Origin of the sequence: Citrobacter sp. Cpo090, from assembly GCF_030332665.1 — a bacterium.
Lineage (GTDB): Bacteria > Pseudomonadota > Gammaproteobacteria > Enterobacterales > Enterobacteriaceae > Citrobacter > Citrobacter portucalensis.
The window spans coordinates 1-90,000 of record NZ_JAOWHK010000020.1; the positions used below are offsets into that span (position 1 = coordinate 1).

Here is a 90,000-nt window from a genome sequence, read left to right on the forward strand (position 1 = left end):
CGGTAGTTCAGTTGGTTAGAATACCTGCCTGTCACGCAGGGGGTCGCGGGTTCGAGTCCCGTCCGTTCCGCCACTTATTAGAAAATTAAGCCTGCTACTAAGCAGGCTTAATGATAAGAAAATTTAGGGGCGTAGCTCAGTTGGTAGAGCACCGGTCTCCAAAACCGGGTGTCGCGAGTTCGAGTCTCTCCGCCCCTGCCAGAAACAATCCTTAGCATTCTTGCTAAGGATTTTTTTTTACCTGTAATTTGAGTTTTTCCTTCTTTCTATTTTACTCCCGGCATCCTTGCCAGTGTTTTCCTTAATCTTCCAGAATATTTGTTCTCAGCAGATCGCAAATCAGTGCATGTTTATCGCTGTTTTGCAGCCAAACTGCATATAACGGGCGTGAAAGCGTTGTACTGTCGGTAACCGTATGGAGATCGCTTTTGCCTTTAGCCCAGTTGACCGGTAGCCAGCTAAAACCTTTGAGGACTGAAAGTTGCTGCCTGGCCAATTCTGCCGAACTGGTGGTGAGTACCGGCACTTCATCTCCTGCAATCAACCCCGCTTCGTGTTGCTGAAAGTCAGGTCCCCATTCCAGACGCAGATAATTCAGTTCATCTTTGGTTTGTGAAGGTGAACTGCAATAGAGCGCCAGCGTGAAATATCCCAACAGTTGGCTGCTAAATTCGTCCATTTTGGGCGTTTCGGTAGTAATCAGTAGATCAAGCTGTCGTTCATGGAGCTGTTTTACTAACGACTGTCGCTGAGCGATCCTCGCTTCAAACTGCAGGCTGGATTGTGGCTCCTGGGATTGGTACAAACGCCCCAGCCAGCCATTAAGCATGCATTCCCAGAGGGATGCGCTGGCACCAATAGAAAACTCGTTATGCCGCGAGGTATTCGCAACCTCCTTACGTGCGGCTTGCCACGTATTCATCAGCGTTTCAGCGTAAGGCAGTAATTTTTCACCTGCAGCGGTTAAACGGATATTGTTTCTGTGTCGGGTGAACAGGTTTACACCCAATTGATTTTCCAGCTGTCTGATCCGGAAACTAACCGCTGATTGGGTCAGATAGAGCGCTTCAGCAGCCCTGCCAAAGTGGCGTGTCCGGCTAACTTCCAGGAAAGTTTTTAACAATTCCGTATCCACAACTCGCTCCATAAAATTATTTGTCGTTATGATTTAAATCTTTTGTTTGACGCTCTGTCAAGCGTAACTAATACTCCGCGCCATAAATAGCTCGGCCAAAGAATTAGGAGCGTGCAGGATGGCGGAAAGCTTTACGACGACTAATCGATATTTCGATAATAAATATTATCCCCGCGGATTCTCCCGTCATGGTGATTTCACCATTAAAGAAGCACAACTGCTTGAGCGTCACGGTTATGCTTTCAACGAGCTGGATCTGGGCAAGCGTGAGCCGGTAACGGAAGAAGAAAAACTGTTTGTTGCGGTATGCCGTGGTGAGCGCGAACCGGTTACCGAAGCTGAACGTGTGTGGTCAAAATACATGACGCGCATTAAGCGTCCAAAACGCTTCCACACGCTGTCTGGCGGGAAACCTCAGGTGGAAGGTGCGGAAGACTACACCGAATCTGATGATTAATAAAAAAGGGCGAAAGCCCTTTTTTTATGCCAGTAGTTTCTGTAAATGAATGAGTAATCTGTCTATCGCCCGATACCCAACAGCCTCCTGTAAGTGCTGGCGAGAGATATGGTCAGATTGCTCTATATCCGCGATCGTTCGAGCGACCTTTATCAGGCGTAACCAGGCGCGGATGGATAATCCGAGATGCGCCAGCGTTTCTTCAAGCCACTGCGCATCATCGCTACGCAGTGGACAGTATTTATGGATATCCTGGCTGTCCAGATGCGCATTTAACTTATTCTGCCGCTGATACTGACGCTCTCGTGCTGCCATAACGCGTTGCTTCACCGTTGCGCTATCTTCCCCTTTTACCTGGTTCTGGCTGAGGATGCCGGGCGGCGGTAAGGGGATTTCGAGGGAGAGATCGAAGCGGTCAAGAAATGGACCTGATAATCGATTGAGGTAGCGTAGCGTCTGCTCTGGGGTACAGCGGTTATGGTTCCCCTGATAATGTCCTGTTGGGCTGGGATTCATGGCAGCAATAAGCTGAAAACGTGCGGGGTAAGTTATTTTTGCCCGAGTGCGGGATAAATGAATCTGCCCGGACTCAATGGGCTCTCGCAGTGCATCCAGTGTGCGCCGCTCAAACTCGGGGAGTTCATCCAGAAATAGTATGCCGTTATGCGCCAGAGAGATCTCGCCTGGCGCAGGAATAGAGCCTCCACCGACCATGGCGGTTAATGAAGCACTGTGATGCGGCGAACGAAAAGGGCGTTGCTTCCACTGTTTTTGTAGCTTGTCGGAATTGACCAGACTAAGAATCGCGGCGCTTTCCAGTGCCTCATCGTTACTCAGTGGCGGAAGCAATCCTCTCAGGCGACTGGCCAGCATGGTCTTACCCGTACCTGGAGGGCCGATGAGTAAGAGGTTATGACCGCCAGCTGCGGTAAGCTCCAGCCCGCGTTTACCCTGTTCCTGGCCGATAACATCGCTCAGATCATCTGCTAATGCGCAGGGAGTAAAATCTGCCGATGATGGTCTGTCTAAATCATGCTTACCTTCGAGGAATGCGCATACGGCCTGTAGGTGATCGGCTATCAAGCACCCTTCACCGTGTATCAGTCCCACTTCAGCTGCATTCTCTTTTGCGACAATAATTCTCCTGCCTGCGCGAATGGCTTCGGTTGCACTTGAGATCGCACCGGGAACGCCGCGTAACGCGCCTGTAAGCGCTAATTCGCCTACCAGCTCATATGTATCGAGATTATGGGTAGTAAGCTGCTCAGAAGCGGCCAGAAGCGCAACTGCGATAGGTAAATCATATCGTCCCCCTTCTTTCGGGAGATCGGCCGGAGCGAGGTTTATGGTTATCTTCTTTGCCGGGAATTCATAACCGCTATTAATAATCGCACTGCGAACCCGATCGCGGGCCTCTTTTACCGTTGCTTCGGGTAATCCCACCATGGTTAAACCAGGCAAACCATTGCTGATATGTACCTCGATGGTAATGGCTGGCGCATTCACGCCCAGCGCAGCGCGTGTGTGAACAATCGATAGTGACATAAGCCCTCCTGATGAAAGCATTATGTCGCAATACATCGCGGCAAGATTTCACATAATTACGGTTTTTAGAGGCTTATTCCTGTTTTTTTATGTTGCTCAACACTGCTTGCATAAAGCCTGGAATAGCGCTCGCAAACGCTTTTGATTAACGTTTTTAGTAGGGAACGGGTTGCCGAGAATCACCTGAAACGTGAAATATTTTCACTTTTGATTTTTTGTATAAAAAACAACGATATTTATCTAAACCGTTAACGGCGTCAGAAAAACGAATAAAAAAATATCTTGTGTCATTTGCAAATTCTATGGTAACTCTTTAGGTATTCCTTCGAACAAGATGCAAGAAAATACAAAAATGACAGCCCTTCTACGAGTGATTAGCCTGGTCGTGATTAGCGTGGTGGTGATTATTATCCCACCGTGCGGGGCTGCACTTGGACGAGGAAAGGCTTAGAAAACAAGCCTTAACGAACTAAGACCCCCGCACCGAAAGGTCCGGGGGTTTTTTTTGACCTTAAAAACATACACGAGGAGCAGAAAGTGAACGGTAGCATAAAATTCTGTTTCTCAAGATTTACGGCGGGGATGTAACTATGAATGGGGCACAGTGGGTGGTACATGCGTTGCGTGCACAAGGGGTTCAAACCGTCTTTGGTTATCCTGGTGGCGCAATTATGCCTGTTTACGATGCGTTGTATGACGGCGGCGTAGAACACTTGTTGTGTCGACACGAGCAGGGTGCGGCAATGGCGGCGATTGGCTATGCCCGTGCGACCGGTAAAACCGGCGTGTGTATCGCCACTTCCGGGCCTGGCGCTACCAACCTGATCACCGGACTTGCCGATGCGCTGTTAGATTCTGTTCCTGTGGTGGCGATCACCGGCCAGGTGGCCTCACCTTTCATCGGAACGGATGCGTTCCAGGAAGTGGACGTTCTCGGTATGTCTCTGTCCTGCACCAAACACAGCTTCCTGGTGCAGTCACTGGAAGAGCTGCCGCGCATCATGGCTGAGGCTTTTGCTGTGGCGAACTCCGGTCGTCCGGGTCCGGTTCTGGTTGATATCCCGAAAGACATCCAGCTGGCCAGCGGTACGCTGGAGCCGTATTTTACGACCGTCGAAAACGTAGAGGTTTTCCCGCACGCTGACGTTGAGCTGGCACGTAAAATGCTGGCGCAGGCGCAGAAACCGATCCTGTACGTCGGTGGCGGCGTTGGTATGGCGCAAGCGGTCCCGGCTCTGCGTGAATTTATCGCGGTAACCCAAATGCCGGTCGCCTGCACGTTGAAGGGGCTGGGCGCAGTAGAGGCTGACTACCCATACTATTTGGGCATGCTGGGAATGCACGGCACTAAAGCGGCAAATTTCGCGGTGCAAGAATGTGATTTACTGATTGCAGTGGGCGCGCGTTTTGATGACCGGGTGACCGGCAAGCTGAATACCTTCGCACCGAACGCCAGCGTGATCCACATGGATATCGACCCTGCGGAAATGAACAAGCTGCGCCAGGCACACGTAGCATTGCAGGGTGATTTAAATTCTCTGCTGCCGGCATTGCAGCAATCGCTGAAGATTGACGCATGGCGTCAGCATAGCGCTGAACTGCGCACAGAGCATACCTGGCGCTATGACCATCCCGGTGAGGCTATCTACGCGCCACTGTTGTTGAAGCAGTTATCCGATCGCAAACCCGCGGACAGCGTAGTGACAACGGATGTTGGTCAGCATCAGATGTGGTCGGCGCAGCATATGACCTACACCCGCCCGGAAAATTTCATCACCTCAAGCGGGCTGGGCACGATGGGCTTTGGCCTGCCTGCTGCGGTTGGCGCGCAGGTTGCTCGCCCGAACGATACGGTAATCTGTATCTCCGGTGACGGCTCCTTCATGATGAATGTACAGGAACTGGGCACCGTAAAACGTAAGCAGTTGCCGCTGAAAATAGTCTTACTCGATAACCAGCGGTTAGGCATGGTGCGACAATGGCAGCAGCTGTTTTTCCAGGAACGTTATAGCGAAACCACCCTTACCGATAACCCCGATTTCCTCATGTTGGCCAGCGCCTTCGGCATACCAGGTCAACACATCACCCGTAAAGACCAGGTTGAAGCGGCACTCGACACCATGCTGAACAGCGAGGGGCCATACCTGCTTCATGTCTCAATCGACGAACTTGAGAATGTCTGGCCTCTGGTACCGCCAGGTGCCAGTAACTCAGAAATGCTGGAGAAATTATCATGATGCAACATCAGGTCGCCGTTGAGGCTCGTTTCAATCCGGAAACGTTAGAACGTGTTTTACGCGTGGTACGCCATCGTGGTTTTCAGGTGTGCTCCATGAATATGGAAGCCGCCAGCGATGCGCAAAATATAAATATCGAATTGACCGTTGCCAGCCCCCGGTCGGTCGACTTACTGTTTAGTCAGTTAAGTAAACTGGTAGACGTTGCACATGTTGCTATCTGCCAGAGCACAACCACATCACAACAAATCCGCGCCTGAGCGCAAAAGGAAGAAAAATGACGACGAAAAAAGCTGATTACATTTGGTCTAATGGCGAGATGATTCGTTGGGAAGACGCGAAGGTTCACGTGATGTCCCACGCGCTGCACTACGGTACTTCAGTATTCGAAGGCATCCGTTGCTACGATTCTCACAAAGGGCCGGTGGTGTTCCGTCATCGCGAACATATGCAGCGTCTGCGTGATTCAGCCAAGATCTATCGTTTTCCGGTTTCTCAGAGCGTTGATGAGCTGATGGAAGCTTGCCGCGAGGTGATTCGTAAAAACAATCTGACCAGCGCCTATATCCGTCCGCTGGTGTTTGTTGGCGACGTGGGGATGGGCGTTAACCCGCCAGCGGGATACACCACTGACGTGATCATCGCCGCGTTCCCGTGGGGCGCTTACCTTGGTGCAGAAGCGCTGGAGCAGGGGATCGATGCGATGGTTTCTTCCTGGAACCGCGTTGCGCCGAACACCATCCCTACCGCGGCTAAAGCAGGCGGTAACTATCTGTCTTCACTGCTGGTGGGTAGCGAAGCGCGTCGTCATGGCTATCAGGAAGGCATTGCGCTGGACGTGAATGGCTACATCTCCGAAGGTGCGGGCGAAAACCTGTTTGAAGTAAAAGACGGCATTCTGTTTACCCCGCCGTTTACCTCTTCTGCACTGCCGGGTATCACCCGTGATGCGATCATTAAGCTGGCGAAAGACCTCGATATCGAAGTTCGTGAGCAGGTGCTGTCCCGTGAATCGCTGTACCTGGCCGACGAAGTGTTCATGTCCGGTACCGCGGCCGAAATCACCCCAGTACGCAGCGTCGATGGTATCCAGGTGGGCGAAGGCCGCTGCGGTCCGGTCACCAAACGAATCCAGCAGGCCTTCTTTGGCCTCTTCACCGGTGAAACGGAAGATAAATACGGCTGGTTGGATCAGGTTAATCAATAAACATAAATTTGGGACGGCACGCACCGTCCCAATTATTAGACAGACGGGAGTTAATCAAGCATGCCTAAGTATCGTTCTGCTACCACCACCCACGGCCGCAATATGGCGGGTGCCCGCGCACTGTGGCGCGCCACCGGGATGACCGATGATGACTTCGGTAAACCGATAATCGCTGTGGTGAACTCCTTTACCCAGTTTGTGCCGGGTCACGTCCACCTGCGCGATCTCGGTAAGCTGGTTGCCGAACAAATCGAAGCCTCAGGCGGCGTGGCGAAAGAGTTCAACACCATTGCTGTGGATGATGGTATCGCCATGGGGCACGGTGGCATGCTGTATTCACTGCCTTCGCGTGAGCTGATCGCTGACTCCGTTGAGTACATGGTTAATGCCCACTGCGCCGATGCGATGGTCTGCATCTCCAACTGCGACAAAATCACCCCCGGGATGTTAATGGCCTCTTTGCGCCTGAATATTCCGGTGATCTTTGTTTCCGGCGGTCCGATGGAAGCCGGGAAAACCAAGCTCTCTGACCAAATCATCAAGCTCGACCTGGTTGATGCGATGATTCAGGGTGCTGACCCGAAAGTTTCCGACTCACAAAGCGAGCAGGTTGAACGTTCCGCCTGTCCGACCTGCGGCTCCTGTTCCGGTATGTTCACCGCTAACTCGATGAACTGCCTGACTGAAGCGCTGGGCCTGTCGCAGCCGGGGAACGGTTCACTGCTGGCGACTCACGCCGACCGTAAAGAACTGTTCCTCAACGCAGGTAAGCGCATCGTCGAGCTGACCAAACGCTATTACGAGCAGGATGATGCCTCCGCCCTGCCGCGCAACATTGCCAGCAAAGCGGCGTTTGAGAACGCCATGACGCTGGATATCGCCATGGGCGGCTCCACCAATACCGTTCTGCACCTGCTGGCGGCCGCGCAGGAAGCGGAAATCGACTTCACCATGAGTGATATCGACAAGCTGTCCCGCAAAGTCCCGCAGCTGTGTAAAGTGGCACCGAGCACGCAGAAATACCATATGGAAGACGTACACCGCGCGGGCGGCGTTCTGGGTATTTTAGGCGAACTGGATCGTGCCGGACTGCTGAACCGCGACGTGAAAAACGTGCTGGGCCTGACTCTACCGCAAACGCTCGATCGATATGACGTGATGTTGACCAAAGACGACGCGGTGAAAAAAATGTTCCGCGCCGGCCCGGCCGGCATTCGTACTACCCAGGCGTTCTCACAGGAATGCCGTTGGGATACGCTGGATGATGACCGCGCTGAAGGCTGTATCCGCTCGCTGGAGCACGCTTACAGCAAAGACGGCGGTCTGGCAGTTCTGTACGGTAACTTCGCGGAAAACGGCTGTATCGTGAAAACTGCAGGCGTGGATGACAGTATCCTGAAATTCACCGGCCCGGCAAAAGTGTATGAAAGCCAGGACGATGCGGTTGAAGCAATCCTCGGCGGTAAAGTGGTGGCTGGCGACGTGGTTGTCATTCGCTACGAAGGGCCGAAAGGCGGGCCAGGCATGCAGGAAATGCTCTACCCAACCACCTTCCTGAAATCGATGGGCCTCGGCAAGGCTTGCGCGCTGATTACCGACGGTCGTTTCTCTGGCGGTACTTCTGGTCTCTCTATCGGTCACGTTTCTCCGGAAGCGGCCAGCGGCGGTAATATTGCGATCATCGAAGATGGTGACATGATTGCCATCGACATCCCGAATCGTGGCATTCAATTGCAACTGAGTGATGCGGAAATCGCTGCGCGCCGTGAAGCGCAGGAAGCTCGCGGTGATAAAGCCTGGACGCCAAAAGATCGTCAGCGTCAGGTCTCCTTCGCACTGCGCGCCTACGCCAGCCTGGCAACCAGTGCCGACAAAGGTGCGGTGCGCGATAAGTCGAAGCTCGGGGGATAATGACCATGGCGGATTCACAACCTCTATCTGGCGCTCCTGAGGGCGCCGAGTATCTCAGAGCGGTACTGCGTGCGCCGGTATACGAAGCGGCACAGGTAACGCCGCTACAAAAAATGGAAAAACTCTCTTCGCGCCTCGACAACGTCATTCTGGTGAAGCGCGAAGACCGTCAACCCGTTCACAGCTTCAAGCTACGTGGCGCCTATGCCATGATGGCGGGCTTGACCGAAGAGCAAAAAGTGCATGGCGTCATTACCGCATCGGCTGGTAATCATGCTCAGGGGGTCGCTTTCTCTTCTGCGCGATTAGGCGTGAAGGCGCTGATTGTCATGCCAACGGCTACCGCCGATATTAAAGTCGATGCCGTTCGCGGCTTCGGCGGAGAAGTACTGCTGCACGGCGCGAATTTTGATGAAGCTAAAGCTAAAGCGATTGAATTGTCGCAGCAGCAGGGTTTTACCTGGGTTCCGCCGTTCGATCATCCGATGGTGATTGCCGGGCAGGGCACGCTGGCGCTGGAGCTGCTCCAGCAGGACGCGCATCTCGATCGTGTCTTTGTGCCAGTTGGTGGTGGCGGATTAGCGGCAGGTGTTGCGGTGCTGATTAAACAGTTGATGCCGCAAATCAAAGTGATTGCCGTGGAAGCGGAAGATTCGGCCTGCCTGAAAGCGGCGCTGGATGCCGGTCATCCGGTGGATCTGCCGCGTGTGGGGCTCTTTGCCGAAGGCGTGGCGGTGAAACGTATTGGTGATGAAACCTTCCGTCTGTGCCAGGAATATCTCGATGACATCATCACTGTCGATAGCGATGCTATTTGCGCGGCAATGAAAGACCTGTTCGAGGATGTACGTGCAGTGGCGGAGCCTTCCGGGGCACTGGCGCTGGCGGGGATGAAAAAATACATCGCCCAACATAATATTCGCGGCGAGCGTCTGGCGCATGTTCTTTCCGGCGCTAACGTTAACTTCCACGGCCTGCGCTATGTTTCTGAACGTTGCGAGCTGGGGGAACAGCGTGAAGCCTTACTGGCCGTAACCATTCCGGAAGAAAAGGGCAGCTTCCTTAAGTTTTGCCAACTGCTGGGCGGGCGCTCAGTGACCGAGTTTAACTACCGCTTTGCTGATGCGAAAGACGCCTGCATTTTTGTCGGCGTACGTCTGAGTCGCGGGCTGGAAGAGCGTAAGGAAATCCTGCAACTGCTCAACGAGGGTGGCTACAGCGTGGTGGATCTGTCTGATGACGAGATGGCGAAGCTACACGTGCGCTATATGGTCGGTGGACGTCCGTCGAAACCCTTACAGGAACGTCTCTACAGCTTTGAATTTCCTGAATCGCCGGGGGCGTTGCTCAAATTCCTGCATACCCTGGGGACGCACTGGAATATTTCATTGTTCCACTATCGCAGTCACGGCACCGATTATGGCCGCGTACTGGCGGCGTTTGAGTTGGGTGAACACGAGCCTGATTTCGAAACGCGGCTAAACGAGCTGGGTTATGACTGTCACGATGAAACACATAACCCGGCGTTCAGGTTCTTCCTGGCGGGTTAACAACAGCCATTAAAAAAGGGTTCATGTAAAAACATGAACCCTTTTTGCTACTGAATCAGCAGATTACAGCGTGATAACGTCGAATTCGACTTCGGTATTCACGTCAGCGTCGTAATCCACACCGTCGAGGGCAAAACCGAACAGGTTCAGGAATTCCTGTTTGTATCCTGCATAGTCGGTTTCTTGCGCCAGGTTTTCGGTGGTGATCAGCGGCCACAGATCGCGGCATGCCTGCTGAATGTCGTCACGCAGTTCCCAGTCATCCATACGAATACGCTGGTTGTCATCAAGCGCCACTTTATCGCCGTACAGGCTGGTGGTCATCAGACGGTTGATCTGCTCAATACAACCTTCGTGAATCCCCTGCGCTTTCATCAGCTTGAAGACCATGGAGATGTACAGTGGCATTACCGGAATCGCAGAAGATGCCTGGGTGATGACGGATTTCAGTACGGCAACGTTAGCGGAACCGTTCAGCGGGGCCAGCTGGTTACGCAGTTCACCCGCCGCGCGATCGAGGTCTTCTTTCGCTTTGCCCAGCGCGCCGTGCCAGTAGATTGGCCAGGTCAGATCGGTACCGATGTAGGAGTAGGCTACGGTTTTCACGCCGTCAGCCAGCACGCCTGCTTCACTCAGCGCGCCCATCCACAGTTCCCAGTCTTCGCCGCCCATCACGGTGACGGTGTTCTGTACTTCTTCTTCGGTAGCCGGCTCAATGCTGGCGGTGATGATCTGATCTTTGTTGGTATCGATCGCTTTAGAGGTGTAAACCTCACCGATTGGCTTCAACGCAGAGCGGACAACTTCGCCGGTTTTCGGCATTTTACGCACTGGGGAAGCCAGTGAGTAAACCACCAGGTCAATCTGACCCAGGTCTTCTTTAATCAGTTTAATCACTTCATCACGGCATTCGTCAGAGAACGCATCGCCGTTGATGCTTTTGGAGTACAGACCTTCACGCTTGGCCGCTTCGTCGAAAGCTGCAGAGTTATACCAGCCTGCGGAACCTGGTTTGGTATCCGTGCCCGGTTTTTCGAAAAATACGCCGATAGTGGCGGCACCGCTGCCAAAGGCGGCGGAAATTCTGGAAGCCAGACCGTAACCGGTGGAAGCACCGATCACCAGCACGCGGGACGGACCGTTCTCGATTTTCCCGTTCTGCTTAACGTACTCGATCTGCTTTTCCACATTGACTTTGCAGCCAGTCGGATGGGTCGTTGTACAGATGAATCCACGAATTTTTGGTTTGATTATCATAATGATGGCTAATTAAGTTTGTATTTTCGCTGTCAAGTGCGCAATGACACCGTCTGTTCTGGCCTGCTTAACGCGATGGTTAACAAGCCCCCCACTACAATGGATCGCGACATTATACAGAAAAGGAGCGCCAATACTGAATCTACCACTGATTTTAGGCCTGACGCTGGCGCTACTCGGCAGATTTACGTTCCAGAACAATCTTCCAGAACGCGTCGATCAGCGGTTCATGCAGCCGCTTTTTCGGCGCGCAGACGCCCAGCTCGAACGGTGTTTTTTCGTCACTTCGCTCTAAAATCATCACGCGATTACGTACCGGCTCCGGGCTGTTTTCCAGCACCACTTCCGGCAGCAGCGCCACGCCACAGCCCAGCGCCACCATTGAAACCATCGCTTCGTGGCCACCTACCGTGGCGTAAATCGATGGGTTGCTGATTTTGTGACGGCGGAACCACAGCTCGATGCGGCGGCGTACTGGACCTTGATCGGCCATGATAAACGGCACCGTTGACCAGTCCGGCTTATCGACCGATACCTGATTTCGCACCGGGCAGGGCAGGGCTGGGGCGATTAGCACGACCGTCAGATTTTCCAGCATCGAGAACGCCACCGCGCCAGGCAGCGTTTCGGGCTTACCGGCAATCGCCAGATCGGCTTCACCAGTGACCACTTTATCCATCGCATCGGCGGCGTCGCCGGTGGTGAGCTTAATTTCCACCGATGGATGCTCGGCGCGGAAACGATCGAGAATGGGCGGCAGATGGCTGTAGGCGGCAGTTACCGAACAGAAGATATGCAGTTCGCCCGACAGCGACGGCCCTTGTTGATCGAGGGTGTGGCGCAACTGTTGATACTGCAACAGCGTCTGCTGGGCAAATACTCGCAGTTCTTCCCCCGCTTCGGTCAGCGTGACCGTGCGGTTATCGCGCACAAACAGTGGCTGCCCGAGATCTTCTTCCAGCCTCTGAATCTGCCGCGAGAGCGTGGAGGGGCTAACGTGCATTGCCCGCGCGCTGCGGCCAAAGTGACGACTTTCAGCCAAATGCAGGAACATTTTCAGATCGCGTAAATCCACAGACGAGCCTCCGGTTTTCTACGTTGCATAAATTGCAATGTGACGTTGTGAATATATCAATTTCCGCAATAAATTTCCTGTTGTAATGTGGATTCAATCTCGCAAATACAAATCTGCGAACCGAATAATAAGCACCACAACACAACATCACGGAGTACACCATCATGGCTAACTACTTTAATACACTGAACCTGCGCCAGCAGCTGGCACAGCTGGGTAAATGTCGCTTTATGGGCCGCGACGAATTCGCCGATGGTGCGAGCTACCTTCAGGGTAAAAAAGTGGTCATCGTCGGCTGTGGCGCTCAGGGTCTGAACCAGGGCCTGAACATGCGTGACTCCGGTCTGGATATCTCTTACGCACTGCGTAAAGAAGCGATTGCTGAGAAGCGTGCTTCCTGGCGCAAAGCGACCGAAAACGGCTTCAAAGTAGGCACCTACGAAGAGCTGATCCCACAGGCAGACCTGGTTGTTAACCTGACTCCAGACAAACAGCACTCTGACGTTGTGCGTTCCGTACAGCCGTTGATGAAAGACGGTGCGGCGCTGGGTTACTCCCACGGCTTCAACATCGTCGAAGTGGGCGAGCAGATCCGTAAAGACATCACCGTAGTGATGGTGGCACCGAAGTGCCCGGGTACTGAAGTTCGTGAAGAGTACAAACGTGGCTTCGGTGTACCGACCCTGATCGCCGTTCACCCGGAAAACGATCCGAAAGGCGAAGGCATGGCGATTGCTAAAGCCTGGGCTGCGGCCACCGGCGGTCACCGTGCGGGCGTGCTGGAGTCCTCCTTCGTTGCGGAAGTGAAATCTGACCTGATGGGCGAGCAGACTATCCTGTGCGGTATGCTGCAGGCCGGTTCTCTGCTGTGCTTCGATAAGCTGGTGGAAGAAGGTACTGACCCGGCATATGCTGAAAAACTGATTCAGTTCGGCTGGGAAACCATTACCGAAGCGCTGAAACAGGGCGGCATCACCCTGATGATGGACCGTCTGTCTAACCCAGCTAAGCTGCGTGCTTACGCGCTGTCCGAGCAGCTGAAAGAAATTATGGCGCCGCTGTTCCAGAAACACATGGACGACATCATCTCCGGTGAATTCTCTTCCGGCATGATGGCTGACTGGGCCAACGACGATAAGAAACTGCTGACCTGGCGTGAAGAGACCGGCAAAACCGCATTCGAAACCGCTGCCCAGTTCGACGGTAAAATCGGCGAGCAGGAGTACTTTGATAAAGGCGTTCTGATGATTGCGATGGTGAAAGCGGGCGTTGAGCTGGCGTTCGAAACCATGGTGGATTCCGGCATCATCGAAGAATCTGCTTACTACGAATCACTGCACGAACTGCCGCTGATCGCCAACACCATTGCCCGTAAGCGTCTGTACGAAATGAACGTGGTTATCTCTGATACCGCAGAATACGGCAACTACCTGTTCTCTTACGCTTGCGTACCGCTGCTGAAAGAGTTCATGACCACCCTGCAGACCGGCGACCTGGGCAAAGCGATTGCCGAAGGCGCGGTAGACAACGCGCAGCTGCGTGACGTGAACGACGCCATTCGCGGCCACGCTATCGAGAAAGTGGGCCAGAAACTGCGTGGCTATATGACCGATATGAAGCGTATTGCGGTCGCAGGATAATTCCTCGTAGAGAAATGGTATATCAACAGCGCTTCGTAGGCCGGATAAGCGAAGCGCCATCCGGCAAAAAAAGCCCGGTGTTTAAACACCGGGCTTTTTATTAGTTACGGTACAGCACTTTAATGATGTGGTAACCGAACTGAGTGTGCAGCGGGCCGGTTGGCTCCAGCACAGGGCAGGAAAAGACCACTTTGTCGAACGCCGGGACCATCTGGCCCTGACGGAATTCACCTAAATCACCGCCGCGTTTGCCTGATGGGCAGATGGAGTGTTTCTTCGCCAGTTTGCCGAAGTCGGCGCCGTTTTTAATCTGTTCCAGAAGATCCAGTGCCAGTTTCTCTTCTTTAACAAGGATATGCACTGCTGCTGCTGTTTTTGCCATGATCATGCCTTCAAAAAGGGGGCTGTAAGGCTCGCGATTTTAGCATGGCTTACCGTCGATACAGCACTTTGATGATGTGGTAGCCAAATTTGGTTTTTACAGGTCCGTAAGGTTTAAGCAGTGGGCAGCTAAACACAGCAGCATCAAATGGTCCCACCATCATCCCTTGTTTGAATTCGCCCAGATCGCCGCCGTTGCGCCCAGAGGGGCAGCGAGAATAGCGTTTTGCCAAATGATCGAAGCTAATACCGCGATCCAGCTTGCTCAGGATCTCCAGAGCTAATTTCTCTTCTTTCACCAGGATATGCAGGGCTGCCGCGCTCTTAGCCATTATTTTGTTCTCATGTCTCAAAGATGTCCCGTTACTTTATCACCCGTCTTAGTCGTGGACATATACTCTTCGTCATCGCGGGACAGATGTCTCGCCTGATGTATGGAAACGGGAGATGAGCGACATTTTATCTGCCGCATTCCCTTTTGCCGGGGACCGCCGTCCTGTCCCTACAGCCGTAGAGCGAGATAACATGAATACAATGAAAAAACCTGAATTTTCAGTCGGCTGGCTTTCCGGGCTCAGTGATATTGTTTGCGATCCACAGCTCTACGAATTACTGAAATATTGCCCTCTGGACATCTTGCAGCGCTGGCGTTTTGAAGAGATCCCGCGCGGTGTCTTTATCTGTCGACAGGGGGAAATATGCCAGCGTTTTTCGCTGATTATTGCCGGTGAAGTCGATGTTTTCTATGAGGCTGAAGATGGACGTCGTTATCGTCAGGCCCGCTACCGGAAAGGCGATATGCTGGGCGAACTCGAGATTTTTGAGTCGCGTCATTACATCTGTTCGGTGGTGGCGGTTGGACATGTGCAGCTTCTGAGCTTGTCGCAGGAATACTTCAGCCGCTGGCTGGCGTTAGATAACCATTTTAACCAGCGGATGCTGCGCTTCTTTAGTCAGCAATATTACCAGCTGTCGAAAAAGGCCAGTAGCGACAATCTTTACTCGCTGTATCAGCGAGTGTGCCAGGCGTTATGGTTGCGTTATCAACAAGATGGCACGAATAAAATTTTGCTGGATAAGTTAAACCTCAGCCAGGAACTGGCTGCGACAACCCGCAGTATTAACCGTATTTTACATGACCTGAAAGCGTTACAGATTATTGATACCGATGGTGAAAGTATTGTGTTATTAGCCTCTGAAAAACTAAAGCAGGAGGCTGATATCGGATAACCGCAAGAGTGAAGGAGGCGGGTGAATGTCGCTGCAACCCCATATCCAGTTAAATCAGGAGATGACTGGCGCACGATACGCGCTGCTGCCGGGTGACCCACAGCGGGTCGACCGCATCATCAATTTTCTTGATAACCCAGAATCGCTTGGTCAAAACCGTGAGTTTCGCGCCGCGCGAGGCTGGTATCAGGGGATCGAGATTTTAGTACTCTCTACCGGAATCGGTGGGCCGTCTACGGCGATTGCCATTGAAGAACTGCGTCAAATCGGTGTAAAGACCCTGATTCGTATCGGCAGTTGTGGAGCATTGCAGGATAATCTTGCGCTCGGTGACGTGATTATCGCCCATGCCGCGGTAACGGATGACGGGACCAGCCGTACCTATGCGCCTGCTGGCTATCCAGCCTGCGCTGACCCGCAGTTAATCTGGGAACTGATGGCGCAGGCGCGTCAGATGAATATTCCCGCCACATGTGGTCTGGTGCGCAGCCATGACAGTTTTTATACCGACCATGAAGCGCAACTTGATGTTCAGTGGTCGGCGCTTGGCATTCTGGGAGCCGATATGGAGAGCGCCGCTCTGATGACCATTGGTTCGCTACGCGGGTTACGTACGGCATCGTTACTCAACGTGGTTGTCGCTCACAACGGTTGTCTGGATAGCAGCATCAATGATTACGTCCAGCAGGAAACGTTGTGCCAACAGGGCGAAGAACGGCAAATTGTCCTGGCGCTACGCGCCATTCATTCCGATAGTCAGCAAGGAGGTCAGTGATGGACTTTTTTAGCATTAACAATGTAATGGTCAACATTCCTCTCGGCGAAGGCGGCTATGCACTATCGTGGATTGAAGCCATTGGTACCGTATTTGGTCTGCTATGTATCTGGTGTGCCAGCCGGGAAAAAATCATCAATTACCTGTTTGGCCTGATTAACGTCACGCTGTTTGCGGCGATTTTCTTTCAGATTCAGCTCTATGCCAGCCTGTTACTGCAGGTATTTTTCTTCGCTGCTAACATTTACGGCGGGTATGCCTGGAGCCGGCAAAACGAGGCGCAGGAAGCTGCGCTCAAGGTACGTTGGCTGTCCCGCCAGCAAACCCTGGTACTGGGCGGCGTCTGTGCGGTGGCGATAGTATTGATGACGCTGTTTATCGATCCGGTGTTTGCGGTGCTCACCCGTATCATGATTGCCCTGCTGCAAACATTTGGTATGCAGGTCGCGATGCCTGACCTACAGCCCGACGCCTTCCCGTTCTGGGATTCCACCATGCTGGTCTTGTCGATTGCGGCCATGATTCTGATGACGCGTAAATATGTCGAAAACTGGCTGCTGTGGGTACTCATCGACGTGATTAGTGTGGTTATTTACGCGGTGCAGGGCGTCTACGCCATGTCGCTCGAATATGTCCTGCTGACGGCAATCGCGGTGATGGGATCTTACAGCTGGATCAAGAGCGCACAGCGCAACGGTTACACACCGCTTGCCGTGACGGCTTCCTGATTGACCCGATTTTCTGGCTACTCACAGGGGTAGCCTGTTACTCTTTTTCTCCCTCTTTCTGCTACAATCCACCTCCCCCGTGTTTACAGATTGAGCAATCCTTTATGCGTTTGAACCCCGGACAACAACAAGCCGTCGAATTCGTCACCGGACCTTGCCTGGTGCTGGCGGGAGCGGGTTCCGGCAAAACGCGTGTTATCACCAACAAAATCGCCCATCTGATCCGTGAATGTGGCTATCAGGCACGACATATTGCGGCAGTGACCTTTACCAATAAGGCTGCGCGCGAGATGAAAGAGCGCGTGGCGCAAACGCTGGGCCGTAAAGAGGCGCGTGGGTTGATGATTTCCACCTTCCATACCCTGGGACTGGATATCATTAAGCGTGAATATGCGGCGCTGGGGATGAAGTCGAACTTCTCGTTGTTTGACGATACTGACCAGGTGGCCTTGCTTAAGGAACTGACTGAAGGGCTAATCGAAGACGATAAGCTTATTCTCCAGCAGTTGATCTCGACGATCTCTAACTGGAAAAATGATCTGATGACCCCGGCGCAGGCAGCAGCCAGCGCAAAGGGCGAGCGCGATCGTATTTTTGCCCACTGCTATGGTCTGTATGACGCGCATATGAAGGCGTGTAACGTCCTCGATTTTGACGATCTGATCCTGCTTCCCACGCTGCTGCTGCAGCGTAATGAAGAGGTGCGTGAGCGCTGGCAAAACAGAATCCGCTACCTGCTGGTGGATGAATATCAGGATACCAACACCAGCCAGTACGAGCTGGTGAAGTTGCTGGTAGGTAAACGTGCGCGCTTTACCGTCGTGGGTGATGACGATCAGTCGATCTACTCCTGGCGTGGCGCACGTCCGCAGAACCTGGTACTGCTAAGCAAAGATTTTCCGGCTTTGCAGGTGGTGAAGCTGGAGCAAAACTACCGTTCATCAGGTCGTATCCTGAAGGCGGCGAACATCCTCATTGCGAATAACCCGCACGTCTTTGAAAAGCGGCTCTTTTCCGAGTTGGGTTACGGGGCTGAGCTGAAGGTGCTGAGCGCAAATAATGAAGAGCACGAAGCGGAACGCGTGACCGGGGAATTAATTGCCCATCACTTTGTGAATAAGACGCAATATAAAGACTACGCCATCCTGTATCGCGGTAACCATCAGTCGCGTGTGTTCGAAAAGTTTCTGATGCAAAACCGCATCCCGTACAAAATTTCCGGCGGGACGTCGTTCTTCTCGCGCCCGGAGATTAAAGATCTGCTGGCCTACCTGCGCGTGCTGAGCAACCCGGATGACGATAGCGCATTTTTGCGCATCGTAAACACGCCAAAGCGTGAAATCGGTCCGGCCACGCTGCAAAAGTTGGGTGAATGGGCGATGACGCGTAATAAAAGTCTGTTTACCGCCAGCTTTGATATGGGGCTTAGCCAGACACTAACCGGGCGCGGGTATGACTCTCTGACCCGTTTTACGCACTGGTTGGGTGAAATTCAGCGCCTGGCGGAGCGCGAACCGGTTGCCGCAGTGCGCGATCTGATCCACGGTATTGATTACGAATCCTGGCTTTATGAAACCTCGCCGAGCCCGAAAGCGGCTGAAATGCGTATGAAAAACGTCAATACGCTGTTCAGCTGGATGACGGAGATGCTGGAAGGCAGTGAGCTGGAAGAGCCGATGACCCTGACCCAGGTCGTTACTCGTTTTACCCTGCGCGACATGATGGAGCGCGGAGAGAGCGAAGAAGAACTGGATCAGGTGCAGTTGATGACGCTGCATGCCTCAAAAGGACTGGAATTCCCGTATGTATTTATGGTGGGAATGGAAGAAGGATTTTTGCCGCACCAGAGCAGCATCGATGAAGATAATATCGACGAAGAGCGTCGTCTGGCTTACGTAGGGATTACGCGTGCACAAAAAGAACTCATCTTCACGCTATGTAAAGAGCGTCGTCAGTACGGTGAACTGGTGCGCCCGGAACCGAGTCGCTTCCTGTTGGAACTGCCGCAAGATGACGTTATCTGGGAACAAGAGCGTAAAGTGGTGAGTGCTGAGGAGCGGATGCAAAAAGGACAGGCCAGCATCGCTAATATTCGGGCGATGATGGCGAAAGCTAAAGCGAAGTAGATATTTTGTAGGCCGGATACGAGTAAGCGCTATCCGGCAACCAACATCTAATGAACGTCCAGCGGCCAGTGAACATAGCTTTGCCACTGGCTTTCCTGATCGATTAACTCTTTACCCAGCGGATGATGTTCCAGCCAGCCTTCTGGTAGCGTGACCGTCAGGTGCTCGTTTCTTGCATCCATTTGAATTTCAGGCACCAGATCGTCGCGGCGACGGCTGGCGAAGATGATCGCCAAACGTAGCAAACGGCAAAGATGCTCCGCGATGCGCGGTGGCACTGCGTTTTGCTGGTGGAGCGAAGAGAGATCGACGGGATTGGTCTGGTTGAGTAACAGCGTTGCTAGCAGTTTCTTTTGCGCAGGGGTAAAACCCGGGAGATCGAGATTGCGCACCAGATAAGCGGCATGCTGTGGTGCCTGTTTAAAATCAACGCTTAGGCCAATTTCATGCAGCTGACAGGCACTAATCAGTAGTTCGCGGCTAATCGGTTCAAGATGCCACTTTTTTTCTACCTGATCGAGAAATTTAGTCGCTAAATTGGCAACGCGATGTGCTTGCTCTGTATCGACCATAAAGCGACGCTGGATATTGCGTAATGTGCGGCTACGAATATCCTGATCCACCGCCAGGTGCAGCATACCGTAAACCAGACCTTCACGTAATGCCCCGCCGGCCAGGGTCATGCATTGAATGTTCAGTTCGGTGAAAATAGCAATCAGAATGGCCAGCCCGCTGGGGAAAACCAGCGCTCGTTCCAGCGTTAACCCTTCGATTTCCAGCTCTTCCAGACGACCGCAGTGAATGGCGCGCTGCTTAAGCTGTTGAAGTTTGGCCAGCGTAATACGCTCATCCATGCCCTGCGCCATCATGATTTCCTGCAACGCCTGGACGGTACCAGAGGCACCAACGCAAACTTTCCAGCCATGAAAACGCAGTTTGTCGGCGACCGGGCGCAGAACTTCACGTGCGGCCTTCTCTGCCTCGTCAAAGTTTTCCTGTGCCAGATTACGATCGGTAAAATACCGTTCGAGCCAGGTGACGCAGCCCATCGACAGGCTGAACAGAGAGGTGGTTTGTGCACCGGAGCCGGTGACCAGTTCAGTACTGGCGCCGCCAATATCCACAACCAGACGCTGATCGGCACCGCCGGTTGTGTGGGCTACACCTTGATAAATCAGTCGCGCTTCTTCTTCACCGCTAATCACCTGGACAGGGCAGCCAAGGATCTCTTGCGCTTTAGCAATAAACACATCGGCATTTACGGCGATGCGTAACGTTGCCGTGGCGACCACGCGGATTTGTGGATGCGGAATATCCTGCAGACGTTCTGCAAACAGGCGCAAGCATTGCCAGCCGCGCTCCATCGCTTCAACAGAAAGCTCGTTGTCACCGTTGAGTCCAGCGGCCAGACGCACTTTGCGTTTGATACGCGTGAGCGTCTGGATGCTTCCTGCCACCTCGCGTACAACCAGCATATGAAAACTATTCGAGCCGAGATCGATTGCCGCATACAGCGAAGTAGAATTCATACACTTCATCCTTCAACCTGTATCTGTGTTGGCTGCGTTCTCTCACCCGAATCACTTACTAAAGTAAGCTCATCGGGATTCGTTTTCTTGCCGCCTTGATACAGGCTGAATGATTTTGTGTATGGCATAACTTTTCTTAACCTGAACGACGACGATTACGCGGAGCACCACCGGTACGGCGTGGGCCATTGCCTGTGCGCGGGCGCGTTAAGCGCAACGGCTTCGGCAGATCGGTCATCAGCGCATCCGGGTTATACTTGCTGACCGGAATCGAGTGGCCGATATAGGTCTCGATTGCGGGTAAATTCAGCGCGTACTCTTCACAGGCAAGGCTGATAGAGTGACCGCTTGCGCCAGCACGTCCGGTACGACCGATTCGGTGAACGTAATCTTCACAGTCATCCGGCAGGTCATAGTTAAATACGTGCGTTACGGCTGGGATATGCAGACCACGCGCAGCGACATCCGTCGCAACGAGAATGTCGAGATCGCCACGGGTGAATTCATCAAGAATACGCAGACGTTTTTTCTGTGCCACGTCACCGGTCAGCAGACCGACGCGATGGCCGTCCGCAGCAAGGCTGCCCCAGATATCTTCACAACGATGCTTGGTGTTAGCAAAAACAATGGCGCGATCTGGCCACTCTTCTTCAATCAGCGTTTGCAGCAAACGCATTTTCTCTTCGTTGGAAGGATAGAAGAGCTCTTCTTTAATGCGGTGGCCAGTTTTCTGTTCCGGTTCGACTTCAACGTACTCAGCGTTATTCATCTGTTCGAACGCCAGTTCGCGAACGCGGTAAGAGAGCGTTGCAGAAAACAGCATGTTCAGACGTTGGTTGGTTGGCGGCATACGACGGAACAGCCAACGGATATCTTTAATAAAGCCCAGATCGTACATACGATCGGCTTCATCCAGCACCACGACCTGAATCGCGCCCAGATTAATGTGGTTCTGTTTTGCATAGTCGATGAGACGGCCGGTCGTGCCGATAAGAATATCGACGCCGCTTTCCAGCACTTTCAGCTGTTTATCGTAACCGTCGCCGCCATACGCGAGGCCTAATTTCAGACCCGTGGTCTGTGCCAGCGGCTCGGCATCGGCGTGGATCTGCACGGCTAACTCACGCGTTGGCGCCATAATTAACGCACGCGGTTGGTTCACCTTGCGATCGGCAATCGCGGGATGAGAGAGAAGATAATGAAACGTTGACGTCAGGAACGCCATCGTTTTTCCGGTACCGGTTTGCGCCTGCCCGGCAACATCACGACCAGCCAGCGTTAGCGGCAGCGCGAGGGCCTGAATGGGCGTGCAGTTATGAAAGCCTTTGTTTTCAAGGGCTTCTATCACCTTTGGGTGCAGGGCGAAGTCGGAAAACTTCTGTTCTGTTAAATGTGTTTTGCTCATAGTGTGGTAGAATATCAGCTTACTATTGCTTTACGAAAGCGTATCCGGTGAAATAAAGTCAACCTTTAGTTGGTTAATGCTACATCAACACGTCGTTGATTAATGCTATACCAATGCACCAGGCTTATTCCTGTGGAGTTATTATGAGCGATAAAATTATTCACCTGACTGACGACAGTTTTGACACGGATGTACTCAAAGCGGACGGAGCAATCCTCGTTGATTTCTGGGCAGAGTGGTGCGGTCCGTGCAAAATGATCGCTCCGATTCTGGATGAAATCGCTGACGAATATCAGGGCAAACTGACGGTTGCTAAACTGAACATTGACCAAAACCCAGGCACCGCGCCGAAGTATGGTATCCGTGGCATCCCGACCCTGCTGCTGTTTAAAAACGGCGAAGTTGCGGCGACGAAAGTCGGCGCACTGTCCAAAGGTCAGTTGAAAGAATTCCTCGACGCTAATTTAGCGTAAGGAAGTCTCATGATCGGGCGACCCTACTTCGAAATGATTCGGATGACTGGACGCCCGACTTGAGTCGTGCTAAGTTAGTGTTGACTTCGTATTAAACATACCTTATTAAGTTTGAATCTAGTTATATCCAATACTTCCCGTTGTTTCTCGCGCGAGAAGTGGACAGATTCCTGGCTTGTCACTCAATCCGTCTTGTCGTTTCAGTTCTGCGTACTTTCCTGTGACCAGACAGCGAACAGACATGAGTTGATGGCCGTAAACAGGCATGGATGACCCTGCCATACCATTCACAACATTAAGTTCGAGATTTACCCCAAGTTTAAGAACTCACACCATTATGAATCTTACCGAATTAAAGAATACGCCGGTTTCTGAGCTGATCACTCTCGGCGAAAATATGGGCCTTGAAAACCTGGCTCGTATGCGCAAGCAGGACATTATTTTTGCCATCCTGAAGCAGCACGCAAAGAGTGGCGAAGATATCTTTGGTGACGGTGTGCTGGAGATATTGCAGGATGGATTTGGTTTCCTCCGCTCTGCAGACAGCTCCTACCTCGCCGGTCCTGATGACATCTACGTTTCTCCCAGCCAAATCCGCCGTTTCAACCTCCGCACTGGTGATACCATTTCTGGTAAGATTCGCCCGCCGAAAGAAGGTGAACGCTACTTTGCGCTGTTGAAAGTTAACGAAGTTAACTACGACAAACCAGAAAACGCCCGTAACAAAATCCTCTTTGAGAACTTAACGCCGCTGCACGCAAACTCTCGTCTGCGTATGGAACGTGGTAACGGTTCTACTGAAGACTTAACGGCGCGTGTACTGGATCTGGCATCGCCGATCGGTCGTGGCCAACGTGGTCTGATTGTTGCTCCGCCGAAAGCGGGTAAAACCATGCTGCTGCAGAACATCGCGCAGAGCATTGCCTACAATCATCCTGACTGCGTGCTGATGGTGCTGCTGATTGACGAACGTCCGGAAGAAGTTACCGAGATGCAGCGTCTGGTGAAAGGTGAAGTGGTTGCGTCTACTTTTGACGAACCTGCCTCCCGCCACGTTCAGGTTGCGGAAATGGTTATCGAGAAGGCGAAACGTCTGGTTGAACACAAGAAAGACGTTATCATTCTGCTTGATTCCATCACCCGTCTGGCGCGTGCATATAACACCGTGGTTCCGGCTTCCGGTAAAGTACTGACCGGTGGTGTGGACGCCAACGCCCTGCATCGTCCGAAGCGTTTCTTTGGTGCAGCACGTAACGTGGAAGAGGGCGGTAGCCTGACCATCATCGCGACTGCGCTGATTGATACCGGCTCTAAAATGGATGAAGTTATCTACGAAGAGTTTAAAGGTACCGGCAACATGGAACTGCATCTCTCTCGTAAGATTGCTGAAAAACGCGTCTTCCCGGCTATCGACTACAACCGTTCCGGTACCCGTAAAGAAGAGCTGCTCACCACCCAGGAAGAGCTGCAGAAAATGTGGATTCTGCGCAAAATCATCCATCCTATGGGTGAAATCGACGCAATGGAATTCCTCATTAACAAACTGGCGATGACCAAGACCAATGACGACTTCTTCGATATGATGAAGCGTTCCTGATTCGGGCATCATCTGAAAACGCCACGTTTTTACGTGGCGTTTTGCTTTTGTGGATGTAATCTTAACGACACAATAATAATAATCCGGTATGACATACCGCCTGGCGACGAAGGGTTGTAATTCGTATTTTGTGGTTAATAATCATACAGAACCACCTGATATGGAATCGGGTTTCTCTTCTGAATAATCGCCTGGATGGTTATACTTCATATATTGATATTCTTTGAGAGTATGTATAGTGAATTTACTGACAGCAAGTACTGATCTCATCAGTATTTTTTTATTCACAACGCTGTTTCTTTTCTTTGCCCGCAAGGTTGCGAAAAAGATAGGATTGGTGGATAAACCCAACTTCCGCAAACGTCATCAGGGACTGATTCCGTTGGTTGGGGGGATTTCGGTTTACGCAGGCATTTGCTTTACGTTCCTCATCGCCGATTATTATATCCCGCATGCAACTCTCTACCTGGCTTGTGCCGGTGTACTGGTGTTTATCGGTGCGCTGGACGACCGCTTTGATATCAGTGTAAAAATCCGTGCGACCATCCAGGCTATCATCGGCATCATTATGATGGCAGTTGGTAAGCTCTATCTGTTGAGCCTTGGGTTCATTTTTGGCCCCTGGGAGATGGTGCTCGGGCCTTTTGGTTATTTCCTTACCCTTTTCGCCGTTTGGGCTGCAATTAACGCCTTTAACATGGTGGATGGGATTGATGGTCTGTTAGGCGGGCTATCCAGCGTATCATTCGCCGCAATGGGGCTTATTTTGTGGTTTGACGGCCAGACAAGCCTGGCAATTTGGTGTTTTGCCATGATCGCCGCCATTCTGCCTTACATCATGCTGAACCTGGGTATTCTCGGACGTCGCTACAAGGTCTTTATGGGCGATGCGGGGAGTACGCTGATTGGTTTTACGGTCATCTGGATCCTGCTGGAGACCACTCAAGGTAAAACGCATCCTATTAGCCCGGTCACCGCACTGTGGATTATTGCCATTCCGTTAATGGATATGGTGGCGATTATGTATCGTCGTTTACGTAAAGGCATGAGTCCTTTCTCCCCGGACCGTCAACATATTCACCATTTAATCATGCGTGCCGGGTTTACCTCCCGACAGGCTTTTGTCCTGATTACGCTGGCTGCTGCGATCCTGGCTTCTATCGGCGTGCTGGCTGAATATTCTCGGATCGTTCCAGAATGGGTGATGCTGGTGCTCTTTTTACTGGCATTTGTCTTGTACGACTATTGTATTAAACGTGCCTGGAAGGTAGCGAGATTTATCAAACGCTGGAAGCGCAAGCTGCGTAGAAACCGTGACAGTAAACCAAACTTAACCAAATAAATTGAGGGTACGATGACACAACCATTACCGGGGGAACATGCCATGAGCGCTGAAAATGAACTGGACATCCGTGGGTTGTTTCGTACTTTGTGGACAGGGAAGGTGTGGATCGTCGGTATGGCTCTCGCCTTCGCGCTAGTCGCTCTCGCCTATACGTTTTTTGCTCGTCAGGAGTGGAGCGCGACGGCGATTTCAGACCGGCCAACGGTTAATATGTTGGGCGGCTATTACTCTCAGCAGCAGTTCTTACGTAACCTGGACATCAAGGCCAGTCTTGCATCAGCGGATCAGCCGTCAGTGATGGATGAAGCCTATAAAGAATTTATCATGCAGCTTGCCTCATGGGATACGCGCCGTGAATTCTGGCAGCAGACTGATTACTACAAGCAACGGATGGTGGGTAACAGTAAAGCCGATGCGGCGATGCTGGATGAATTGATTAATAACATTCAGTTTATGCCTGGCGATGCGGTTCGTAATACTAATGACAGCGTGAAGCTGATTGCCGAAACGGCGCCTGATGCCAACAATCTGTTGCGTCAGTACGTCGCGTTTGCCAGTCAGCGTGCAGCGCGTCATCTGAACGACGAGTTAAAGGGAGCTTGGGCTGCGCGCACCGTGCAAATGAAGGCGCAGGTTAAACGCCAGGAAGAAGTGGCGAAATCGATCTTCTCCCGCCGTGTTCATAACATTGAGCAGGCACTCAAAATTGCTGAGCAGCATAATATTTCGCGTACTTCCACTGACGTTCCGGCTGAAGAATTACCCGATTCAGAACTGTTTTTGCTTGGACGCCCTATGCTGCAGGCGCGACTCGAAAACCTGCAATCTGTTGGTCCCGATTTCGATCTGGACTACTTCCAAAACCGAGCCATGCTTAACACACTGAACGTTGGGCCAACTCTGGATCCGCGTTTTCAGACCTATCGTTATTTGCGTACGCCGGAGGAACCGGTAAAACGTGACAGCCCTCGTCGTGCCTTCTTGATGATTATGTGGGGCATCGTTGGGGCTCTGATCGGTGCTGGTGTTGCGTTAACCCGTCGCCGCACGATTTAGCAATATCGTTGCAGTGAGGGGCTGGGCCCTCACTGCCAATCCGAAGAGAATCGATGTGAAAGTACTGACTGTATTTGGCACGCGACCGGAGGCCATAAAAATGGCACCTCTGGTTCATGCGCTGGCAAAAGATCCTGATTTTGAGGCAAAAGTTTGCGTCACGGCGCAGCATCGGGAGATGCTCGATCAGGTGTTGAACCTCTTTTCCATTGTACCTGACTACGATCTCAATATTATGCAGCCAGGTCAGGGACTAACAGAAATTACCTGCCGAATACTGGAAGGATTAAAGCCCATTCTGGCTGATTTTAAACCCGACGTTGTGTTAGTTCACGGCGATACCACGACAACTATTGCCACTAGCCTGGCCGCGTTCTATCAGCGCATCCCGGTAGGGCATGTGGAGGCGGGTTTACGTACCGGCGATCTCTACTCTCCCTGGCCGGAAGAGGCGAACCGTACGCTGACCGGGCATCTGGCGATGTATCATTTTGCGCCAACAGAAAATTCGCGGCAAAACCTGCTGCGGGAAAACATTTCCGATAGCCGTATTTTTGTTACAGGTAATACGGTTATTGATGCGTTGATCTGGGTGCGTGACCGCGTACTGGCGAGTGATGCATTGCGAGCTGAACTGGCAGAGCATTACCCATTCCTGAGCTCGGATAAAAAGATGATACTGGTGACCGGTCATCGTCGGGAAAGCTTCGGTCGCGGTTTTGAACACATTTGCCATGCGCTGGCGGAAATTGCTGCGGCCAATCAGAACGTGCAGATTGTCTATCCGGTTCACCTGAATCCTAACGTCAGCGAACCGGTTAATCGCATTTTGGGTCACGTTGAAAACGTCATCCTGATTGAACCGCAGGATTACATGCCGTTTGTCTGGCTGATGAATCACGCCTGGCTGATCCTTACCGACTCTGGAGGAATTCAGGAAGAAGCCCCATCTCTGGGGAAACCGGTACTGGTGATGCGCGAAACGACGGAACGTCCAGAAGCGATTACCGCAGGCACAGTACGTCTGGTAGGGACAGACCCGCAGCGTATTGTCGAAGAAGTCACGCGTTTGCTGCATGACGAGAATGAATATCAGACCATGAGCCGCGCCCATAATCCGTATGGTGACGGGCAGGCATGTGACCGCATTTTACACGCGTTAAAAAATAATCGGATATCGCTATGAGTTTTACGACCATTTCTGTCATTGGGCTGGGTTATATCGGACTGCCGACGGCGGCTGCCTTTGCTTCCCGTCAAAAGCATGTGATTGGCGTAGATGTAAATCAACACGCGGTGGATACCATTAATCGCGGTGAAATTCATATCGTTGAGCCAGATTTGGGCACCGTGGTGAAAACGGCGGTCGAAAATGGATTTCTGCGCGCGACCACAACCCCTGTAGACGCGGATGCCTATCTGATTGCTGTGCCTACCCCGTTTAAGGGGGAGCATGAACCCGATATGGTCTACGTAGAAGCCGCGGCTAAATCTCTTGCACCAGTGCTGAAAAAAGGCGCGTTGGTGATCCTTGAATCTACGTCGCCTGTCGGAGCCACTGAACAGATGGCCGCATGGCTGGCAGAAATGCGTCCTGACCTGACTTTCCCGCAACAGGTCGGTGAACAGGCTGATGTTAATATTGCTTATTGCCCAGAACGCGTGTTGCCGGGCCAGGTGATGGTTGAGCTGATTAAAAACGACCGCGTGATTGGCGGAATGACCTCCGTCTGTTCCGCACGCGCCAGCGAGCTATACAACATCTTCCTCGAGGGTGAATGTGTTGTGACCAACGCCCGCACTGCGGAAATGTGCAAGCTAACTGAGAATAGCTTCCGCGACGTCAATATCGCCTTCGCCAATGAGCTGTCGCTGATTTGTGCCGATCAGGGGATCAACGTCTGGGAACTGATTCGCCTCGCAAATCGCCATCCGCGCGTGAATATTTTGCAACCGGGTCCGGGTGTTGGCGGACACTGTATCGCGGTTGATCCGTGGTTTATCGTGGCGCAGAACCCGCAGCAGGCGAAATTGATTCGCACCGCGCGCGAGGTAAACGACGGTAAGCCTCATTGGGTGGTTGATCAGGTAAAAGCTGCCGTGGCTGACTGTCTGGCGGATACCAATAAACGGGCCAGCGAAGTGAAAATTGCCTGTTTTGGTCTGGCATTCAAACCGAATATTGATGATTTACGTGAAAGCCCGGCGATGGGAATTGCGCAAAGCATCGCGCATTGGCACAAAGGCGAAACATTGGTGGTGGAGCCGAACATCCATCAACTGCCGAAAAAACTGGACGGTCTGTGCCAACTGGCTACGCTGGACGATGCTCTGGCAAGCGCCGATGTGCTGGTCTTGCTGGTTGACCATAATGAATTTAAAGCCATTAAAGGCGATGCGGTTTACCAGCAATATGTCGTGGATACCAAAGGAGTCTGGCGCTAATGAAGCGAATTCTGGTTACCGGTGGAGCGGGATTCATCGGCTCGGCGGTTGTTCGCCATATCATTCAGGAGACTCAGGATGCGGCAATTGTGGTCGATAAGCTGACCTATGCCGGAAACCTGATGTCGCTGGAGCCGGTTGCACAGAATCCTCGTTTTACCTTTGAGAAAGTCGATATCTGCGATCGCGCTTCGCTCGACAGGGTGTTTCAACACTATCAGCCGGACTGCGTGATGCATCTGGCGGCAGAAAGCCACGTCGATCGCTCCATTGATGGTCCGGCCGCCTTTATCGAAACTAACATTGTGGGAACCTACACGCTGTTGGAAGCGGCGCGTGCTTACTGGAGTGATTTAACCAGCGAGAAAAAATCAGCGTTTCGTTTCCACCATATCTCGACTGACGAGGTGTATGGCGATCTGCATTCTACGGATGATTTCTTCACTGAAACAACGCCGTATGCGCCGAGCAGCCCTTATTCCGCGTCGAAAGCCAGCAGCGATCATCTGGTCCGTGCCTGGCTACGTACCTACGGCCTGCCAACGCTGATAACCAACTGTTCTAACAACTATGGTCCGTACCATTTCCCGGAAAAACTGATTCCGCTGATGATCCTCAACGCATTGGCGGGGAAGCCGTTGCCGGTTTACGGCAATGGGCAACAGATCCGTGACTGGTTGTATGTAGAAGATCATGCCAGGGCGCTCTATTGTGTGGCGACAACGGGCGCGGTGGGTGAAACCTATAATATTGGTGGCCATAACGAGCGTAAAAACCTGGAGGTTGTCGAAACGGTTTGCAGCCTGTTGGAAGAGCTGGCACCGCAAAAGCCGCTGGGTATCGCGCAGTACCGCAACTTAATCGCTTTTGTGGACGATCGCCCGGGTCATGATTTGCGTTATGCCATTGACGCGTCGAAAATTGCGCGTGAGCTAGGCTGGATGCCGCAAGAAACGTTTGAAAGCGGAATGCGCAAAACCGTGGAGTGGTATCTGGCTAATCAGGCATGGTGGAAACCCGTGCAGGACGGCAGTTACCAGGGCGAACGTTTAGGTCTGAAGGGCTAACAGCCTGGTTTTGGCTCCCGGAGGAGACAACGCATGAAAGGTATCATTCTGGCGGGTGGCTCAGGTACTCGCCTGTATCCCATTACGCGTGGTGTATCGAAGCAGCTATTGCCTATTTACGATAAGCCGATGATTTACTACCCGTTATCCGTATTGATGCTGGCGGGAATTCGCGAAATCCTGATTATCACTACACCGGAAGATAAAGGCTATTTCCAGCGCTTACTGGGCGATGGATCTGAGTTCGGCATTGAATTGCACTATGCTGAGCAACCCAGTCCGGATGGATTAGCGCAGGCGTTTATCATTGGTGAAACGTTCCTTAACGGTGAGCCATCGTGTCTGGTGTTAGGAGACAATATCTTCTTTGGTCAGGGCTTCAGTCCCAAACTGCGTCATGTGGCCGCCAGAACGCAAGGCGCGACGGTGTTTGGTTACCAGGTGATGGATCCTGAACGTTTTGGTGTCGTGGAGTTTGACGATAATTTTCGTGCTATCTCGCTGGAAGAGAAGCCGAAAGCACCAAAATCCAACTGGGCGGTGACCGGGCTATATTTCTATGACAGCAAAGTGGTGGAATACGCAAAACGCGTAAAACCTTCTGAGCGTGGGGAGCTGGAGATAACGTCTATCAACCAGATGTACCTTGATGATGGGCATTTGACGGTCGAATTGCTCGGGCGTGGTTTTGCCTGGCTGGATACCGGTACGCACGACAGTCTTATCGAAGCGAGCACGTTTGTGCAGACGGTGGAAAAACGCCAGGGTTTTAAAATAGCCTGTCTGGAAGAAATTGCCTGGCGTAACGGTTGGCTGGATGACGAAGGCGTGAAGCGTGCCGCCAGTTCACTGGCCAAAACGGGTTATGGTCAATACCTGCTGGAGCTGCTCCGTGCTCGTCCGCGCCAGTATTGAGCCGCTTAGCTGGGAAAATACGTTCTTTGGCGTGAATAGCGCCATTGTGCGTTTTGACCAACACGCGCCGGTTCTGACTGCGGATTTGTTGCAGCCCTGGTCGCGGGTACAGGCAAAAATTCCTGCCGCCAATACCCAGGAATTAGACGCCCTGCAACAGTTGGGCTTCTCACTGGTTGAAGGTGAAGTGGATTTTGTGCTGCCGGTGACGCGTGCGCATGGTGACTCCGGTGTGCAGGTTGCACAAACTACGGATATTCCTGCATTACGCCAACTGGCAGGACAGGCGTTCGCGCAAAGTCGTTTTCGCGCCCCGTGGTATGCCGCAGATGCCAGCGCGCGTTTTTACGCGCAGTGGATTGAAAACGCGGTGCTGGGGACGTTCGATCATCAATGCCTCGTTTTTCGTACACCGGCAGGTGATATTCGTGGCTATGTCTCGCTGCGTGAACTGAATGCGACCGAGGCGCGAATTGGCCTGCTGGCCGGGCGTGGGGCGGGAGCAGAACTGATGCAGGCCGCGCTTTGCTGGGCGCAGGCTCGCGGTAAAACAACATTGCGCGTGGCGACCCAAATGGGCAATACCGCCGCGCTTAAACGTTACATACACAGTGGTGCGAATGTAGAAAGCACCGCGTATTGGTTATACAGGTGACACGATGATTCCATTTAACGCACCGCCGGTGGTGGGCACTGAACTCGATTACATGCAGTCTGCGATGAACAGCGGAAAACTGTGTGGCGATGGCGGTTTTACCCGTCGCTGCCAGCAGTGGCTGGAACAGCATTTTGGCAGCGAGAAAGTGCTGCTGACGCCTTCCTGCACCGCATCGCTTGAGATGGCGGCATTGCTGCTGGATATCCAGCCTGGTGATGAAGTCATTATGCCGAGCTACACGTTTGTCTCCACGGCCAATGCCTTCGTGCTGCGCGGCGCGAAAATCGTCTTTGTTGATATCCGCCCGGATACCATGAACATTGACGAAACGCTGATTGAAGCGGCGATCACCGACAAAACCCGCGCTATCGTGCCGGTGCATTACGCGGGCGTAGCCTGTGAAATGGATACCATCATGGCGCTGGCGACCAAACATAACTTGTTTGTCGTGGAAGATGCGGCCCAGGGCGTCATGTCGACTTACAAAGGTCGGGCGCTGGGAACGATTGGTCACATCGGTTGCTTTAGCTTCCATGAGACCAAAAACTATACCGCAGGCGGTGAGGGCGGCGCGACGCTGATTAATGATAAAAAATTAGTCGAACGAGCGGAGATCATCCGTGAAAAAGGGACAAACCGCAGTCAATTTTTCCGCGGTCAGGTGGATAAGTATACCTGGCGTGACATTGGCTCCAGCTATTTGATGTCCGATCTGCAGGCTGCCTATCTGTGGGCGCAACTGGAAGCGGCGGACCGTATTAACCAGCAGCGTCTGGCGCTGTGGCAGAACTACTATGATGCGCTCGAACCGCTGGCGCGTGCCGGACGTATTGATCTGCCTTCTGTACCCGACGGCTGCGTGCAAAACGCCCATATGTTTTACATCAAGCTTCGCGATATCGACGATCGCACGGCGTTGATTAACTTCCTGAAAGAAGCTGAAATTATGGCGGTGTTCCACTATATCCCGCTGCATGACTGCCCGGCTGGCGATAAATTCGGCGTATTTGCCGGTGTTGATCGTTTCACCACCAAAGAGAGCGAGCGCCTGCTGCGTTTACCGCTGTTCTACAACCTGTCGCCAGTAAACCAGCGAACGGTCATTTCGACCTTACTCAACTACTTCGCCTGATATGTCGCTTGCTAAAGCGTCCTTATGGACGGCAGCCAGTACGCTGGTAAAAATTGGTGCAGGTTTGCTGGTCGTGAAGCTGCTGGCAGTATCGTTTGGCCCGGCTGGCGTGGGGCAGGCGGGTAACTTCCGCCAGATGGTCACCGTGCTTGGCGTCCTGGCGGGGGCCGGCATTTTCAATGGCGTCACGAAATACGTTGCGCAGCACCATGACGATCCGACCCGGCTCCGTAAGGTAGTCGGTACATCTTCCGCGATGGTGCTGGGATTCTCTACACTGATGGCGGTAGTTTTTCTGCTGGCGGCCGCGCCAATCAGTCAGGGATTGTTTGGCCATACTCATTATCAGGGGCTGGTAAGACTGGTTGCGCTGGTGCAGATGGGCATTGCCTGGGCGAACCTGCTTCTTGCGTTGATGAAGGGCTTTCGCGATGCGGCAGGTAACGCGCTGTCGCTGATTGTGGGTAGCCTGGTGGGCGTGGTGGCTTATTATGGCTGTTATCGCCTGGGAGGGTATGAAGGCGCTTTGCTGGGTCTGGCGTTAGTGCCCGCGTTGGTGGTTATCCCTGCAGCCATCATGCTGATTAAACGTGGCACTATTCCCCTGCATTACCTGAAACCCTCATGGGATAACGGTCTTGCTGGACAGCTAAGCAAGTTTACGCTGATGGCGCTGATTACCTCCGTAACGCTGCCTGTGGCATACGTGATGATGCGAAACCTGCTGGCGGCGCAGTATAGCTGGGATGATGTAGGGATCTGGCAGGGGGTAAGCAGTATCTCTGATGCTTATCTGCAATTCATTACCGCTTCATTCAGCGTTTACTTGCTGCCGACGTTGTCACGACTGACCGAAAAGCGCGACATTACGCGCGAGGTGGTTAAGTCGCTGAAGTTCGTGTTACCGGCGGTTGCCGCCGCGAGCTTTACTGTTTGGCTGCTGCGTGATTTTGCGATCTGGCTGCTTTTCTCCGCAAAATTCACCGCCATGCGCGATCTGTTTGCCTGGCAACTGGTCGGCGATGTACTGAAAGTTGGGGCGTATGTCTTTGGGTATCTGGTGATCGCGAAAGCATCGCTGCGGTTTTATATTTTGGCTGAAATTAGCCAGTTCATGTTATTGACGGTGTTTGCTCACTGGCTGATCCCTGCACACGGTGCGCTGGGAGCGGCACAGGCTTATATGGCAACGTACATCGTCTATTTTTCTCTTTGTTGTGGCGTGTTTTTACTCTGGCGTAGGCGGGCATGACTGTACTGATTCACGTTCTGGGATCGGATATCCCTCACCATAACCAAACCGTCCTGCGGTTTTTCAACGACTCGCTGGCTGCGACGAGCGAGCACGCGCGCACGTTTATGGTTGCCGGTCAGGATGCGGGATTCAGTGAGAGCTGCCCGGCGTTATCGCTAAGCTTCTACAGCGGGAAAAAGGCGTTGGCTGACGCTGTTATCGCGAAGGCAAAAGCGGATCGTCAACAGCGTTTCTTCTTCCACGGTCAGTTTAACACCAGCCTGTGGCTGGCGTTGCTGAGTGGGGGGATTAAATCAGAGCAGTTTTACTGGCATATCTGGGGCGCTGATTTATATGAAGTCTCCAGTGGACTGAAATTCCGCCTGTTTTACCCGATTCGCCGCATGGCGCAGAATCGCGTGGGCTGCGTGTTTGCGACACGGGGCGATTTACGTTATTTCGCCGAGCAACATCCGCATGTACGGGGTGAGTTGCTCTATTTCCCAACGCGAATGGATCCTTCACTCAATAACATGAGCAATGATTGCCAGCGCAGCGGCAAGATGACGGTGCTGGTTGGCAACTCTGGCGATCGCAGCAATGAGCATGTTGCCGCGCTTCGCGCCGTCCATCAGCAGTTCGGTGACTCGGTGAATGTCATTGTGCCGATGGGTTATCCCGCCAATAATGCGGCCTATATCGACGAGGTTCGCCAGGCCGGTCTGGCATTATTTAGCGCAAATAATCTGCAAATTTTGAGTGAGAAGCTGGAATTTGATGCTTATCTCGCGTTACTGCGTCAGTGCGATTTGGGTTACTTTATTTTTGCCCGTCAGCAGGGGATCGGTACGCTTTGTTTGCTGATCCAGGCGGGTATTCCGTGCGTGCTCAACCGTGAAAATCCCTTCTGGCAGGATATGGTGGAACAAAATCTTCCGGTGTTATTTACCACTGATGATCTCAATGAAGGCGTCGTACGCGAAGCGCAGCGCCAGTTGGCATCGGTAGATAAAAATACTATTACCTTCTTTAGCCCGAATTATCTGCAGCCGTGGTACAACGCGCTGCGCATTGCTTCAGGAGAAACCGTATGAGCCTGATGCAATTCAGCGGTCTGCTGGTAGTCTGGCTGCTCTCCACCTTGTTTATCGCCACGCTGACCTGGTTTGAGTTCCGCCGTGTGCGTTTTAACTTCAATGTCTTCTTCTCATTGTTGTTTTTGCTGACGTTCTTCTTCGGATTCCCGTTAACCAGCATCCTGGTGTTCCGCTTTGATGTGGCAGTGGCTCCGCCGGAGATCCTGCTGCAGGCCTTGCTGTCAGCAGCCTGTTTCTATGCCGTCTACTACGTGACGTATAAAACGCGCTTGCGCAAACGAGTAGAGGATAAGCCGCGCAGACCGCTGTTTACCATCAATCGCGTTGAAGCCCATTTGACCTGGGTTATCCTGATGGCGATTGCGTTGGTGAGCGTGGGCGTCTTCTTTATGCACAACGGCTTCCTGCTGTTCAGACTGCAATCCTATAGCCAGATTTTTTCCAGTGAAGTCTCTGGTGTCGCCCTGAAGCGTTTCTTCTACTTCTTCATTCCGGCGATGCTGGTGGTTTATTTCCTGCGTCAGGACAGCAAAGCGTGGTTGTTCTTCCTGGTGAGCACCGTCGCGTTTGGTTTGCTGACCTATATGATTGTGGGCGGGACGCGTGCCAATATCATTATCGCGTTTGCCATCTTCTTGTTTATCGGCATTATTCGCGGCTGGATTTCGTTGTGGATGTTGGTCGCCGCAGGCGTGCTGGGCATTGTCGGCATGTTCTGGCTGGCGCTGAAGCGCTACGGAATGAGCGTTAGCGGCGATGAGGCGTTCTATACGTTCCTGTACCTTACGCGCGATACCTTCTCACCGTGGGAGAACCTGGCGCTGTTGCTGCAGAATTACCACAATATTGAGTTCCAGGGGCTGGCGCCGATCGTCCGTGACTTCTACGTCTTTATCCCCTCCTGGCTGTGGCCTGGGCGGCCGAGTATTGTACTCAACTCAGCGAACTACTTTACCTGGGAAGTGTTGAACAACCACTCAGGACTGGCGATTTCGCCGACGTTAATTGGTTCACTGGTGGTGATGGGCGGGGCGTTGTTTATACCATTAGGCGCGATTGTTGTTGGGCTCATCATCAAGTGGTTCGACTGGCTGTATGAGCTTGGCAATCGCGAAACCAATCGCTATAAGGCGGCGATTTTGCACAGTTTCTGTTTTGGCGCCATTTTCAATATGATCGTTTTGGCACGTGAAGGGCTGGATTCGTTTGTCTCGCGAGTGGTCTTTTTCCTCGTGATTTTCGGCGTTTGCCTACTGGTGGCAAAACTGCTGTTCTGGCTATTCGATAGCGCGGGACTCATCCATAAACGAATCAAGTCGCTGCCCCGTACACAGATTGAAGGATCGTAATGACAGATAACACAACTGCGCCGCTGTATTCGTTGCGCGGATTACAACTGATTGGCTGGCGCGATATGCAACATGCGCTGAATTACCTGTTTGCCGAAGGACACCTCAGGTCAGGAACGCTGGTGGCTATCAACGCTGAGAAGATGCTGACAGCAGAAGATAACCCTGAAGTGAGGGCGCTGATCAACGCCGCGGAGTTCAAATATGCGGATGGCATTAGCGTGGTGCGTTCGGTGCGCAAAAAATTCCCGCAGGCGCAGGTTTCACGCGTGGCCGGAGCTGACCTTTGGGAAGCGCTGATGGCGCAAGCCGGGCAAAACGGAACGCCTGTTTTCCTGGTTGGTGGCAAGCCTGAAGTTCTGGCACAAACAGAAGCAAAACTACGTGCGCAGTGGCGCGTGAACATTGTGGGTAGTCAGGACGGTTATTTTGCCCCAGAGCAGCGTCAGGCGTTGTTTGAGCGTATTCACGCCAGCGGTGCGCAAATTGTGACGGTGGCGATGGGCTCGCCGAAACAAGAGATCTTTATGCGTGATTGCCGCAAGACTCACCCTGACGCGCTGTATATGGGCGTGGGGGGCACCTACGACGTCTTTACCGGTCACGTTAAGCGTGCGCCTAAAATCTGGCAAAATCTGGGGCTGGAGTGGCTGTATCGCTTGTTGTCGCAGCCGAGCCGTATTACTCGACAACTTCGCTTATTACGCTATCTCCGCTGGCACTATACCGGCAACCTCTGACGCCCTCTCTCCTCTGGTAAGTAGCGTGATCTGCTAATTACGCTACTTATTCACAACATAATCGCTGCTTTCTCGCACAATCTATTCATTTTTTGAATGCTTTAATTGCCATTTAAGCGATTTTAGGAAACCATTCGCAACAATCATTGCAGTGCCATGGTGTGTTTGGCGCCAACCGTTAAGCGGTCGGTGCCGTATGGCCTGTTATGGCATAACAAGATGTACCCATAACGAGAACCGGTAATACCGGACAGCATGCAAACACAACAAGAGGATTTATGGCCGAGAACAAACCTGAGCTACAGCGTGGGCTGGAGGCTCGTCACATCGAATTAATTGCCCTTGGGGGCACTATTGGCGTTGGGCTATTTATGGGGGCCGCCAGTACCCTTAAATGGGCGGGACCTTCGGTTCTGCTGGCGTATATCGTCGCCGGGCTGTTCGTCTTTTTCATCATGCGTTCTATGGGGGAGATGTTATTCCTCGAGCCGGTTGCCGGTTCATTTGCTGTTTACGCCCACCGTTATATGAGTCCCTTCTTTGGCTATCTTACCGCCTGGTCATACTGGTTTATGTGGATGGCGGTGGGGATCTCAGAGATTACCGCCATCGGGGTGTACGTACAGTTCTGGTTCCCGGAAATGGCGCAATGGATACCCGCACTGATCGCAGTCGGACTGGTTGCGTTGGCAAACCTCGCAGCGGTTCGCCTGTATGGTGAAATTGAGTTCTGGTTTGCCATGATCAAAGTGACCACCATCATTGTGATGATCGTCATTGGGGTTGGGGTGATTTTCTTCGGCTTCGGCAATGGCGGCCAGGCGATCGGCTTTGGCAACCTGACCGAGCATGGCGGGTTCTTTGCTGGGGGCTGGAAGGGCTTCCTGACGGCATTGTGTATTGTTGTGGCGTCTTACCAGGGCGTGGAGCTGATTGGCATCACTGCAGGGGAAGCGAAGAATCCACAGGTCACGCTGCGTAGCGCGGTGGGTAAAGTGCTGTGGCGCATTCTGATTTTCTACGTTGGTGCGATTTTTGTCATCGTCACTATTTTCCCGTGGAATGAGATTGGCAGCAACGGCAGCCCGTTTGTTCTCACCTTTGCCAAGATTGGTATTACCGCCGCGGCAGGGATTATTAACTTTGTGGTACTGACGGCGGCGCTGTCTGGCTGTAACAGCGGCATGTACAGCTGTGGGCGTATGCTCTACGCGCTGGCAAAGAATCGCCAGCTTCCTGCCGTTGTTGGAAAAGTATCACGCCATGGCGTGCCGGTTGCCGGTGTAGCTATTTCTATCGCGATCCTGCTGATTGGTTCGTGCCTGAACTACATCATTCCTAACCCGCAGCGCGTGTTTGTTTATGTCTATAGCGCCAGCGTGTTGCCGGGGATGGTGCCGTGGTTTGTGATCCTGATAAGCCAGCTGCGTTTCCGTCAGGCGCATAAAGCGGCGATTGCCAGTCATCCATTCCGCTCCATTCTGTTCCCGTGGGCGAATTATTTGACGATGGCGTTCCTGATTTGCGTATTAATTGGCATGTACTTTAATGAAGATACCCGAATGTCGCTTTTTGTTGGCATGGGTTTCTTACTGGCCGTGACGCTCATTTATAAGGTTTTTGGTCTGAATCGTCATGGCGCAGCCCATAAATTGCGGGAATAAGCGACAAAACGCACAAACCATGACCAAACGATAATTTATTTTAAAAAAGCACTAGACAGAAGACCGAGACCTCCGTAATATCCAGCCCCGCAACGGCGCTAAGCGCCCGTAGCTCAGCTGGATAGAGCGCTGCCCTCCGGAGGCAGAGGTCTCAGGTTCGAATCCTGTCGGGCGCACCATTTAGTAGGGTGCCAGAGCTGCGGTGGTTTTAATACCGCGTAAAAGATTTGCAGTGGTGGCTATAGCTCAGTTGGTAGAGCCCTGGATTGTGATTCCAGTTGTCGTGGGTTCGAATCCCATTAGCCACCCCATTAATTTAAAGTTGTGAAATGCGAAGGTGGCGGAATTGGTAGACGCGCTAGCTTCAGGTGTTAGTGTCCTTAGGATGTGGGGGTTCGAGTCCCCCCCCTCGCACCACGACTTAAAGAATTGAACTAAAAATTCAAAAAGCAGTAAAACGGCGAGTAGCGCAGCTTGGTAGCGCAACTGGTTTGGGACCAGTGGGTCGGAGGTTCGAATCCTCTCTCGCCGACCAATTTTGAACCCCGCTTCGGCGGGGTTTTTTGTTTTCTGATTTTCCCTTCTCAGCCTTTATTCCCGCGAATTACCAGATGTCTTAAAAAGTCCGGAACCATGGTTTTTGCAGTGCAATCATGGCATGCGTTGTGCAATAATATACGGGTAGATGCTCATTCCATCTCTTATGTTCGCCATCTGGCCTCATAAACTCAGGAATGATGCAGAGCCGTTTACGGTGCTTATCGTCCACAGACAGATGTCGCATCTTATATGCTAAATCATTCATGATGTGTCGAGACGGCCAGCACGGGAATCCCCCGGAGCTTACAAAGGTAAGTGACAGGGGTGAGCGTACGCAGCCAACGAAGAGACAGCGTGAAGGATGATGCATATAGCCTCATCAAACACCATGGACATAACGTTGAGTGAAGCACCCATTTATGTTGTCATACAGACCTGTTTAACGCCTGCTCCAAAAGAGCGGGCGTTTTTTTATGCATATACACGTCATCCTTCGTGCTGCTTCCCGAATGATTTGTGTATACGATTGAAAAATATGTAGGCCCGGTAAGCGAAAGCGCCACCGGGCATTCAGGAATTACTGCGGGGGATTGTTGTTCTGCAGCGTCAACATTAGGCCATCACGGCGCATGGTGGCGGCTTCTTCCGGCTGGTGCAGTCTGTCCAGCGCGTCAGCAAGCCAGGCGTAGTCATAGGCATCCGGGCGCTGTTTGAGAGCGGCACGGAAGGCGAGCGTAGCTTCCTGCCATTCTCCATGCTTCATTAACGACTGACCCAGCGTACTCCACAGCAACGGGCGATCGCCCACGGCTTTAATCTGCTGGCGCAGCACTTTTTCTATCTGTTCCGGATTATTGGTTTTCAGACGCGGGATTGGCAGCACCAGGCGGTCATCGTACTGACGTTTCAAACCATCAATGATGACCTGCTGCGCCGTATCGTGATCGTCACACTCAATCAGATGTTCAGCCATTGCTACCTGCAAAGCAACCTGATGACGGGTTTTACGGCTCTGGTTTTTCCACCATGCACGCAGCCCCTCGCTGCCCTGATCGGCGCGGACCTGATCCATCAAGCCAACCCATGCCTGTTGTTCCAGCATGGCGCGGTGCTCGTCATCACCCACATGTGCTTTTGCCATGGATGGGATGATATCCAGCAAGGAGCTCCATGCGCCGGTGCGAATGTAAGCCTGCTCAGCCAGACGCAGTACTTCCGGATGACGTGGAGTCACCTCCAGCAGTTTATCTACGCTGTGGCGGGCGGCGTGATTTTCATTACGCGCCAGTTGCAGGCGAACGCGAGCGATTTCTACCGGGATCGTATCATTTCCTGCCAGTTCGGCGGCACGCTCAAGGTGTTGGTTGGCGCGCGCTTCGTCACCGCGCTGCTGAGCCGCTTCTGCCGCCAGCAGGTAATTCACTACCGGCTGTTCTGCATGATCGGCATTTTTCGACATCAGCTTCTCAACCTGCTGATAGTCACCTTCTGCCAGTTTGAGCAGCGCCTGTTCGGTCTGCTTACGGGCGCGACGACGCTTACGACCCACAAACCACCCACGGGTATGTGCGCCGGTGCGGAAAATTCGGCGCAGCAGCCATTCAATCGCAAACAGGACGACCATGGCGACGATCAGGATGATCACCAGGCCCGTCACGCTGGTTTCGATATTGTAGTTATCCGTCTGGATCAGCACGTAACCCTGATGACCGGCTATCATCGGACCGACGACGATCCCGGCGATCAACAGCACAAAGAGCAATAATACTTTTAGCATCATTATTCTCCTTGCGGCGCGGTTGCCGGAGCGTCTGTCGAAGGCGCTGGCGCAGGCGCTGCTGCTACCGGTGCTGTGGCAGGCTGCGCCAGTAAATTACGTACGCGGGTCTGCATTAACTTGTCGAGAATAGCCTGGCTCTGCAGCGTTTCCGGAACATCCATACTGATGCTTTGCTGGCTCAGTTGGTCTACTTCTTCAAGGAACGCTTTGGTCGCTGCATCGTCGGTGTCGTAGTAAGCACGCACCCATGTGGAGACATTTTCCAGCGCCTGGCGATATGTCTCTTCCTGATGACGCGGCACGGCCTGGGCAGCCACTAACAGGCGGGAACGGATGTTCTCCCGTAAGTAAACATCCTGGTTCGGCGCCAGCAGCGGAACGGCGGTTTCATCACGACGGCGAACGGTGATAAAGCTGTCCATAAAGTTCTGCCAGCTTTTTTGCAGATTGACGCGCCATTCGCTGATCGAGCTGGAAAGCTCGCTGCTGTCAGAATCCATCGGTGAATCGTCGGTGTCATTGTCGGCCAGACGCAGGTTATCGATCTGGTTTGAGAGCTGATTCACTTTCAGGATAATGCCGTCATAGTCGACCTGAGTCACCGCGGATAGGCTCGCGATGTCGTCAGTAATCGCACGTCGCGCGGTAATTAAGCTCGGGTCGTTCATATCTGCCAGACTGGCGTCGGCGCTTTTCAACAGCGCCGCGGCGGTGGTGACGTCCTGATCGCTCCATAATTTACGACCGGCCAGTTTCACCAGAAAATCAGCCTGCGCCAGCAGCCATGTGCCAGCATCGCTGCCGGAGATGGTGGCGACTTTTTGCTGGACTTCATCAAGCTGTTTGACCAGCGCCGCCTGTTGGCGAGTGGCTTCATCCAGCTGCGTTGCCTGCTGTTTAATAATGCCTTCCAGCTCAGCTTTTTGGCTTTCCTGCGCTTTTTGCAGCGCCGTCAGCTGGTTCGCCAGCGCATCGCTGGTTGCCGTTTGTGTTGTTGCCTGTTGTTTCCCCCAGCCGTATAGGCCAACGCCTGCTGCCAGAGCAATAGCAATCGCCACAGCGCTCAGAATCAGCGCCGTGCTGTTCTTACTCTTTTTTTCAGTATTAACTGGCTGTGACGTGGTTTCCACGGCCTCCCTGGTCTCTTCAACCACGGCGGAGGATTTTTCTTGTTCCGTCATTATGGCATCCCATTATGAGAGTTATTGTAATGCGCGTAGTAGCGCATCGTTGTCGGCGTTATCAGCGACCTTAATATCTTGCCAGCCCAGTTCCCGGGCGAGGTGCGCCAGACGCTCACTGACGACCAGCAGCCGACAGCGTAGTAACCAGTGCTCACGATACCATTGCGGAATGAGCGACCAGAGCTGCTGTAGCATCTCTCCGCTGGTGACAACCACCGTGGTTACGCCACGGGATTGCCAGCGCATCGCTTCTTCTGCACCATCGTAATATTTTGCACTGCGTTGATAACATTCACAAAAATCGACATCGGCTCCGCGTGCCGTCAGGGTTTCACCTATCAGCTCACGGCCACCGTTGCCGCGTAATATAAGCGCGCGTTTTCCCGCAATATTTTGTAATTCAGGTAATTGTAGCAAGACTTCGCTAATTTCCCGATCCAGAGGGTAGTGAATATTGAAGCCGCTAACAGTATGCAGCGCCAGCGCCGTTGTACGGCCAATGGCAAAATAACGCGGAAGGGATGGCCAGCTTTTCTCTTGCTGCTGAAGCTCGGCATCGGCAAAGGTGACCGCGTGCTGCGAGAGGGCGAAGACCAGATCGTTCTCCGTCAGCGCCGACAGTCGGGAAGCAAGCGTTGCCAGCTCCCGACCTGGTGAAAACTCGATGAGTGGAAAACTCCAGGCCACCTGCCCCAGTGTGCGCAGTCGGCTCACTAACTCTTCCCCTGCGGGAGACGGGCGGGTGACCAGAATACTCATGCGGGGGCTTCTCCGTTATAAACTTCCGCCAGAATGGCGCGCGCACCGTTCTCCAGCAGTTCTTCTGCCAGAGAGATGCCCATCTGTTCGGCATCCTGTGTGGCGCCGCGACGTTCTCCGCATACCATCTGTGAACCGTCTGGCGCGCCGACCAGCGCACGTAGCCAAATCTCACCGTCGATGATTTCGGCATAGCTTCCAATAGGTACCTGACATCCCCCTTCCAGGCGGGTGTTCATGGCGCGTTCTGCTTTGACGCGTAGCGCAGTCTCTTCATGGTTGAGCGGCGCTAGCAGCGCCTGAGTGCGCATATCATCCAGTCGACATTCTATGCCTACTGCGCCTTGCCCGACTGCGGGCAGGGAGATTTCCGGCGGCAGAGCGGTGCGGACTCGCGACTCAAGACCTAAACGTTTTAATCCGGCGACCGCCAGTATAATGGCGTCATAATCGCCGTTATCCAGTTTGCTGAGGCGCGTGCCTACGTTGCCGCGCAGCGAACGGATAACGAGATCCGGGCGACGCTTTGCCAACTGGCACTGGCGGCGCAAACTGGATGTCCCGACGATGCTGCCTGCGGGGAGTTCATCCAGCGAGTTGTACTTATTTGAGACGAAAGCATCACGCGGATCCTCTCGCTCACAAATGGTGACCAGCCCAAGACCGTCAGGGAATTCAACCGGCACATCCTTCATGGAATGCACAGCGATATCGGCGCGTTTTTCCAGCAGCGCGACTTCCAGTTCTTTAACAAACAACCCTTTCCCCCCGACCTTCGCCAGCGGGGTATCAAGGATCACATCGCCACGGGTTACCATAGGAACCAGTTCCACGATCAGACCGGGGTGGTTTGCCATTAAGGCGTCTTTGACATAATGTGCCTGCCAGAGCGCAAGGGGGCTTTGGCGTGTGGCAATTCTCAAAACATTGTCTAACATGCTTGTTACCGTCATTATCAATCATTGACCATCCTAACATCCTTATCAAAGGGATGTCAGCGTTACGCTCAAACGTAAGTGAGAGGAAAAGGCGCTGCATCATCACTGGCAGTGAATAATGACGAGAAACCTCCCGACCGTATGAAGGAATTTACACGTAACGAACGGTGCTACACTTGTATGTAGCGCATCTTTCTTTACGGTCAATGAGCAAGGTGTTAAATTGATCACGTTTTAGACCATTTTTTCGGCTGAACAGCATAAAAAAATATGGGCGAAAAACAGGTAACGGTTATTTTTGACATACGGTTTATCCGAATTGATGGCGATTATTGTGAGCGCTTGCGCCGCGGCAATCGACAACATGACGGATAGCAACATCAGGCGATACGTCTTGTACCTCTATATTGAGACTCTGAAACAGAGACTGGATGCCATAAATCAACTGCGTGTGGATCGCGCGCTTGCTGCCATGGGACCTGCCTTCCAGCAGGTATACAGTCTGCTGCCGACATTATTGCACTACCACCATCCGCTGATGCCGGGTTACCTCGATGGTAACGTTCCCAAAGGCATATGCTTTTACACGCCTGATGAAACCCAACGCCACTACCTGAACGAACTGGAACTGTACCGCGGTATGTCGCCGCAGGATCCTCCCAAGGGCGAACTGCCGATCACCGGCGTTTACTCAATGGGCAGCACCTCTTCGGTAGGGCAAAGCTGTTCCTCTGACCTTGATATCTGGGTCTGCCATCAATCCTGGCTGGATAGCGAAGAGCGCCAGCTGCTGCAGCGAAAATGTAGCCTGCTGGAAAGCTGGGCCGCCTCGCTGGGCGTGGAAGTCAGTTTCTTCCTGATTGATGAAAACCGTTTCCGTCACAATGAAAGCGGCAGTCTGGGTGGTGAAGACTGTGGCTCGACGCAGCATATTCTGTTGCTTGATGAATTCTATCGCACCGCTGTGCGCCTCGCGGGTAAACGTATTCTGTGGAATATGGTGCCGGGCGACGAAGAAGAGCATTACGACGATTACGTCATGACGCTCTACGCACAGGGGGTGCTAACGCCAAACGAATGGCTGGATCTCGGCGGACTCAGTTCGCTTTCCGCCGAAGAGTACTTTGGCGCCAGCCTCTGGCAGTTGTACAAGAGTATCGACTCCCCGTACAAAGCGGTGCTGAAAACGCTGCTGCTGGAAGCTTATTCCTGGGAATACCCAAATCCACGCCTGCTGGCGAAAGATATTAAACAGCGCCTGCATGACGGCGAGATCGTCTCTTTTGGTCTCGACCCTTACTGCATGATGCTGGAGCGCGTTACCGAGTACCTCACGGCGATCGAAGATCCGACGCGCCTGGATTTAGTGCGCCGATGTTTCTACTTAAAAGTGTGCGAGAAACTGAGCCGTGAGCGCGCCTGCGTGGGCTGGCGTCGTGAAGTATTAAGTCAGTTAGTGAAAGAGTGGGGCTGGGATGACGCCCGTCTGACCATGCTGGATAACCGTGCTAACTGGAAGATTGACCAGGTACGCGAAGCGCATAACGAACTGCTCGATGCGATGATGCAGAGCTATCGTAACCTGATCCGCTTTGCGCGACGCAATAACCTCAGCGTCAGCGCCAGTCCGCAGGATATCGGCGTGCTGACCCGTAAGCTGTATGCCGCGTTTGAAGCGTTGCCGGGTAAAGTCACGCTGGTGAACCCACAGATATCTCCGGATCTCTCGGAACCGAATCTGACCTTCATCCATGTGCCGCCGGGCCGTGCCAACCGTTCCGGTTGGTATCTCTACAACCGCGCGCCTAACATGGACTCGATCATCAGCCATCAGCCGCTGGAATATAACCGCTATCTCAACAAGCTGGTGGCGTGGGCCTGGTTCAACGGCCTGCTGACCTCGCGTACGCATTTGTTTATTAAGGGCAACGGCATTGTTGATTTGCCGAAGCTTCAGGAAATGGTCGCCGACGTGTCGCACCACTTCCCGCTGCGACTGCCTGCACCAACGCCGAAAGCGCTGTATAGCCCGTGCGAAATTCGCCATCTGGCGATTATCGTTAACCTCGAATATGACCCGACGGCAGCGTTTCGCAATCAGGTGGTGCATTTTGATTTCCGTAAGCTGGACGTCTTCAGCTTTGGCGAAGAGCAAAATTGTCTGGTAGGTAGCGTCGACCTGCTGTACCGCAACTCGTGGAATGAAGTGCGTACGCTGCACTTCAACGGCGAGCAGGCGATGATTGAAGCGTTAAAAACGATTCTGGGCAAAATGCACCAGGATGCCGCGCCGCCGGATAGCGTCGAGGTCTTCTGCTATAGCCAGCATCTGCGTGGTTTAATTCGCACCCGCGTGCAGCAACTGGTGTCTGAGTGCATCGAGCTACGGCTGTCCAGTACCCGCCAGGAAACCGGACGTTTCAAAGCGCTGCGTGTTTCCGGCCAGACGTGGGGACTGTTCTTCGAGCGCCTGAACGTTTCGGTACAGAAGCTGGAAAACGCGATTGAATTCTATGGCGCGATTTCACATAACAAACTGCACGGGCTTTCCGTCCAGGTTGAGACCAACCATGTGAAACTGCCGTCGGTGGTCGACGGTTTTGCCAGCGAAGGGATCATTCAGTTCTTTTTCGAAGAAACGGGTGATGAGCAGGGCTTTAATATCTACATTCTGGACGAAAGCAATCGGGCCGAGGTGTATCACCACTGCGAAGGTAGCAAAGAGGAGTTGGTACGCGACGTAAGCCGCTTCTACTCATCGTCGCACGATCGCTTTACCTACGGCTCCAGCTTCATCAACTTTAACCTGCCGCAGTTCTATCAGATTGTGAAAACCGACGGGCGCGCGCAGGTGATTCCTTTCCGCACCCAGCCGATTAGCGCTGTTCCGCCAGCCAGTCAGGACAACGACACGCCGCTGTTACAGCAGTATTTCTCGTGAGTTAACTTGCCCGGTGGCGCTACGCTTACCGGGCCTATAGCAGGCCGGATAAGCAAAGCGCATCCGGCAAATAAATCAACGGAAGCTCACCTCTTCACCCGCCTGCTGTGTTGCCGCCTGTTCCAGCAGATCCCAGAACGTTTCGCCGCTTCGGTCGCAGATCCACTCGTCGCCTTTCAGGTCAAAGTGGTAGCCGCCCTGTTTGGTCGCCAGCCATACCTGGTGCAGCGGCTCCTGACGGTTAATAATAATTTTGCTACCGTTTTCGAAGCTAATGGTCAGCACACCGCCGTTGATCTCACAATCGATATCGCTGTCGCCATCCCAGTCATCCAGACGTTCTTCAATGGTCATCCACAGGGTGTCAGCAAGGCGATGAAATTCACTGTCGTTCATTTTCTTATCCTATTTTTCGTGATGCCCGCAGTATAACGTGGAATAAATCGCGATGCAGTTTTTAGCCAAACTCTTGCTTTTACGCCTTCTCCTGCGATGATAGAAAACAGAAAGCATGAACTTTACAGGCAATCCATAATGAAAAACGTGTTAAAGCCACTCGCTGTCATTTTTACTCTGTTCAGCCTGACGGGCTGTGGGCTAAAAGGCCCGCTCTATTTCCCGCCAGCTGATAAAACCGCGCCGCCTCCGACCAAGAGCGTTCAGCCGCAATCGCAATCCACCACGCCTGAGAAAAACGATCGTGGGATTAGTGATGGGCCTTCTCAGGTGAATTACTAACGGCAGAAATAGATTTATATTTCTGTACCCGCGTGAACGGAGTGAATGATGCAATTCTCTAAAATGCATGGCCTTGGCAACGATTTTATGGTCGTCGACGCGGTAACGCAGAATGTCTTTTTCTCACCAGAGCTGATCCGCCGCCTGGCCGACAGGCATCTCGGCGTTGGATTTGATCAACTGCTGGTGGTTGAGCCTCCGTATGATCCGGAGCTGGATTTCCACTACCGTATTTTTAATGCCGACGGCAGTGAAGTGTCACAGTGTGGTAATGGCGCCCGCTGTTTTGCCCGGTTTGTTCGCCTGAAAGGGCTGACCAATAAACGTGATATTCGCGTCAGTACCGCGAATGGTCGTATGGTATTAACCGTAACCGACGATGAGCTGGTGCGGGTGAATATGGGCGAACCCAATTTTGAACCCTCGCAGGTTCCTTTTCGCGCTAACAAAGCAGAGAAGACCTATATTATGCGCGCGGCCGAACAGACAGTATTGTGCGGCGTGGTTTCAATGGGGAACCCGCACTGCGTGATTCAGGTTGATGATGTTGATACGGCCACGGTAGAAACACTGGGACCGGTTCTGGAAAGCCACGAACGCTTCCCTGAACGCGCCAATATCGGATTTATGCAGGTGGTAAAACGCGAGCATATCCGACTGCGCGTCTATGAGCGCGGCGCGGGTGAAACGCAGGCCTGCGGCAGCGGCGCATGCGCCGCCGTTGCGGTCGGTATCCAGCAGGGTCTGCTGGCAGAAGAAGTGAAGGTGGAATTACCGGGCGGTCGACTTGATATCGCCTGGAAAGGTCCGGGTCATCCGCTGTATATGACTGGCCCGGCGGCACATGTCTACGACGGATTTATTCACTTATGAAGCAACCAGGGGAAGAACTACAGGAAACGCTCATGGAGCTGGACGACCGGGCGGTCGTCGATTACCTGCAACGTAATCCTGAGTTTTTTATCCGTAATGCCCAGGCCGTTGAAGCGATGCGAGTTCCGCACCCAGTGCGGGGCACGGTCTCTTTAGTGGAATGGCATATGGCGCGGGCACGTAATCATATTAACGTGCTGGAAGAGAACATGGCGTTGTTGATGGAACAAGCCAACGCCAATGAAAGTCTGTTCTATCGTCTGTTAAATCTGCAAGGACGGCTAGTGTCGGCCAGCAGTCTTGACGACATGCTGATGCGATTTCATCGCTGGGCGCGTGAGTTAGGGCTGGCCGGAGCGACGGTTCGTCTGTTCCCGGATCGCTGGCGACTTGGCGCGCCATCAAAATTCACCCATCTGGCATTAAGCCGTCAGGCTTTTGAACCGTTGCGTATCCAGCGTCTGGGCCAGTCACAGCACTATCTTGGGCCGCTTAATGGTCCGGAATTGCTGGTCATGATGCCGGAGGCGAAAGCCATAGGCTCGGTGGCGATGTCGATGCTCGGGCAAGATGGATCCCTGGGCGTGATGCTGTTCAGCAGCCGTGACGTTAATCATTACCAGCAGGGGCAAGGCACGCAATTACTGCAGGAAATCTCGCTTATGTTGCCGGAGCTGCTGGAGCGCTGGATTGAACGCGTATGACAGATTCACCCCTTTCTCAGGATGTGGCGCGCTTTTTGCGCTATCTGGGCGTTGAGCGCCAGCTTAGCCCGATCACATTGCTAAATTATCAGCGTCAGCTTGATGCCATCATTGCGTTAGCCGGAGAGACCGGTCTGCAAAGCTGGCAACAATGTGATGCTGCGATGGTACGCAGTTTTGCTGTTCGCAGCCGTCGTAAAGGACTGGGACCGGCGAGCCTGGCATTACGTCTCTCCGCGTTACGCAGCTTCTTCGACTGGCTGGTTAATCAGGGCGAACTGAAAGCTAATCCGGCAAAAAGCGTTTCCGCGCCGAAAGCACCGCGTCATTTACCTAAAAATATCGATGTCGACGATGTTAATCGCCTGCTGGATATCGATCTCAACGATCCCCTTGCCGTGCGCGATAGAGCGATGCTGGAAGTGATGTACGGCGCGGGTCTGCGTTTATCTGAGTTGGTTGGGCTGGATATTAAACATCTCGATCTCGACACCGGCGAAGTGTGGGTGATGGGTAAGGGCAGTAAAGAGCGTCGCCTGCCGATTGGCCGCAACGCGGTGGCGTGGATTGAGCACTGGCTGGATCTACGCGGGCTATTTGGTTGCGATGACGATGCGCTATTTCTGTCAAAACTGGGCAAACGCATCTCGGCGCGTAACGTGCAGAAACGCTTTGCTGAATGGGGTATCAAGCAGGGGCTGAACAGCCACGTACATCCCCACAAATTACGCCACTCCTTTGCGACGCATATGCTGGAGTCGAGCGGCGATCTGCGCGGAGTGCAGGAGTTATTGGGTCATGCCAATCTCTCAACGACTCAAATCTATACCCATCTTGATTTTCAACACCTGGCTTCAGTGTACGATGCGGCGCATCCGCGCGCCAAACGGGGGAAATAATGCGTTTTTACCGGCCTTTGGGGCGCATTTCTGCGCTCACCTTTGACCTTGATGACACCCTTTATGATAACCGTCCCGTTATCACACGCACCGAGCAGGAAGCGCTCGCGTTTGTACAGAATTACCATCCGGCGTTGAATTCGCTGCAAAATAGCGACCTACAGCGCTTACGTCAGGCCGTTCGCGACGCTGAGCCGGAAATCTACCACGATGTTACCCAATGGCGTCACCGTGCCGTAGAGCGCGCTATGCTGGAAGCAGGGTTGTCAGAGGCAGAAGCCAGAATGGGGGCGAATGCGGCAATGATGAATTTTGCCAAATGGCGTAGCCGCATTGAAGTCCCGCAGACGACGCATGACACGCTGAAGGCGCTAGCCCGCAAATGGCCGCTGGTGGCGATCACCAACGGTAACGCGCAGCCGGAACTGTTTGGCCTGGGTGATTACTTTGAGTTTGTGCTGCGTGCCGGTCCTGACGGGCGATCAAAACCCTTTAGCGACATGTACACGTTGGCGGCGGAAAAACTGAAAATGCCTGTGGGTGAGATTCTGCACGTGGGTGATGACCTGACGACAGACGTCGCGGGCGCCATCCGTTGTGGTATGCAGGCCTGCTGGATCAAACCGGAAAATGCCGACCTGATGCAAACCGCAGACAGTCGTTTGCTTCCGCATATCGAAATTTCACAGTTGGCATCTCTGACCTCGCTGATATAATCACCAGCAGAACTCTGTATATATACCCAGCTTTTTGGCGGATGGCGCTACGCTTATCCGCCTTACCTACTTTTACGCGGCGGTGCCAATGGACGTTTCTTACCTGCTCGACAGCCTTAATGATAAACAGCGTGAAGCGGTGGCCGCGCCACGCAGCAACATGCTGGTTCTGGCAGGCGCGGGGAGTGGTAAAACGCGCGTGCTGGTGCACCGTATCGCCTGGTTACTGACGGTTGAGAACAACTCGCCGTACTCCATTATGGCGGTGACCTTTACCAACAAAGCGGCGGCGGAAATGCGCCACCGTATCGGCCAGATCATGGGAACCAGCCAGGGCGGTATGTGGGTAGGGACATTCCACGGTCTGGCGCACCGTCTGCTGCGCGCGCATCATATGGATGCAAACCTGCCGCAGGATTTTCAGATCCTCGACAGCGAAGACCAACTGCGTTTGCTTAAGCGTCTGATCAAGGCGATGAACCTTGATGAGAAGCAGTGGCCGCCGCGTCAGGCGATGTGGTTCATCAACAGCCAGAAAGACGAAGGGCTGCGTCCGCATCACCTGCAAAGCTACGGCAACCCGGTTGAGCAAACCTGGCAGAAAGTGTATCAGGCTTACCAGGAAGCGTGTGACCGCGCGGGGCTGGTCGATTTTGCCGAGCTGCTGCTGCGCGCCCACGAACTGTGGCTCAACAAGCCGCATATCCTGCAGCACTACCGCGAACGCTTTACCAATATCCTGGTGGATGAATTCCAGGATACCAACAACATTCAGTACGCGTGGATCCGCCTGCTGGCGGGCGATACCGGCAAGGTAATGATCGTCGGCGATGACGATCAGTCAATCTATGGCTGGCGCGGAGCGCAGGTGGAGAACATCCAGCGCTTCCTCACGGATTTCCCCGGCGCAGAAACTATTCGCCTGGAGCAGAACTACCGCTCGACTAACAATATCCTCAGCGCGGCCAACGCCTTGATCGAAAACAACAACGGGCGTCTGGGTAAAAAGCTGTGGACCGACGGGGTCGACGGCGAACCGATCTCTCTGTACTGTGCGTTCAACGAACTCGATGAAGCGCGCTTTGTGGTCAATCGTATTAAGACCTGGCAGGACAACGGCGGTGCGCTGGAGCAATGCGCTATTCTTTATCGCAGCAACGCCCAGTCGCGCGTACTGGAAGAGGCGCTGTTACAGGCCAGCATGCCGTATCGGATCTATGGCGGGATGCGCTTCTTCGAACGCCAGGAAATCAAAGATGCGCTCTCTTACCTGCGCCTGATCGCCAACCGCAATGACGACGCCGCGTTTGAGCGTGTGGTGAATACGCCAACCCGTGGGATTGGCGATCGTACTTTAGATGTGGTGCGTCAGACCTCCCGTGACCGCCAGCTAACACTGTGGCAGGCCTGTCGTGAGCTGTTGCAGGAAAAAGCCCTTGCGGGTCGCGCTGCCTGCGCTCTACAGCGCTTTATGGAGCTGATTGACGCACTGGCGCAGGAGACCGCCGATATGCCGCTGCATGTGCAGACTGACCGGGTGATTAAAGACTCCGGCTTGCGCATGATGTACGAGCAGGAAAAAGGCGAGAAAGGCCAGACGCGTATCGAAAACTTAGACGAGCTGGTGACGGCAACGCGCCAGTTCAGCTACAACGAAGAAGACGAAGACTTAATGCCGCTGCAGGCGTTCCTGTCTCACGCCGCGCTGGAAGCAGGCGAAGGACAGGCGGATACCTGGCAGGACGCGGTACAGTTGATGACGCTGCACTCGGCGAAAGGTCTGGAGTTCCCGCAGGTGTTTATCGTGGGAATGGAAGAAGGCATGTTCCCCAGCCAGATGTCGCTGGACGAAGGTGGTCGCCTCGAAGAAGAGCGCCGCCTGGCTTATGTTGGCGTGACCCGCGCAATGCAAAAGCTGACGCTGACCTACGCCGAAACGCGTCGTCTGTACGGCAAAGAGGTTTACCATCGTCCGTCGCGCTTTATCGGCGAACTGCCGGAAGCGTGCGTTGAAGAGGTTCGCCTGCGCGCCACGGTCAGCCGTCCGGTGAGCCATCAGCGGATGGGCACGCCAATGGCGGAAAACGACACCGGCTACAAGCTCGGCCAACGCGTGCGCCACGCTAAATTTGGCGAGGGCACCATCGTCAACCTGGAAGGAAGCGGCGAACACAGCCGTTTGCAGGTCGCGTTCCAGGGGCAGGGGATCAAATGGCTGGTTGCCGCCTACGCCAGACTGGAAACAGTTTAATCGGTTTGGCTTTGCCGGATGGCGACGCTGGCGCGTCTTATCCGGCCTACAGACCGGGTAACAATTTGATTTGTAGGTGGGATAAGACCAAGCCGTCATCCGGCTATCTGTCGGTTAATATTCTGAAATCATAGATAAATAATTCCCCTCTGCTAACCTTTCTGTATAAGGGGAAATTATTACTTTTTCGCCATCCGTTGCGTGTTGACGTCAAAATTTTGCTGGCGTAACATGCGCGCACGATTACGCTAAGAGGACATTCGCCTTGGACACACCCAGTAGATACTGGCTCACTATCCTGTCATCCAGGATCAACTCCTAAGGCTATCCCTTTTTGCTGATAGCCTTCGCGGTTGTCAGCGACCTTCTGTTTTTTCCCGTCGCGCTGAGTCAGGCTGTTTAATGGTCTGAAACCCAATTTGTTTCTGTGTGCCCTCCGAACTGTCCGATAATTTTTTGCATTGGGAGTCCCGGTCATGCTGAGCGCATTTCAACTGGAAAACAATCGTTTAACTCGCCTTGAGGCAGACGAGATCGAGCACCTGGCCAGTTCGGTTTGGGTCGATTTAGTCGAGCCGGATGACGAAGAACGAAACCGTGTGCAAAAGGACTTGGGCCAGAATCTGGCTACGCGCCCTGAACTGGAAGACATCGAAGCATCCGCACGTTTTTTTGAAGACGAAGACGGTCTGCACATTCACTCCTTCTTCTTTTATGAAGACGCCGACGATCACGCGGGTAACTCAACCGTCGCATTTACCATTCGCGAAGGCCGCCTGTTTACTCTGCGCGAGCGCGAACTGCCGGCCTTCCGCCTGTACCGCATGCGTGCGCGTAGCCAGGCGATGGTGGATGGCAACGCCTACGAGCTGTTGCTCGACCTGTTCGAAACCAAAATTGAACAGCTAGCGGATGAGATCGAAAACATCTACAGCGACCTGGAAAAACTCAGCCGTGTGATCATGGAAGGGCGTCAGGGCGATGAATATGACGAAGCGCTGTCGACGCTGGCGGAACTGGAGGATATCGGCTGGAAAGTACGTCTGTGTCTGATGGATACCCAGCGCGCGCTGAACTTCCTGGTACGTAAAGCGCGTTTGCCGGGCAGTCAGCTGGAGCAGGCGCGTGAGATCCTGCGCGATATCGAATCCCTGCTGCCGCACAATGAATCGCTGTTCCAGAAGGTTAACTTCCTGATGCAGGCGGCGATGGGCTTTATCAACATCGAGCAGAACCGCATCATCAAGATCTTCTCGGTGGTTTCTGTGGTATTCCTGCCGCCGACGCTGGTGGCTTCCAGCTACGGGATGAACTTTGAGTTTATGCCGGAATTGCACTGGAGCTTCGGTTACCCGGGCGCGATTGTCTTTATGATGCTCGCGGGTCTGGCGCCGTATCTGTACTTTAAGCGCAAGAACTGGCTGTAATAACGGTACTTTATCCGGCCTACAGCGATGTGCTTTTGTAGGCCGGATAAGCGAAGCGCTATCCGGCAATCCCCTGGCTCCGACGAACCCGTCGTTGCGTATAAATCGCATCCATCACGAAAATCGCCAGCGCCACCCAGATAAACGCAAACGTGACCATTTTATCTGCTCCCGGGACTTCACCGTAGAAGGTGACGGCCAGCAGGAACATCAGCGTAGGTCCGATATACTGGAAGAACCCCAGCGTGGACAGACGCAGGCGGGTCGCCGCGCCGGTAAAGCACAGCAGCGGAATGGTGGTCACGACACCCGCGGCAATCAGCAGCAGATTGAGCGACATGGGATTTTGCCCCATATGGCTGGTTGAGCTGTCCGCAATACCAAACAGATAGATGGCTGCAACGGGTAAAAGCCACAGGGTTTCGATTAGCATGCCGGTTTGTGCTTCGACGGCAATCTTCTTGCGCACCAGCCCATAGAACGCAAAGCTGAACGCCAGTCCCAGCGCGATTATTGGCAGCGATCCGAAGGTCCACAGCTGTACCAGTACGCCACAGGCGGCTAACAGTACCGCCAGCCACTGCATGCGACGAAAGCGCTCACCGAGGAATAGCATGCCCAGCACAATATTCACCAGTGGGTTAATAAAATAGCCGAGGCTGGCTTCCAGCATATGGTGATTATTGACCGCCCAAATGAACAGCAGCCAGTTTCCGCCGATGAGCACTGCAGAGAGCGCCAGCAAGAAGATCTTCTTTGGCGTTTGTAGCAGCGTTTTGACGCCCGACCACTGGCGGCTGATACTCATCAGTACCACCATAAAGAAAAATGACCAGATGACGCGGTGCGTCAGGATCTCATCCGCCGGAACATAGTAAATCAGCTTGAAGTAGGCGGGAGCGATACCCCAAATAAAATAAGCAGCAAGAGCGAGTAACACGCCCTGCCGCGTTTGTTTAGCATCCATCGGGAAAACTCATTGCAGAAATGTAACAGCAGTTTACCTTTTTTTGGCCACTTACCCCACCATATAAGTGGCGGTTGCGCTGGCAATATAAAGCTGTTCTTCGTTATGCAGTTCCACGCGCGCAACGGCGACTTTATTACCCGCCCGCAGCAGACTGCTGGTGGCGGTAAAGCGGTTCCCTCTCCCAGGGCGCAGGTAATCAACGCGCAAATCGATTGTCCCCATGCGTGACATCCGCTGACGCAGTTCGTCCTCGCTGATCGTCTCATGGCGAGTCAGCGTACTCCCAACGCATACCAGCCCGGCGGCGACGTCCAGCGCCGAGGCGATCACGCCGCCATGCAGAATGCTTTGCGCCCAGTTGCCGACCATCATCGGTTGGTTATTAAAGGCTAATTGAGCAAATTCTTTCTCATAGCGTTCGAGCTCCAGTCCCAGCGCCCGGTTAAACGGCATATGATAGACAAACATTTCACCCACTAACTTCAGCGCTTCCTCAGCAGTAAGTACGGCAGACATACGATCCCTACATCTCAATGGTTAATGAAATGTTGATATTATGCTTATTATTTGTTGTTTTCTACTTTAGGACGGGATAACTAACGAGGAACTCGCTAAGTATGTAGAATACTTGCCAGATAATTATACAATTCATCAATATTTTGGTTCAGGAGAACATGACCGATGCGGGCGATTCTGGGATGGTTACTACCAGCAGTCATGCTGCCGTTGACCGCGTATGCGCAGGAAGCGACAGTGAAAGAGATTCATGATGCACCTGCAGTTCGTGGCAGTATTATCGCCAACATGCTGCAGGAACATGACAACCCTTTCACGCTTTATCCTTATGACACCAACTATCTTATCTACACCAATACCAGCGACATGAACAAAGAGGCGATCAGCAGTTATAGCTGGTCGGAAAATGCGCGCAAAGATGAGGTTAAGTTTCAGCTAAGCCTGGCGTTTCCGCTCTGGCGCGGGATATTAGGCCCAAACTCGGTACTTGGCGGTTCCTATACCCAGAAGTCCTGGTGGCAGCTTTCGAACAGTGAAGAGTCTTCACCGTTTCGTGAAACCAACTACGAACCGCAATTGTTCCTCGGTTTCGCCACCGACTATCGCTTTGCCGGTTGGACGCTTCGTGATGTTGAAATGGGTTATAACCATGACTCCAACGGCCGCTCCGATCCCACGTCACGTAGCTGGAACCGTCTTTATACCCGTCTGATGGCTGAAAACGGTAACTGGCTGGTGGAAGTTAAGCCGTGGTACGTGATTGGTAGCACTGACGATAACCCTGATATCACCAAATACATGGGCTACTATCAGCTGAAAATGGGCTATCACCTGGGTGACGCGGTTATCAGCGTGAAAGGCCAGTACAACTGGAATACCGGCTACGGCGGCGCAGAGCTGGGGGCCAGTTACCCCATCACGAAGCATGTGCGTCTATACACTCAGGTCTACAGTGGTTACGGCGAATCGCTGATTGACTACAACTTCAATCAGACCCGTGTTGGCGTGGGCGTGATGCTCAACGATATCTTCTGATAAGAATTGAGAGTATTTTAATCATTGCAGTTTCTCTCTCAGGCGCTGAAAATAGCGCCTGTTTTTATTTCAGGCTAATGGGGTTAATGTGGCGCAGGCGGAAGTGTTGAATCTGGAAATGGGCGCTAAACAGGTTTTGCAGGAAACCTTTGGCTACCAACAGTTTCGCCCCGGTCAGGAAGAAATCATTGATACCGTGCTCTCTGGTCGCGACTGCCTGGTCGTTATGCCGACCGGCGGCGGTAAATCCCTGTGCTACCAAATTCCCGCATTATTGCTAAACGGACTCACCGTTGTTGTTTCTCCGCTGATTTCCCTGATGAAAGATCAGGTCGATCAACTGCTGGCCAACGGCGTGGCGGCGGCGTGTCTTAACTCTACTCAAAGTCGTGAGCAGCAGCTTGAGGTGATGGCAGGCTGTCGTACAGGACAGATTCGCTTACTGTACATTGCGCCAGAACGCCTGATGCTGGATAACTTCCTTGAGCATCTGGCGCACTGGAATCCGGTGCTGCTGGCGGTTGATGAAGCGCACTGTATTTCGCAGTGGGGGCATGATTTCCGCCCTGAGTACGCTGCGCTGGGCCAGTTACGTCAGCGTTTCCCAACCCTGCCGTTCGTGGCGCTGACCGCGACCGCGGATGAGACAACCCGGCTGGACATTGTGCGTTTGCTGGGACTCAACGACCCGTTAATTCAGATCAGCAGCTTTGACCGCCCGAACATTCGCTACATGTTGATGGAGAAGTTTAAGCCGCTCGATCAGCTGATGCGCTACGTGCAAGAGCAGCGCGGTAAGTCTGGCATTATCTACTGTAACAGTCGCGCCAAAGTCGAAGACACCGCCGCGCGCCTGCAAAGCCGCGGCATCAGCGCCGGGGCCTATCATGCCGGGCTGGAAAACGCCGTACGCGCTGAGGTGCAGGAGAAATTCCAGCGTGATGACCTGCAAATCGTAGTGGCGACCGTGGCGTTCGGTATGGGGATCAACAAACCGAACGTACGCTTCGTGGTGCATTTCGATATTCCGCGCAACATTGAATCCTATTACCAGGAAACCGGCCGCGCCGGGCGCGATGGCCTGCCCGCGGAAGCGATGCTGTTTTACGATCCGGCTGATATGGCATGGCTACGCCGTTGCCTCGAAGAGAAACCCGCTGGGCAACTACTGGATATCGAACGGCATAAGCTCAATGCGATGGGGGCGTTTGCCGAGGCGCAAACCTGTCGTCGACTGGTGCTGCTGAACTATTTTGGCGAAGGGCGTCAGGAGCCGTGTGGTAACTGCGATATCTGTCTTGACCCGCCAAAACAGTACGACGGACTCATGGATGCGCGCAAAGCGCTGTCGACGATTTACCGTGTTAACCAACGCTTCGGCATGGGGTATGTCGTGGAAGTGCTGCGCGGAGCAAATAACCAGCGTATTCGCGAACTGGCTCATGACAAACTGCCGGTCTATGGCATTGGTCGCGAGCAAAGCCACGAACACTGGGTGAGCGTTATTCGCCAGCTTATTCACCTGGGCCTGGTGACGCAGAATATTGCTCATCACTCCGCGTTACAGCTAACCGAAGCCGCGCGTCCGGTGTTGCGCGGTGACGTTGCGTTACAGCTTGCTGTACCGCGTATTGTGGCGCTGAAACCGCGTGCGATGCAGAAATCCTTCGGTGGTAACTACGACCGCAAACTGTTCGCCAAATTGCGTAAGCTGCGTAAAGCCATTGCCGACGAAGAGAACATCCCGCCGTACGTGGTGTTCAACGACGCCACGCTGATTGAAATGGCCGAACAGATGCCGGTTTCAGCGAGCGAAATGCTGAGCGTCAACGGTGTGGGGATGCGTAAACTTGAGCGTTTCGGTAAAGAGTTTATGGCGCTTATTCGCGCACACGTTGATGGTGACGACGAAGAGTAGTCAGCCGGGCAAAAAAGTGCCAGGATGGTGACTCACTGAACTATTCCCCCGCGAGTCATTTTTATGTTAACGCTATTTTTCACCGTTGCGTTGGTGCATATCGTTGCGCTGATGAGCCCCGGTCCCGATTTCTTTTTTGTTTCTCAAACTGCGGTTAGCCGTTCGCGCAAAGAAGCTATGATGGGCGTGCTGGGTATTACCTGCGGCGTCATGGTCTGGGCTGGCGTGGCACTGCTCGGCTTGCATCTGATTATCGAAAAAATGGCCTGGCTGCACACCATTATTATGGTAGGTGGGGGGCTGTATCTGTGCTGGATGGGTTATCAGATGCTGCGCGGCGCGTTTAAAAAACAGGATGTTGCAGCTCCCACTCCACAGGTGGAGCTGGCGCAGAGCGGACGCAGCTTTTTGAAAGGTCTGCTGACCAATCTGGCGAACCCTAAAGCCATTATCTATTTTGGCTCTGTCTTCTCATTGTTCGTTGGCGACAACGTGGGAACGGGTGCGCGTTGGGGGATTTTTGCTCTGATTATCGTAGAAACGCTGGCGTGGTTTACCGTGGTCGCCAGCCTGTTTGCGCTCCCGAAAATGCGTCGTGGCTATCAGCGTCTGGCGAAGTGGATTGATGGTTTTGCCGGCGCGCTGTTCGCAGGCTTCGGTATCCATCTGATTATTTCGCGCTAAGTTTATTGCCCGCCTGGGAGTCCCAGGCGGTATGCGGCTTATTGCGCAAGCTTCTGTAGCTCATCCTTCGAAAGGCCGGTCATTTCCATAATCGCGTCGGTATCAAGACCTCGCTTGAGCATCGCTTTCGCCACATCAGTAAGGGCAATGCGTTTGCCCTCTTCACGGCCTATCTGCTTTAGTTGATCCGCCATTGTCATTAGTTTTTCTCCATGCTGCGGCACCCGCTGTGCCAGCTTATACAATAATGCCTGAACATCTTGTGTATTCCCTGCTTGCACCATGTAGTTTACCAGCACGGTTATTTGTTGTCCGCTCATCTTCTCCAGCATAAACAGGCGGGTAAGTTTATCCAGCAGCTGCGCCATGTCGCGCTGGCGAATGTGTTTTTGTACTAATGTCAGTGCTGCCATACTGCGATGCTGCATGATCTCATCATCTGGAATAACCGTCACATCCACCAACGGAAATGGTGTGCTGTAAAGTTGAAGGGCGGTTCCAGAATCCTCAAAGTGATCCAGCCAGTTCATTGAGCCTTGCCATGGGCTTTGCTTGCCATGGTAAAAGAGAACAGGAATAACCAGCGGCAGAGTGTCGTTTCCAGCCTCAAGATGACGCTGCATCGCTGCGATAGCGTAGCGCATCAGGCGAAATGACATGTGCTTATCCGGTGAGCTTTGATGCTCAATGAGCACATGTACATAGCCATGTCCGCTGGTGGTTTCCAGTGAGTAGAGAATATCGCTGAAATAGGGGCGCAGATCGTCCTCCACAAAACTGCCTGATTCCAGACGGAGCGTTTCCAGTTTGCATATTTTGATTAACGAGGGAGGAAGATGAAGTTCGATAAAGTCCCGCGCGGTTTCCACGCGGGAGAGGAAGGTCTTAAATACTGCGTCATGTGGTGTTGTTACTTCCGCCATCGTTAATCATCCGTGAGTGGTGAATATGGCAGCATTCTGGCATTAGCAATCAACGTCTAACAGTACAGGATAAAAGGCTTTTCTCCCTTTGCGGCAAAGTACGGAAAGTCATTTTCAGACGCTCTTACAGATAGCATTTCATTGCGAGCGACGTTCCATTTGCTAGGCATGCCTTGCCGATGCCAGCAGGGCGCCTATCAGCATAAACAGCGAGCCAAATACTTTGTTGAGCGCCTTCATTTGCTTTGGCCCTTTAATCCAGCCTGCAATGCGTGTGGCCAGCGTCGCGTAACCGATCATCACAATGATATCGACCACGATGGTCGTAACACCAAGCACCACGTACTGCATCAGCTGCGGTTCCTGCGGCAGGATAAACTGCGGGAACAGAGCGGCAAGAAAAACAATGCTTTTGGGGTTGGTCAGATTAACAAAGACCGCGCGTTTGAACAGGCGGCTGCGCGATTGCGTATTCGCCATAGTGTTCAGATCGATAGCACCTGCTGCCCGCCATTGTTGAATACCCAGCCAAATCAGATAGGCCGCCCCCGCCCACTTCAACACCTCAAATGCGATCACCGAACGTGAAAATAGCGTTCCCAGTCCCACGCCAACCAGAACGATATGAATGCCCAACCCGGTCTGTAAACCCGCAATCGACGCACTGGCACCGCGATATCCGTGGCTGATGGCGGTGGTCATGGTGTTGATTGCGCCAGAGCCTGGGGACAAGCTCAAAATAATAGAGGTCAGCAGGTAGGCGAACCACCATTCAAAGGTCATGAGAAACTCCCGGATTGTCTATTTTTATGCCACAATACGCTACTGCCGTTAGATTGTGTCAGTGACGGCGAAAAAAACGATTTTACTTGGTCAGCGAGGCTGGATACCCGATGTTTCAGCAGCAAAAAGACTGGGAAACAAGAGAAAACGCGTTTGCTGCTTTTTCCATGGGGCCACTGACAGATTTCTGGCGTCAGCGGGAAGAAGCGGAATTTACGGGCGTGGATGATATTCCCGTACATTTTGTCCGTTTTCATGCAGAAAAAAACGATCGCGTCATCGTCGTCTGTCCTGGACGCATTGAAAGCTATGTGAAATACGCTGAACTGGCGTATGACCTGTTTCATTCTGGTTTTGACGTTCTCATTATCGATCACCGTGGCCAGGGGCGTTCCGGGCGTATGCTTTCGGATCCGCATCGCGGTCATGTCGATAACTTTAATGACTATGTCGACGATCTAACCGCCTTCTGGCAGCAGGAAGTGCTACCAGGCCCGTGGAGAAAACGCTATATCCTGGCGCATTCAATGGGCGGGGCGATTGCCACGTTATTCCTGCAGCGCCACCCGAATCAGTGTGATGCCATCGCGCTTTGCGCACCGATGTTTGGTATTGTGATGCGCTTTCCCGACTGGATGGTACGCCATATTCTGGACTGGGCTGAAGGGCATCCGCGGATCCGCGAAGGCTACGCGATGGGAACCGGGCGCTGGCGGGCGCTGCCGTTCGGTATGAATGCGTTAACCCATAGTCGACAGCGCTATCGGCGCAATCTACGCTTTTATGCTGATGAGCCGCGGTTGCGCGTTGGCGGCCCCACCTATCACTGGGTACGCGAAGGAATTCTGGCTGGCGAACAGGTTTTGGCTGGCGCGGGAGACGACGCGACGCCGACGTTGCTGATTCAGGCCGAAGAAGAGCGTGTGGTAGATAACCGCATGCACGATCGTTTTTGTGAACTCCGCGCCGCAGCGGGCCATCCTGTAGAAGGGGGGCAGCCGCTTGTCATCAAAGGCGCGTACCATGAGATCCTTTTTGAAAAGGACGCCATGCGCTCAGTCGCGCTTAACGCTATTGTCGAATTTTTCGACAAGCATAACTCATCCAGCGGAACCCGCTTTGCCTAGAGGTTGAATTTTCTTATGTATCAGGTTGTTGCATCTGATTTAGATGGTACGCTGCTTTCCCCCGACCATACTCTGTCCCCTTATGCCAAAGAGACGCTGAAGTTATTGACCGCTCGCGGCGTTAACTTCGTGTTTGCGACTGGCCGTCATCATGTTGATGTGGGGCAAATTCGCGATAACCTCGGCATTAAAACCTACATGATCACGTCCAACGGCGCGCGCGTGCATGATTCTGACGGGAATCTGGTATTTTCGCATAACCTGGATCGCGACATTGCCAGCGACCTGTTTGGCGTAGTGAATGCAAACCCGGACATCGTGACCAACGTTTATCGTGATGATGAGTGGTTTATGAATCGCCATCGTCCGGACGAAATGCGATTCTTCAAAGAGGCGGTGTTTAACTATTCCCTGTTTGAACCTGCATTACTGGAGCCTGAAGGCGTCAGCAAAGTGTTCTTCACCACCGACTCTCACGAAAGGCTGCTGCCGCTGGAGCAGGCGATTAACGCCCGCTGGGGCGATCGCGTCAACGTCAGCTTCTCTACGCTTACCTGTCTGGAGGTCATGGCTGGCGGCGTATCGAAAGGTCATGCGCTGGAAGCGGTAGCAAAAGCGATGGGCTACAGCCTGAAAGACTGCATCGCCTTTGGCGACGGGATGAACGATGCGGAAATGCTCTCCATGGCAGGTAAAGGCTGCATCATGGGCAACGCTCACCAGCGCCTGAAGGATCTGCACCCGGAACTGGAAGTCATTGGTCTTAATGCCGACGATGCCGTGCCACACTATCTGCGTGAGCTGTTTTTGCAATAACGCCATTGTTCGTTAGTTGACCAGTTGTCAACTAAGAACTTCGCTACAATGGGTGTACCTTTTGTTAAGAGACATCCATTGTGGCGTTACTCATCATTACCACAATTCTGTGGGCCTTTTCCTTTAGCCTGTTTGGCGAGTACCTTGCTGGTCATGTCGATAGCTATTTTGCGGTGCTGGTGCGCGTTGGGCTGGCGGCGTTGGTGTTCCTGCCGTTTCTACGTACTCGTGGACACAGCGTAAAAACGATCGGGCTATATATGCTGGTGGGTGCCATGCAGCTTGGCATTATGTACATGCTGAGTTTTCACGCCTATCTGTACCTGACGGTTTCAGAACTGCTGCTCTTTACCGTGCTGACGCCGCTCTACATTACGCTGATTTATGACCTGATGAGCGGACGTCGTCTGCGCTGGAGTTATGCCTTTAGTGCGTTACTGGCGGTGATTGGCGCGGGCATCATTCGTTACGATCAGGTGACCAGCCACTTCTGGACCGGTCTACTGCTGGTGCAGTTGTCCAATATCAGCTTTGCCATTGGTATGGTGGGCTATAAACGTCTGATGGAGACGCGGCCAATGCCGCAGCACAACGCCTTTGCCTGGTTTTATATGGGCGCCTTTATGGTGGCTGTCGTGGCCTGGTTCATGCTGGGCAATGCGCAGAAAATGCCTGCAACCACGCTACAGTGGGGAATTCTGGTCTTTCTTGGCGTGGCGGCGTCCGGCATTGGTTACTTTATGTGGAACTACGGCGCGACCCAGGTGGATGCGGGCACGCTGGGCATCATGAACAATATGCATGTCCCGGCCGGGCTGTTGGTTAACCTGGCTATCTGGCATCAACAACCTCACTGGCCAAGCTTCATCATTGGTGCGGCTGTGATAGTGGCTTCACTGTGGGTACATCGAAAGTGGGTCGTTCCGCACTCCGTACAAACGGCAGGTGATCGCAGGCGTGATTCCGCGCTGAGCGAATAAACGCTTCTGTGACCGGCTGTCGCTGCTCGCCATCACGCACGGCGGCGTACAGTCGGCTCCACAATCCATCACCCAGGGTCTTGGTCACTACCAAACCCTGGCGTTCAAAACTCTCCACCACCCAGTGCGGTAACGCCGCGATACCCATTCTGGCTGCAACCATCTGAATCAGCAGCAAGGTGTTATCCACGCTTTTCAGCGACGGACTAACGCCTGCAGGCTGCAGGAAATGCCGCCATACATCCAGTCGACTCCGTTGCACCGGGTAAATGAGCAGCGTTTCGCTGGCCAAATCTTCCGGTGTGATTTGCGTTTTACTGGCCAACGGATGGTCAGGCGCCAGTACCAGGCGGACTTCAAAATCGAACATCGGCGAGTAGTGCAATCCGCTGCGCGGCAGAATGTCGGAGGTTAACACCAGATCCAGCTCATCCTGCTGTAGCGCCGGTTGCGGATCGAACGTCACGCCGGATTTAAAGTCCATCTCCACCTGCGGCCAGTTAGCACGAAAATTCTCCAGCGCGGGCGTCAGCCATTGAATACAACTGTGACATTCAATCGCGATTCGCAGCCGGGTTTGCTGCGGTTCGTTGCAGGCTTGCAGCGCACGACCAATTTGCGGCAACACCTGATTTGCCAGCTGCAGCAGGATTTCTCCCTGCGGCGTAAAGCGCAGAGGCTGGCTTTTACGGACAAAAAGTCGAAAGCCAAGGCGCTGCTCCAGATCGCTGAACTGGTGAGAAAGGGCGGATTGGGTCTGATGCAACGTCGCCGCAGCGGCCGCCAGCGAACCACTATTCCGCAACGCCTGGAGCGTTTTCAGGTGTTTAATCTCGATCATGAAAGTCCTTCACTTCGGCATGAACAAATTGCGCTTGAGGAATATACAGTAACCGCCAATTATGGATGTGTAAACATCTGGACGTCCAAAACTCGTCATATTTCGGCTTGCAGATGCGTTGGCTTCCTCGCTTACCCCAGTCACTTACTTCAGTAAGCTCCTGGGGATGCGCTGTGTCGCCGCCTTCCTGCAAACCGAACTATTTAGAGTTTTTGCTTCAGATTCAATGAAATAAGAGAGGAAGAAAAATGACAATATTGAATCACACCCTCGGTTTCCCTCGCGTTGGCCTGCGTCGCGAGTTGAAGAAAGCGCAAGAAAGCTACTGGGCGGGAAATTCTTCCCGTGAAGATTTGCTGACCGTTGGTCGCGAGCTGCGTGCCCGCCACTGGGATCAGCAGAAGCAGGCGGGCGTTGACCTGCTGCCGGTGGGTGATTTTGCCTGGTACGATCATGTGCTGACCACCAGCCTGCTGCTCGGCAACGTTCCGGCTCGCCATCAAAATAAAGACGGCTCGGTCGATATCGATACCTTATTCCGCATTGGCCGTGGCCGCGCACCAACGGGTGAACCCGCGGCGGCGGCAGAAATGACCAAATGGTTTAACACCAACTATCACTACATGGTGCCAGAGTTCACTAAAGGTCAGCAGTTCAAACTGACCTGGACCCAACTGCTGGATGAAGTAGACGAAGCGCTGGCGCTCGGTCACCAGGTGAAACCAGTGCTGCTGGGGCCGGTAACCTACCTGTGGCTGGGGAAAGTGAAAGGCGAACAGTTTGACCGCCTGAGCCTGTTGAACGACATTCTGCCGGTTTACCAGCAGGTGCTGGCCGAGCTGGCGAAACGCGGTATTGAGTGGGTGCAGATTGACGAACCCGCTCTGGTGCTGGAATTGCCGCAAGTGTGGCTGGACGCCTTCAAACCAGCGTATGATGCGCTGACGGGTCAGGTGAAGCTACTGCTGACCACCTACTTCGAAGGCGTAACGCCAAACCTGGATACCATTACCGCGCTGCCGGTGCAGGGGCTGCACGTTGACTTCGTACACGGCAAAGATGATGTCGCCGAGTTGCACAAACGTCTGCCTGCCGACTGGCTGCTGTCAGCGGGTCTGGTGAACGGTCGCAACGTCTGGCGCGCCGATCTCAGCGAAAAATACGCACAAATTAAAGATATCGTCGGGAAACGTAACCTGTGGGTGGCTTCTTCCTGCTCCCTGCTGCACAGTCCAATCGATCTCAGTGTGGAAACCCGCCTTGATGCAGAAGTGAAGAGCTGGTTTGCCTTCGCCCTGCAAAAATGCGGCGAGCTGGCGCTGCTGCGCGATGCGTTGAATAGCGGTGACACGGCGGCAATTGTCGAGTGGAGCGCACCGATTCAGGCCCGTCGTCACTCTACCCGCGTACACAACGCTGCAGTGGAAAAACGTCTGGCGGCAATCACCGCCCAGGACAGCCAGCGCGCTAACGCTTACCCGGTTCGCGCCGAGGCGCAACGTGCCCGCTTTAATCTGCCGGCATGGCCGACTACAACTATCGGTTCATTCCCGCAAACCACAGAAATTCGCGGCCTGCGCCTGGACTTCAAAAAGGGCAACCTGGATGCCGGTAACTATCGCACCGGAATTGCGGAACATATTAAACAGGCGATTGTTGAACAGGAACGTCTGGGTCTCGACGTGCTGGTACACGGTGAAGCCGAGCGTAATGACATGGTCGAATACTTTGGCGAGCATCTGGACGGTTTCGTCTTTACCCAGAACGGTTGGGTGCAGAGCTATGGCTCTCGCTGCGTGAAGCCGCCGGTGGTCATTGGCGACGTCAGCCGCCCGGAAGCGATCACCGTTGAGTGGGCGAAGTATGCCCAGTCGCTGACCGACAAACCTGTAAAAGGCATGCTGACCGGTCCGGTGACCATTCTCTGCTGGTCATTCCCGCGTGAAGACGTGACGCGTGAAACCATCGCGAAGCAGATTGCGTTGGCGCTGCGTGATGAAGTGGCGGATCTGGAAGCGGCGGGTATCGGCATCATCCAGATTGATGAACCGGCACTGCGCGAAGGTCTGCCACTGCGTCGCAGCGACTGGGCGGCGTATCTGGAGTGGGGCGTGGAAGCCTTCCGCATTAACGCGGCGGTAGCGAAGGATGAAACCCAGATCCACACCCACATGTGTTATTGCGAGTTCAACGACATCATGGACTCCATTGCGGCGCTGGATGCGGACGTGATCACCATCGAAACCTCACGCTCTGATATGGAGTTGCTGGAATCGTTTGAAGAGTTCGACTATCCGAACGAAATTGGGCCGGGCGTATACGATATTCACTCGCCGAACGTTCCGAGCGTGGAGTGGATTGAAGCCCTGTTGAAGAAAGCCGAGCAGCGCATTCCAGCAGAACGTTTGTGGGTGAACCCAGACTGCGGCCTGAAAACCCGCGGCTGGCCGGAAACGCGTGCCGCGCTGGCAAACATGGTCAAGGCAGCGCAGAATCTGCGTCAGGCGTAATTCGGTGCCCGGGAAGCGCTGACGCTTACCCGGGTTACAGGAAATCGCAATAGTAGTAGGCCCGGCCAGGCGTCGCCGCCACCGGGCAATTAACGTTTATTTCTTCCCACCGTATTGCACGAACCACTCCAGCATTCTCTGCCAACCGTCTTTCGCGGACTCTTCGTGATAGCTCGGGCGATAATCGGCGTTGAACGCATGTCCGGCATCGGGATAGACCACGATTTCTGCTTTAGCATTGGCGGCGCGTAGCGCCTGGCGCATTGTTTCAACGGTATCTTGCGGAATGCTGGTGTCCTGGCCGCCATAAAGTCCTAAAACGGGGGCGTTAAGATCGGTTGCGATATCAACGGGATGTTTTGGCGAGTTGAGAGTTTTATCACCCACCAATTTGCCATACCACGCCACGGCCGCTTTTAACTGCGGATTATGTGCGGCATACAACCAGGTGATGCGCCCACCCCAGCAAAATCCGGTGATCATCAACTGGTGCGCATCTCCTCCGTTGCGGGAGGCCCAGCTGGCGACGTGGTCCAGATCGGCCAGTACCTGAGAGTCAGGCACTTTGGCGACAAGGCCACTGAGCAACGTGGGGATATCGGCAAAGTCATTGGGGTCGCCTTCGCGAAAATAGAGTTCTGGTGCGATAGCCAGATACCCTTCCAGAGCCAGACGACGGCAAACGTCACGAATGTGCTCATGAATACCAAAAATCTCCTGCACGACAATGACTACGGGCAGCAGGCCATCAGTCTGTTTTGGTCGTGCGTGATACGCTGGCATATCATCGCCTTGTGAAGGTATGGACGTTACACCGGCGATAATTGCATTATCCGGGGTGTGAACCGTGGTAGACGTCGGTGGAGATACAGCAGGTGCAAAGCCAGATTGTCGTGTTGTCATGGTATTCTCCGTACCCTTAAATATTCAGCAAAAAAGCGCATTGTTAACTATAGACACATGCAACGAACCACATTGCCTTAAACGGGCTATCTTTTGTGCAGGGCTTCCTTACATCACATCATTTATGTGATGCTCATCACTTTTTGATGGTAATTGAATGCAATTGATTTACATCATAGTGATGACTGTCACGAAAATATGTTTATGCCTTCGGTAAAGTGTGTTTTTGCTTCTTCTGACAAAACCGATTCACAGAGGAGTTTTTATGTCTAAGTCTGATGTTTTTCATCTCGGCCTCACTAAGAACGATTTACAAGGGGCTACGCTTGCTATCGTCCCTGGCGACCCGGAGCGTGTGGAAAAGATCGCCGCGCTGATGGATAAGCCGGTTAAGCTGGCATCTCATCGCGAGTTCACCACCTGGCGCGCTGAGCTGGACGGTAAAGCCGTGATCGTTTGTTCTACCGGTATTGGCGGCCCGTCCACCTCTATTGCCGTAGAAGAACTGGCACAGCTGGGCATTCGTACCTTCCTGCGTATCGGTACGACTGGCGCTATCCAACCGCATATCAACGTGGGTGATGTACTGGTTACCACGGCATCTGTTCGTCTGGACGGTGCGAGCCTGCACTTCGCACCAATGGAGTTCCCGGCTGTTGCGGACTTTGAGTGCACCACCGCGCTGGTGGAAGCGGCGAAATCTATCGGCGCCACCACCCATGTGGGCGTTACCGCATCTTCTGACACCTTCTACCCGGGCCAGGAGCGTTATGACACCTTCTCTGGTCGCGTCGTGAGCCGTTTCAAAGGCTCAATGGAAGAGTGGCAGTCTATGGGCGTTATGAACTACGAAATGGAATCTGCTACGCTGCTGACCATGTGCGCAAGCCAGGGTCTGCGTGCCGGTATGGTCGCGGGTGTTATCGTGAACCGTACTCAGCAAGAGATCCCTAATGCGGAAACGATGAAACAAACGGAAAGCCACGCTGTGAAAATCGTGGTAGAAGCCGCGCGTCGTTTACTGTAATTCTCCCTTCTATTCAAAAAGGCCGACGCGTTCGGCCTTTTTATTTTGCGTAGTACCTCGCAGGAAATTCCTTTTAAACTGGACGTTTATACAGCACAATTCTATTTTGTGCGGGTAAGTCGTTGCTGTAAGGGGGCGTTGTGGATATTTCAATTATGATGAGTGCCGTGCTGGCGTTAGCCGCAGGGCTACTGGTAGGGTGGCTGGCAACAAAAGCGCGCGCCGATCAAATCCGTGCCGACCTCATCGAAGAGCGACGTGAACTGGATATTGCGCTAAGCGCCGCTCGCCAGCAGCTCTCGCAGGAAGCTCACTGGCGTGATGAGTGCGAACTACTCAATAACGAATTACGCAGTCTGCACAGTATCAACACCTCTCTGGAAGCCGATCTTCGTGAAGTCACTACCCGGCTGGAAGCAACGCAACAGCATGCGGAAGATAAAATCCGCCAGATGATCAACAGCGAGCAGCGTCTGAGCGAACAGTTTGAAAACCTGGCGAATCGTATTTTCGAGCACAGCAACCGCCGTGTTGATGAGCAAAATCGCCAAAGCCTGAACAGCCTTCTTGCGCCGCTTCGTGAACAACTGGACGGTTTTCGTCGCCAGGTTCAGGATAGCTTTGGTAAAGAGGCGCAAGAACGCCATACCCTGGCACACGAAATTCGGAATCTCCAGCAACTGAATGCGCAGATGGCGCAGGAAGCGGTAAACCTGACGCGGGCATTAAAAGGCGATAACAAAACCCAGGGTAACTGGGGAGAGGTCGTACTCACGCGGGTACTCGAAGCCTCTGGCCTGCGTGAAGGCTATGAATATGAAACCCAGGTCAGCATCGAAAACGATGCCCGTTCGCGAATGCAGCCTGATGTCATCGTTCGGCTACCGCAGGGTAAAGATGTGGTGATCGATGCGAAAATGACGCTGGTCGCCTATGAACGCTATTTTAACGCAGAAGACGAATACACCCGCGAAAGTGCATTGCAGGAGCACATCGCCTCAGTACGCAACCATATTCGACTGCTGGGGCGCAAAGATTATCAGCAGCTTCCTGGGCTGCGTACGCTTGACTATGTACTGATGTTTATCCCCGTTGAGCCCGCTTTTTTACTGGCGCTCGACAGACAGCCTGAACTGATTACCGAAGCGCTTAGAAATAACATTATGCTGGTGAGCCCCACCACGCTGTTGGTGGCATTGCGCACGATCGCCAACCTGTGGCGCTACGAGCATCAGAGTCGTAATGCGCAACAAATTGCCGATCGGGCCAGCAAACTTTATGACAAGATGCGGTTGTTTGTGGATGATATGTCGGCAATAGGTCAAAGCCTGGACAAAGCCCAGGATAACTACCGACAGGCGATGAAAAAACTCTCTTCCGGTCGTGGAAACGTCCTGTCGCAGGCTGAAGCGTTTCGTAGTTTAGGCGTGGAAATTAAGCGCGAGATTAATCCTGAGCTGGCTGAGCAAGCTACTACACAGGATGAAGAATACCGCTTGCGCTCGGTCCCTGAGACGCAACAAGATGCGCCTTACCCCGAGGATGAAGCGGTAAATCAGCAATCAAACTAGTCCATTTGGGGTAGTTGAACCCGGCAGAAGGGTAGGGCAAATTGGCCCAATCTGTTACACTTCTCGAACATTTTTTGGATGAGCAGGCACTGAGATGGTGGATAATTCACAAGAAACGACGCACTTTGGCTTTCAGACCGTCGCTAAAGAGCAGAAAGCTGACATGGTGGCCCACGTTTTTCATTCTGTGGCGTCTAAATATGACGTTATGAATGACTTAATGTCATTTGGCATTCATCGTTTGTGGAAGCGCTTCACCATTGACTGCAGTGGCGTGCGTCGCGGGCAAACCGTTCTCGATTTAGCGGGCGGTACCGGCGATCTGACGGCGAAATTCTCTCGCATGGTTGGTGAAACCGGCAAAGTTGTGCTGGCGGATATCAATGACTCAATGCTCAAAATGGGTCGCGAAAAGCTGCGTAATATTGGCGTGGTAGGTAACGTTGAGTACGTTCAGGCGAATGCGGAAGCATTACCTTTCCCTGACAACACGTTTGACTGCATCACCATCTCTTTCGGTCTGCGCAACGTAACGGATAAAGACAAAGCATTACGCTCCATGTACCGCGTATTGAAGCCGGGCGGACGTCTACTGGTGCTGGAATTCTCCAAACCCATCATCGAACCGTTGAGCAAAGCCTACGACGCGTACTCTTTCCATGTTCTGCCGCGTATAGGTTCAATGGTCGCAAGCGATGCCGACAGCTACCGCTATTTGGCGGAGTCCATCCGTATGCATCCCGATCAGGACACCTTAAAAGCAATGATGCAAGATGCCGGCTTCGAAAGCGTTGATTACTACAACCTGACAGCAGGTGTCGTGGCGCTGCATCGTGGTTACAAGTTCTGACAGGAGAGTGGGGATGCCTTTAAAACCCTTAGTAACCGCAGGCGTTGAAAATCTGCTCAACACCTTTCTGTACCGTTCTCCTGCGCTGAAGCCAGCCAGAACGCGTTTACAAGGTAAGGTGCTGCGTGTTGATCTCAAAGGATTTTCAACACCGTTAGTCCTGGTGTTTAGCGAGCGCCAGGTCGATGTGCTGGGGGCATGGGAAGGCGAAGCCGATTGCACCGTAATCACATATGCCAGTGTGTTACCGAAATTGCGTGACCGACAGCAACTCACCACGCTTATCCGTAGCGGTGAACTGGAAGTCCGGGGCGATATCCAGGTAGTACAGAACTTTGTTGCGCTGGCCGATCTGGCGGAGTTGGATCCTGCGGAACTGTTAGCACCCTATACCGGCGATATCGTCGCGGAAGGAGTCAGCAAAGTCTTGCGTGGCGGAGCGAAGTTCCTGTGCCATAACTTTCAGCGCCAGCAGCGCTATGTCGCCGAAGCGATCACCGAAGAGTGGCGCATGGCTCCTGGTCCACTAGAGGTTGCATGGTTTGCAGAAGAAACAGCAGCCGTTGAGCGCGCGGTTGAATCTCTGGCCAAACGGCTGGAAAAACTGGAGGCCAAATGACGCCAGGTGAAGTACGGCGCCTTTATTTCATCATTCGCACTTTTTTAAGCTACGGTCTTGATGAACTCATCCCCAAAATGCGAATCACGCTGCCGCTTCGGTTGTGGCGTTACTCGTTGTTCTGGATGCCCAACCGACATAAAGACAAACCGCTGGGAGAAAGGCTGAGACTGGCTTTACAGGAACTCGGCCCGGTGTGGATCAAGTTTGGGCAGATGCTCTCCACCCGTCGTGACCTTTTCCCTCCGCACATCGCCGATCAGCTTGCGCTATTGCAGGATCGGGTTGCCCCGTTCGATGGGCTTAGAGCGAAAAAACAAATCGAAGAGGCCATGGGCGGGCTGCCCGTCGAGGAATGGTTTGATGATTTTGAAATCACTCCGCTGGCATCTGCGTCTGTTGCTCAGGTTCACACTGCGCGATTGAAATCGAATGGCAAAGAGGTAGTGATCAAAGTTATTCGCCCGGACATACTGCCGGTCATCAAAGCGGATTTAAAACTGATCTACCGCCTGGCTCGTTGGGTTCCTCGTCTGCTACCAGATGGGCGTCGCCTGCGACCAACAGAAGTTGTCCGTGAATATGAAAAAACGTTGATTGATGAGCTGAATTTGCTGCGCGAATCTGCGAACGCCATTCAGCTACGACGTAATTTTGAAGATAGCCCGATGCTGTACATCCCGGAAGTGTATTCCGACTATTGCAGTCAGAACATGATGGTGATGGAGCGCATTTACGGTATCCCGGTTTCAGATGTCACCACGCTTGAGAAGAACGGCACCAATATGAAACTGTTGGCCGAGCGTGGTGTTCAGGTCTTCTTTACTCAGGTATTCCGCGACAGCTTTTTCCATGCGGATATGCACCCCGGGAACATTTTTGTCAGTTATGAGCACCCTGAAAACCCGAAATACATTGGTATTGATTGTGGGATTGTGGGTTCTTTAAACAAAGAAGATAAGCGTTACCTGGCTGAAAACTTTATTGCGTTCTTTAACCGCGATTACCGCAAAGTTGCTGAACTGCACGTGGATTCTGGTTGGGTTCCGCCGGATACCAACGTAGAAGAGTTTGAATTCGCCATTCGTACCGTGTGCGAGCCGATTTTTGAAAAACCACTGGCGGAGATTTCCTTTGGTCACGTGCTGTTGAATCTGTTTAACACTGCGCGCCGCTTCAATATGGAAGTCCAGCCTCAACTGGTATTGCTCCAGAAGACGCTGCTGTACGTAGAAGGTGTCGGACGACAACTCTACCCGCAGTTAGATTTGTGGAAAACGGCTAAGCCATTCCTCGAATCCTGGATTAAAGATCAGGTCGGTATTCCGGCGCTCGTTAGGGCATTTAAAGAAAAAGCACCGTTCTGGGTCGAAAAAATGCCAGAAATACCTGAACTGGTGTATGACAGTTTGCGCCAGGGCAAATATTTACAGCACAGTGTTGATAAGATTGCCCGCGAGCTTCACGCGAATCATGTACGCCAGGGACAATCCCGTTATTTATTGGGCATTGGCGCAACATTGTTGCTAAGTGGAACATTCCTGCTGGTAAGCCGCCCTGAGTGGGGGCTTATGCCGGGCTGGTTAATGGCGGGAGGCGTCATAGCCTGGTTGATCGGCTGGCGCAAAATGCGCTGAATTTTTCATCGCCCAAGGCAGGTCGTGTAACGTATACTACGGTCTTATTAATTCATCATCTATGACAGAGGAACATGTATGGGTGGTATCAGTATTTGGCAGTTGTTGATCATTGCCGTCATCGTTGTACTGCTATTTGGCACCAAGAAACTCGGCTCCATCGGTTCCGATCTTGGCGCGTCGATTAAAGGCTTCAAAAAAGCGATGGGTGATGATGAGCCTAAGCAAGATAAAACCAGCCAGGACGCTGATTTTACTGCTAAATCCATCACCGATAAGCAGGGTGAAGTGAAAAAGGAAGACGCCAAAAGCCAAGATAAAGAGCAGGTATAATCCGTGTTTGATATCGGTTTTAGCGAACTGTTATTGGTCTTCGTGATCGGCCTCATTGTTCTGGGGCCGCAACGATTGCCTGTAGCGGTAAAAACGGTTGCTGGCTGGGTTCGCGCTTTGCGTTCCCTGGCAACTACTGTTCAGAATGAACTGACCCAGGAGCTTAAGCTTCAGGAGTTTCAGGACAGTCTGAAGAAAGTAGAGAAAGCGAGCCTGACAAATCTGACCCCGGAGCTGAAAGCGTCAATGGATGAGCTGCGTGAAGCGGCGGAATCGATGAAGCGTTCATACAGCGTGCACGATCCTGAGAAAGCGAGCGATGAAGCGCACACTATCCATAATCCGGTGGTGAAAGAAGGTGAAGCGCAGCGTGAAGGGGTCACCCCTGCCGCCGCTGAAAACCAGGCCAGTTCGCCGGAGCAAAAACCGGAATCCACGGGTGCTAAAACGCCAGAGCAGACGGAAAACACTTCCGCCACGTTGATGGATGCAGAAAAGAAAGCTGCCGCACCTGTTGTCGAATCCTCCCCCTCGTCGAGTGATAAACCGTAAACATGGCTGTAGAAGATACCCAACCGCTCATTACGCATCTTATCGAGCTGCGTAAGCGACTCCTGAACTGCATTATTGCGGTTATCGTGATCTTTCTGGCGTTGGTTTACTTTGCCAACGACATTTACCATATGGTTGCGGCACCGCTGATTAAACAGATGCCGCAGGGTGCAACGATGATCGCCACCGATGTGGCCTCTCCGTTCTTTACCCCTATAAAGTTAACCTTCATGGTGTCGCTGATCCTGTCAGCGCCAGTGATCCTCTACCAGGTATGGGCATTCATTGCGCCTGCTTTGTACAAACATGAACGTCGCCTGGTTGTGCCGCTGCTGGTCTCCAGCTCGTTGTTGTTCTACATCGGCATGGCATTCGCCTATTTTGTCGTCTTCCCGTTGGCGTTTGGTTTTCTGGCTAACACGGCTCCGCAAGGCGTGCAGGTATCGACGGACATTGCCAGCTATCTCAGTTTCGTAATGGCGCTGTTTATGGCTTTCGGTGTCTCTTTTGAGGTCCCTGTCGCCATTGTGCTGCTATGCTGGATGGGCATTACGACGCCTGATGATTTACGCAAGAAACGCCCTTACGTTGTGGTGGGAGCATTCGTTGTCGGGATGTTACTGACTCCGCCAGATGTCTTCTCGCAAACGTTGTTGGCGATACCTATGTACTGCCTGTTTGAAGTGGGCGTTTTCTTCTCTCGTTTCTATGTCGGTAAGCGACGTACGCGAGATGAGGACAACGAGGCTGAAGAAGCAAAAGAAGCCGAAGCCACCGAGAAAACAGAAGAGTAAATTCAACCGCCCGTCAGGGCGGTTGTCATATGGGAGGTAGCATGTTTGATATTGGCGTTAATTTAACCAGTTCACAATTTGCGAAAGACAGGGATGATGTTGTGGCGCGCGCCTTTGCTGCGGGCGTAAACGGTATGCTTCTGACCGGAACAAACCTGCACGAAAGCCAGCAGGCGCTGAAGTTGGCGCAGCATTATCCACATTGCTGGTCCACGGCTGGTGTGCATCCTCATGACAGTAGCCAATGGCAATCCTCAACGGAAGACGAGATTATCGCGCTGGCAAACCAGTCAGAGGTGGTCGCTATTGGCGAGTGTGGTCTGGATTTCAATCGCAATTTCTCCACACCGCAGGAGCAGGAACGTGCTTTTGAGGCGCAGCTGCGCATTGCCGCTGAACTGCAGATGCCGATTTTCATGCATTGTCGGGATGCCCATGAGCGTTTCCTGATGCTGCTGGAGCCGTGGCTGGATAGCCTCCCAGGCGCAGTGCTGCACTGTTTTACCGGAACGCGGCAGGAGATGCAGGACTGTGTGGACCGAGGGCTTTATATCGGTATTACCGGCTGGGTCTGTGATGAGCGTCGTGGGATGGAGCTGCGGGAACTGCTGCCGTTTATTCCGGTAGAAAGACTACTGATCGAAACTGATGCGCCTTACCTACTTCCTCGCGACTTAACGCCTAAACCGACGTCACGGCGCAATGAACCGGCGCACCTGCCACATATTCTTGAGCGTATTGCCCACTGGCGCGGGGAAGATCCTCAATGGCTGTCAGCAACCATTGATGCTAACGTCCGAACTTTGTTCGAAGTGACCTTCTAAACGGCTTAAATTTTTCGAAAGCCGGTATTTTTCACGCTCTGCTTAATCTCTTTATTCAACAGGTTAAGCAGTAGCATGGAACGCGCTTCGCCATCCGGTTCGGTGAAGATCGCTTTTAGCCCCTCAAACGCCCCTTCAGTAATAATCACGCTGTCCCCTGGCTGAGGAGTTTGCGGGTCAACAATGCCTTCAGGCTTGTAGATAGAAAGCTGGTGAATAACGGGAGAAGGGACGGTCGCAGGCGTCGCGCCAAAACGGACGAAATGGCTGACACCACGCGTGGCGTTGATAGTGGTGGTGTGGATCACTTCCGGGTCGAACTCGACAAACATGTAATTAGGGAATAGTGGTTCACTGACTGTGGTACGTTTACCGCGCACTATTTTTTCCAGGGTGATCATAGGCGTCAGGCAGTTCACCGCCTGTCTTTCCAGGTGTTCCTGGGCTCGCTGAAGTTGCCCACGTTTGCAGTACAGTAAATACCAGGATTGCATAATAACTCTTATCCGCTTGTTCTGAGCGCCAGCATAGCAAAAGCCATGCGTTAAGTTAATTATACCCGCCTCAACGCAGGCTGAAACCCAATGGGTATATACTCCCAGGGCTTATATGTATCGCCAGAGTTCACGCTAATTTAACAAAAATACAGCATCCCAATGATGAACGCCGTATAATGAAGCGCTTACGAAGAGGCCACAATGGACGCCATGAAATATCACGATTTACGCGACTTCCTGACGCTGCTTGAACAGCAGGGTGAGCTCAAACGCATTCCGCTTGAGGTGGATCCCCACCTGGAAATTACTGAAATTGCCGATCGCACCCTGCGTGCCGGTGGGCCTGCGTTGCTGTTTGAGAATCCTAAAGGCTATTCAATGCCGGTGCTGTGTAACCTGTTTGGCACACCAAAGCGTGTTGCGATGGGGATGGGACAAGAAGATGTCTCGGCGCTACGAGAAGTCGGTAAATTGTTGGCGTTTTTGAAAGAGCCAGAGCCACCGAAAGGATTCCGCGATCTGTTTGATAAGCTGCCGCAGTTTAAGCAGGTGTTGAACATGCCGACTAAGCGGTTGCGCGGTGCGCCTTGTCAGCAAAAAATCTACTCAGGCGATGACGTAGATTTAAACCGCATTCCGATTATGACCTGCTGGCCGGAAGATGCCGCGCCGCTGATTACCTGGGGACTCACCGTAACGCGTGGTCCGCATAAAGAGCGGCAGAATCTGGGCATCTATCGCCAGCAGCTGATTGGTAAAAACAAGCTTATTATGCGCTGGTTGTCCCATCGCGGCGGCGCGCTTGATTATCAGGAGTGGTGCGCGGCGCATCCGGGTGAACGTTTCCCGGTTTCAGTGGCGTTGGGGGCAGATCCTGCGACCATTCTGGGGGCCGTAACGCCCGTCCCTGATACATTATCCGAGTACGCATTTGCCGGGCTGTTGCGCGGTACCAAGACCGAAGTGGTTAAATGTATTTCCAACGACCTGGAAGTGCCTGCCAGCGCTGAAATCGTGCTGGAAGGGTATATCGAACCGGGTGAGCTGGCTCCGGAAGGGCCGTATGGCGATCATACCGGCTACTACAACGAAGTAGATAGCTTCCCGGTCTTTACCGTCACCCACATTACCCAGCGTGAAGATGCAATTTATCACTCTACCTATACTGGACGCCCGCCAGATGAACCTGCGGTGCTCGGCGTGGCGCTAAACGAAGTCTTCGTGCCTATTTTGCAAAAGCAGTTCCCGGAAATCGTCGATTTTTATCTGCCTCCGGAAGGCTGTTCATATCGTCTGGCCGTCGTGACGATGAAAAAACAGTACGCTGGCCATGCCAAACGCGTCATGATGGGTGTTTGGTCGTTTTTGCGCCAGTTTATGTACACCAAATTTGTTATTGTTTGCGATGATGACGTCAACGCACGCGACTGGAATGATGTGATTTGGGCAATTACTACCCGTATGGACCCTGCACGGGATACGGTACTGGTAGAGAATACGCCAATTGATTACCTGGACTTTGCCTCGCCGGTTTCCGGCCTTGGTTCAAAAATGGGGCTGGATGCCACAAATAAATGGCCGGGCGAAACCCAACGCGAATGGGGACGTCCGATTAAAAAAGATCCTGAAGTAACTGCGCGTATTGACGCAATTTGGGATGAACTGGCCATCTTTAATGACGGCAAAAGCGCCTGAGGCGCGATCGTTTTGCCTATTGATCCGACAGAGAGAGCGCATGACAACCTTAAGCTGTAAAGTGACCTCGGTAGAAGCTATCACTGACACCGTATATCGCGTTCGTTTAGTGCCAGACGCGGCGTTTTCCTTTCGTGCTGGCCAGTATTTAATGGTCGTGATGGACGAAAGGGATAAGCGTCCGTTCTCCATGGCATCAACGCCGGACGAGCAAGGATTCATTGAGCTGCACGTTGGCGCCTCTGAGCTAAATCTTTATGCCATGGCCGTGATGGACCGCATTCTGAAAGACCGGGAGATCAAGGTCGACATTCCGCATGGCGAAGCCTGGCTGCGTGACGAAGACGAGCGCCCGCTGATCCTGATTGCCGGTGGTACAGGGTTCTCTTATGTGCGTTCTATTCTGCTTACCGCGCTGGCGCGCAATCCAAATCGCGATATCACCATTTACTGGGGCGGGCGCGAAGAGAAGCATCTCTACGATCTCTCCGAGCTGGAAGCGCTGTCAGTGAATCACCCGAATCTGCGCGTTGAGCCAGTGGTGGAACAGCCTGAAGACGGCTGGCGTGGTCGTACGGGAACCGTGTTAACGGCAGTATTGCAGGATTACGGTACCCTGGCGGAGCATGATATCTACATCGCCGGTCGTTTCGAAATGGCCAAAATCGCGCGCGATCTGTTCTGTAATGAACGCAGTGCGCGTGAAGATCGCCTGTTTGGCGACGCTTTCGCGTTCATTTAAGCGCTGTGCGCCGGAGCCCTTCCGGCGCATCATCACCAACCTTACTTCTTCTAACAGGGTGCAAGCCCGGTCTCGTTGTTTCTCTTTTTCACCATATTTTTTAGTAAACATGTATTTTCTATCTATTCATCATAAAACTTAGCTTTTGTGACATGTCTCTTTTTGTTTAGTAAACAAAATTGGCAAACTAGACGCAATCAAATTGCGAGGTGCAAACGAGGAAAACCATGAGGCTCGGACTGGATATTGGCGGGACTAAAATTGAAGCGGTGGTTATTGATAACGCGGGTGAAATTGTTTACCGCGAGCGATGCGCGACACCAAAGCAGAGTTACGGTGATTTTTTCCAGGCCGTGACGGAGATGATTGCTAAGGCCAGACTGGCCGTTAATCAGCCTTTATCGGTTGGCGTTGGGGTGCCTGGCGCGGTGGATAGCGAAGGTTTGATTAAGAATTCGAACATCCTGGCGCTCAATCAGCAGGCCTTTGCTCAAGACCTTGAGCAAGCGTTAGGAATGCCCGTGCCGGTTACTAATGATGCCAACTGCTTTACTTTGTCAGAAGCGATGGACGGTAGTGGGCGTGGGCATAGCGTGGTATTTGGTGTGATTCTCGGTACCGGATGCGGTGGCGGAGTATGCATCGATAACCGGTTGATCTCCGGCCCCAACGCCTGTGCCGGAGAGTGGGGGCATAATGCATTGCCGCGCTACCACGAATCTCAGGACGGGGCTGGAGTGATGTGCTATTGCGGGCAGTTGAACTGTATTGAGAGCTTTATTTCCGGCAGCGGTCTGGAACGCCAGTACCTGAATCACACCGCGCAGCATGTGGGTGTTCCGCAAATTATGCAACGGGTAGAATCGGGTGATGCAGATGCCTGTTTGTTATGGGAACGCTATTGCGATCAACTGGCGCGCGCGTTGGCAAGCATTGTGAATACGCTCGATCCCGATGTTATCGTGCTAGGAGGAGGGGTATCCAATATCGATTTACTGTATTCGGGTTTGCAGGCGCGAGTGGCGCAGTATGTATTTGGTAAGCAGTGCCGCACACCGATCGTTCGGGCCCGCCACGGCGACAGCAGCGGTGTACGTGGTGCGGCCTGGCTGGGGGCACAACAAGCCATAGTAGAATCAATGAGAGTGAAATGACGAAACCTGTACGTATCAGAGATATTGCCGAAGCTTGTGGTGTCTCGGTTGGCGCTGTTTCCCGCGCCCTGAAAGGGCAGCCGGGGCTGCGTGAAGACACCCGGCTGCGCATTATTTCAGTGGCGCAGCAGCAGGGTTATGATTTTTCCCGTCTGCGCACTGACAAGATCAAACGCGTCCTGTTTTTGCTTCACCGCCAGCACAATATCAGCCGGGCATTGCCGTTTTATTCTCAACTACTGCTGGGGATAGAAGATAACTGTCGTGACCATGGTATTGCGCTGAGCTTTCTCTCCATTGGTCCAGGCGACGCGGTGAGTGAGCAAGTGCTGCTGCACCAGCCTGATGCGCTGATCTGTGCCGGATTTTTTGAGCCTGAATTACTTGGCTTGCTGCAACAGATGAAACTGCCGTTGGTGCTGGTGGATCTCTGGGCGCCGGGCTTGCCTTGCGTGAACCCGGATAACACCCAGGGCGGTTATCTGGCTACACAACATTTGATTGCACAAGGTCGCAGCCGTATTGCTTTTCTTGCCAGCACGCTTGCGCACTACAGCATCCGTCAGCGCGAGAAGGGCTACCGTCAGGCATTGTATGAAGCCCGTTTGCTGATGCCGCCAGAGTATGAAGCCATTGCGCCGCCGCTGCTGGATACCGAGCAATCTTTGGTGGAAGCGGTTAATGAATTGCTCAGGTTGCCGGAGCCGCCCGACGCTATTTTTGCCTATAACGATGCGGCAGCGCTGGTTGTGCAACGGGTGTGTGCGCAGCAGGGTATACGTATCCCGGAAGATCTCGCACTGGTTGGGTTTGATGATATCGATTCTGCGGCTTGGTCACATCCACCACTCACTACCATTGCGGTTGATAAACAACAATTGGGGCGTGAAGCGCTGCGTTTATTGCTGGAAGAAAATCAGGAAGAGAATCTGCTGTTGCCGGTGCAATTAGTTGTACGCGGCAGTTCAGGGAAATAAAAAACCCGCCCCTGACAGGCGGGAAGAACGGCAACTAAACTTTCTCTCTTCGCCATTGGCACCATAGCTGTGTTGGCTGCGCTCATTCACCCGAATCACTTACTACACGTAAGCTCATCGGGGTTCATTCACTTGCCGCCTTGTTCTGGCACCAATGGCTTTGAGATAACATTTCGTAGGCCGGGCAAGCGAAGCGCCCCCGGCATGCTTTGATTAAACTCGCTCAAATACCGTCGCGATGCCCTGGCCTAACCCGATACACATCGTCGCCAGGCCAAACTGTACGTCTTTGCGTTCCATCAGATTGAGCAGGGTGGTGCTGATACGCGCCCCGGAGCAACCCAGCGGATGACCCAAAGCGATCGCTCCGCCGTTGAGGTTGATCTTCTCGTCAATCTGCTCCATCAGCCCCAGATCTTTAATGCACGGCAGGATCTGAGCGGCAAAGGCTTCGTTCATCTCAAACAAGCCGATGTCGCTGGTGGAAAGTCCCGCTTTTTTCAGCGCGAGTTTTGAGGCCGGAACCGGACCATAACCCATAATTGACGGGTCACAGCCAACAACAGCCATCGAACGAATACGGGCACGTGGCGTCAGACCCAGCTCACGGGCGCGACTTTCGCTCATGACCAGCATCGCCGCAGCGCCGTCGGAGAGTGCGGAGGAGGTACCGGCAGTGACCGTTCCGCTAACCGGATCGAACGCCGGGCGCAGGGTGGAGAGCGCTTCAACGGTTGTTTCCGGGCGGATAACCTCATCGTAGTTAAACTGCTTCAGCACGCCGTCGGCATCATGGCCGCCGGTCGGGATGATTTCGTTTTTAAATGCGCCAGACTGTGTTGCAGCCCAGGCACGAGCATGTGAACGTGCGGCGAAAGCATCCTGCATTTCACGGCTGATGCCATGCATACGCGAGAGCATTTCTGCAGTCAGACCCATCATTCCCGCGGCTTTTGCCACGTTGCGGCTCATGCCCGGATGGAAATCAACGCCGTGGCTCATTGGTACATGGCCCATGTGCTCCACGCCGCCAATCAGGCACGCCTGAGCATCGCCGGTCATGATCATGCGTGCCGCGTCGTGCAGCGCCTGCATTGATGAACCGCACAGGCGGTTGACCGTGACGGCCGGAACGGAGTGCGGAACTTCCGCCAGCAGCGCGGCGTTACGGGCGATGTTGAAACCCTGCTCCAGCGTTTGCTGCACACAGCCCCAGTAAATATCATCAAGCGCGGATGGCTCCAGCGCAGGATTTCGCGCCAGCAGGCTACGCATTAAGTGTGCGGAGAGATCTTCTGCCCGCACGTTACGAAACGCGCCCCCTTTCGAACGGCCCATCGGGGTACGGATCGCATCAACAATTACAACCTGTTCCATTGTGACTCCTTAAGCCGTTTTCAGGCTGCCAACCGGGCGGGCAGGCTCAACCTGGGGATAATACGGTTCGTTATGGCGCGCCTTATCACGCAGACCTGCCGGAACTTCATACAGTGCTCCGAGGTGCTGATACTGCTGGGCCATATCGAGATACTTCGCGCTGCCGAGCGTATCCAGCCAGCGGAACGCGCCGCCGTGGAACGGAGGGAAGCCCAGGCCATACACCAGCGCCATATCGGCTTCTGCCGGGCTGGCGATAATGCCTTCTTCCAGACAACGCACCACTTCGTTGACCATTGGGATCATCATGCGGGCGATAATCTCTTCATCGCTGAAGTCGCGTTTCGGCTGGCTGACTTCTGCCAGCAGATCGTCAACGGTGGCATCCTCTTCTTTCTTCGGCTTGCCCTTGTTGTCTTCTTTATAACGCCAGAATCCAAGACCGTTTTTCTGTCCGAAACGGTTCGCATCAAACAGGGCGTCTATCGCGTCGCGATAATCTTTCTGCATACGCTGAGGGAAGCCTGCGGACATCACAGCCTGCGCGTGATGCGCGGTATCAATTCCCACCACGTCCAGCAGATAAGCCGGGCCCATCGGCCAGCCAAACTGTTTTTCCATGACTTTGTCGACTTTGCGGAAATCCGCCCCGTCGCGCAGCAGCTGGCTGAAAGCGGCAAAATACGGGAACAGCACGCGGTTCACGAAGAAACCGGGGCAGTCGTTGACCACAATTGGCGTTTTGCCCATCTGGCTTGCCCACGCGACAACTTTGGCGATGGTTTCATCCGAGCTTTTCTCGCCGCGAATGATCTCAACCAGTGGCATGCGGTGTACTGGGTTAAAGAAGTGCATCCCACAGAAGTTTTCCGGGCGCTTGAGCGCGCTGGCCAGCTCGTTGATTGGGATGGTAGAGGTATTCGACGCCAGTACGGTGTCCGGGCGTACCTGATCTTCGGTTTCCGCCAGTACCGCTTTTTTCACTTTCGGGTTTTCCACGACAGCTTCAACCACCACGTCCACACGCTCAAAACCGCTATAGTCGAGGGTTGGATGAATAGTGGAAATCACGCCCGCCATTTTCAGACCGTCAATTTTGCCGCGCTCAAGCTGTTTGTTCAGCAGCTTGGCCGCTTCGGTCATGCCCAGCGTTAATGATTTGTCGTTGATATCTTTCATGACAACCGGCACGCCTTTCCAGGCTGACTGGTAAGCGATGCCGCCACCCATAATGCCTGCGCCCAGCACCGCAGCTTGCTTCGGTGCTTCAATATTTTTGGTGAGCTTTTTGGCTTTGGCTTTCACGAACTGATCGTTAAGGAAGATCCCAACCAGCGCGCGAGCTTCACTGGTGTGCGCCAGTGGAACAAAGCTTTTATTTTCCAGATTCAGCGCTTCTTCACGGCCAAAACGGGCCGCTGCTTCAATGGTTTTTACCGCGGTAATCGGCGCGGGATAATGCTTACCTGCCGTCTGTGCCACCATGCCTTTAGCGATGGTAAAGCTCATAGCCGCTTCAATTTTGCTGAGTTTCAACGGCTCCAGCTTCGGCTGACGTTTGGCCTTCCAGTCGAGGTCGCCGCTAATCGCCTGACGTAATACCGCGATCGCGCCATCAAGCAGTTTGTCTTGTTTCACTACGCCATCGACCAGGCCAATTTTTAGCGCCTGCTCAGCACCAACATCTTTGCCTGCCGCAATAATTTCCAGCGCGCTGTCCGCACCCAGCATACGTGGCATACGCACGGAGCCGCCAAAGCCCGGCATAATGCCCAGCTTGGTTTCCGGCAGACCAATGCGCAGGTCCGGCGTTGCCAGACGATAATCGGTTGCCAGAACACACTCGCAGCCGCCGCCCAGCGCATAGCCATTTACCGCTGAGAGGGTCGGAACAGGTAGATCTTCGAGGCGATTAAAGACGCTGTTGGCAAAATGCAGCCACTGGCTCAGTTGCTCTTCCGGCACGAGGAACAGTGAAAGGAATTCGGTGATATCGGCACCAACAATAAAGGCTGCTTTGTTAGAACGCAGCAGCAGCCCTTTTAAATTCGGTTGTTTTTCCAGCACATCAAGCGCATGGCCCAGGCTGGCAACGGTGGCCGTGTCGAGTTTATTGACCGAACCAGGGGCATCGAACACCAGTTCGGCGATGCCATCTTCCAGCCAGTCTAGGTACAGGGTGTCGCCTTTGTAAAGCATGTCAGTCTCCTGAATCCGCAAGGTGATCTGGTCATACCAGATGAATCGAAGTGTGTGTTTTATGTTAATAAAATGCAAATGAATGATTAAAGAAATGACGATTTGATCACGCTCGGCAGAAATCACGCACTCACAAAGCGATGTGCTAAGATGCGGAGACTTGAGGTCAAAAAAACAGAAGGATAGAAAATGGAATCACTGGCCGCACTCTATAAAAATCATATCGTTACCTTACAAGAACGGACACGCGACGCGCTGGAGCGCTTCAAGCTGGATGCGTTACTTATTCACTCAGGCGAACTTGTTAACGTCTTTCTCGACGATCATCCGTACCCGTTTAAGGTCAATCCGCAATTCAAAGCCTGGGTGCCTGTCACGCAGGTTCCTAACTGCTGGTTGCTGGTGGATGGCGTAAACAAGCCGAAACTGTGGTTCTACCTGCCGGTCGATTACTGGCACAACGTTGAGCCGCTACCCACCTCTTTCTGGACGGAAGAAATTGAGATCATCGCGCTGCCGAAAGCGGATGGCATCGGTAGCCAACTGCCTGCTGCTCGCGGCAATATCGGTTACATCGGCCCGGTTCCAGAACGTGCCCTGCAACTGGACATCGCGGCCAGCAACATCAACCCGAAAGGGGTGATCGACTACCTGCATTATTACCGCGCCTATAAAACGGACTACGAACTGGCCTGTATGCGCGAAGCGCAGAAAATGGCGGTAAATGGACACCGTGCAGCGGAAGAAGCGTTCCGTTCTGGAATGAGCGAGTTTGACATCAACCTCGCTTACCTGACTGCGACCGGTCACCGCGACACCGACGTGCCATACAGCAACATCGTTGCGCTTAACGAGCATGCTTCGGTTCTTCATTACACCAAGCTGGATCATCAGGCGCCGTCTGAAATCCGCAGCTTCCTGCTCGACGCTGGTGCGGAATACAACGGCTATGCGGCAGATTTGACGCGTACCTGGTCGGCGAAAAGCGATAACGACTATGCACATCTGGTGAAAGACGTTAACGACGAAGAGCTGGCGCTGATTGCCACCATGAAAGCAGGCACCAGCTACGTGGATTATCACATTCAGTTCCATCAGCGTATCGCGAAGCTGCTGCGTAAGCATCAAATCATCACCGATATGAGTGAAGAGGCGATGGTGGAAAACGATCTTACCGGGCCGTTTATGCCGCACGGCATCGGTCACCCGCTGGGCCTGCAGGTTCATGATGTCGCTGGCTTTATGCAGGACGACAGCGGTACCCATCTGGCCGCGCCGTCGAAGTATCCTTACCTGCGTTGCACCCGCGTACTGCAACCGGGCATGGTTCTGACCATCGAACCGGGCATTTACTTCATTGAATCTCTGCTGGCGCCGTGGCGTGAAGGGCAGTTCAGCAAACACTTCAACTGGCAGAAAATTGAAGCCCTGAAACCGTTCGGCGGTATTCGTATTGAAGACAACGTGGTGGTCCACGAAAACAATATCGAAAATATGACGCGGGATTTGAAACTGGCGTAATGGACAGTTGGTTAATCCCTGCGGCGCCGGTTAGCGTCGTCGAAGAGATCAAAAAAAGCCGCTTCATTACGCTGCTCGCCCATACGGACGGCGTAGAAGCGGCAAAGGCGTTTGTTGAGTCAGTCAAAGCGGAACACCCGGACGCCCGCCACCATTGCGTGGCGTGGGTGGCGGGTGCGCCCAATGACTCGCAGCAGCTGGGATTTTCAGACGATGGCGAACCGGCGGGTACGGCAGGTAAACCGATGCTCGCGCAGCTGATGGGGAGCGGCGTCGGCGAGATTACCGCTGTAGTCGTGCGCTACTACGGCGGTATCCTTCTCGGTACTGGAGGGTTGGTAAAAGCCTACGGTGGCGGTGTGAATCAGGCGTTGCGCCAGTTAACGACACAGCGCAAGACGCCATTAACCGAATATACTTTGCAGTGTGAGTACGGTCAGCTGGCAGGCATTGAAGCCTTGCTGGGGCAGTTTGACGGTAAAGTCGTTGCCAGTGATTACCAGGCTTTTGTTCGGCTCAGGGTGGCGCTTCCTTTTGCCAAAGTGGATGAGTTTTCGGCAAAACTGGCGGATTTTAGTCGTGGTTCATTGCAATTGTTAGCGATTGAAGAATAATCCCCACCTCATTTTAAAGAACTAAGGAAGCGGCAGAGATGCATTTTCGCGCCATCACCCGAATCGTTGGACTACTGGTCATCTTATTCTCGGGGACAATGATTATCCCTGGACTGGTAGCGCTCATCTACCGCGATGGGGCAGGGCGTGCATTCACCCAAACTTTCTTCGTTGCTCTGGCGATCGGCTCCATGCTGTGGTGGCCAAACCGTAAAGAGAAGGGCGAGCTGAAATCGCGCGAAGGATTTCTGATTGTCGTTTTGTTCTGGACCGTTCTGGGCAGCGTGGGTGCGCTACCGTTCATCTTTGCGGAAAGCCCTAACCTGACGATAACCGACGCTTTTTTTGAATCCTTTTCCGGATTGACCACTACAGGTGCGACGACGCTGGTGGGGCTGGATTCATTGCCACATGCGATTCTCTTTTATCGCCAGATGCTGCAATGGTTTGGCGGGATGGGGATCATCGTGTTGGCGGTGGCTATCCTGCCTATTCTTGGCGTGGGTGGGATGCAGCTCTATCGGGCAGAAATGCCGGGGCCGCTGAAAGATAATAAGATGCGCCCGCGTATTGCCGAAACGGCGAAAACGCTGTGGCTTATCTATGTATTACTGACGGTGGCGTGCGCGCTGGCGCTATGGTTTGCCGGGATGCCCGCGTTTGATGCCATTGGGCACAGTTTTGCCACGATCGCCATCGGTGGTTTTTCCACACACGATGCCAGCGTGGGGTATTTCGACAGCCCCACAATTAACACCATCATTGCTATCTTCTTGCTGATCTCCGGTTGTAACTATGGTCTGCACTTCTCTTTATTAAGTGGGCGTAGCCTGAAGGTTTACTGGCGCGATCCGGAATTCCGCATGTTTATCGGCGTGCAGTTGACGCTGGTGGCAGTCTGTACGTTGGTGCTGTGGATACACAATACCTATGGCTCGGCGCTCACGACGATCAACCAGGCCTTTTTCCAGGTGGTATCGATGGCGACGACAGCCGGGTTTACCACGGATAGTATTGCCCGCTGGCCGCTGTTCCTGCCAGTGCTGTTGCTGTGTTCTGCTTTTATCGGCGGCTGTGCCGGGTCGACGGGCGGTGGTCTGAAGGTGATTCGTATCCTGCTGCTGTTTAAGCAGGGTAACCGCGAATTGAAACGACTGGTCCATCCGAATGCGGTTTACAGTATCAAACTGGGTAACCGTGCGTTGCCGGAGCGAATCCTTGAAGCAGTGTGGGGATTCTTCTCTGCCTATGCGTTGGTCTTTATTATCAGTATGCTGGCGATTATTGCGACCGGTGTTGATGACTTCTCCGCGTTTGCCTCCGTTGTGGCAACGTTGAATAACCTGGGGCCTGGACTGGGGGTTGTTGCCGACAACTTTGCCAGTATGAACCCTGTGGCGAAGTGGATCCTGATAGCCAATATGCTGTTTGGTCGTCTGGAGGTCTTTACTCTGCTGGTGCTCTTTACCCCTACCTTCTGGCGTGAATAATGGAGTAACACGTGAAAACACTGATTCTTTTTTCTTCCCGGGACGGACAAACGCGTGAAATCGCTGAATATCTGGCTTCTGAACTCAAAGAGCTGGGCGTTTGGGCAGATGTTGTTAATTTGCATCGTACCGCGGAGCCGGACTGGCAAAATTATGACAGCGTGGTGATTGGCGCTTCGATTCGCTACGGTCATTACCATGCTGCTTTTCAGGAGTTTGTGAAAAAGCATGCCACACGGCTGAATTCGATGCCGAGTGCGTTCTACTCCGTAAACCTCGTTGCCCGTAAACCGGAGAAACGTACGCCGCAAACCAACAGCTATGCGCGTAAGTTTCTGATGAGTTCACCGTGGCGACCAGACCACAGTGCAGTCATTGCGGGTGCTTTGCTGTATCCCCGCTATCGCTGGTATGACCGCGTTATGATCCAACTGATAATGAAGATGTCAGGCGGTGAAACAGATACGAATAAAGAAGTGGTGTATACCGATTGGGAACAGGTTGCGAGATTCGCGCGGGAAATTGCCCAATTAACCAACAAAGCGTTGTTAAAATAAGCGCAAAGAATAAAAAATACGCACTCGGAAGATTATTTTAAATTTCCCCTTGTCAGCCTGAAATAACTCCCTATAATGCGCCTCCACTGACACGGAACAACGGATTACAAGCCGCCGGGTCAGCGGGGTTCCACTGAGAACTTCGGCGAAGAAAGTGAAATTAAATGCTTGACTTCGTAGCGGGATGGCGTAATATGCACACCCCGCGCCGCTGAGAAAAAGCGAAGCGGCACTGCTCTTTAACAATTTATCAG

General features: G+C 53.1%; 83 protein-coding genes and 5 tRNA genes. 66 read left to right on the plus strand and 22 right to left on the minus strand.

The window, feature by feature from the left end:
• The first annotated feature begins 125 nt into the window (after nucleotides 1-125).
• A tRNA-Trp gene (locus OGY83_RS00780) sits at nucleotides 126-201 on the plus strand.
• Between the two features lie 100 nt (nucleotides 202-301).
• On the opposite strand, the gene hdfR is transcribed toward OGY83_RS00780, so the two are convergent.
• On the minus strand, nucleotides 302-1,147 hold the full coding sequence (gene hdfR, locus OGY83_RS00785; protein WP_095533172.1) for an HTH-type transcriptional regulator HdfR: 846 nt from the start codon (nucleotides 1,145-1,147) through the stop codon (nucleotides 302-304).
• Between the two features lie 106 nt (nucleotides 1,148-1,253).
• Here hdfR and maoP point away from each other — a divergent pair, with 106 nt between their 5' ends.
• Nucleotides 1,254-1,592, plus strand: a complete 339-nt coding sequence (gene maoP, locus OGY83_RS00790; RefSeq protein ID WP_003018025.1) for a macrodomain Ori organization protein MaoP — start codon at nucleotides 1,254-1,256, stop codon at nucleotides 1,590-1,592.
• Between the two features lie 24 nt (nucleotides 1,593-1,616).
• Here the strand turns inward: maoP and OGY83_RS00795 are convergent, their stop codons facing one another.
• Complete coding sequence (locus tag OGY83_RS00795) at nucleotides 1,617-3,137, minus strand: YifB family Mg chelatase-like AAA ATPase (protein WP_286634921.1); 1,521 nt, start codon at nucleotides 3,135-3,137, stop codon at nucleotides 1,617-1,619.
• 352 nt (nucleotides 3,138-3,489) lie between these two features.
• Here OGY83_RS00795 and ilvL point away from each other — a divergent pair, with 352 nt between their 5' ends.
• The 6 genes from ilvL to ilvA all read left to right on the plus strand — a co-directional run bounded on the left by ilvL (nucleotide 3,490) and on the right by ilvA (nucleotide 10,042).
• Nucleotides 3,490-3,588, plus strand: coding sequence for an ilv operon leader peptide (gene ilvL, locus OGY83_RS00800; RefSeq protein ID WP_001311244.1), 99 nt, complete (start codon nucleotides 3,490-3,492; stop codon nucleotides 3,586-3,588).
• 139 nt (nucleotides 3,589-3,727) lie between these two features.
• Nucleotides 3,728-5,374 (plus strand): acetolactate synthase 2 catalytic subunit, encoded by a 1,647-nt coding sequence (gene ilvG / locus OGY83_RS00805; RefSeq protein ID WP_286634922.1) that lies wholly within the window; start codon nucleotides 3,728-3,730, stop codon nucleotides 5,372-5,374.
• Complete coding sequence (ilvM, locus tag OGY83_RS00810; protein WP_003018017.1) at nucleotides 5,371-5,634, plus strand: acetolactate synthase 2 small subunit; 264 nt, start codon at nucleotides 5,371-5,373, stop codon at nucleotides 5,632-5,634. The genes ilvG and ilvM overlap by 4 nt, the downstream gene beginning before the upstream one ends.
• A 17-nt stretch (nucleotides 5,635-5,651) precedes the next feature.
• Nucleotides 5,652-6,581, plus strand: a complete 930-nt coding sequence (locus tag OGY83_RS00815) for a branched-chain amino acid transaminase (protein WP_003018014.1) — start codon at nucleotides 5,652-5,654, stop codon at nucleotides 6,579-6,581.
• A gap of 60 nt (nucleotides 6,582-6,641) precedes the next feature.
• On the plus strand, nucleotides 6,642-8,492 hold the full coding sequence (ilvD, locus tag OGY83_RS00820; protein WP_286634924.1) for a dihydroxy-acid dehydratase: 1,851 nt from the start codon (nucleotides 6,642-6,644) through the stop codon (nucleotides 8,490-8,492).
• Nucleotides 8,493-8,497: 5 nt separating this feature from the next.
• Nucleotides 8,498-10,042, plus strand: coding sequence for a threonine ammonia-lyase, biosynthetic (ilvA, locus tag OGY83_RS00825; protein WP_286634925.1), 1,545 nt, complete (start codon nucleotides 8,498-8,500; stop codon nucleotides 10,040-10,042).
• A gap of 63 nt (nucleotides 10,043-10,105) precedes the next feature.
• On the opposite strand, the gene fabV is transcribed toward ilvA, so the two are convergent.
• Nucleotides 10,106-11,299, minus strand: coding sequence for an enoyl-ACP reductase FabV (gene fabV, locus OGY83_RS00830; protein WP_003829025.1), 1,194 nt, complete (start codon nucleotides 11,297-11,299; stop codon nucleotides 10,106-10,108).
• A 172-nt stretch (nucleotides 11,300-11,471) separates the two neighbouring features.
• Nucleotides 11,472-12,374 (minus strand): HTH-type transcriptional activator IlvY, encoded by a 903-nt coding sequence (gene ilvY, locus OGY83_RS00835; protein WP_003829023.1) that lies wholly within the window; start codon nucleotides 12,372-12,374, stop codon nucleotides 11,472-11,474.
• Between the two features lie 164 nt (nucleotides 12,375-12,538).
• On the opposite strand from ilvY, the gene ilvC reads away from it, so the two are divergent.
• On the plus strand, nucleotides 12,539-14,014 hold the full coding sequence (gene ilvC, locus OGY83_RS00840; protein WP_003829020.1) for a ketol-acid reductoisomerase: 1,476 nt from the start codon (nucleotides 12,539-12,541) through the stop codon (nucleotides 14,012-14,014).
• A gap of 100 nt (nucleotides 14,015-14,114) precedes the next feature.
• Here the strand turns inward: ilvC and ppiC (OGY83_RS00845) are convergent, their stop codons facing one another.
• Both ppiC (OGY83_RS00845) and ppiC (OGY83_RS00850) read right to left on the minus strand, forming a co-directional pair.
• Nucleotides 14,115-14,396 (minus strand): peptidylprolyl isomerase PpiC, encoded by a 282-nt coding sequence (gene ppiC / locus OGY83_RS00845; protein ID WP_003017999.1) that lies wholly within the window; start codon nucleotides 14,394-14,396, stop codon nucleotides 14,115-14,117.
• Between the two features lie 49 nt (nucleotides 14,397-14,445).
• Entirely contained in the window at nucleotides 14,446-14,727 is a 282-nt protein-coding gene (ppiC, locus tag OGY83_RS00850; protein ID WP_038634595.1) for a peptidylprolyl isomerase PpiC, read from the minus strand.
• Nucleotides 14,728-14,920: 193 nt separating this feature from the next.
• On the opposite strand from ppiC (OGY83_RS00850), the gene OGY83_RS00855 reads away from it, so the two are divergent.
• From OGY83_RS00855 to rep, 4 genes are all read left to right on the plus strand, one after another.
• The gene (locus OGY83_RS00855; protein ID WP_123269236.1) at nucleotides 14,921-15,625 is read left to right on the plus strand and encodes a Crp/Fnr family transcriptional regulator; all 705 of its coding nucleotides are present in this window, start codon (nucleotides 14,921-14,923) and stop codon (nucleotides 15,623-15,625) included.
• A 25-nt stretch (nucleotides 15,626-15,650) separates the two neighbouring features.
• On the plus strand, nucleotides 15,651-16,400 hold the full coding sequence (locus tag OGY83_RS00860; protein WP_286634927.1) for a nucleoside phosphorylase: 750 nt from the start codon (nucleotides 15,651-15,653) through the stop codon (nucleotides 16,398-16,400).
• Nucleotides 16,400-17,128, plus strand: coding sequence for a nicotinamide riboside transporter PnuC (gene pnuC / locus OGY83_RS00865; RefSeq protein WP_286634929.1), 729 nt, complete (start codon nucleotides 16,400-16,402; stop codon nucleotides 17,126-17,128). Before OGY83_RS00860 ends, pnuC begins: the two co-directional genes overlap by 1 nt.
• A 104-nt stretch (nucleotides 17,129-17,232) precedes the next feature.
• Entirely contained in the window at nucleotides 17,233-19,254 is a 2,022-nt protein-coding gene (gene rep, locus OGY83_RS00870) for a DNA helicase Rep (protein WP_003829018.1), read from the plus strand.
• A gap of 47 nt (nucleotides 19,255-19,301) precedes the next feature.
• On the opposite strand, the gene gppA is transcribed toward rep, so the two are convergent.
• The gene (gene gppA / locus OGY83_RS00875) at nucleotides 19,302-20,783 is read right to left on the minus strand and encodes a guanosine-5'-triphosphate,3'-diphosphate diphosphatase (protein ID WP_003829016.1); all 1,482 of its coding nucleotides are present in this window, start codon (nucleotides 20,781-20,783) and stop codon (nucleotides 19,302-19,304) included.
• A 136-nt stretch (nucleotides 20,784-20,919) separates the two neighbouring features.
• Entirely contained in the window at nucleotides 20,920-22,188 is a 1,269-nt protein-coding gene (rhlB, locus tag OGY83_RS00880; RefSeq protein ID WP_286634930.1) for an ATP-dependent RNA helicase RhlB, read from the minus strand.
• 143 nt (nucleotides 22,189-22,331) lie between these two features.
• Between rhlB and trxA the strand changes: the two genes are divergently transcribed.
• From trxA to OGY83_RS00980, 20 genes are all read left to right on the plus strand, one after another.
• On the plus strand, nucleotides 22,332-22,661 hold the full coding sequence (trxA, locus tag OGY83_RS00885; RefSeq protein ID WP_001280776.1) for a thioredoxin TrxA: 330 nt from the start codon (nucleotides 22,332-22,334) through the stop codon (nucleotides 22,659-22,661).
• A 130-nt stretch (nucleotides 22,662-22,791) separates the two neighbouring features.
• A complete protein-coding gene (locus OGY83_RS00890) occupies nucleotides 22,792-22,911 on the plus strand; it encodes a rho operon leader peptide (RefSeq protein ID WP_049259789.1) in 120 nt (39 codons plus the stop codon).
• An 87-nt stretch (nucleotides 22,912-22,998) separates the two neighbouring features.
• Nucleotides 22,999-24,258: a transcription termination factor Rho gene (gene rho, locus OGY83_RS00895; protein WP_002437993.1), complete on the plus strand. Its 1,260-nt coding sequence runs from the start codon at nucleotides 22,999-23,001 to the stop codon at nucleotides 24,256-24,258.
• Between the two features lie 238 nt (nucleotides 24,259-24,496).
• Complete coding sequence (gene wecA, locus OGY83_RS00900; RefSeq protein ID WP_079939640.1) at nucleotides 24,497-25,600, plus strand: UDP-N-acetylglucosamine--undecaprenyl-phosphate N-acetylglucosaminephosphotransferase; 1,104 nt, start codon at nucleotides 24,497-24,499, stop codon at nucleotides 25,598-25,600.
• Nucleotides 25,601-25,612: 12 nt separating this feature from the next.
• A complete protein-coding gene (wzzE, locus tag OGY83_RS00905; protein WP_003829003.1) occupies nucleotides 25,613-26,659 on the plus strand; it encodes an ECA polysaccharide chain length modulation protein in 1,047 nt (348 codons plus the stop codon).
• Nucleotides 26,660-26,714: 55 nt separating this feature from the next.
• Nucleotides 26,715-27,845, plus strand: coding sequence for a non-hydrolyzing UDP-N-acetylglucosamine 2-epimerase (gene wecB, locus OGY83_RS00910; RefSeq protein ID WP_079939639.1), 1,131 nt, complete (start codon nucleotides 26,715-26,717; stop codon nucleotides 27,843-27,845).
• Nucleotides 27,842-29,104 carry a UDP-N-acetyl-D-mannosamine dehydrogenase gene (wecC, locus tag OGY83_RS00915; protein WP_123269211.1) on the plus strand — a complete coding sequence of 421 codons (1,263 nt, stop codon included), beginning with the start codon at nucleotides 27,842-27,844 and terminating at the stop codon, nucleotides 29,102-29,104. The genes wecB and wecC overlap by 4 nt, the downstream gene beginning before the upstream one ends.
• The gene (rffG, locus tag OGY83_RS00920; protein ID WP_286634932.1) at nucleotides 29,104-30,171 is read left to right on the plus strand and encodes a dTDP-glucose 4,6-dehydratase; all 1,068 of its coding nucleotides are present in this window, start codon (nucleotides 29,104-29,106) and stop codon (nucleotides 30,169-30,171) included. The genes wecC and rffG overlap by 1 nt, the downstream gene beginning before the upstream one ends.
• A gap of 33 nt (nucleotides 30,172-30,204) precedes the next feature.
• On the plus strand, nucleotides 30,205-31,086 hold the full coding sequence (rfbA, locus tag OGY83_RS00925; RefSeq protein ID WP_032945685.1) for a glucose-1-phosphate thymidylyltransferase RfbA: 882 nt from the start codon (nucleotides 30,205-30,207) through the stop codon (nucleotides 31,084-31,086).
• A complete protein-coding gene (rffC, locus tag OGY83_RS00930; RefSeq protein ID WP_079939636.1) occupies nucleotides 31,064-31,741 on the plus strand; it encodes a dTDP-4-amino-4,6-dideoxy-D-galactose acyltransferase in 678 nt (225 codons plus the stop codon). The genes rfbA and rffC overlap by 23 nt, the downstream gene beginning before the upstream one ends.
• 4 nt (nucleotides 31,742-31,745) lie before the next feature.
• On the plus strand, nucleotides 31,746-32,876 hold the full coding sequence (gene rffA, locus OGY83_RS00935; protein ID WP_191213648.1) for a dTDP-4-amino-4,6-dideoxygalactose transaminase: 1,131 nt from the start codon (nucleotides 31,746-31,748) through the stop codon (nucleotides 32,874-32,876).
• Between the two features lies 1 nt (nucleotide 32,877).
• On the plus strand, nucleotides 32,878-34,128 hold the full coding sequence (gene wzxE, locus OGY83_RS00940) for a lipid III flippase WzxE (protein WP_286634937.1): 1,251 nt from the start codon (nucleotides 32,878-32,880) through the stop codon (nucleotides 34,126-34,128).
• On the plus strand, nucleotides 34,125-35,204 hold the full coding sequence (locus OGY83_RS00945) for a TDP-N-acetylfucosamine:lipid II N-acetylfucosaminyltransferase (protein ID WP_286634938.1): 1,080 nt from the start codon (nucleotides 34,125-34,127) through the stop codon (nucleotides 35,202-35,204). The genes wzxE and OGY83_RS00945 overlap by 4 nt, the downstream gene beginning before the upstream one ends.
• Complete coding sequence (wzyE, locus tag OGY83_RS00950; protein ID WP_079939632.1) at nucleotides 35,201-36,556, plus strand: ECA oligosaccharide polymerase; 1,356 nt, start codon at nucleotides 35,201-35,203, stop codon at nucleotides 36,554-36,556. Before OGY83_RS00945 ends, wzyE begins: the two co-directional genes overlap by 4 nt.
• Nucleotides 36,556-37,296 carry a lipopolysaccharide N-acetylmannosaminouronosyltransferase gene (gene wecG, locus OGY83_RS00955; protein ID WP_191234409.1) on the plus strand — a complete coding sequence of 247 codons (741 nt, stop codon included), beginning with the start codon at nucleotides 36,556-36,558 and terminating at the stop codon, nucleotides 37,294-37,296. The genes wzyE and wecG overlap by 1 nt, the downstream gene beginning before the upstream one ends.
• Before the next feature lie 278 nt (nucleotides 37,297-37,574).
• Complete coding sequence (gene thrP / locus OGY83_RS00960; RefSeq protein ID WP_079939631.1) at nucleotides 37,575-38,960, plus strand: bifunctional threonine/serine APC transporter ThrP; 1,386 nt, start codon at nucleotides 37,575-37,577, stop codon at nucleotides 38,958-38,960.
• Nucleotides 38,961-39,062: 102 nt separating this feature from the next.
• Nucleotides 39,063-39,139: transfer RNA gene (locus OGY83_RS00965), tRNA-Arg, on the plus strand.
• Between the two features lie 56 nt (nucleotides 39,140-39,195).
• A tRNA-His gene (locus OGY83_RS00970) sits at nucleotides 39,196-39,271 on the plus strand.
• A gap of 20 nt (nucleotides 39,272-39,291) precedes the next feature.
• Nucleotides 39,292-39,377: transfer RNA gene (locus OGY83_RS00975), tRNA-Leu, on the plus strand.
• 41 nt (nucleotides 39,378-39,418) lie between these two features.
• A tRNA-Pro gene (locus OGY83_RS00980) sits at nucleotides 39,419-39,495 on the plus strand.
• Between the two features lie 582 nt (nucleotides 39,496-40,077).
• Here the strand turns inward: OGY83_RS00980 and hemY are convergent.
• The 4 genes from hemY to hemC are packed head-to-tail and all read right to left on the minus strand — an operon-like array spanning nucleotide 40,078 to nucleotide 44,161.
• Nucleotides 40,078-41,277 (minus strand): protoheme IX biogenesis protein HemY, encoded by a 1,200-nt coding sequence (hemY, locus tag OGY83_RS00985; RefSeq protein ID WP_048215221.1) that lies wholly within the window; start codon nucleotides 41,275-41,277, stop codon nucleotides 40,078-40,080.
• 2 nt (nucleotides 41,278-41,279) lie between these two features.
• Nucleotides 41,280-42,461 carry a uroporphyrinogen-III C-methyltransferase gene (hemX, locus tag OGY83_RS00990; protein ID WP_079939630.1) on the minus strand — a complete coding sequence of 394 codons (1,182 nt, stop codon included), beginning with the start codon at nucleotides 42,459-42,461 and terminating at the stop codon, nucleotides 41,280-41,282.
• Nucleotides 42,462-42,482: 21 nt separating this feature from the next.
• The gene (hemD, locus tag OGY83_RS00995) at nucleotides 42,483-43,223 is read right to left on the minus strand and encodes a uroporphyrinogen-III synthase (protein ID WP_079939629.1); all 741 of its coding nucleotides are present in this window, start codon (nucleotides 43,221-43,223) and stop codon (nucleotides 42,483-42,485) included.
• A complete protein-coding gene (hemC, locus tag OGY83_RS01000; RefSeq protein WP_063941785.1) occupies nucleotides 43,220-44,161 on the minus strand; it encodes a hydroxymethylbilane synthase in 942 nt (313 codons plus the stop codon). Before hemC ends, hemD begins: the two co-directional genes overlap by 4 nt.
• A gap of 394 nt (nucleotides 44,162-44,555) precedes the next feature.
• On the opposite strand from hemC, the gene cyaA reads away from it, so the two are divergent.
• On the plus strand, nucleotides 44,556-47,102 hold the full coding sequence (gene cyaA, locus OGY83_RS01005) for a class I adenylate cyclase (RefSeq protein WP_032934207.1): 2,547 nt from the start codon (nucleotides 44,556-44,558) through the stop codon (nucleotides 47,100-47,102).
• A gap of 75 nt (nucleotides 47,103-47,177) precedes the next feature.
• On the opposite strand, the gene cyaY is transcribed toward cyaA, so the two are convergent.
• Nucleotides 47,178-47,498, minus strand: a complete 321-nt coding sequence (gene cyaY, locus OGY83_RS01010) for an iron donor protein CyaY (RefSeq protein WP_003828967.1) — start codon at nucleotides 47,496-47,498, stop codon at nucleotides 47,178-47,180.
• 138 nt (nucleotides 47,499-47,636) lie between these two features.
• Here cyaY and lptM point away from each other — a divergent pair, with 138 nt between their 5' ends.
• From lptM to corA, 8 genes are all read left to right on the plus strand, one after another.
• Nucleotides 47,637-47,840 carry an LPS translocon maturation chaperone LptM gene (gene lptM / locus OGY83_RS01015; protein ID WP_003017937.1) on the plus strand — a complete coding sequence of 68 codons (204 nt, stop codon included), beginning with the start codon at nucleotides 47,637-47,639 and terminating at the stop codon, nucleotides 47,838-47,840.
• Nucleotides 47,841-47,888: 48 nt separating this feature from the next.
• The gene (gene dapF, locus OGY83_RS01020) at nucleotides 47,889-48,713 is read left to right on the plus strand and encodes a diaminopimelate epimerase (RefSeq protein WP_079939627.1); all 825 of its coding nucleotides are present in this window, start codon (nucleotides 47,889-47,891) and stop codon (nucleotides 48,711-48,713) included.
• A complete protein-coding gene (locus OGY83_RS01025; protein WP_008787084.1) occupies nucleotides 48,710-49,417 on the plus strand; it encodes a DUF484 domain-containing protein in 708 nt (235 codons plus the stop codon). The genes dapF and OGY83_RS01025 overlap by 4 nt, the downstream gene beginning before the upstream one ends.
• Complete coding sequence (gene xerC, locus OGY83_RS01030) at nucleotides 49,414-50,316, plus strand: tyrosine recombinase XerC (protein WP_114681699.1); 903 nt, start codon at nucleotides 49,414-49,416, stop codon at nucleotides 50,314-50,316. Before OGY83_RS01025 ends, xerC begins: the two co-directional genes overlap by 4 nt.
• Nucleotides 50,316-51,032, plus strand: a complete 717-nt coding sequence (gene yigB / locus OGY83_RS01035; RefSeq protein WP_079939625.1) for a 5-amino-6-(5-phospho-D-ribitylamino)uracil phosphatase YigB — start codon at nucleotides 50,316-50,318, stop codon at nucleotides 51,030-51,032. The genes xerC and yigB overlap by 1 nt, the downstream gene beginning before the upstream one ends.
• Nucleotides 51,033-51,120: 88 nt before the next feature.
• Nucleotides 51,121-53,283, plus strand: coding sequence for a DNA helicase II (gene uvrD / locus OGY83_RS01040; protein ID WP_286634940.1), 2,163 nt, complete (start codon nucleotides 51,121-51,123; stop codon nucleotides 53,281-53,283).
• Between the two features lie 265 nt (nucleotides 53,284-53,548).
• On the plus strand, nucleotides 53,549-53,605 hold the full coding sequence (gene ysgD / locus OGY83_RS01045) for a protein YsgD (RefSeq protein ID WP_211180520.1): 57 nt from the start codon (nucleotides 53,549-53,551) through the stop codon (nucleotides 53,603-53,605).
• 154 nt (nucleotides 53,606-53,759) lie between these two features.
• Nucleotides 53,760-54,710 (plus strand): magnesium/cobalt transporter CorA, encoded by a 951-nt coding sequence (corA, locus tag OGY83_RS01050; RefSeq protein WP_123269221.1) that lies wholly within the window; start codon nucleotides 53,760-53,762, stop codon nucleotides 54,708-54,710.
• A 58-nt stretch (nucleotides 54,711-54,768) separates the two neighbouring features.
• Here the strand turns inward: corA and rarD are convergent, their stop codons facing one another.
• Nucleotides 54,769-55,677, minus strand: a complete 909-nt coding sequence (gene rarD, locus OGY83_RS01055) for an EamA family transporter RarD (protein ID WP_191213639.1) — start codon at nucleotides 55,675-55,677, stop codon at nucleotides 54,769-54,771.
• A gap of 51 nt (nucleotides 55,678-55,728) precedes the next feature.
• Nucleotides 55,729-56,196, minus strand: coding sequence for an acyl-CoA thioesterase YigI (gene yigI / locus OGY83_RS01060; protein WP_003017917.1), 468 nt, complete (start codon nucleotides 56,194-56,196; stop codon nucleotides 55,729-55,731).
• Nucleotides 56,197-56,361: 165 nt separating this feature from the next.
• Between yigI and pldA the strand changes: the two genes are divergently transcribed.
• The 3 genes from pldA to rhtC all read left to right on the plus strand — a co-directional run bounded on the left by pldA (nucleotide 56,362) and on the right by rhtC (nucleotide 59,833).
• Nucleotides 56,362-57,231, plus strand: a complete 870-nt coding sequence (gene pldA / locus OGY83_RS01065; protein ID WP_079939623.1) for a phospholipase A — start codon at nucleotides 56,362-56,364, stop codon at nucleotides 57,229-57,231.
• A gap of 88 nt (nucleotides 57,232-57,319) precedes the next feature.
• Nucleotides 57,320-59,149: an ATP-dependent DNA helicase RecQ gene (recQ, locus tag OGY83_RS01070; protein WP_123269223.1), complete on the plus strand. Its 1,830-nt coding sequence runs from the start codon at nucleotides 57,320-57,322 to the stop codon at nucleotides 59,147-59,149.
• A 63-nt stretch (nucleotides 59,150-59,212) separates the two neighbouring features.
• Nucleotides 59,213-59,833: a threonine export protein RhtC gene (rhtC, locus tag OGY83_RS01075; protein ID WP_003828942.1), complete on the plus strand. Its 621-nt coding sequence runs from the start codon at nucleotides 59,213-59,215 to the stop codon at nucleotides 59,831-59,833.
• A 38-nt stretch (nucleotides 59,834-59,871) separates the two neighbouring features.
• Here the strand turns inward: rhtC and OGY83_RS01080 are convergent, their stop codons facing one another.
• Together OGY83_RS01080 and rhtB are read right to left on the minus strand one after the other, a co-directional pair.
• Nucleotides 59,872-60,756: an Rpn family recombination-promoting nuclease/putative transposase gene (locus OGY83_RS01080; protein ID WP_286634944.1), complete on the minus strand. Its 885-nt coding sequence runs from the start codon at nucleotides 60,754-60,756 to the stop codon at nucleotides 59,872-59,874.
• Between the two features lie 162 nt (nucleotides 60,757-60,918).
• A complete protein-coding gene (gene rhtB / locus OGY83_RS01085; protein WP_003828938.1) occupies nucleotides 60,919-61,539 on the minus strand; it encodes a homoserine/homoserine lactone efflux protein in 621 nt (206 codons plus the stop codon).
• A gap of 110 nt (nucleotides 61,540-61,649) precedes the next feature.
• Between rhtB and pldB the strand changes: the two genes are divergently transcribed.
• The 3 genes from pldB (at nucleotide 61,650) to OGY83_RS01100 (ending at nucleotide 64,462) form a co-directional block, all read left to right on the plus strand.
• Nucleotides 61,650-62,666, plus strand: coding sequence for a lysophospholipase L2 (gene pldB, locus OGY83_RS01090; protein WP_003017911.1), 1,017 nt, complete (start codon nucleotides 61,650-61,652; stop codon nucleotides 62,664-62,666).
• A 15-nt stretch (nucleotides 62,667-62,681) separates the two neighbouring features.
• Entirely contained in the window at nucleotides 62,682-63,482 is an 801-nt protein-coding gene (gene yigL, locus OGY83_RS01095; protein ID WP_008787091.1) for a sugar/pyridoxal phosphate phosphatase YigL, read from the plus strand.
• An 80-nt stretch (nucleotides 63,483-63,562) separates the two neighbouring features.
• Nucleotides 63,563-64,462 (plus strand): carboxylate/amino acid/amine transporter, encoded by a 900-nt coding sequence (locus tag OGY83_RS01100; protein ID WP_003828930.1) that lies wholly within the window; start codon nucleotides 63,563-63,565, stop codon nucleotides 64,460-64,462.
• On the opposite strand, the gene metR is transcribed toward OGY83_RS01100, so the two are convergent.
• The gene (gene metR, locus OGY83_RS01105; RefSeq protein WP_267449300.1) at nucleotides 64,350-65,303 is read right to left on the minus strand and encodes an HTH-type transcriptional regulator MetR; all 954 of its coding nucleotides are present in this window, start codon (nucleotides 65,301-65,303) and stop codon (nucleotides 64,350-64,352) included. The genes OGY83_RS01100 and metR overlap by 113 nt on opposite strands.
• A gap of 248 nt (nucleotides 65,304-65,551) precedes the next feature.
• Here metR and metE point away from each other — a divergent pair, with 248 nt between their 5' ends.
• Nucleotides 65,552-67,813 carry a 5-methyltetrahydropteroyltriglutamate--homocysteine S-methyltransferase gene (gene metE, locus OGY83_RS01110; protein WP_286634945.1) on the plus strand — a complete coding sequence of 754 codons (2,262 nt, stop codon included), beginning with the start codon at nucleotides 65,552-65,554 and terminating at the stop codon, nucleotides 67,811-67,813.
• A 96-nt stretch (nucleotides 67,814-67,909) separates the two neighbouring features.
• Here metE and OGY83_RS01115 read toward each other — a convergent pair whose 3' ends face one another.
• A complete protein-coding gene (locus OGY83_RS01115; RefSeq protein WP_003828924.1) occupies nucleotides 67,910-68,716 on the minus strand; it encodes a dienelactone hydrolase family protein in 807 nt (268 codons plus the stop codon).
• Nucleotides 68,717-68,981: 265 nt separating this feature from the next.
• Between OGY83_RS01115 and udp the strand changes: the two genes are divergently transcribed.
• From udp to tatD, 9 genes are all read left to right on the plus strand, one after another.
• Nucleotides 68,982-69,743 (plus strand): uridine phosphorylase, encoded by a 762-nt coding sequence (udp, locus tag OGY83_RS01120; protein ID WP_003828923.1) that lies wholly within the window; start codon nucleotides 68,982-68,984, stop codon nucleotides 69,741-69,743.
• Nucleotides 69,744-69,883: 140 nt separating this feature from the next.
• Nucleotides 69,884-71,314: a DNA recombination protein RmuC gene (rmuC, locus tag OGY83_RS01125; protein ID WP_174770875.1), complete on the plus strand. Its 1,431-nt coding sequence runs from the start codon at nucleotides 69,884-69,886 to the stop codon at nucleotides 71,312-71,314.
• A gap of 94 nt (nucleotides 71,315-71,408) precedes the next feature.
• Nucleotides 71,409-72,164, plus strand: a complete 756-nt coding sequence (ubiE, locus tag OGY83_RS01130; RefSeq protein WP_003017897.1) for a bifunctional demethylmenaquinone methyltransferase/2-methoxy-6-polyprenyl-1,4-benzoquinol methylase UbiE — start codon at nucleotides 71,409-71,411, stop codon at nucleotides 72,162-72,164.
• Between the two features lie 13 nt (nucleotides 72,165-72,177).
• On the plus strand, nucleotides 72,178-72,783 hold the full coding sequence (gene ubiJ, locus OGY83_RS01135) for a ubiquinone biosynthesis protein UbiJ (RefSeq protein WP_286634947.1): 606 nt from the start codon (nucleotides 72,178-72,180) through the stop codon (nucleotides 72,781-72,783).
• A complete protein-coding gene (gene ubiB / locus OGY83_RS01140; protein WP_003828916.1) occupies nucleotides 72,780-74,420 on the plus strand; it encodes a ubiquinone biosynthesis regulatory protein kinase UbiB in 1,641 nt (546 codons plus the stop codon). The genes ubiJ and ubiB overlap by 4 nt, the downstream gene beginning before the upstream one ends.
• Before the next feature lie 78 nt (nucleotides 74,421-74,498).
• Entirely contained in the window at nucleotides 74,499-74,753 is a 255-nt protein-coding gene (tatA, locus tag OGY83_RS01145; protein WP_003017888.1) for a Sec-independent protein translocase subunit TatA, read from the plus strand.
• Between the two features lie 3 nt (nucleotides 74,754-74,756).
• Nucleotides 74,757-75,305, plus strand: coding sequence for a Sec-independent protein translocase protein TatB (tatB, locus tag OGY83_RS01150; protein WP_048227528.1), 549 nt, complete (start codon nucleotides 74,757-74,759; stop codon nucleotides 75,303-75,305).
• A gap of 2 nt (nucleotides 75,306-75,307) precedes the next feature.
• On the plus strand, nucleotides 75,308-76,099 hold the full coding sequence (gene tatC, locus OGY83_RS01155) for a Sec-independent protein translocase subunit TatC (RefSeq protein WP_016155142.1): 792 nt from the start codon (nucleotides 75,308-75,310) through the stop codon (nucleotides 76,097-76,099).
• A 41-nt stretch (nucleotides 76,100-76,140) separates the two neighbouring features.
• The gene (gene tatD, locus OGY83_RS01160; protein WP_191213634.1) at nucleotides 76,141-76,923 is read left to right on the plus strand and encodes a 3'-5' ssDNA/RNA exonuclease TatD; all 783 of its coding nucleotides are present in this window, start codon (nucleotides 76,141-76,143) and stop codon (nucleotides 76,921-76,923) included.
• Nucleotides 76,924-76,928: 5 nt separating this feature from the next.
• Here tatD and rfaH read toward each other — a convergent pair whose 3' ends face one another.
• Nucleotides 76,929-77,417, minus strand: a complete 489-nt coding sequence (gene rfaH, locus OGY83_RS01165) for a transcription/translation regulatory transformer protein RfaH (RefSeq protein WP_043019003.1) — start codon at nucleotides 77,415-77,417, stop codon at nucleotides 76,929-76,931.
• Nucleotides 77,418-77,621: 204 nt separating this feature from the next.
• On the opposite strand from rfaH, the gene ubiD reads away from it, so the two are divergent.
• The 4 genes from ubiD to OGY83_RS01185 all read left to right on the plus strand — a co-directional run bounded on the left by ubiD (nucleotide 77,622) and on the right by OGY83_RS01185 (nucleotide 81,988).
• A complete protein-coding gene (ubiD, locus tag OGY83_RS01170; protein ID WP_286634949.1) occupies nucleotides 77,622-79,115 on the plus strand; it encodes a 4-hydroxy-3-polyprenylbenzoate decarboxylase in 1,494 nt (497 codons plus the stop codon).
• A gap of 40 nt (nucleotides 79,116-79,155) precedes the next feature.
• On the plus strand, nucleotides 79,156-79,857 hold the full coding sequence (fre, locus tag OGY83_RS01175) for an NAD(P)H-flavin reductase (RefSeq protein WP_003828903.1): 702 nt from the start codon (nucleotides 79,156-79,158) through the stop codon (nucleotides 79,855-79,857).
• A gap of 227 nt (nucleotides 79,858-80,084) precedes the next feature.
• Nucleotides 80,085-81,011 carry an ROK family protein gene (locus tag OGY83_RS01180; RefSeq protein ID WP_079939613.1) on the plus strand — a complete coding sequence of 309 codons (927 nt, stop codon included), beginning with the start codon at nucleotides 80,085-80,087 and terminating at the stop codon, nucleotides 81,009-81,011.
• Nucleotides 81,008-81,988 (plus strand): LacI family DNA-binding transcriptional regulator, encoded by a 981-nt coding sequence (locus tag OGY83_RS01185; RefSeq protein WP_286634950.1) that lies wholly within the window; start codon nucleotides 81,008-81,010, stop codon nucleotides 81,986-81,988. Before OGY83_RS01180 ends, OGY83_RS01185 begins: the two co-directional genes overlap by 4 nt.
• A 213-nt stretch (nucleotides 81,989-82,201) precedes the next feature.
• Here OGY83_RS01185 and fadA read toward each other — a convergent pair whose 3' ends face one another.
• Both fadA and fadB read right to left on the minus strand, forming a co-directional pair.
• Nucleotides 82,202-83,365 (minus strand): acetyl-CoA C-acyltransferase FadA, encoded by a 1,164-nt coding sequence (fadA, locus tag OGY83_RS01190; RefSeq protein WP_003828895.1) that lies wholly within the window; start codon nucleotides 83,363-83,365, stop codon nucleotides 82,202-82,204.
• 9 nt (nucleotides 83,366-83,374) lie between these two features.
• Entirely contained in the window at nucleotides 83,375-85,564 is a 2,190-nt protein-coding gene (fadB, locus tag OGY83_RS01195; protein WP_286634951.1) for a fatty acid oxidation complex subunit alpha FadB, read from the minus strand.
• A gap of 189 nt (nucleotides 85,565-85,753) precedes the next feature.
• Between fadB and pepQ the strand changes: the two genes are divergently transcribed.
• Genes pepQ through hemG form a run of 4 tightly spaced genes read left to right on the plus strand, consistent with a single transcriptional unit; the run spans nucleotide 85,754 to nucleotide 89,746 of the window.
• Entirely contained in the window at nucleotides 85,754-87,085 is a 1,332-nt protein-coding gene (pepQ, locus tag OGY83_RS01200) for a Xaa-Pro dipeptidase (protein ID WP_032950648.1), read from the plus strand.
• Nucleotides 87,085-87,699: an IMPACT family protein gene (locus OGY83_RS01205; RefSeq protein ID WP_003017851.1), complete on the plus strand. Its 615-nt coding sequence runs from the start codon at nucleotides 87,085-87,087 to the stop codon at nucleotides 87,697-87,699. The genes pepQ and OGY83_RS01205 overlap by 1 nt, the downstream gene beginning before the upstream one ends.
• 38 nt (nucleotides 87,700-87,737) lie before the next feature.
• Nucleotides 87,738-89,189: a Trk system potassium transporter TrkH gene (trkH, locus tag OGY83_RS01210; RefSeq protein WP_003017848.1), complete on the plus strand. Its 1,452-nt coding sequence runs from the start codon at nucleotides 87,738-87,740 to the stop codon at nucleotides 89,187-89,189.
• An 11-nt stretch (nucleotides 89,190-89,200) separates the two neighbouring features.
• Complete coding sequence (gene hemG / locus OGY83_RS01215; RefSeq protein ID WP_032945724.1) at nucleotides 89,201-89,746, plus strand: menaquinone-dependent protoporphyrinogen IX dehydrogenase; 546 nt, start codon at nucleotides 89,201-89,203, stop codon at nucleotides 89,744-89,746.
• The last annotated feature ends 254 nt before the right edge of the window (nucleotides 89,747-90,000 follow it).

Excerpts from the sequence above, each read along its gene's own strand:
- ilvM (WP_003018017.1), top strand. The coding sequence starts at position 5,371 with ATGATGCAACATCAGGTCGCCGTTGAGGCTCGTTTCAATCCGGAAACG.
- OGY83_RS01205 (WP_003017851.1), top strand. The coding sequence starts at position 87,085 with ATGGACAGTTGGTTAATCCCTGCGGCGCCGGTTAGCGTCGTCGAAGAG.
- pepQ (WP_032950648.1), top strand. The coding sequence starts at position 85,754 with ATGGAATCACTGGCCGCACTCTATAAAAATCATATCGTTACCTTACAA.
- corA (WP_123269221.1), top strand. The coding sequence starts at position 53,760 with ATGCTGAGCGCATTTCAACTGGAAAACAATCGTTTAACTCGCCTTGAG.
- rffA (WP_191213648.1), top strand. The coding sequence starts at position 31,746 with ATGATTCCATTTAACGCACCGCCGGTGGTGGGCACTGAACTCGATTAC.
- hdfR (WP_095533172.1), bottom strand. The coding sequence starts at position 1,147 with ATGGAGCGAGTTGTGGATACGGAATTGTTAAAAACTTTCCTGGAAGTT.
- OGY83_RS00945 (WP_286634938.1), top strand. The coding sequence starts at position 34,125 with ATGACTGTACTGATTCACGTTCTGGGATCGGATATCCCTCACCATAAC.
- ppiC (WP_038634595.1), bottom strand. The coding sequence starts at position 14,727 with ATGGCTAAGAGCGCGGCAGCCCTGCATATCCTGGTGAAAGAAGAGAAA.
- ilvL (WP_001311244.1), top strand. The coding sequence starts at position 3,490 with ATGACAGCCCTTCTACGAGTGATTAGCCTGGTCGTGATTAGCGTGGTG.
- OGY83_RS00815 (WP_003018014.1), top strand. The coding sequence starts at position 5,652 with ATGACGACGAAAAAAGCTGATTACATTTGGTCTAATGGCGAGATGATT.
- ubiJ (WP_286634947.1), top strand. The coding sequence starts at position 72,178 with ATGCCTTTAAAACCCTTAGTAACCGCAGGCGTTGAAAATCTGCTCAAC.
- pnuC (WP_286634929.1), top strand. The coding sequence starts at position 16,400 with ATGGACTTTTTTAGCATTAACAATGTAATGGTCAACATTCCTCTCGGC.
- fre (WP_003828903.1), top strand. The coding sequence starts at position 79,156 with ATGACAACCTTAAGCTGTAAAGTGACCTCGGTAGAAGCTATCACTGAC.
- lptM (WP_003017937.1), top strand. The coding sequence starts at position 47,637 with ATGAAAAACGTGTTAAAGCCACTCGCTGTCATTTTTACTCTGTTCAGC.
- yigI (WP_003017917.1), bottom strand. The coding sequence starts at position 56,196 with ATGTCTGCCGTACTTACTGCTGAGGAAGCGCTGAAGTTAGTGGGTGAA.
- OGY83_RS00855 (WP_123269236.1), top strand. The coding sequence starts at position 14,921 with ATGAATACAATGAAAAAACCTGAATTTTCAGTCGGCTGGCTTTCCGGG.
- ppiC (WP_003017999.1), bottom strand. The coding sequence starts at position 14,396 with ATGGCAAAAACAGCAGCAGCAGTGCATATCCTTGTTAAAGAAGAGAAA.
- OGY83_RS01080 (WP_286634944.1), bottom strand. The coding sequence starts at position 60,756 with ATGGCGGAAGTAACAACACCACATGACGCAGTATTTAAGACCTTCCTC.
- tatD (WP_191213634.1), top strand. The coding sequence starts at position 76,141 with ATGTTTGATATTGGCGTTAATTTAACCAGTTCACAATTTGCGAAAGAC.
- wecG (WP_191234409.1), top strand. The coding sequence starts at position 36,556 with ATGACAGATAACACAACTGCGCCGCTGTATTCGTTGCGCGGATTACAA.
- yigL (WP_008787091.1), top strand. The coding sequence starts at position 62,682 with ATGTATCAGGTTGTTGCATCTGATTTAGATGGTACGCTGCTTTCCCCC.
- thrP (WP_079939631.1), top strand. The coding sequence starts at position 37,575 with ATGGCCGAGAACAAACCTGAGCTACAGCGTGGGCTGGAGGCTCGTCAC.
- rarD (WP_191213639.1), bottom strand. The coding sequence starts at position 55,677 with ATGGATGCTAAACAAACGCGGCAGGGCGTGTTACTCGCTCTTGCTGCT.
- rffG (WP_286634932.1), top strand. The coding sequence starts at position 29,104 with ATGAAGCGAATTCTGGTTACCGGTGGAGCGGGATTCATCGGCTCGGCG.
- ilvD (WP_286634924.1), top strand. The coding sequence starts at position 6,642 with ATGCCTAAGTATCGTTCTGCTACCACCACCCACGGCCGCAATATGGCG.
- OGY83_RS00860 (WP_286634927.1), top strand. The coding sequence starts at position 15,651 with ATGTCGCTGCAACCCCATATCCAGTTAAATCAGGAGATGACTGGCGCA.
- hemC (WP_063941785.1), bottom strand. The coding sequence starts at position 44,161 with ATGTTAGACAATGTTTTGAGAATTGCCACACGCCAAAGCCCCCTTGCG.
- wecC (WP_123269211.1), top strand. The coding sequence starts at position 27,842 with ATGAGTTTTACGACCATTTCTGTCATTGGGCTGGGTTATATCGGACTG.
- ubiB (WP_003828916.1), top strand. The coding sequence starts at position 72,780 with ATGACGCCAGGTGAAGTACGGCGCCTTTATTTCATCATTCGCACTTTT.
- tatA (WP_003017888.1), top strand. The coding sequence starts at position 74,499 with ATGGGTGGTATCAGTATTTGGCAGTTGTTGATCATTGCCGTCATCGTT.
- ilvC (WP_003829020.1), top strand. The coding sequence starts at position 12,539 with ATGGCTAACTACTTTAATACACTGAACCTGCGCCAGCAGCTGGCACAG.
- fabV (WP_003829025.1), bottom strand. The coding sequence starts at position 11,299 with ATGATAATCAAACCAAAAATTCGTGGATTCATCTGTACAACGACCCAT.
- gppA (WP_003829016.1), bottom strand. The coding sequence starts at position 20,783 with ATGAATTCTACTTCGCTGTATGCGGCAATCGATCTCGGCTCGAATAGT.
- OGY83_RS01115 (WP_003828924.1), bottom strand. The coding sequence starts at position 68,716 with ATGACAACACGACAATCTGGCTTTGCACCTGCTGTATCTCCACCGACG.
- trkH (WP_003017848.1), top strand. The coding sequence starts at position 87,738 with ATGCATTTTCGCGCCATCACCCGAATCGTTGGACTACTGGTCATCTTA.
- yigB (WP_079939625.1), top strand. The coding sequence starts at position 50,316 with ATGCGTTTTTACCGGCCTTTGGGGCGCATTTCTGCGCTCACCTTTGAC.
- OGY83_RS00795 (WP_286634921.1), bottom strand. The coding sequence starts at position 3,137 with ATGTCACTATCGATTGTTCACACACGCGCTGCGCTGGGCGTGAATGCG.
- metE (WP_286634945.1), top strand. The coding sequence starts at position 65,552 with ATGACAATATTGAATCACACCCTCGGTTTCCCTCGCGTTGGCCTGCGT.
- pldB (WP_003017911.1), top strand. The coding sequence starts at position 61,650 with ATGTTTCAGCAGCAAAAAGACTGGGAAACAAGAGAAAACGCGTTTGCT.
- wzzE (WP_003829003.1), top strand. The coding sequence starts at position 25,613 with ATGACACAACCATTACCGGGGGAACATGCCATGAGCGCTGAAAATGAA.
- udp (WP_003828923.1), top strand. The coding sequence starts at position 68,982 with ATGTCTAAGTCTGATGTTTTTCATCTCGGCCTCACTAAGAACGATTTA.
- trxA (WP_001280776.1), top strand. The coding sequence starts at position 22,332 with ATGAGCGATAAAATTATTCACCTGACTGACGACAGTTTTGACACGGAT.
- wzyE (WP_079939632.1), top strand. The coding sequence starts at position 35,201 with ATGAGCCTGATGCAATTCAGCGGTCTGCTGGTAGTCTGGCTGCTCTCC.
- ubiE (WP_003017897.1), top strand. The coding sequence starts at position 71,409 with ATGGTGGATAATTCACAAGAAACGACGCACTTTGGCTTTCAGACCGTC.
- maoP (WP_003018025.1), top strand. The coding sequence starts at position 1,254 with ATGGCGGAAAGCTTTACGACGACTAATCGATATTTCGATAATAAATAT.
- tatC (WP_016155142.1), top strand. The coding sequence starts at position 75,308 with ATGGCTGTAGAAGATACCCAACCGCTCATTACGCATCTTATCGAGCTG.
- xerC (WP_114681699.1), top strand. The coding sequence starts at position 49,414 with ATGACAGATTCACCCCTTTCTCAGGATGTGGCGCGCTTTTTGCGCTAT.
- OGY83_RS01025 (WP_008787084.1), top strand. The coding sequence starts at position 48,710 with ATGAAGCAACCAGGGGAAGAACTACAGGAAACGCTCATGGAGCTGGAC.
- uvrD (WP_286634940.1), top strand. The coding sequence starts at position 51,121 with ATGGACGTTTCTTACCTGCTCGACAGCCTTAATGATAAACAGCGTGAA.
- pldA (WP_079939623.1), top strand. The coding sequence starts at position 56,362 with ATGCGGGCGATTCTGGGATGGTTACTACCAGCAGTCATGCTGCCGTTG.
- rfaH (WP_043019003.1), bottom strand. The coding sequence starts at position 77,417 with ATGCAATCCTGGTATTTACTGTACTGCAAACGTGGGCAACTTCAGCGA.
- cyaY (WP_003828967.1), bottom strand. The coding sequence starts at position 47,498 with ATGAACGACAGTGAATTTCATCGCCTTGCTGACACCCTGTGGATGACC.
- ilvA (WP_286634925.1), top strand. The coding sequence starts at position 8,498 with ATGGCGGATTCACAACCTCTATCTGGCGCTCCTGAGGGCGCCGAGTAT.
- OGY83_RS01185 (WP_286634950.1), top strand. The coding sequence starts at position 81,008 with ATGACGAAACCTGTACGTATCAGAGATATTGCCGAAGCTTGTGGTGTC.
- ilvG (WP_286634922.1), top strand. The coding sequence starts at position 3,728 with ATGAATGGGGCACAGTGGGTGGTACATGCGTTGCGTGCACAAGGGGTT.
- wzxE (WP_286634937.1), top strand. The coding sequence starts at position 32,878 with ATGTCGCTTGCTAAAGCGTCCTTATGGACGGCAGCCAGTACGCTGGTA.
- hemY (WP_048215221.1), bottom strand. The coding sequence starts at position 41,277 with ATGCTAAAAGTATTATTGCTCTTTGTGCTGTTGATCGCCGGGATCGTC.
- fadA (WP_003828895.1), bottom strand. The coding sequence starts at position 83,365 with ATGGAACAGGTTGTAATTGTTGATGCGATCCGTACCCCGATGGGCCGT.
- OGY83_RS01180 (WP_079939613.1), top strand. The coding sequence starts at position 80,085 with ATGAGGCTCGGACTGGATATTGGCGGGACTAAAATTGAAGCGGTGGTT.
- rhtB (WP_003828938.1), bottom strand. The coding sequence starts at position 61,539 with ATGACCTTTGAATGGTGGTTCGCCTACCTGCTGACCTCTATTATTTTG.
- metR (WP_267449300.1), bottom strand. The coding sequence starts at position 65,303 with ATGATCGAGATTAAACACCTGAAAACGCTCCAGGCGTTGCGGAATAGT.
- rho (WP_002437993.1), top strand. The coding sequence starts at position 22,999 with ATGAATCTTACCGAATTAAAGAATACGCCGGTTTCTGAGCTGATCACT.
- rep (WP_003829018.1), top strand. The coding sequence starts at position 17,233 with ATGCGTTTGAACCCCGGACAACAACAAGCCGTCGAATTCGTCACCGGA.
- fadB (WP_286634951.1), bottom strand. The coding sequence starts at position 85,564 with ATGCTTTACAAAGGCGACACCCTGTACCTAGACTGGCTGGAAGATGGC.
- rhtC (WP_003828942.1), top strand. The coding sequence starts at position 59,213 with ATGTTAACGCTATTTTTCACCGTTGCGTTGGTGCATATCGTTGCGCTG.
- hemX (WP_079939630.1), bottom strand. The coding sequence starts at position 42,461 with ATGACGGAACAAGAAAAATCCTCCGCCGTGGTTGAAGAGACCAGGGAG.
- ubiD (WP_286634949.1), top strand. The coding sequence starts at position 77,622 with ATGGACGCCATGAAATATCACGATTTACGCGACTTCCTGACGCTGCTT.
- rfbA (WP_032945685.1), top strand. The coding sequence starts at position 30,205 with ATGAAAGGTATCATTCTGGCGGGTGGCTCAGGTACTCGCCTGTATCCC.
- rhlB (WP_286634930.1), bottom strand. The coding sequence starts at position 22,188 with ATGAGCAAAACACATTTAACAGAACAGAAGTTTTCCGACTTCGCCCTG.
- hemD (WP_079939629.1), bottom strand. The coding sequence starts at position 43,223 with ATGAGTATTCTGGTCACCCGCCCGTCTCCCGCAGGGGAAGAGTTAGTG.
- dapF (WP_079939627.1), top strand. The coding sequence starts at position 47,889 with ATGCAATTCTCTAAAATGCATGGCCTTGGCAACGATTTTATGGTCGTC.